106 protein-coding genes, 1 tRNA gene and 1 riboswitch (1 of these 108 running past the window's edge) are annotated in these 113,381 nt (G+C 61.6%); of the genes, 70 read left to right on the forward strand and 37 right to left on the reverse strand.

All coding sequences use genetic code 11. The features are described 5' to 3' along the window. Window positions 1-300: 300 nt before the first annotated feature. Together BMZ91_RS07310 and BMZ91_RS07315 are read right to left on the reverse strand one after the other, a co-directional pair. Window positions 301-1,572 (reverse strand): site-specific integrase, encoded by a 1,272-nt coding sequence (locus BMZ91_RS07310; RefSeq protein WP_092836364.1) that lies wholly within the window; start codon window positions 1,570-1,572, stop codon window positions 301-303. Between the two features lie 152 nt (window positions 1,573-1,724). Then, window positions 1,725-1,814 (reverse strand) — tRNA-Ser (locus BMZ91_RS07315). A 207-nt stretch (window positions 1,815-2,021) separates the two neighbouring features. Here BMZ91_RS07315 and BMZ91_RS07320 point away from each other — a divergent pair. The 7 genes from BMZ91_RS07320 to BMZ91_RS07350 are packed head-to-tail and all read left to right on the forward strand — an operon-like array spanning window position 2,022 to window position 8,419. Beyond that, window positions 2,022-2,951, forward strand: coding sequence for an SPOR domain-containing protein (locus tag BMZ91_RS07320; RefSeq protein WP_092836838.1), 930 nt, complete (start codon window positions 2,022-2,024; stop codon window positions 2,949-2,951). Between the two features lie 15 nt (window positions 2,952-2,966). Further along, a complete protein-coding gene (locus BMZ91_RS07325; RefSeq protein ID WP_177193812.1) occupies window positions 2,967-4,136 on the forward strand; it encodes a D-alanyl-D-alanine carboxypeptidase family protein in 1,170 nt (389 codons plus the stop codon). Then, window positions 4,133-4,759: a dTMP kinase gene (tmk, locus tag BMZ91_RS07330; RefSeq protein ID WP_092836369.1), complete on the forward strand. Its 627-nt coding sequence runs from the start codon at window positions 4,133-4,135 to the stop codon at window positions 4,757-4,759. The genes BMZ91_RS07325 and tmk overlap by 4 nt, the downstream gene beginning before the upstream one ends. Next, a complete protein-coding gene (locus BMZ91_RS07335; protein ID WP_092836371.1) occupies window positions 4,756-5,877 on the forward strand; it encodes a DNA polymerase III subunit delta' in 1,122 nt (373 codons plus the stop codon). Before tmk ends, BMZ91_RS07335 begins: the two co-directional genes overlap by 4 nt. Window positions 5,878-5,896: 19 nt before the next feature. Further along, window positions 5,897-6,688 carry a TatD family hydrolase gene (locus BMZ91_RS07340; protein ID WP_092836374.1) on the forward strand — a complete coding sequence of 264 codons (792 nt, stop codon included), beginning with the start codon at window positions 5,897-5,899 and terminating at the stop codon, window positions 6,686-6,688. Beyond that, window positions 6,688-7,485: an MBL fold metallo-hydrolase gene (locus BMZ91_RS07345; protein WP_092836381.1), complete on the forward strand. Its 798-nt coding sequence runs from the start codon at window positions 6,688-6,690 to the stop codon at window positions 7,483-7,485. Before BMZ91_RS07340 ends, BMZ91_RS07345 begins: the two co-directional genes overlap by 1 nt. Window positions 7,486-7,489: 4 nt before the next feature. After that, window positions 7,490-8,419, forward strand: coding sequence for an AEC family transporter (locus BMZ91_RS07350; protein ID WP_092836395.1), 930 nt, complete (start codon window positions 7,490-7,492; stop codon window positions 8,417-8,419). Window positions 8,420-8,428: 9 nt separating this feature from the next. Here the strand turns inward: BMZ91_RS07350 and BMZ91_RS07355 are convergent, their stop codons facing one another. The 6 genes from BMZ91_RS07355 to BMZ91_RS07380 form a co-directional block, all read right to left on the reverse strand. Continuing rightward, window positions 8,429-9,661, reverse strand: a complete 1,233-nt coding sequence (locus BMZ91_RS07355; protein ID WP_092836397.1) for a mandelate racemase/muconate lactonizing enzyme family protein — start codon at window positions 9,659-9,661, stop codon at window positions 8,429-8,431. 112 nt (window positions 9,662-9,773) lie between these two features. Then, window positions 9,774-10,859, reverse strand: a complete 1,086-nt coding sequence (locus BMZ91_RS07360) for a zinc-binding dehydrogenase (RefSeq protein WP_092836399.1) — start codon at window positions 10,857-10,859, stop codon at window positions 9,774-9,776. 92 nt (window positions 10,860-10,951) lie between these two features. Beyond that, window positions 10,952-11,740: a 3-oxoadipate enol-lactonase gene (gene pcaD, locus BMZ91_RS07365; RefSeq protein ID WP_092836401.1), complete on the reverse strand. Its 789-nt coding sequence runs from the start codon at window positions 11,738-11,740 to the stop codon at window positions 10,952-10,954. 9 nt (window positions 11,741-11,749) lie between these two features. Beyond that, on the reverse strand, window positions 11,750-12,724 hold the full coding sequence (locus BMZ91_RS07370; protein WP_092836427.1) for a threonine ammonia-lyase: 975 nt from the start codon (window positions 12,722-12,724) through the stop codon (window positions 11,750-11,752). Then, complete coding sequence (locus BMZ91_RS07375; protein ID WP_092836430.1) at window positions 12,721-13,554, reverse strand: alpha/beta fold hydrolase; 834 nt, start codon at window positions 13,552-13,554, stop codon at window positions 12,721-12,723. Before BMZ91_RS07375 ends, BMZ91_RS07370 begins: the two co-directional genes overlap by 4 nt. Beyond that, window positions 13,554-14,240: a haloacid dehalogenase type II gene (locus BMZ91_RS07380; RefSeq protein WP_092836433.1), complete on the reverse strand. Its 687-nt coding sequence runs from the start codon at window positions 14,238-14,240 to the stop codon at window positions 13,554-13,556. The genes BMZ91_RS07375 and BMZ91_RS07380 overlap by 1 nt, the downstream gene beginning before the upstream one ends. Before the next feature lie 250 nt (window positions 14,241-14,490). Here BMZ91_RS07380 and BMZ91_RS07385 point away from each other — a divergent pair, with 250 nt between their 5' ends. After that, on the forward strand, window positions 14,491-14,919 hold the full coding sequence (locus tag BMZ91_RS07385) for an FKBP-type peptidyl-prolyl cis-trans isomerase (protein WP_092836844.1): 429 nt from the start codon (window positions 14,491-14,493) through the stop codon (window positions 14,917-14,919). Between the two features lie 109 nt (window positions 14,920-15,028). On the opposite strand, the gene BMZ91_RS07390 is transcribed toward BMZ91_RS07385, so the two are convergent. Together BMZ91_RS07390 and irrA are read right to left on the reverse strand one after the other, a co-directional pair. Then, window positions 15,029-16,018 (reverse strand): NADPH:quinone reductase, encoded by a 990-nt coding sequence (locus BMZ91_RS07390; protein ID WP_092836436.1) that lies wholly within the window; start codon window positions 16,016-16,018, stop codon window positions 15,029-15,031. 65 nt (window positions 16,019-16,083) lie between these two features. Continuing rightward, entirely contained in the window at window positions 16,084-16,500 is a 417-nt protein-coding gene (gene irrA, locus BMZ91_RS07395) for an iron response transcriptional regulator IrrA (protein WP_092836439.1), read from the reverse strand. A 173-nt stretch (window positions 16,501-16,673) separates the two neighbouring features. Between irrA and fabA the strand changes: the two genes are divergently transcribed. The 4 genes from fabA to BMZ91_RS07415 are packed head-to-tail and all read left to right on the forward strand — an operon-like array spanning window position 16,674 to window position 19,578. After that, a complete protein-coding gene (gene fabA, locus BMZ91_RS07400) occupies window positions 16,674-17,183 on the forward strand; it encodes a bifunctional 3-hydroxydecanoyl-ACP dehydratase/trans-2-decenoyl-ACP isomerase (RefSeq protein WP_092836447.1) in 510 nt (169 codons plus the stop codon). A gap of 25 nt (window positions 17,184-17,208) precedes the next feature. After that, window positions 17,209-18,438 (forward strand): beta-ketoacyl-ACP synthase I, encoded by a 1,230-nt coding sequence (gene fabB, locus BMZ91_RS07405; RefSeq protein ID WP_092836450.1) that lies wholly within the window; start codon window positions 17,209-17,211, stop codon window positions 18,436-18,438. A 7-nt stretch (window positions 18,439-18,445) separates the two neighbouring features. Continuing rightward, window positions 18,446-19,237 (forward strand): enoyl-ACP reductase FabI, encoded by a 792-nt coding sequence (locus BMZ91_RS07410; protein ID WP_092836453.1) that lies wholly within the window; start codon window positions 18,446-18,448, stop codon window positions 19,235-19,237. A gap of 59 nt (window positions 19,238-19,296) precedes the next feature. Continuing rightward, window positions 19,297-19,578, forward strand: coding sequence for a hypothetical protein (locus BMZ91_RS07415; RefSeq protein WP_092836456.1), 282 nt, complete (start codon window positions 19,297-19,299; stop codon window positions 19,576-19,578). Between the two features lie 26 nt (window positions 19,579-19,604). Here the strand turns inward: BMZ91_RS07415 and BMZ91_RS07420 are convergent, their stop codons facing one another. After that, window positions 19,605-20,480 (reverse strand): glycosyltransferase family 2 protein, encoded by an 876-nt coding sequence (locus tag BMZ91_RS07420; RefSeq protein ID WP_092836847.1) that lies wholly within the window; start codon window positions 20,478-20,480, stop codon window positions 19,605-19,607. A gap of 109 nt (window positions 20,481-20,589) precedes the next feature. On the opposite strand from BMZ91_RS07420, the gene miaB reads away from it, so the two are divergent. The 9 genes from miaB to trmB all read left to right on the forward strand — a co-directional run bounded on the left by miaB (window position 20,590) and on the right by trmB (window position 29,122). Further along, the gene (gene miaB / locus BMZ91_RS07425) at window positions 20,590-21,918 is read left to right on the forward strand and encodes a tRNA (N6-isopentenyl adenosine(37)-C2)-methylthiotransferase MiaB (RefSeq protein ID WP_092836459.1); all 1,329 of its coding nucleotides are present in this window, start codon (window positions 20,590-20,592) and stop codon (window positions 21,916-21,918) included. Window positions 21,919-22,140: 222 nt separating this feature from the next. After that, window positions 22,141-22,689 carry an OmpA family protein gene (locus BMZ91_RS07430; RefSeq protein WP_092836850.1) on the forward strand — a complete coding sequence of 183 codons (549 nt, stop codon included), beginning with the start codon at window positions 22,141-22,143 and terminating at the stop codon, window positions 22,687-22,689. Window positions 22,690-22,701: 12 nt separating this feature from the next. Beyond that, window positions 22,702-22,998, forward strand: coding sequence for a hypothetical protein (locus BMZ91_RS07435; protein ID WP_092836853.1), 297 nt, complete (start codon window positions 22,702-22,704; stop codon window positions 22,996-22,998). 223 nt (window positions 22,999-23,221) lie between these two features. Further along, window positions 23,222-24,154: a PhoH family protein gene (locus BMZ91_RS07440; protein ID WP_092836856.1), complete on the forward strand. Its 933-nt coding sequence runs from the start codon at window positions 23,222-23,224 to the stop codon at window positions 24,152-24,154. 20 nt (window positions 24,155-24,174) lie between these two features. Next, a complete protein-coding gene (gene ybeY / locus BMZ91_RS07445) occupies window positions 24,175-24,663 on the forward strand; it encodes an rRNA maturation RNase YbeY (protein ID WP_092836462.1) in 489 nt (162 codons plus the stop codon). A gap of 39 nt (window positions 24,664-24,702) precedes the next feature. Then, entirely contained in the window at window positions 24,703-25,590 is an 888-nt protein-coding gene (locus BMZ91_RS07450) for a CBS domain-containing protein (RefSeq protein WP_092836465.1), read from the forward strand. Then, the gene (lnt, locus tag BMZ91_RS07455) at window positions 25,583-27,106 is read left to right on the forward strand and encodes an apolipoprotein N-acyltransferase (protein ID WP_092836468.1); all 1,524 of its coding nucleotides are present in this window, start codon (window positions 25,583-25,585) and stop codon (window positions 27,104-27,106) included. The genes BMZ91_RS07450 and lnt overlap by 8 nt, the downstream gene beginning before the upstream one ends. Before the next feature lie 38 nt (window positions 27,107-27,144). Then, a riboswitch (SAM-SAH riboswitch) is annotated at window positions 27,145-27,192 on the forward strand. A gap of 5 nt (window positions 27,193-27,197) precedes the next feature. Next, complete coding sequence (gene metK, locus BMZ91_RS07460; RefSeq protein ID WP_092836470.1) at window positions 27,198-28,364, forward strand: methionine adenosyltransferase; 1,167 nt, start codon at window positions 27,198-27,200, stop codon at window positions 28,362-28,364. A 44-nt stretch (window positions 28,365-28,408) separates the two neighbouring features. Further along, on the forward strand, window positions 28,409-29,122 hold the full coding sequence (trmB, locus tag BMZ91_RS07465) for a tRNA (guanine(46)-N(7))-methyltransferase TrmB (RefSeq protein WP_092836473.1): 714 nt from the start codon (window positions 28,409-28,411) through the stop codon (window positions 29,120-29,122). A gap of 56 nt (window positions 29,123-29,178) precedes the next feature. On the opposite strand, the gene BMZ91_RS07470 is transcribed toward trmB, so the two are convergent. After that, a complete protein-coding gene (locus BMZ91_RS07470; RefSeq protein WP_092836476.1) occupies window positions 29,179-29,811 on the reverse strand; it encodes a sulfotransferase family protein in 633 nt (210 codons plus the stop codon). Between the two features lie 163 nt (window positions 29,812-29,974). After that, window positions 29,975-31,129, reverse strand: a complete 1,155-nt coding sequence (gene argE / locus BMZ91_RS07475; protein ID WP_092836858.1) for an acetylornithine deacetylase — start codon at window positions 31,127-31,129, stop codon at window positions 29,975-29,977. 325 nt (window positions 31,130-31,454) lie between these two features. On the opposite strand from argE, the gene BMZ91_RS07480 reads away from it, so the two are divergent. From BMZ91_RS07480 to BMZ91_RS07500, 5 genes are all read left to right on the forward strand, one after another. Next, a complete protein-coding gene (locus tag BMZ91_RS07480; protein ID WP_092836479.1) occupies window positions 31,455-34,652 on the forward strand; it encodes a hypothetical protein in 3,198 nt (1,065 codons plus the stop codon). A gap of 140 nt (window positions 34,653-34,792) precedes the next feature. Next, a complete protein-coding gene (locus BMZ91_RS07485; protein ID WP_245736248.1) occupies window positions 34,793-36,034 on the forward strand; it encodes a TolC family protein in 1,242 nt (413 codons plus the stop codon). After that, a complete protein-coding gene (locus tag BMZ91_RS07490; RefSeq protein ID WP_177193813.1) occupies window positions 36,031-38,268 on the forward strand; it encodes an ATP-binding cassette domain-containing protein in 2,238 nt (745 codons plus the stop codon). The genes BMZ91_RS07485 and BMZ91_RS07490 overlap by 4 nt, the downstream gene beginning before the upstream one ends. A gap of 1 nt (window position 38,269) precedes the next feature. After that, window positions 38,270-39,469, forward strand: a complete 1,200-nt coding sequence (locus BMZ91_RS07495; protein ID WP_092836864.1) for an HlyD family type I secretion periplasmic adaptor subunit — start codon at window positions 38,270-38,272, stop codon at window positions 39,467-39,469. A 9-nt stretch (window positions 39,470-39,478) separates the two neighbouring features. Continuing rightward, entirely contained in the window at window positions 39,479-39,904 is a 426-nt protein-coding gene (locus tag BMZ91_RS07500; RefSeq protein WP_092836485.1) for a VOC family protein, read from the forward strand. Window positions 39,905-39,999: 95 nt separating this feature from the next. Here BMZ91_RS07500 and dtd read toward each other — a convergent pair whose 3' ends face one another. The 9 genes from dtd to BMZ91_RS07545 form a co-directional block, all read right to left on the reverse strand. Next, the gene (gene dtd / locus BMZ91_RS07505; protein ID WP_092836488.1) at window positions 40,000-40,437 is read right to left on the reverse strand and encodes a D-aminoacyl-tRNA deacylase; all 438 of its coding nucleotides are present in this window, start codon (window positions 40,435-40,437) and stop codon (window positions 40,000-40,002) included. A gap of 9 nt (window positions 40,438-40,446) precedes the next feature. Next, window positions 40,447-41,118 carry a nitroreductase gene (locus tag BMZ91_RS07510; protein ID WP_092836491.1) on the reverse strand — a complete coding sequence of 224 codons (672 nt, stop codon included), beginning with the start codon at window positions 41,116-41,118 and terminating at the stop codon, window positions 40,447-40,449. Next, window positions 41,115-42,158, reverse strand: coding sequence for a trans-3-hydroxy-L-proline dehydratase (locus tag BMZ91_RS07515; RefSeq protein ID WP_092836494.1), 1,044 nt, complete (start codon window positions 42,156-42,158; stop codon window positions 41,115-41,117). The genes BMZ91_RS07510 and BMZ91_RS07515 overlap by 4 nt, the downstream gene beginning before the upstream one ends. A 3-nt stretch (window positions 42,159-42,161) precedes the next feature. Next, window positions 42,162-43,304: a TFIIB-type zinc ribbon-containing protein gene (locus BMZ91_RS07520; RefSeq protein WP_092836497.1), complete on the reverse strand. Its 1,143-nt coding sequence runs from the start codon at window positions 43,302-43,304 to the stop codon at window positions 42,162-42,164. A gap of 52 nt (window positions 43,305-43,356) precedes the next feature. Next, window positions 43,357-44,478 carry an SPFH domain-containing protein gene (locus BMZ91_RS07525; RefSeq protein WP_092836500.1) on the reverse strand — a complete coding sequence of 374 codons (1,122 nt, stop codon included), beginning with the start codon at window positions 44,476-44,478 and terminating at the stop codon, window positions 43,357-43,359. 22 nt (window positions 44,479-44,500) lie between these two features. Continuing rightward, the gene (locus BMZ91_RS07530) at window positions 44,501-45,463 is read right to left on the reverse strand and encodes a DUF2927 domain-containing protein (protein ID WP_092836503.1); all 963 of its coding nucleotides are present in this window, start codon (window positions 45,461-45,463) and stop codon (window positions 44,501-44,503) included. 3 nt (window positions 45,464-45,466) lie between these two features. Next, entirely contained in the window at window positions 45,467-46,666 is a 1,200-nt protein-coding gene (locus tag BMZ91_RS07535) for a toxic anion resistance protein (protein ID WP_092836506.1), read from the reverse strand. Between the two features lie 13 nt (window positions 46,667-46,679). Continuing rightward, window positions 46,680-47,591, reverse strand: a complete 912-nt coding sequence (locus tag BMZ91_RS07540; protein ID WP_092836509.1) for a 5-bromo-4-chloroindolyl phosphate hydrolysis family protein — start codon at window positions 47,589-47,591, stop codon at window positions 46,680-46,682. 278 nt (window positions 47,592-47,869) lie between these two features. After that, the gene (locus BMZ91_RS07545; RefSeq protein ID WP_092836512.1) at window positions 47,870-48,625 is read right to left on the reverse strand and encodes a FadR/GntR family transcriptional regulator; all 756 of its coding nucleotides are present in this window, start codon (window positions 48,623-48,625) and stop codon (window positions 47,870-47,872) included. 137 nt (window positions 48,626-48,762) lie between these two features. Here BMZ91_RS07545 and BMZ91_RS07550 point away from each other — a divergent pair, with 137 nt between their 5' ends. The 13 genes from BMZ91_RS07550 (at window position 48,763) to murD (ending at window position 65,130) form a co-directional block, all read left to right on the forward strand. Continuing rightward, entirely contained in the window at window positions 48,763-49,866 is a 1,104-nt protein-coding gene (locus BMZ91_RS07550; RefSeq protein WP_092836515.1) for a dimethylsulfoniopropionate demethylase, read from the forward strand. Window positions 49,867-49,975: 109 nt separating this feature from the next. Further along, window positions 49,976-50,968: an acryloyl-CoA reductase gene (gene acuI / locus BMZ91_RS07555; protein ID WP_092836517.1), complete on the forward strand. Its 993-nt coding sequence runs from the start codon at window positions 49,976-49,978 to the stop codon at window positions 50,966-50,968. Window positions 50,969-51,021: 53 nt separating this feature from the next. Continuing rightward, window positions 51,022-51,537 (forward strand): GNAT family N-acetyltransferase, encoded by a 516-nt coding sequence (locus BMZ91_RS07560; RefSeq protein ID WP_092836520.1) that lies wholly within the window; start codon window positions 51,022-51,024, stop codon window positions 51,535-51,537. A 762-nt stretch (window positions 51,538-52,299) separates the two neighbouring features. Then, window positions 52,300-54,075 carry a hypothetical protein gene (locus BMZ91_RS07565; RefSeq protein ID WP_092836523.1) on the forward strand — a complete coding sequence of 592 codons (1,776 nt, stop codon included), beginning with the start codon at window positions 52,300-52,302 and terminating at the stop codon, window positions 54,073-54,075. A 53-nt stretch (window positions 54,076-54,128) separates the two neighbouring features. Then, window positions 54,129-54,968, forward strand: a complete 840-nt coding sequence (locus tag BMZ91_RS07570) for a hypothetical protein (RefSeq protein ID WP_245736250.1) — start codon at window positions 54,129-54,131, stop codon at window positions 54,966-54,968. Between the two features lie 798 nt (window positions 54,969-55,766). Beyond that, window positions 55,767-56,270 (forward strand): division/cell wall cluster transcriptional repressor MraZ, encoded by a 504-nt coding sequence (gene mraZ, locus BMZ91_RS07580; protein WP_092836867.1) that lies wholly within the window; start codon window positions 55,767-55,769, stop codon window positions 56,268-56,270. 3 nt (window positions 56,271-56,273) lie between these two features. Continuing rightward, the gene (gene rsmH, locus BMZ91_RS07585; RefSeq protein WP_092836528.1) at window positions 56,274-57,266 is read left to right on the forward strand and encodes a 16S rRNA (cytosine(1402)-N(4))-methyltransferase RsmH; all 993 of its coding nucleotides are present in this window, start codon (window positions 56,274-56,276) and stop codon (window positions 57,264-57,266) included. Beyond that, entirely contained in the window at window positions 57,266-57,610 is a 345-nt protein-coding gene (gene ftsL / locus BMZ91_RS07590; protein ID WP_177193814.1) for a cell division protein FtsL, read from the forward strand. The genes rsmH and ftsL overlap by 1 nt, the downstream gene beginning before the upstream one ends. Continuing rightward, the gene (locus BMZ91_RS07595) at window positions 57,607-59,391 is read left to right on the forward strand and encodes a peptidoglycan D,D-transpeptidase FtsI family protein (protein ID WP_092836534.1); all 1,785 of its coding nucleotides are present in this window, start codon (window positions 57,607-57,609) and stop codon (window positions 59,389-59,391) included. Before ftsL ends, BMZ91_RS07595 begins: the two co-directional genes overlap by 4 nt. Window positions 59,392-59,514: 123 nt before the next feature. Beyond that, window positions 59,515-60,996, forward strand: coding sequence for a UDP-N-acetylmuramoyl-L-alanyl-D-glutamate--2,6-diaminopimelate ligase (locus BMZ91_RS07600; RefSeq protein WP_092836537.1), 1,482 nt, complete (start codon window positions 59,515-59,517; stop codon window positions 60,994-60,996). Further along, a complete protein-coding gene (locus tag BMZ91_RS07605; RefSeq protein ID WP_092836540.1) occupies window positions 60,993-62,426 on the forward strand; it encodes a UDP-N-acetylmuramoyl-tripeptide--D-alanyl-D-alanine ligase in 1,434 nt (477 codons plus the stop codon). Before BMZ91_RS07600 ends, BMZ91_RS07605 begins: the two co-directional genes overlap by 4 nt. Further along, complete coding sequence (gene mraY, locus BMZ91_RS07610; RefSeq protein ID WP_092836543.1) at window positions 62,427-63,509, forward strand: phospho-N-acetylmuramoyl-pentapeptide-transferase; 1,083 nt, start codon at window positions 62,427-62,429, stop codon at window positions 63,507-63,509. 223 nt (window positions 63,510-63,732) lie between these two features. Next, window positions 63,733-65,130 carry a UDP-N-acetylmuramoyl-L-alanine--D-glutamate ligase gene (gene murD, locus BMZ91_RS07615; protein WP_092836546.1) on the forward strand — a complete coding sequence of 466 codons (1,398 nt, stop codon included), beginning with the start codon at window positions 63,733-63,735 and terminating at the stop codon, window positions 65,128-65,130. Between the two features lie 72 nt (window positions 65,131-65,202). Here murD and BMZ91_RS07620 read toward each other — a convergent pair whose 3' ends face one another. After that, complete coding sequence (locus BMZ91_RS07620; RefSeq protein WP_092836870.1) at window positions 65,203-66,393, reverse strand: BaiN/RdsA family NAD(P)/FAD-dependent oxidoreductase; 1,191 nt, start codon at window positions 66,391-66,393, stop codon at window positions 65,203-65,205. 125 nt (window positions 66,394-66,518) lie between these two features. On the opposite strand from BMZ91_RS07620, the gene ftsW reads away from it, so the two are divergent. From ftsW to BMZ91_RS07695, 16 genes are all read left to right on the forward strand, one after another. Beyond that, on the forward strand, window positions 66,519-67,682 hold the full coding sequence (gene ftsW, locus BMZ91_RS07625) for a putative lipid II flippase FtsW (RefSeq protein ID WP_092836549.1): 1,164 nt from the start codon (window positions 66,519-66,521) through the stop codon (window positions 67,680-67,682). Continuing rightward, window positions 67,679-68,785 (forward strand): UDP-N-acetylglucosamine--N-acetylmuramyl-(pentapeptide) pyrophosphoryl-undecaprenol N-acetylglucosamine transferase, encoded by a 1,107-nt coding sequence (locus BMZ91_RS07630; RefSeq protein ID WP_092836552.1) that lies wholly within the window; start codon window positions 67,679-67,681, stop codon window positions 68,783-68,785. The genes ftsW and BMZ91_RS07630 overlap by 4 nt, the downstream gene beginning before the upstream one ends. After that, window positions 68,782-70,179, forward strand: a complete 1,398-nt coding sequence (murC, locus tag BMZ91_RS07635) for a UDP-N-acetylmuramate--L-alanine ligase (protein ID WP_092836555.1) — start codon at window positions 68,782-68,784, stop codon at window positions 70,177-70,179. The genes BMZ91_RS07630 and murC overlap by 4 nt, the downstream gene beginning before the upstream one ends. 5 nt (window positions 70,180-70,184) lie before the next feature. Further along, window positions 70,185-70,310, forward strand: a complete 126-nt coding sequence (locus BMZ91_RS21945; protein ID WP_281243337.1) for a hypothetical protein — start codon at window positions 70,185-70,187, stop codon at window positions 70,308-70,310. After that, window positions 70,307-70,561 (forward strand): DUF2484 family protein, encoded by a 255-nt coding sequence (locus tag BMZ91_RS07640; protein ID WP_092836558.1) that lies wholly within the window; start codon window positions 70,307-70,309, stop codon window positions 70,559-70,561. Before BMZ91_RS21945 ends, BMZ91_RS07640 begins: the two co-directional genes overlap by 4 nt. Continuing rightward, window positions 70,558-70,821 carry a DUF2484 family protein gene (locus BMZ91_RS07645; RefSeq protein WP_092836561.1) on the forward strand — a complete coding sequence of 88 codons (264 nt, stop codon included), beginning with the start codon at window positions 70,558-70,560 and terminating at the stop codon, window positions 70,819-70,821. Before BMZ91_RS07640 ends, BMZ91_RS07645 begins: the two co-directional genes overlap by 4 nt. Before the next feature lie 54 nt (window positions 70,822-70,875). Further along, the gene (locus tag BMZ91_RS07650) at window positions 70,876-72,255 is read left to right on the forward strand and encodes a hypothetical protein (RefSeq protein WP_092836564.1); all 1,380 of its coding nucleotides are present in this window, start codon (window positions 70,876-70,878) and stop codon (window positions 72,253-72,255) included. Between the two features lie 261 nt (window positions 72,256-72,516). Then, complete coding sequence (murB, locus tag BMZ91_RS07655) at window positions 72,517-73,443, forward strand: UDP-N-acetylmuramate dehydrogenase (protein WP_092836567.1); 927 nt, start codon at window positions 72,517-72,519, stop codon at window positions 73,441-73,443. Window positions 73,444-73,505: 62 nt separating this feature from the next. Next, a complete protein-coding gene (locus BMZ91_RS07660) occupies window positions 73,506-74,426 on the forward strand; it encodes a D-alanine--D-alanine ligase (RefSeq protein WP_177193815.1) in 921 nt (306 codons plus the stop codon). After that, window positions 74,414-75,283, forward strand: coding sequence for a cell division protein FtsQ/DivIB (locus BMZ91_RS07665; protein ID WP_092836573.1), 870 nt, complete (start codon window positions 74,414-74,416; stop codon window positions 75,281-75,283). The genes BMZ91_RS07660 and BMZ91_RS07665 overlap by 13 nt, the downstream gene beginning before the upstream one ends. A gap of 4 nt (window positions 75,284-75,287) precedes the next feature. Then, window positions 75,288-76,622: a cell division protein FtsA gene (gene ftsA, locus BMZ91_RS07670; RefSeq protein WP_092836576.1), complete on the forward strand. Its 1,335-nt coding sequence runs from the start codon at window positions 75,288-75,290 to the stop codon at window positions 76,620-76,622. A gap of 174 nt (window positions 76,623-76,796) precedes the next feature. Then, window positions 76,797-78,428, forward strand: coding sequence for a cell division protein FtsZ (ftsZ, locus tag BMZ91_RS07675; protein ID WP_092836579.1), 1,632 nt, complete (start codon window positions 76,797-76,799; stop codon window positions 78,426-78,428). Between the two features lie 227 nt (window positions 78,429-78,655). Beyond that, window positions 78,656-79,576 (forward strand): UDP-3-O-acyl-N-acetylglucosamine deacetylase, encoded by a 921-nt coding sequence (gene lpxC / locus BMZ91_RS07680; RefSeq protein ID WP_092836582.1) that lies wholly within the window; start codon window positions 78,656-78,658, stop codon window positions 79,574-79,576. Window positions 79,577-79,688: 112 nt separating this feature from the next. Further along, window positions 79,689-80,537, forward strand: coding sequence for an outer membrane protein assembly factor BamD (locus BMZ91_RS07685; RefSeq protein ID WP_092836585.1), 849 nt, complete (start codon window positions 79,689-79,691; stop codon window positions 80,535-80,537). A gap of 25 nt (window positions 80,538-80,562) precedes the next feature. Then, on the forward strand, window positions 80,563-82,212 hold the full coding sequence (gene recN, locus BMZ91_RS07690) for a DNA repair protein RecN (RefSeq protein ID WP_092836588.1): 1,650 nt from the start codon (window positions 80,563-80,565) through the stop codon (window positions 82,210-82,212). Between the two features lie 312 nt (window positions 82,213-82,524). Then, window positions 82,525-82,944, forward strand: a complete 420-nt coding sequence (locus tag BMZ91_RS07695; protein ID WP_092836591.1) for a PACE efflux transporter — start codon at window positions 82,525-82,527, stop codon at window positions 82,942-82,944. 110 nt (window positions 82,945-83,054) lie between these two features. Here BMZ91_RS07695 and BMZ91_RS07700 read toward each other — a convergent pair whose 3' ends face one another. Further along, on the reverse strand, window positions 83,055-84,431 hold the full coding sequence (locus tag BMZ91_RS07700) for an FAD-binding oxidoreductase (protein WP_092836594.1): 1,377 nt from the start codon (window positions 84,429-84,431) through the stop codon (window positions 83,055-83,057). Window positions 84,432-84,518: 87 nt separating this feature from the next. Between BMZ91_RS07700 and BMZ91_RS07705 the strand changes: the two genes are divergently transcribed. Continuing rightward, on the forward strand, window positions 84,519-86,207 hold the full coding sequence (locus BMZ91_RS07705; RefSeq protein ID WP_092836597.1) for a chloride channel protein: 1,689 nt from the start codon (window positions 84,519-84,521) through the stop codon (window positions 86,205-86,207). A 257-nt stretch (window positions 86,208-86,464) separates the two neighbouring features. Next, the gene (locus tag BMZ91_RS07710) at window positions 86,465-88,204 is read left to right on the forward strand and encodes an ATP-dependent nuclease (RefSeq protein WP_092836600.1); all 1,740 of its coding nucleotides are present in this window, start codon (window positions 86,465-86,467) and stop codon (window positions 88,202-88,204) included. Between the two features lie 196 nt (window positions 88,205-88,400). Here the strand turns inward: BMZ91_RS07710 and BMZ91_RS07715 are convergent, their stop codons facing one another. From BMZ91_RS07715 to BMZ91_RS07755, 9 genes are all read right to left on the reverse strand, one after another. Further along, window positions 88,401-88,742 carry a DUF427 domain-containing protein gene (locus BMZ91_RS07715; protein WP_092836603.1) on the reverse strand — a complete coding sequence of 114 codons (342 nt, stop codon included), beginning with the start codon at window positions 88,740-88,742 and terminating at the stop codon, window positions 88,401-88,403. Between the two features lie 58 nt (window positions 88,743-88,800). Then, on the reverse strand, window positions 88,801-90,621 hold the full coding sequence (locus tag BMZ91_RS07720) for an aminopeptidase P family protein (RefSeq protein WP_092836606.1): 1,821 nt from the start codon (window positions 90,619-90,621) through the stop codon (window positions 88,801-88,803). Next, window positions 90,621-92,498 carry a cobaltochelatase subunit CobT gene (gene cobT, locus BMZ91_RS07725; RefSeq protein WP_092836609.1) on the reverse strand — a complete coding sequence of 626 codons (1,878 nt, stop codon included), beginning with the start codon at window positions 92,496-92,498 and terminating at the stop codon, window positions 90,621-90,623. Before cobT ends, BMZ91_RS07720 begins: the two co-directional genes overlap by 1 nt. Before the next feature lie 111 nt (window positions 92,499-92,609). Beyond that, the gene (gene cobS / locus BMZ91_RS07730; protein WP_092836612.1) at window positions 92,610-93,596 is read right to left on the reverse strand and encodes a cobaltochelatase subunit CobS; all 987 of its coding nucleotides are present in this window, start codon (window positions 93,594-93,596) and stop codon (window positions 92,610-92,612) included. Window positions 93,597-93,736: 140 nt separating this feature from the next. Next, window positions 93,737-94,609, reverse strand: coding sequence for a 3-hydroxyisobutyrate dehydrogenase (gene mmsB / locus BMZ91_RS07735; protein ID WP_092836614.1), 873 nt, complete (start codon window positions 94,607-94,609; stop codon window positions 93,737-93,739). After that, window positions 94,606-95,664 carry an enoyl-CoA hydratase/isomerase family protein gene (locus BMZ91_RS07740; protein ID WP_092836617.1) on the reverse strand — a complete coding sequence of 353 codons (1,059 nt, stop codon included), beginning with the start codon at window positions 95,662-95,664 and terminating at the stop codon, window positions 94,606-94,608. Before BMZ91_RS07740 ends, mmsB begins: the two co-directional genes overlap by 4 nt. 3 nt (window positions 95,665-95,667) lie before the next feature. Continuing rightward, complete coding sequence (locus tag BMZ91_RS07745) at window positions 95,668-96,810, reverse strand: acyl-CoA dehydrogenase family protein (RefSeq protein ID WP_092836620.1); 1,143 nt, start codon at window positions 96,808-96,810, stop codon at window positions 95,668-95,670. A gap of 84 nt (window positions 96,811-96,894) precedes the next feature. Further along, window positions 96,895-98,028, reverse strand: a complete 1,134-nt coding sequence (locus BMZ91_RS07750) for a carboxylate-amine ligase (protein WP_092836873.1) — start codon at window positions 98,026-98,028, stop codon at window positions 96,895-96,897. 105 nt (window positions 98,029-98,133) lie between these two features. After that, a complete protein-coding gene (locus BMZ91_RS07755; RefSeq protein ID WP_092836623.1) occupies window positions 98,134-99,633 on the reverse strand; it encodes a CoA-acylating methylmalonate-semialdehyde dehydrogenase in 1,500 nt (499 codons plus the stop codon). Window positions 99,634-99,735: 102 nt separating this feature from the next. Between BMZ91_RS07755 and BMZ91_RS07760 the strand changes: the two genes are divergently transcribed. From BMZ91_RS07760 to coaD, 3 genes are all read left to right on the forward strand, one after another. Continuing rightward, a complete protein-coding gene (locus BMZ91_RS07760) occupies window positions 99,736-100,632 on the forward strand; it encodes a LysR family transcriptional regulator (protein WP_092836626.1) in 897 nt (298 codons plus the stop codon). Between the two features lie 60 nt (window positions 100,633-100,692). Further along, complete coding sequence (locus BMZ91_RS07765) at window positions 100,693-101,127, forward strand: CBS domain-containing protein (RefSeq protein ID WP_092836629.1); 435 nt, start codon at window positions 100,693-100,695, stop codon at window positions 101,125-101,127. A 132-nt stretch (window positions 101,128-101,259) separates the two neighbouring features. Continuing rightward, window positions 101,260-101,751, forward strand: coding sequence for a pantetheine-phosphate adenylyltransferase (coaD, locus tag BMZ91_RS07770; RefSeq protein WP_092836632.1), 492 nt, complete (start codon window positions 101,260-101,262; stop codon window positions 101,749-101,751). A 17-nt stretch (window positions 101,752-101,768) separates the two neighbouring features. On the opposite strand, the gene BMZ91_RS21415 is transcribed toward coaD, so the two are convergent. Both BMZ91_RS21415 and gap read right to left on the reverse strand, forming a co-directional pair. Then, window positions 101,769-101,912 (reverse strand): hypothetical protein, encoded by a 144-nt coding sequence (locus BMZ91_RS21415; protein WP_092836635.1) that lies wholly within the window; start codon window positions 101,910-101,912, stop codon window positions 101,769-101,771. Window positions 101,913-102,126: 214 nt separating this feature from the next. After that, window positions 102,127-103,128 (reverse strand): type I glyceraldehyde-3-phosphate dehydrogenase, encoded by a 1,002-nt coding sequence (gene gap / locus BMZ91_RS07780; RefSeq protein ID WP_092836637.1) that lies wholly within the window; start codon window positions 103,126-103,128, stop codon window positions 102,127-102,129. A 294-nt stretch (window positions 103,129-103,422) separates the two neighbouring features. Between gap and BMZ91_RS07785 the strand changes: the two genes are divergently transcribed. Both BMZ91_RS07785 and BMZ91_RS07790 read left to right on the forward strand, forming a co-directional pair. After that, complete coding sequence (locus tag BMZ91_RS07785; RefSeq protein ID WP_245736253.1) at window positions 103,423-105,252, forward strand: Na/Pi cotransporter family protein; 1,830 nt, start codon at window positions 103,423-103,425, stop codon at window positions 105,250-105,252. 15 nt (window positions 105,253-105,267) lie between these two features. After that, window positions 105,268-105,516, forward strand: coding sequence for a hypothetical protein (locus tag BMZ91_RS07790; RefSeq protein WP_092836640.1), 249 nt, complete (start codon window positions 105,268-105,270; stop codon window positions 105,514-105,516). Between the two features lie 72 nt (window positions 105,517-105,588). On the opposite strand, the gene tkt is transcribed toward BMZ91_RS07790, so the two are convergent. Beyond that, window positions 105,589-107,604 carry a transketolase gene (gene tkt / locus BMZ91_RS07795; RefSeq protein WP_092836643.1) on the reverse strand — a complete coding sequence of 672 codons (2,016 nt, stop codon included), beginning with the start codon at window positions 107,602-107,604 and terminating at the stop codon, window positions 105,589-105,591. 223 nt (window positions 107,605-107,827) lie between these two features. Between tkt and BMZ91_RS07800 the strand changes: the two genes are divergently transcribed. The 3 genes from BMZ91_RS07800 (at window position 107,828) to BMZ91_RS07810 (ending at window position 109,235) form a co-directional block, all read left to right on the forward strand. Beyond that, window positions 107,828-108,340, forward strand: coding sequence for a hypothetical protein (locus BMZ91_RS07800; RefSeq protein ID WP_092836646.1), 513 nt, complete (start codon window positions 107,828-107,830; stop codon window positions 108,338-108,340). After that, entirely contained in the window at window positions 108,340-108,735 is a 396-nt protein-coding gene (locus BMZ91_RS07805; protein WP_092836649.1) for a cell division protein ZapA, read from the forward strand. Before BMZ91_RS07800 ends, BMZ91_RS07805 begins: the two co-directional genes overlap by 1 nt. Before the next feature lie 89 nt (window positions 108,736-108,824). Then, window positions 108,825-109,235: a DUF1499 domain-containing protein gene (locus BMZ91_RS07810; protein WP_092836652.1), complete on the forward strand. Its 411-nt coding sequence runs from the start codon at window positions 108,825-108,827 to the stop codon at window positions 109,233-109,235. Here BMZ91_RS07810 and BMZ91_RS07815 read toward each other — a convergent pair. Then, window positions 109,170-109,454 (reverse strand): hypothetical protein, encoded by a 285-nt coding sequence (locus BMZ91_RS07815; protein WP_245736255.1) that lies wholly within the window; start codon window positions 109,452-109,454, stop codon window positions 109,170-109,172. The genes BMZ91_RS07810 and BMZ91_RS07815 overlap by 66 nt on opposite strands. A 65-nt stretch (window positions 109,455-109,519) precedes the next feature. Here BMZ91_RS07815 and prfA point away from each other — a divergent pair, with 65 nt between their 5' ends. The 5 genes from prfA to ctaA all read left to right on the forward strand — a co-directional run. Next, window positions 109,520-110,569, forward strand: a complete 1,050-nt coding sequence (prfA, locus tag BMZ91_RS07820) for a peptide chain release factor 1 (RefSeq protein ID WP_092836655.1) — start codon at window positions 109,520-109,522, stop codon at window positions 110,567-110,569. Then, window positions 110,566-111,426 carry a peptide chain release factor N(5)-glutamine methyltransferase gene (gene prmC, locus BMZ91_RS07825; protein ID WP_425441555.1) on the forward strand — a complete coding sequence of 287 codons (861 nt, stop codon included), beginning with the start codon at window positions 110,566-110,568 and terminating at the stop codon, window positions 111,424-111,426. Before prfA ends, prmC begins: the two co-directional genes overlap by 4 nt. Window positions 111,427-111,654: 228 nt before the next feature. Next, on the forward strand, window positions 111,655-112,326 hold the full coding sequence (locus tag BMZ91_RS07830; RefSeq protein ID WP_092836658.1) for a DUF4167 domain-containing protein: 672 nt from the start codon (window positions 111,655-111,657) through the stop codon (window positions 112,324-112,326). A gap of 187 nt (window positions 112,327-112,513) precedes the next feature. Further along, entirely contained in the window at window positions 112,514-113,260 is a 747-nt protein-coding gene (locus tag BMZ91_RS07835) for an RNA methyltransferase (RefSeq protein ID WP_092836661.1), read from the forward strand. Window positions 113,261-113,321: 61 nt separating this feature from the next. Next, a protein-coding gene (gene ctaA / locus BMZ91_RS07840; protein ID WP_092836665.1) for a heme A synthase crosses the window boundary here: on the forward strand, window positions 113,322-113,381 show its beginning. 1,086 nt of this gene lie beyond the right edge of the window; the window shows 60 of its 1,146 coding nt (coding positions 1-60); it begins with the start codon at window positions 113,322-113,324; its stop codon lies off the right edge, out of view.

The raw sequence follows: 113,381 nt of genomic DNA on the forward strand, positions 1-113,381 counted from the left end.
ACGCACCGCCTCGGCAATCGTCGCGCCTTGTCCCTGCAGAACTTCAACCTGCCGAAGCTTCGATACAATATCTTCGGGTTTCTCTCGTTCTCCAGCCATCGCTGATCCTCCAAGTTACGGGACAAATCTATCCCAGGTGGTGGACCACTTTCAGGGGGCTATTCCAGCACGGCGCAAAGCCGCTGCATTGGTGTTGGCTGACCCAGTGTATATTCCGATCTTTGAAAGAGTTGAGCGTGAAATTGCCACGCTCGAAAACCAAAACGACACAATCAGCCGCGCCCGTGCCGTTGCCGCCGGTCACAAGGCCGTTGCTTGAACCAGCCGCTGCATTTGATCCAATGACGCGCCATTGCCATAGCGCTCACGCTCCAACGCATGACCCATAAGGTCGCGCCTGATACGTTCATCAATACTAGCCGCTAATTGCCTATCCTCGAAACTGTGCCGGAGCCCATACAGCGTGTGTTTGGGCGTCTCTAAGAGGCCATTGGCGCGCAGATACTTGTTCACGGTCGCGGACAGGCTTGCGGGATTGCTGCGATATCTTGGGAACCCCTCCGGGAATTCGCGCATCGCCTCTAGACTTATGCCGCACAAGGGAATGACACGCCGCGCGTTTGCGCTTTTCAACTGTCTGTCAACCGCCTCAATCGAGATATGCGGCACGTTGCCAGCCAACCTGATCTGGTCGGCAGTAAGTGCCGCCAACTCACTTGGCCGCGCTCCTGTGTTGATCATCGCCAGTAGGATGCCCTTAGCTTCACTGTTCAGACCGTCCAGCGCACCGGGCGCAAGTATCTTGTCGCGTATCCAGCTATCAGAGAAAGGTGGCCGCTGTTTGGCCTCACCGGCACCAAAGGCAAGATCGCTTAGAGGCAGGACCAGCCCAAGGCGTTTCATTTTGTTGACGGTTTTCAGGACGGTGCCGATATGGCCTAAATCCTTTTTGGCGCTGTTGGCGGTTAGGCCATTTGATTCCATCCGTTCAAACCACCACTGCCGGAAATCCAACATATCATCACCGGATATCTCATTTATAGGTTTATCACCAATCACGGCTATAAGATTCCCAATGGCTTTGATCCTTGGGTTTTTCCAGCGGCGCACCTGATCGACGCTCTTTCCGAGCGTCTCATCAGCGGCCAATCTCCAATATATCTCCAGGGCGCGCGATATAGTGATTGTCGGTTCTTTAGCGCCGCCCAGCATTGCAGCCGCGTCTATCAGGTCAGGGTCATTATCTGGCCCCGTTACAGCCTCTATACGCTGTAAAAATTCATCACGCGACACCTGCGCCACCCGGTCGGCACGCATGTAGCGGAAGCCGCGTGCGGCGGCCAAATCCCGCGCTGCCTCAAACCGTTGTTCCGCATCCGATGAATTCCCGGCTAACTTGGCTTCCCATGCCTCAATCATCTGCGCCCAAGTGGCCGGTTCTTTTTGTTCCGCTTGTGACTGGCTGTCAGTATGGAGGGATAACCAAACAAATTTGCGTGGCTCGATCGACTCATATCGTTTTGGCACGCGCTTATAGAGCTGCCATACTTTGCCGCGTTTCTTAATCGCCATGCAGCCAACCCTCCAAATTCGCGTCTCTATAGGTCGCACATTGTAATGTGAAATGTATAGTAAAAAAGATTGAATATGGCGCCAGTAGATGGCTGTGTATTGAATTTCATAAGGTAAATCAGTGGATTGGCGGCTTTTTCGCTGGCTTTCCGTGGCGGAGGAGGTGGGATTCGAACCCACGGAGGACTTTCACCCTCGTCGGTTTTCAAGACCGGTGCATTCGACCACTCTGCCACTCCTCCGACGCATGATCCTCTACAATGGCTTTTGCGATTCTGAAAGGTGTTGTTTTGCGGGGAAATTCGCGCATCCTGCACCTGCGTGCTTTTCTTGGGCAAGGCAAGGCGCTAGACTGCGCGCGGGCGGGGTGCCGCAGAGTGGTTATCAACAGGACCGGACAAACCGGCGAGGCGCGCTTTTGGGGCGTGTTCACAGGCAAGGGGCAATGCATGTTTAGTCAATCAGCTGTCAAGGATTCACGAGGTCATGCGCGCTGGCACAGGCTGGTCGTGGCAAGCATCGGGTTTGCGGTTCTGGCGGGCTGTGAAGACGGTGCGAATTTCAATCCGTTTCAGGCCAAGCCGGGCCAGACAGCCGAGGGCACGACAAAGACGTCGACCGTGAAACTGGTAGAACGTGATGTCGAGGCGCCGGGTGTGTTTCAAGTCACCGATATGGGCCTTTGGGATGGCCGCCCCTCGCTTGGCGGGGTCTGGGTCGCGCATCCCGATGTCAAGGATCCCGAGCGCGTCATCATACGCAACACGGGGAATTCGAAATTCGTGATCGGCGCGCTGTTCCGCCGCGAGCGGGATAATCCCGGCCCGCCATTGCAGGTCTCTTCGGATGCGGCCAATGCGCTTGGCATGCTGGCCGGGGCGCCGGTGCAACTGAACGTGACCGCGCTTCGGCGCGAGGAAACGCCTGTCGCCCCAGAGGCCGCAGACACCCCGGAAGAGGCACAAACCGCAGACCTTGCCGCGCCAAGCGATATCGAGGCAACTTCGCTTGACCCGATCGCGGGCGCCGCCGCCGCGATTGACGCAGCCGAGGCCGAGACTGCCGCCACCCCGAGCCCTGCGCCCGCTGCCAAGCCCAAACCAGTGCCCGCGCCCGCAGCAGCCCCCGCAAAACGCGCCTCATCGCTCGAAAAACCGTTTATTCAGATCGGAATTTTCAGCGTCGAGCAAAACGCGAGCAACACCGCCACCGCGATGCGGCAGGCCGGCATGGTGCCCACGGTGATCGAACAGAATTCGCAAGGCAAAACCTTTTGGCGAGTCATTGTCGGCCCGGCCACAAGTGCCTCTGAGCGGGGTGTCTTGCTAAAGAAAATCAAGGGTATCGGCTTTGACGATGCCTATCCTGTCACCAATTGATCCGGGGGGGGCGTCATGACGCTTTTCATCCGCCGTATACTTGCTTCCATCGTGTTGGGTCTGGTCCTTGCGCTTCCGGCGCAGGCGTTTGACACAAGCGCCAAGGCGGCTTTCGTGTTTGACATGACAACCGGCACGGTGCTCCTGGACAAGAACGCCGACATGCCGCTGCCGCCGGCCTCGATGTCCAAGCTGATGACGCTTTACGTCGCCTTCGAGGCGATCCGCGATGGTCGCCTGTCGCTGGAAGAGCGTTTGCCGGTGTCGCGCCACGCCATGAGCTATGGCGGCTCGACGATGTTTCTTGACACCACCGACCGGGTCCGGGTCGAGGATCTGTTGCGCGGTATCATCGTGCTGTCGGGCAATGATGCCTGCGCGGTGATCGCCGAAGCCCTGAGCCCGGATGGGTCCGAGGCCGGCTTTGCCACCTTCATGACACAGCGCGCCCAGCAAATGGGCATGACCAATTCGACCTTCAAGAACTCGAACGGCTGGCCGGCCGCGGGCCATGAGATGAGCATGCGCGATCTGGCACTTCTGGCACGCCACATCATCACCGATTTCCCCGAGTTCTATCCGATGTTCGCCGAAACCGAGTTTTTGTTCGACGGCCGCGCGCCGCGCAATTCGAGCAATCGCAATCCGCTTCTTAGCCTCGGGGTGGGGGCGGATGGCCTCAAGACCGGGCATACGCAACAGGCGGGCTATGGTCTGACCGGATCGGCGCAACAGGGTGATCGCCGGGTGGTGTTCGTGCTGTCGGGGCTGGAAACTGTTCAGGCACGGGCCCGTGAATCCGAGGCGATCGTGAACTGGGCGTTTCGCCAGTTTGCTCAGAAATCCGTGGTCAAGGCCGGTGAGGAAGTGGCCCGCGCCCCGGTCTGGATGGGCGAGACCGATAGCGTCGGTCTGACCCCGGCCGAGGATATCAGCACCCTCATGCCGGTGCTCGGAAGCGATGTGCTCAAGGCCGAGGTGGTCTTTACCGGGCCGGTGCGTGCGCCGGTAAAGCAGGGCGACAGGATCGCAGAGCTGGTCTTTGCCCCCGAGGGCCTGCCCGCAACCCGCGTGCCGCTTGTGGCCGCCGAGGATGTGGCAAAGGGCGGCTTTGTCGCGCGACTGCGTACGGTCTCGGGGCTGTTGCTGACGCGGTTGCAACAAGGGCCCGAGGGGGCGCTTTGAGCGGGCCGGGCCTTTTCATCAGTTTCGAGGGCATCGACGGCTCTGGCAAATCGACACAGGCGCGGCTTTTGGCCGAGGCGCTTGGCGCGCAGGGCCGCGACGTGGTGTTGACACGCGAACCGGGCGGAAGCCCGGGCGCCGAGGAAATTCGCAACCTAGTGCTGACGGGCGACGGCGACCGCTGGTCGGCGGAAACCGAAGTGCTGTTGTTCACCGCCGCCCGGCGTGACCATCTGGAGCGCACGATTGCCCCGGCGATTGCGGCGGGCTCGGTGGTGATCTGCGACCGCTTTGCCGATAGCACGCGGATGTATCAGGGGCTGAGCCGCGGCGATCTGCGCGCTGCGGTGGATCAGTTGCACGACCTGATGATCGGGCGCGAACCGGACCTGACGCTGTTGATTGATATCGACCCGGCCACCGGGCTTGGCCGGGCCCTGTCGCGCGGCGGCGCCGAAGAGCGGTTTGAATCCTTCGGCGAAGGCTTGCAGCAAAAGATGCGCGCCGGGTTTCTGGCGTTGGCAGAAGAATTTGGCGACCGGATTGTCATCATCGACGGCAATCGCGGGCCGGACGAGGTGGCGCGCGATGTCGCCGCCGTGGTCGGGGGGCATTTGTCATGAGCACCAGCGATTTGCCGGACCCTGACCGCGTCGAGGGCGCGCCGCATCCGCGTGAAACCGGGCAGGTGATCGGGCAGGGGGCGGCCGAGGCTGAATTCCTCGATGCCTTCAATACTGGGCGTCTGCATCACGGCTGGCTGATCACCGGGCCGCGCGGCGTTGGCAAGGCGACGCTGGCCTGGTCGATTGCGCGGTTCCTGCTGGCCACGCCGTTGGCGCAGGACGACGGGTTGTTCGGCGCGCCGCCGCCGCCCACCACGCTTGATATCGCGCCCGATCATCCGGTGGCGCGCCGGGTGCTGGCGCTGTCCCATCCGGGGCTGTTCTTGCTGCGGCGCGGGGCGACGGAAAAGGGCGACCGGCTGGCCAGCGAGATCCTGGTCAAAGAGGTGCGCCGCCTTGGCAATTTCTTTTCGCTTTCGGCGGCGGATGGCGGGCGGCGGGTGGTGATTGTCGATGCCGCCGATGACCTCAACACCCAGGCCGCCAATGCCATTCTGAAAATGCTTGAAGAGCCGCCCGCGCGCACCACGATCCTGTTGATCAGCCATCAGCCCTCGGGGCTTTTGCCGACGATCCGTTCGCGCTGTCGCTCGCTACGGCTACACCCACTGGGCGCGCCGGAGATGGCGCAGGCGCTGGATCAGGCCGGCATCATCCCCGAGGGCGACGCGGGTGCCTTGGCCGAACTGTCGGGCGGATCGGTCGGCGAGGCGGTGCGCCTGATCAATCTTGGCGGGCTCAAGATCTATAGCGAGCTGGTCGGCCTGCTCGACAGCCTGCCGCGGCTAGATCGGTCGCGCGCGCTCAAACTCGCCGAGGCGGCGGCGACCCGTGGCGCCGAAGAGCGGCTTGATCTTCTGATGGGGCTGACCGACCTGATGCTGGCGCGTCTGGCGCGCAGCGGAGCGGTGGGCCACCCCCCCGCAATCGAGGCCGCCACAGGTGAGGCAGCACTTATGGCGCGCCTCTCGCCGGACCAACAAAGGGCGCGGGCTTGGGCCGATTGCGCGCAAGAGATCGGCGCGCGCGCCCGACACGGGCGGGCGGTCAACCTTGACCCTGCCGCGCTGGTGCTTGATACGGTGTTCAAAATCCAGAAAACCGCCGCAGGCTAAGGCCCGCGCAAGGATAGACATGACCCAGGATATCAAGATCACCGACAGCCATTGCCACCTCGATTTTCCCGATTTCAACGACGAGCGCGATCAGGTGATCGAGCGCGCGCTTGACGTGGGCGTGCATCGCATGGTCACAATCTGCACCAAACTGCGCAGCGAACCCCAGGTGCGCGCCATTGCCGAAAAATACGCGCCGGTGTTCTATGCCGCCGGCACCCACCCGATGAGTGCCGCCTCAGAGCCATTGGTCAGTGTCGAAGACCTGACCCGGCTTGCCGCGCACCCCAAGTTTGTCGGCATCGGCGAAACCGGGCTTGACTACCACTACACATCGGAGAGCGCCGATATCCAAAAGCAAAGCCTGCGTATCCATATTGAGGCGGCGCGCCAGACCGGCCTGCCGCTGATCATCCACGCGCGCGGCGCCGATGAGGATATGGCCCAGATCCTGAGCGAAGAGTATCGCAATGGCGCTTATAGCTGTGTCATGCATTGCTTTTCCTCGGGGCCAGAACTGGCCAGGGCCGTGCTTGAGCTTGGGTTCTATTTGTCGATGTCGGGCATCGCCACCTTTCCCAAAAGCCAGGACGTGCGCGATATCTTTGCCAGCGCCCCGGTCGACCGGATTCTGGTGGAAACCGACGCGCCGTACCTTGCGCCGCCGCCCTATCGCGGCAAGCGCAACGAGCCCGCCTATACCTTTCACACCGCCCAGAAAGGCGCCGAGGTGTTCGGCATGGATTGGCCCGAATTTGCCGCCCAGACCGAGGCGAATTTCGAGCGCCTGTTCCCCAAGGCGGTGCTGTGATGGGTGAGCTGCGCTTTACCATTCTTGGCTGTGGGTCATCGGGCGGCGTGCCGCGCCTTGGCGGGCATTGGGGCGAGTGCGACCCGGATAATCCCAGGAACACCCGGCGGCGCTGTTCGCTTTTGATCGAGCGCGAAGGCGAGGGCGGGATCACCCGCATTCTGGTCGACAGCTCGCCTGATTTGCGCGCCCAGCTTCTGGATGCGGGCGTCGGTGCGCTTGATGCGGTGGTCTATACCCATAGCCACGCCGATCACGTACATGGCATCGACGATCTGCGGATGATCGTGTTCAACATGCGTCAACGCCTGCCGGTCTGGGCCGATGGCGACACGCAAAACGCGCTTTATGCGCGCTTTGGCTATGCCTTTACCCAGCCCGAGGATAGCCCCTATCCGCCAATCCTTGACATGCACACCATCGACGGGCCGTTCGAGATCACCGGCGCCGGGGGCACGGTGGCCTTGCAGCCGTTCGAGGTTAATCACGGCTCGATCGAGGCGCTTGGCTTTCGTGTGAACGACTTTGCCTATCTGCCCGATGTGGCGGCGATCCCCGAGGATGTCTGGCCGGTGCTTGAGGGGCTTGATTGCTGGGTGCTCGATGCGCTGCGCCGCACGCCGCACCCGACGCACGCCCACCTTGCGCGCTCGCTTGAATGGATCGCGCGCGCCGCGCCGCGCCGGGGTATCCTGACCAATATGCATATCGACATGGATTATCAGACCCTTGTCGGCGAGTTGCCCGAACATATCACCCCGGCGTATGATGGCTTGACCATCCGCTATTCGGTCTGAGCCGATGCAGGAGCTGATCGAAGTTATCCTGCCGGTCTTTCTTGTGATCGGCTTTGGCTATCTCGCGGTCTGGCGCGGCTGGTTCAGCCAGGCCGGCGTTGACGGCCTCATGACCTTCACCCAGAAATTCGCCATTCCCTGCCTCTTGTTCAGCGCAATCTCGCGGCTTGATTTGGGTCAGAGCTTCGACTGGCGCTTGCTCACCAGCTTTTACACCGGCGCTTTGGCGGGGTTTTCTCTGGGGCTGTTCGGCGCGCGATATCTGTTCTCGCGCTGCTGGGAGGACGCGGTCGCGATCGGCTTTTGCTGTTTGTTCTCGAACTCGGTCCTGCTTGGCCTGCCAATCATGGAGCGGGCCTATGGACCGGCCTCAATGACCGCGAATTTCGCCATTATTTCAATGCATTCGCCATTCTGCTACGGCATCGGCATCACCGTCATGGAGATCGTCAAGGCGCGCGGGGCGGCGGGGCCTGCGGTGGTGGTCAAGGTGCTCAAGGCGATGTTTTCCAACACGCTTATCATGGGCGTGGCGCTTGGCTTTGCGGTCAATCTCTCGGGGATTGCCCTGCCGGGGCCGCTCAACGATGGGCTTGATCTGATGGTGCGCGCGGCGTTGCCGACGGCTTTGTTCGGGCTTGGCGGGGTGTTGGTGCAATACCGCCCCGAGGGCGATTGGCGGGTGATTTTTTACGTCTGTGCGGTCGCGCTTGTGGCGCATCCGCTGATCACCTTCGGCTTTGGTCGCGCCTTTGACCTCTCGACAGAGTCGATGCGCTCGGCGGTGGTCACGGCGGCGATGGCGCCCGGCGTGAACGCCTATATCTTCGCCAATATCTATGGCCATGCCAAACGCGTGACCGCGTCAAGCGTGCTCTTGTCCACCGCGCTGACGATTGTCACCGCCTGGGTCTGGCTTCATGTTTTGCCCTGAGGAACGGGCCTATTCGGTCTTGATCGGGGCACCTCCGGCAAAGCTGTTGCCATTGGCATAATCGCAGGGCGCCTCCTGCATTTCCAGATGCAGCCCCTTGCCGTCATAGGGGTGCGCGTGTGCCAGAGCCTCATCGACCTCGATGCCAAGTCCGGATGCCTCGGGCGGCAGGATAAAGCCATCCTCAACCCGGATCGCGCCTTTGATCAGGTCATTGTGAAATTTGGTCTCGATGGTTTCGGCCATCAGGATATTCGGGATCGAAGCCGCCAGATGAATATTGGCCGCCCATTCCACCGGGCCGGCATAAAGGTGCGGCGCCATCTGGGCGTTATAGGTCTCGGCGATGGCGGCGACCTTTTTCATCTCCCAGATGCCGCCCGCGCGGCCCAGGGCCGGTTGCAGGATGGCCGCCGCCCCGGCGTGCAGGACAGGGGCGAATTCGGCCTTGGTGGTCAGCCGCTCGCCGGTGGCGATGGGGATGTTGACGGCCGCTGCGACGCGCGCCATTTCCGCGATATTGTCGGGCGGAACGGGTTCTTCATACCAGAGCGGTGAATAGGGCTCGATCGCCTTGCCAAGCCGGATCGCGCCTGCGGTGGTAAACTGCCCATGGGTGCCGAACAACAGATCGACGCGATCGCCGACCGCCTCGCGGATGGCGCGACAGAAGGCCACCGAAAGCGAGATATCCGACATTGCGGGCATGTGACCGCCGCGCATCGTGTAGGGGCCGGCGGGGTCGAACTTGATCGCGGTAAAGCCGCGCGCCACGCAATCAAGCGCCGACTCCGCGGCCATCTCGGGCGAGGTCCAGAATGCGGTGAGGTCGTGATGGGGCAGGGGGTAGAGATAGGTATAGGCGCGGATGCGGTCGTTCATCTTGCCGCCGAGCAATGCATAGACCGGACGGTCGCGCGCCTTGCCGAGGATATCCCAACAGGCGATTTCCAGCCCCGAAAAGGCGCCCATGACGGTCAGGTCGGGGCGCTGTGTGAAGCCCGAGGAATAGACGCGGCGGAACATCAGCTCAATATTCTCGGGGTTCTCGCCCTGCATATGACGGCTGAAAACATCGGTGATCACGGCGCGCATCGCTTCTGGGCCGACGGAGCTTGCATAGCATTCGCCCCAGCCGGTGATCCCGTCGTCGGTGGTGAGTTTGACCAAAATCCAGTAGCGCCCGCCCCAGCCCGGGGCCGGTGGGGAGGTGACGATGATGTCGAGATCCCTGAGTTTCATGTCATGCTCCGATCTGTGTGGCGGGTTTCGGATCGCGTGCCGCGATCCGACCGGGTGGGGGGCGCTGCCCCCCACACCCCCCGGGATATTTATGGCCAGAAGAAATATGGGGTCATTTGAAGAGGATCACGTTGCGCCGGGCGGCGCCGGTTTTGGTGTCGGCGATGGCCTCGTTGATCTGATCGAGGCGCCAGCGCCCCGAGATGAGTTCGTCGAGTTTCAACCGGCCCTGTTGGTAGAGGTCGACCATCCAGGGGATGTCGCGGCGGATGACCACCTCGCCTGCGTAAGAGCCGATCATGGATTGACCGGCGGCGGCGAAGCTTACGGCTTCGTAGGTTGAGGGCGAGCCGCTATGGGGCATGCCGACCATGATCATCTTGCCGCCGCCCGCAAGGTAGCGCGGGGCCTGGTCATAGGCGGCGGCGGCACCGACGGTGACGAGCACCACATCGGCGCCGCGCCCCATTGCCGCCTTGGCGGCGCGCCAGGGTTTGTCGCCGGTGGCGAGCACGCCGTCGGTGGCGCCGAATTCGCGGGCGACGCCAAGTTTCTCCTCGCTCATGTCGACCGCCACGATACGCCGGGCGCCGGCGATGCGCGCGCCCTGAATGGCGTTGAGGCCGACCCCCCCGGCGCCGATCACCACCACGTCCTGACCGGCGCGCAGTCCGGCGGCATTGACCACCGCCCCGACGCCGGTGATTACGCCACAGGCCAGAAGGCAGGCCGAGGCCATGTCGATGCCCTCGGGGAGTTTCACGATCTGGCTTTGATCGACCACGACCTTTTGCGCAAAGGCGCCGCAGGCCATCGCCTGATGCAGGGTGGTGCCCGAGGTGGTGCTGAGCGGTCCGAGACCGCCGTCATAGCGGGTTTCGCACCCTGTCGGGCGACCCGAGCCACAGCTTGGGCAGGAGCCGCAAGAACGGATTAGGGTGACGACCACCGGATCGCCCGGCGCAAAGCCGGTGACGCCCTCGCCGATGGCGCTTATGTGGCCGGCGGCTTCGTGGCCATAAACCGCCGGAAGCGATCCGCCCCAACCGCCCTCGGCATAGGAAATGTCGGAGTGACAGATGGCGACAGCATCCAGATCAACCTCGATCTCGCCTCTTTCGGGGGCGCGCAACTCGACATCCTCGATCAAAAGCGGCGCGCCGAAGCTGTGACAGACGGCGGCTTTGATGGTTGGCATGGCGGCGCTCCCTTTATGCGTTTGGGGCAGGTGACCCGGATTCGCGCGCCATCGCAAGTGGGGATTGTCGGATTATCGCCCGCTTTGCGGTTTCAGATGTGGCCGGTGGCGCGCAGGAAGTCACCGAGGTGGCGGGCATAATCCCCAGGCTGATCGACCGGGGGCACGTGACCCGCGCGGCGTATCAGCTGAAACCGCGAGCCGGGAATAAGGTCGACGGTTTCGCGCACAAGATCGGGCGGGGTCGAGCCATCCTCAGAGCCCGCAATCCCGAGCACCGGCAGGCGCAGCCCCGAGGTGGGGGTGTAAAAATCCGTCCCGGAAATCGCCGAGGCACAGCCGATATAGCCCTCTGGATCGTGCCGCGTCAGAAGATCAAGCCAGGGCAGATGCTTGTTTTCCTTGATGAAGGCGCGGGTGAACCAGCGCTCGCAAGAGGCGCGGGCAAGCTCTGCCATGTCGCCCGCGCGGGCGGTGGCGATCCGGGCAGCCCAGAGTTCGGGCGTGCCGATCCTGGCGGCGGTATTCGACAGAACCATGGCGCGGATGAGATCGGGGCGCTTGACCGCCAGCCCCTGCGCCGCCATGCCGCCAATCGACAGGCCCACGAACATCGCCTCGCGTACCGAAAGGTGATCGAGCAGTCGTTCGGCGTCGCGCACCAATGTGCCCATGGAATAGGGGGCGGGCGGACAGGACGAGAGGCCATGCCCGCGCGCGTCATAGCGGATGATGCGCAGGCCCGTCGGCAAAAGCGGCAGGATCGCATCCCAGAGCAGCGTGCCGGTGCCAAGCGCATGGGCAAAGACAATCGGCGGGCCATTGCGTGGGCCCTCGTCAAGATAGTGAAGCCTTATGTCGTCAAATTCCGCGAACGCCATGGCACCCCCTCAGGCAAATCGGGTCAGGGCGGTCTGGAACACCCCGGCATCGACATTGCCGCCTGAAATGGTGGCAAATACCGCGTCGCCCTCGATCTGATCGACGTGAAACAGGGCCGCGGCAAGGGCTGCGGCGCCGCCGGGTTCGGCGACGACCTTGAGGCGCGACCAGGCGAGCGCCATGGCGTGCAGGCATTCATCGTCACTTACGACAAGGCCGGGGCCACAGAGACGCGTCATGATCGGAAAGGTGATATCGCCGGGCTGTGGCGTGACGATGGCGTCGCAGAGGCTTCCTGACAAACGCGCATTGCGCTCGATCTTGCCAGAGACAAGCGAGCGGGTGACGTCGTCAAAGCCCTGCGGCTCGCAGGGGCGGGCGCGCAGGCCGGGCGCATCCGCCTCAAGCGCAAGCGCAATGCCAGAGGTCAGCCCGCCACCGCCACAGCAGGCCAGAACATCGGCCTGCGTTACGCCAAGCGCGTTCGCATCTTCGGCGATCTCAAGCCCGGTGGTGCCCTGCCCGGCAATCACCTGCGGCTCGTCATAGGGTTTGATCAGGGTCAGGCCGCGCTCGCCCGCAAGGCGCGCGCCGATGGCGTCGCGATCCTCGGTGTCGCGGTCATAGAGAACCACCTCGGCCCCAAGGGCGCGGGTGTTGTCGATCTTCATGCGCGGTGAATCGCTTGGCATGATGATCACCGAAGGCACGCCATGTTCGCGCGCCGCCAGGGCCACACCCTGCGCATGGTTGCCGCTTGAAAATGCGATCACACCACGGGCGCGGGCGTCGGGATCAAGCGCCGACACCGCCGAGCGCGCGCCGCGATACTTGAAGCTGCCGGTATGTTGCAGGCATTCGGGTTTCACGAAGACCCGGCGCCCGGCGATCTCATCGAGAAACGGCGAGGATAAAAGCGGGGTGCGCCGGGCATGCCCCCTGAGGCGCGCGGCGGCAGAGCGGATCATGGTGATATCGGTCATGCGGTTTGGTCCAGAAGGTTGTGAATGGCGGCAAGCGCCGGGGCTTCGTCAAGAAAGGGCACATGGCCGCGATCGGGCACCACGGCGGCAATCAGGCCGGTGTGATGCTCTTGCATCCTGGCCAGGGTCGCAGCGGTCAGAAGGTCGGAGTTCTCGCCTTTGATCACCGCCAGCGGGATGTCCTTGAGCGCATCGAACAGCAGCCAGAGATCGGCGGTCTCGCCGGTGCCCGCCTGACCGGTGAGGGCGTCGCGCAGCTTGGCATCATAGCGCAGCCCAAGCCCGCCGCCGGGTTTTTCACAGAACATGAACGCGGCCTGCTTGCGCCAGCGATCAAGGCTGACCCCGGCAAAATCGGGGCCATGCACATGCGCCAGCGCCTGTGCGGCACTGTCCAGATCGGGCAGGCCCGGTTCCTTACCGACATAATCCATGATCCGCTCAAGGCCCTTTGCATCTACATCCGGCCCGATATCGTTGAGAACCACCGCCCGCAGGCGCGCCGGGTGCCCATAAGCGAGCGCCATGGCGATCAGCCCGCCGCGCGACGTGCCGATCAGCGTAACCTGATCAAGGCCAAGGTGATCGAGCAATTCAAGCGCATCCTGACCTTCGCGCAGGATGTTGTAATTGGTGAAATCCGGGTCATGGGCGGATTGCCCGCGCCCGCGATAATCCATAGCGATCAGCCGGTGACCGGCAAGATGCGGGGCCAGAAAGCTGAAGTCATCGCTGTTGCGCGTCAGCCCCGCAAGGCAGAGGATCGGGCGGCCCGCGCCAATGTCTGTGTAGTAAAGCTCAAGCCCGTCCGATGTGGTGAAACGTGCCATCAGGCGCCCGCCAGACCGGGAATGCCGGTCAGATCGCTCAGTATGGTTTTGGGAGTTGCCGGGAGCCTGTCCACCGGATCGCCCGCGCGGTTGACCCAGGCCGTGGCAAAGCCATAGCCCGCCGCCGCACTGACATCCCAGCCATTCGAGGACACGAACAACACCTCATCGGGCGCACAGCCAAATCGCTTGCCGACAAGGTCGTAAACCACGCGCGCCGGTTTGAAGATGCCGACGCTTTCGACCGAGAGAACATCGTCGAGCACATCGCCGATGCCCGCCGATTTGACCGCCCCGTCAAGCATGTCGGGCGCGCCGTTGGACAGGATCGCGGTGTTCATCCCGGCGTCTTTCAGCGCGTGCAGCATGGCGGGCACCTCTGGATAGGCCTCAAGTTCCCAGTAAAGCTGGAGCAGACGTTCGCGCAGATCGCTGTCGTCGCCAAGACCTTCTGATTCCATCGCCCAGTCAAGCCCGTCCTGGGTGACCTGCCAGAACCCTGTGTGTTCGCCCATAACCGCACGCAGCCAGGTATATTGCAGCTGTTTGAGGCGCCATTTCTCGGCAATCGCGGGCCAGTGGCGGGCAAAGACCTCGCGGCCCGGCTCGGCGGCGGCGTTGCGGGCGGCGGCGGCGACGTCAAACAGCGTGCCATAGGCGTCGAAAATACAGGTGGTTATGGGCATGAGGCCTCCGGGGGCAGGGGCGCGCGAAAGGGGACATCCCGCCGCGCCGGTCAATGAATTGCGCGCAGAGTGGCACGGATTTTCAGGGGGGGAAAGACCCCCTCGCATAACGCTCGCGTGAATGGTTGGCGCGTGAAACAGGATCGGTTTGCAAATCGGAGCAGGGATGGTTAGATTCGCGCATCACTCAAAGCACCTGCGCATGGCGCGCAGCCTTTCAAACCCATCCCCCACCACGATTGGATATTTCATGACGCAAGTTAAATCGGGCGATACCGTTCGCATTCACTACACAGGGACGCTGACCGATGGCAGCACCTTCGACAGCAGCGCAGGCCGCGATCCGCTGGAATTCGCGGTCGGCTCGGGCCAGATCATTCCGGGCCTTGATGCGGCGATGCCGGGCATGACCGTGGGCGACAAGAAAACCGTCGAAGTGCCCGCCGATCAGGCCTATGGCCACCCTGACCCCAATGCCCAGCAGGCCGTGCCGCGCGCCGAAATCCCGGCGGATATCCCGCTTGAGGTGGGCACGCAGCTTCAGGTGCAGACGCCGCAGGGTCAGGTGATGCCGGTCACCGTGGTCGAGGTGACCGAAGAACAGGTGGTTCTGGATGCCAACCATCCGCTGGCGGGCAAGGATCTGACCTTTGCCATCGAGCTTGTCGAGATCGCCTGACCGCGAGACAGCCATTGACCGACAAGATGTAGCGCGCGCCGTGGTTTCCCCACGGCGCGCGCAGCGGTTTCGGGGGACAGATTTTTCGACAAAAATCTGGGGGCGCGCGTCAGGCGATGTCGAGCAGAACCGCACCCGCGCGCCCCGGTGTCATCACAGCATCTTGCGCGGCGGCACAGTCGGTGAGCGGGTAATGCGCGTGAATGGCGGGGCTGAGGCTACCCTCGCTCAAGGCGTTGTGTAGCCGCGCAATGGCGGCCCGTCGCGGCGCGTCGGCCAGAATATAGATCAGCGTGATATCAAGCGTGATCGCCTTGAACAAAAATGGCCCGAACGGCAGAACCGGCGTCATATTTTGCCCCGAACCATAGGCGGCGATGGTGGCATTCGGTGCCATCACCTCGGCCAAAAGCGGGGCGTTTTCGCCAAACTCAACCTCGACGGCGCGGTCGACACCCTTGCCGTCGGTGGTCTCGATGATCTTTGCGGCAAGGTCGGGGTCGGCATAGTCAAACACCTGGTCCGCGCCCGCCGCCTTGACGCGCTCGGCCGCGCCCGCAGAGCAGGTTGCGATCACCCGCGCCCCGGCGGCATGGGCCAATTGCACCGCGTTATGGCCCACCGCACCGGCCCCGCCGGAAATCAAAAGACTTTGCCCGGCCACATCGCCGCCGCCAAACACCGTATGCGCCGCCGTCAGGCCGGGGATGCCAAGCGTTGCGCCGGTTTCGAAGCTGACGCCCTCGGGCAGGGGCACGGCCTGTGCGCCGGGCAAGGCGATATACTCGGCTGCGGTGCCATGGGCGCGCTGCCACTGGCCGTTCCAGACCCACACCCGCTCGCCGATGCGCGCGGGCGAAACGCCCTCGCCGACCGCTTCGATCACGCCGGCGCCATCGGAATGGGGGATGATGAAATCAAAGGCGGGTTTGGTCACGCCGGGGCGTGCGCCTGCACGGGCCTTGGCATCCGACGGGTTGACGCCCGAGACATGCAGCCGCACCAGAACCTCGCCCGGTGCGGGGTTTGGTGTGTCAAGCTCGATCAGGCCAAGCACGTCGCTGGCGGGGCCGAATTGCGAGTAAGAGATCGCGCGCATATTAGAGGCCGCCTTTTCAGTGAAGATCCGGGTTTAGCGAAGATCCGTGCCAGCCGTATGCACTGTCATTTCCGGCGCAGGCGGATGACCACATCAACCGAGGCAATTTCGGCGCCCTCTGGCGCGTCGGGCACTTGCGTGATCTTGAGTTGATCGGCGGGCGCATCCGACAGGGTGCCGCTGTCTTCCCAATAAAAATGCGGGTGATCATGGGTGTTGGTGTCAAAATAGCTTTTGGAGCCGTCAACCGTGACCTCTTGCACAAGGCCGACCTCGCAAAACGCGCGCAACGTATTATAGACCGTGGCCAAGGATACGCTCTCGCCCATGTCCTGCACGCTGGCAAACAGGCTTTCTGCGGTGACATGGCGGTGTTGGCCATCGCCGACCAAAAGCGTGGCAAGCGCGACGCGCTGTCGCGTCGGGCGAAGCCCGGCCCCGGAAAGCCACTCGGTTGCTATGGTGTTCACTTGCGCTGTCATTCCTCGGTCTTTCCCGTGTTTCCCTGTAATATAGAGGCGGGTTGGGTCTGAATTCAAATAAAAATCACCGACCTTCCCTTGGGCTGCTATGAGTCCGCAGGCTTGCAAGCGCCTTTTGCCCGGTGATAGAGGGTTTGGTAACACAGGGTTTTGAAACAAAGGGGGCCGCCTGAATGGCCGATTATCCTAGCAGCTTTGATCGTGACGACTTGCTGAAATGTGCGCGCGGCGAATTGTTTGGCGAGGGCAATGCGCAATTGCCCGAGCCGCCGATGCTCATGATGGACCGGATCACCGAGATTTCGGGCGATGGCGGCGCGCATGGCAAGGGCCATGTGGTGGCGGAATTCGACATCCACCCCGATCTGTGGTTCTTCAAATGCCATTTTCCGGGCAATCCGATCATGCCCGGTTGTCTTGGTCTTGATGGCCTGTGGCAGCTGACCGGCTTCAACCTTGGCTGGCGCGGCTGGCAGGGGCGCGGTTATGCGCTTGGGGTGGGCGAGGTCAAACTGACCGGCATGGTGCGCCCCGAGCGCAAGATGCTGACCTATTACGTGGATTTTACAAAGGCAGTGCAAAGCCGCCGCCTGACAATGGGTGTTGCCGACGGCCGGGTTGAGGCCGATGGTGAGGTCATCTATCAGGTGAGTGACATGAAGGTTGCTTTGTCGGAAAACTAAGCTGCGCGGAATAAGGAGTACGCAAATGCGTCGAGTTGTGGTGACTGGTCTGGGTGTTGTTTCCAGTATCGGGAACAACACCCAAGAGGTGCTGGCCTCGCTCAAAGCGGGCAAGTCGGGCATTACCGCAAATGAGGCGATGGCCGAGCACGGCTTTCGCAGCCGGGTCGCAGGGGCGGTGAATATCGACGTGAAAGAACATGTCGACAAACGCGCGCTGCGCTTCATGGGGCCGGGGGCGGCCTATGCCCATATCGCGATGCAACAGGCGATTGCCGATGCCGGGCTTGAGGACAGCGATATCGTCAATCCGCGCACCGGGCTTGTGGCCGGGTCGGGCGGGCCCTCGACCAGTGCCATGCTTGCCGCGCATCAGACCGCGCTTGAAACCCACGCAACCAAACGCATCGGCCCCTTTGCGGTGCCCAAGTGCATGTCGTCGACTATTTCGGCCAATCTGGCGACCGCATTCAAGATCAAGGGGATCAACTATTCGATCACCTCGGCCTGTTCGACCAGCCTGCATTGCATCGGCAATGCCGCCGAACAGATCATGATGGGCAAGCAGGATGTGATGTTTGCGGGCGGCGGCGAAGAGCTTGACTGGACGCTGTCCTGTCTGTTTGACGCCATGGGCGCGATGTCCAGCAAGTATAACGACACGCCCGAAAAGGCGAGCCGTGCCTTTGACGAGGGGCGTGACGGGTTTGTCATTTCGGGCGGCGGTGGCATTCTGGTTCTCGAAGAGCTGGAGCACGCCCTTGCCCGTGGCGCCAAGATCTACGCCGAGGTGACCGGCTATGCCGCCACCAGCGACGGCCACGATATGGTGGCACCCTCGGGTGAGGGCGGCGAACGCGCGATGCGTCTGGCGCTTGGCCAGCTGCCCGAAGGTCGCAAGGTGGGTTACATCAACGCCCATGGCACCAGCACCCCGGTCGGCGATGTTGGCGAGGTCGAAGCGGTGCGCCGCATCTTCGGCGCCGGAAACGTGCCGCCGATCAGCTCAACGAAGTCCATGACCGGCCATAGCCAGGGCGCCACCGGCGCACAGGAGGCGGTCTATTGCCTGCTCGCGCTGGAGCATGATTTCATCATTCCCTCGATCAATGTCGAAACGCTTGATCCCGCGCTTGACCCGGCCGAAATCGCCACCACGCGGGTGGATAATGCCGGGCTCGATACGGTCATGACCAACAGTTTCGGTTTTGGCGGCACCAATGGCTCGATGCTTCTGAGCAAATATCACGGATGACAAGCATATGAATATGGCAATGAAGGGCAAACGCGGGCTGGTCATGGGGGTGGCGAATGACCGCTCGATCGCCTGGGGCATTGCCCGCGCGCTGCATGAGGCCGGGGCCGAAGTGGCCTTTAGCTACCAGGGTGAGGCGTTCGGCAAGCGGTTGGAGCCACTGGCGGCAAGTGTCGGGTCGGATTTCATGGTCGATGTGGATGTGACCGATGACGCGTCGCTTGATGCCGCATTCGAGGCTCTGGCCGCGCGTTGGCCGACGATTGATTTTGTCGTGCATGCGATTGCCTTTTCCGACAAATCCGAGCTTACCGGCCGGTTCCTGAACACCAGTCGGGCGAACTTCAAGAACTCGATGGATATCTCGTGTTACTCATTGATCGAAGTGGCGCGACGGGCGCATCCGTTGATGAAGGAAAACGGTGGCACATTGCTGACCCTGACCTATCAGGGGTCCAACCGGGTTGTGCCGAGCTATAACGTGATGGGCGTGGCCAAGGCGGCGCTTGAGGCGGCGACGCGCTATCTGGCCAATGATCTTGGCCCCGACGGCATCCGCGTCAACGCGATCAGCCCCGGCCCGATGAAAACCCTCGCGGGTGCGGCGATTGGCGGCGCGCGCAAGACCTTTAAGCATACCGAGCTTAACGCGCCGCTGCGGGCCAATGCGACGCTTGAGGCAATCGGCGGCACCGCGGTCTATCTGGCCTCGGATGCCGGTGCCTGCACCTCGGGCGAGATCATCCATGTCGATGGCGGTTATCACGTGCTTGGCATGCCGCAGGCCGAAAACCTCTAGGTCACATACCGGCCGGTTTTGGCCCAAATAATGCCATCATGCGGTGATACCTCTATCGCATGATGACCCAAAGATATAGCAACCCCCAACGAGAAGAACGCCACGCGGCCCGCGCCAAACGGGCCCGTTTCTGGGCCTGGCCGGTAAGGATCGCGCTGATCGGCTGTATCGGTGCCGCGATCTGGCAGGACCCGGCCCTGTCGCCCAAGGGGCACGCCATTCTCAAGGATGTTGCAGGGCGCGCCAATGAACAGCTTGAACGCTCAGGCCTGGCAAAATCCTATCGTACCGCGCTCGACGGGGCCTCAGAGGGCGTGCCCGCTAGCCAGCCGGACAACTAGCCCGACAACCAAAGGCCGCGACACTGCTAGAACCATTGCCCCGGTTCCATCAATCCCAAATCCAGCAATTGGCGTGAATGCCACTCAAACGGAATGGAATTGTGCCATTTGAAGGTGTGGATATCAAAGGTCGAGCCGGGGTTGCGCTTGAGCGCCTTGGCGGTGCGAAACGACACGATCGCGCTTGTCAGGTTGTGATGCCAGGGGCAGGCATAGGTGTTGTATTCCTCGTCCGAGAACGTGTGATCCTCGCGCAGGTGCAACTCTGGCTTGGCCTTGAACAGCGCGATGCGGTCGATCTTGCGGCGCTTGGCCGGGATATGTTCTTCATAGCGCCACCGCAGGCCACCGAAGAAATCGAGCTGGCGTTCCTTGGGGTGGTTGTGATTGCCCGGATCGGGCCGTGCCAGAGCGTAATAGCCGGATTTGTCCATATGCGCCTGTTCCAGCGACACCGCATTGGTGTGGGCGTCAAGATCGCTTGCATAGAGGTCGATCACATAGCACAGCATGCCGTCGCGCCGCTCTTCGCTATGAAAGGCCAGCATTTCGCCCACGCTGCGCGTCTCGCAGAACGGATAGAACAGGTATTCACCGTTGTAACAGTAATACATCCAAAGCCCCGGCGCGGCGGCAATCACCGCATTGACCGCTTCAGTCAGGCTGTCACCGCCTGCCAAATCATGCTGAATGCGATAGACATTTTCCGACATCGACACGTCAGGCGCCAGATCAAAGCCGTCGGGCAGAAACACCAGTATGGATTTGAACCCCGAATCAAGATGGTGGCGCAGGGTTGAATCCAACTCGATCTGATCTTCGGCGAACACCATGGCCACAGGCCCTTTTGCAAGGGCCTTGCCGGGATTGGCGAGAAAGTCTTTGAGGCGCGGTGAGGGCATGCTCTGCTCGGTCCTTTTGGTGCCAGAATCGGCCAAACGCACACGCATTGCAAGTGCCCCTGAAAGTGATGTAGTCAGACCCCCTGAAACCGTGGCAGGAGCCGGGCATATGGGCGATGTGAAAAAACTCTTTATCAAGACCTATGGCTGTCAGATGAACGTCTATGACAGCGAGCGTATGGCCGAGGCCATGGGCGGCGCGGGCTATGTCGAAACCCAGACCCCCGATGACGCCGACATGATCCTGCTCAACACCTGTCATATCCGCGAAAAGGCCGCCGAAAAGGTCTATTCCGAACTGGGCCGCTTTCGCGATCTCAAGACGGCAAATCCCGATCTCAAGATCGGGGTGGCGGGTTGCGTGGCGCAGGCCGAGGGCGAAGAGATCATGCGCCGCCAGCCGCTTGTCGATCTGGTGGTCGGGCCGCAAAGCTATCACCGCCTGCCGCAGATGGAGGCCAAGGTGCGCGCCGGGGGCACGGCGCTTGATACCGATTTTCCGACCGATGACAAATTCGACACCCTGCGCCACCGGCCCAAGGCCGCGCGTGGGCCGACCGCGTTTTTGACGGTGCAGGAGGGCTGTGACAAATTCTGCGCGTTCTGCGTGGTGCCCTATACCCGTGGCGCCGAGGTTAGCCGCCCCGCCAGCCGCATCCTTGAAGAGGCCCGTAACCTTGTCGAGCGCGGCGTGCGCGAAATCACCCTTCTGGGCCAGAACGTGAATGCCTATCACGGCGCGGGTGAGGGTGGCGGTGACTGGACATTGGCGCGGCTGATCTGGGCGCTGAATGACATCGACGGGCTGGAGCGTATCCGCTTTACCACCAGCCATCCCAACGACATGGGCGACGATCTTATCGCGGCGCATGGTGAATGTGCCAAGCTGATGCCCTATCTGCATCTTCCGGTACAATCGGGCAGTGATAAAATCCTCAAACGGATGAACCGGAGCCATACCGCCGAGAGCTATCTGCGCCTGATCGAGCGTATTCGCGCGGCGCGCCCCGATATCCTGTTGTCGGGCGATTTCATCGTCGGTTTCCCGGAAGAGACCGAAGCGGATTTTCAGGCTACGATGGATCTCGTTGAAGAGGTCAATTACGGCTATGCTTATTCGTTCAAATATTCGACCCGCCCCGGCACCCCCGCCGCCGAGCGCGCGCAGGTCGAGGAGGACGTGAAGTCAGAGCGTTTGCAGCGTCTGCAAGCGCTGATCACCCGCCAGCAGCGCGCCATTCAGGACGCGATGGTGGGGCGCACCGTGGGGGTGCTGTTCGAAAAACCCGGTCGCCTTGAGGGGCAGATGATGGGTAAATCGGACTATCTGCATGCGGTTCACGTGGCCAATGCCGATGTCGCGGTGGGTGATCTGGTCCCTGTCGAGATCATTGAGAGCGGCACGAATTCTTTGGCCGGGCGGCTTATAAGGCCCTGAAAACCCCACAATTTGGCCCAATTGTGGCAGAATTGCGGCACTGTCTATGCATTGTTTCCATGTGTTCTACAATATATGGTAGAATTTGCTTCACTTTATCCTGATTGTTGTTACAATTTTTCATGATTTGAAGGTTGGGCCGCGAGTTCCACTGCGGCCTTGCTTGGGGGCAATAGAAGGACGGTAGTGGTGACGAAAATTAATTCGAATACGCTGCGCGGCATGGCTAGGGGCGTTTGCGCCGCTGCCCTCTGTGTCGCTGTTACAGCGGGGGCAAGTTTTGCCCAGAGTGGCGGGCCGCGCACGGTTGTTGGCGAACGCTATATCCCGACAATCTGGGTCGATCCCGATGGCTGTGAACATTGGGTGATGGATGACGGGGCCGAGGGCTATATGTCCCCGCATGTCAGCCGCCAGGGCATTCCGGTCTGCCGCGAAGCGAACCTTTGCGGTGTCATCAATACCGATCAGATGTTCGCCACCGACAGTGCGCGCATCAATGCCAGCGGTCGTCAGCGCCTTACGGAATTCTTCCAGCAAGCGGGGGCCGTATCCTATACCATCGTCGGTCACACCGACAGCCGCGCCTCGGATGAATACAACATGGGCCTTTCGCTGCGTCGTGCCAATTCGGTTGCCTCGGTCGCCAAAAGCACCGGTGCAAGCATCGCCGATGTACGGGGCTACGGCGAACGGATGCCAAAGGCGTCAAACAACACCGCAGCAGGCATGGCCCAGAATCGCCGTGTCGAAATTATGTGCTGGCGCTAAGGGGATCGGATGATGAAAATAGTTAAACTTGCAGTTTTGATTCCCGCGATTGGCCTTCTTGCAGCCTGCGAAGTCGGACCAGACAAGACCAAGGACCGCGGCACCGACAAAAAGCATCTGAGCCAACTTCAGGCCGGTATCTGGATTGATCCCAACGGCTGTGATCACTGGATCATCGACGATGGTGTCGAGGGTTACCTGTCGCAACGTCTGGACAAATTCGGCAAGCCGGTCTGTTCGGGGGTTGGTCCGGCGACGGTCGCCACCGGCAACTTCAAAGGCGGCAGCCCGATCCCGGATTCGCTCTGAGCGTGGCGAGCACCTGTCGAAAATTGAACTGCGGGCCGAAAGGCCCGCAGTTTTCCTGTGTGGCGGGCAAAGTTTCGCTGCCCGGCGCTTGCACCTTGCCGCACAACTTGGCAGGCTGACGTCACACATCTGGTTTTGGGAGAACTGATTGGTCCATAGCGCGCCGCCCCCCGTCTCCGACGTGGCTTCGATTCAGGAAGCCGTGATTGAATTTCCCGACAACATGCTGCTGATTGATCTCTGCGGCGAGTATGACAAGAACCTGGCCGAGATCGAGCGCAACCTTGGCGTTCAGATCGTCCGGCGCGGCAATCACCTGTCGATCATCGGCGACGAGGCCGCCGCCGCCGAGGCGGTGAATGTGCTGAATGCGCTTTATGCCCGCCTCGAAACCGGCAAGGGGGTCGAACACGGCGATGTGGACCGCGAATTGCGCATGGGCGGATCGGACGCGGGCACCGGCGCGCGCGACGGCGATCAGCTTGAGATGTTCAAGGGCGGCGCGGTCGAGATCAAGACCCGCAAGAAGCTGGTCGAGCCGCGCACCGACGCGCAAAAGGCCTATGTGCATTCGCTTTTTGCCAATGAACTTGCCTTTGGCATCGGCCCTGCGGGCACCGGCAAGACCTATCTGGCGGTGGCGGTGGCGGTGAATATGTTCATCGAAGGCCATGTTGATCGCATCATCCTGTCGCGCCCGGCGGTCGAGGCGGGCGAAAAGCTTGGCTATCTGCCCGGCGACATGAAGGATAAGGTCGATCCCTACATGCAGCCGCTTTACGACGCGCTGAACGATTTCCTACCCGGCAAACAGCTTGCCAAGCTGATCGAGGAAAAGCGGATCGAGATCGCCCCGCTGGCCTTTATGCGCGGCCGCACCCTGAGCAATGCCTTTGTCGTGCTCGACGAGGCGCAAAATGCCACCTCCATGCAGATGAAGATGTTCCTGACCCGTCTGGGCGAGGGCAGCCGCATGGTGATCACCGGGGATCGCACCCAAATCGACCTTCCGCGCGGGGTGCCGTCGGGGCTTGCCGATGCCGAACGGCTTTTGAAATCCATTCCCAAGATCAGCTTCAACTATTTCACATCCAGGGATGTGGTGCGCCATCCCCTTGTGGCCGCAATCATCGAGGCCTATGAGGCCGAGGGATAACGCAAGGGCGCGGGATAGGCATGCTGACCGAGGTGATGATTGAGGACGACCGCTGGCAGGCGGCGCAGCTTGAGGCATTGGCGGAACGCGCGGCCAAAGCCACGCTGGCGCATCTCGGGCTTGATCCCGGTGCCTTTGAAATCGGCGTTCTTGGCTGTGACGATGCGCGGATCGCGGTGCTGAATGGCGATTTTCGTGAAAAGCCACAGCCGACTAATGTGCTGTCCTGGCCAAGCGACGAGCGCGCGCCCGAGACCCCCGGCGCGGTGCCTGACCTGCCGCAACCCGGCCCCGAGAGTGAGCTTGGCGATATCGCCATTGCCTATGACACCTGCGCCGCTGAGGCGCACGCCGGCAACAAGCCGCTGGCGGATCATGTGACGCACCTGATTGTGCACGCAACTTTACATTTGCTGGGGTATGATCATATCCGTGACCAAGATGCCACTTTGATGGAAACAACCGAAGTGGCGATACTTGGCAAACTGGGGTTACCTGACCCATATTAGGCTATTGGGCAGCATTGCCCGCAAACTGGAAAGAGACGGATGGGCGAGAGTATCGACGGGTCTTCTAACGCGGCGCAAAGCGCGCAGCCGGAAGACCAGACGGCAAGTGAAGAGACAGGCGGCTTTTTTCGCCGGATCATCGGGGTATTCAACCCCAGCGATGACACAGAGATGGACGAGCACGAGGATGCGACGCCGGCCAATGGCGGCTTTGGCATGCGCAACCTGCGTGACATGGCGGTCGAAGACGTGGCTATTCCCAAGGCTGAAATCGTCTCGGTGCCCGCCAGCATCACCAAAGACGATCTGGTGCATATTTTCCGTAACAGCGGGATGACCCGCCTGCCGGTCTATGAGGGTACGCTGGATACGCCGATCGGCATGGTCCATCTCAAGGATTTTGCGCTGAAACACGGGTTCAACGGCAATGGCGGGCGGTTCTCGCTCAAGCGGATGCTGCGCCCGCTGTTGTTTGTGCCGCCGTCGATGCCGATTGGTGTGCTCTTGCAAAAGATGCAGGCCGAGCGACGCCATATGGCGCTTGTGATTGACGAATATGGCGGTGTTGACGGGCTTGTCACCATCGAGGATCTGATCGAACAGGTGGTCGGCGAGATCGAGGATGAGCATGACATCGACGAGGGCCACTTCTGGAGCGAGGAAAGCCCCGGCTGTTACGTCGCGGCCGCCAAAACCCCGCTTGAGGATTTCGAGGCCGAGATCGGTCAATCGCTCACCGATGTGGATTCGGTCGATGAAGAGGAAATCGACACGCTTGGTGGGCTGGTGTTCATGCTGCTGGGCCGGGTGCCGGTGCGCGGTGAGGTGATCGAACATCCCGCCGGTCCGGTGATCGAGGTGATGGAGGCCGATCCGCGCCGGGTGAAACGCCTGCGGGTCCGCCTTGCCGAGCCGGTGAATGGCTAGGCTTTCAGGCCTGCCAGAGCGGGCCTTGTGCCGCCTTTCGGCCATGGCGCCTCTGCGCCGATGGCTGATCGTTCTTGTCACCGGCGCGCTTGCCGCCCTGGGGCAAGCGCCGGTTGGTTTCTGGCCTGCGACCTATGCGATGTTCGCACTGCTTTTCGGGCTGTTTCTCACCACCACGACATGGCGCCAGGCGGCGTGGCTTGGCTGGGTCTTTGGCACTGGCTATTTCCTGCTTGCGCTCAGCTGGATCGTCGAGCCGTTTCTGGTCGATGTGGCGCGCCACGGCTGGATGGCGCCTTTTGCGTTGATCGGTCTGGCGGCCGGGCTGGCGCTGTTCTTCGCGGCGGGGCTTGCGCTTGGCCGTGCGGCGGGGGGCGGGACGCCGGGATTTATCGGCGGGCTTGGCTTGGCCGAGGCCGCGCGCGGATATGTTTTCACCGGCTTTCCCTGGGCACAACCGGGGCATGTGCTGATTGATACGGGCCTGCTGCACTGGGCCTCTTATGCGGGGTCTCTGGGGCTGACGGCGCTTGTGCTTGGCGGCGCTGCGGCGCTTTGGTATGCGGTGTCGGGCCTGCGTGGAGCCGCTCTGGTGGTGGTTGTGCTCGGCTTGCTCTGGCCTCTGGGCATGGTTCTGCGCCCCGAGGCGGCGGCGCCCGAGGGGGCGCCAACTGTGCGCCTTGTTCAGCCCAATGCGCCGCAGCATGAAAAATGGCAGGCCGATAAGATCCAGGGGTTTTTCGACCGCCAGATCCTGTTTTCACAGGCGGGCGAGCAACGCCCCGATCTGATCGTCTGGCCGGAAACGGCGGTGCCGGTCATGCTCAACACCGCCGCGCCGACGCTTGAGGTGATTTCAGCCGCCGCCGGCGGCGTGCCGGTGGTCGTCGGTCTGCAACGCTATGACGGTCGGCGGCTTTACAACTCGCTGGCGCTGGTCGAGGCGGGCGGCACCGTGGCGGCAGTCTATGACAAGCACCATCTGGTGCCCTTTGGCGAATATGTGCCCTATGGCGACTGGCTTGGGAAAATCGGCATTCACGGACTCGCCGCAAATGAGGGGCAGGGGTATTCCCCGGGGCCGGGCGCGCAGGTGATCGACATGGGCGATCTGGGGCGGGCCTTGCCGCTGATCTGCTACGAGGGGGTGTTCCCGCAAGATGTGCGCGCCGCCCCCGAACGGCCCGATTTCATGCTGCTTATCACCAATGACGCCTGGTTCGGGCAGGTGTCTGGCCCCTATCAGCATTTGGCACAGGCCCGGCTGCGCAGCGCCGAACAGGGCCTGCCAATGATCCGCGTCGCCAATACCGGCGTTTCGGCGATGATCGACGCGACAGGCCAGATCACCGCCCGCATCCCGATGGGGCGGTCGGGGTGGCGCGACGCGCCGCTGCCGCCGCCCTTGCCGCCGACGATCTATGCCAGGACCGGCGATCTGGCGATGCTGGTGCTGCTGATCCTGCTGATCGGGCTGTCGCGCCTCGGCAACAGGCGGCGCAGCCCCGGCATATAGAGATTGACGCTGGCAGGGCAGAGGCGTAACCAAGCGCGACTTCGTCACAACGGCTTCCTGGCGTGACGGAATAATCTATTGGAGCGTTTTCATGGCAAGACAGAACTATCTCTTCACTTCCGAGTCGGTCTCGGAAGGGCATCCCGACAAGGTGTGTGACCGCATCTCTGACGCGATCCTTGACGCGTTTCTGGCCGAAGAGGCAAACGCGCGTGTGGCCTGCGAAGCCTTTGCGACGACCAACTGTGTCGTGGTCGGTGGCGAGGTCGGCCTGTCGAACCCGGATCGCCTCAAGACCTTCATGGGCGGGATCGAGGACATCGTGCGCGACTGTGTGCGCGATATCGGATACGAACAGGAAATGTTCCACTGGCAGAACCTGTCGTTCCAGAACCTGTTGCACTCGCAATCGGCGCATATCGCGCAGGGCGTTGATCGTGACGGGGCCGGGGATCAGGGTATCATGTTCGGCTATGCCATTGATGAAACCACCGAATTGATGCCGGCCCCGATCCTTTATTCGCACGCGATCCTCAAACGGCTGGCAGAGGTGCGCAAATCCGGCGCCGAGCCGACGCTTGGGCCGGATGCGAAATCGCAGCTCACCCTGCGCTATGTCGATGGCAAGCCGGTCGAGGTGAACCAGCTTGTGCTGTCGACGCAGCACGCGGATGAAAGCCAGACCAGCGATGACATCCGTGCCATTGTCGAACCCTACATCAAGGAGGTTCTGCCAGACGGTTGGCTGAGCGAGAACACCGAATGGCATGTGAACCCCACCGGCACCTTCGTGATCGGCGGGCCGGATGGTGACGCGGGCCTGACCGGGCGCAAGATCATCGTGGATACCTACGGCGGTGCGGCCCCGCATGGCGGCGGCGCGTTCTCGGGCAAGGACCCGACCAAGGTCGACCGGTCGGCGGCTTACGCGGCGCGCTATCTGGCGAAAAATATCGTGGCCTCGGGGCTTGCGAAACGATGTACCCTGCAACTGAGCTATGCGATCGGTGTGGCCAAGCCTCTGTCGATCTATGTCGATACGCATGGCACCGGCGCGGTGCATGACATGCAGATCGAAAAAGCGGTTGATGCCTGCATGGATCTGACCCCGCGCGGCATCCGCGAGCATCTTGACCTGTGTCGTCCGATCTATTCGCGCACGGCCGCCTATGGCCATTTCGGGCGCGCCCCCGAGGCCGACGGCGGCTTTAGCTGGGAACGCACGGATCTGATCGAGGCTTTGACAAAGGCCGTTTAATCAAGGGGCTGGCACGCGAACTTCGCGTGCCGGTTTAACCGTATATGAAGCGCGACACACATCCCTCAGGTGCGCCCTGGCGCAACTTTTATGGCCGGTTCAAGGGCAAGACCCTGCGGCCAAGCCAAGAGGCCTATCTTGACGAAGATCTGGCGAAACTATCGCCGGGGGCGGTCGATTGGGACGTGAACCCCGACCGAGAAGCCATTGACCTGAAACCACTTTTTGGTGAAAAAGACGTCTGGCTTGAGATCGGCTTTGGCGGGGGTGAGCATATGGTGCACCAAGCGGTGCAGACCCCTGATGTGGGGATCATCGGGTGCGAGCCTTTCATCAACGGCGTGGCCATGCTTCTGGGGAAAATCCGCGCCGCCGAGGCGGAAAATATTGCGGTTTATCCCGGCGATGTGCGCAACATGTTTGACGTTCTGCCGGAGGCTTCAATTTCGCGGGCATTTCTTCTTTATCCTGATCCCTGGCCGAAAAAGCGCCATCACCGGCGCCGGTTTGTCACGCAAGAGTATTTAACACCGCTCTGCAAGGTTCTGAAAAAAGGCGCTATTTTGAGGGTGGCAACGGATATTCCCGATTATGTCCGCCAAACCCTTGAAGAGGTGCCACGCCACGGATTTGAGTGGCTGGCAGAGCGCCCGGCCGATTGGCGCGAACCCTGGGATGACTGGATATCGACGCGCTACGAGCAAAAAGCCCTGCGCGAGGGGCGCGTGCCGCATTACCTGACCTTCCGCAAGCGCTGAGGTTGGTGGGCCGCGTACGCGACCGATTGCGTGCCGATCCCGTTTCGCCTGCTGCGCTAGTCTGGCTCGCCGCCGAAATGCGCCCAGAATTCGTCGCGCGGGTTGCTGCGGGGAAAGGGGATATCGGGAACGGGCACATCAAGGAAATCGCAGAGCGGTTGCCAGCCATCCGTGACTTGAAACACCAGTAGACGATATGCCGGGACCAGAGCGCGCACCGCCTGATTGTTCGCGCGAAATGCGGCGATCGCACAGTCGCGGTCGGTGTGGTCCTCGAATGTATTCTTCAGGAACCAGCCCGACATCGTACGAAAGATGTCGTGAACATGTGGCGGCAAGTCCATGTCGGGGGCGTTGGTGAAAAACTTGCTGATCGTGATGTTGAAGCTGTTCCACCATGCCTCTTCGGGGCGTTCGGTGTGGATCACCTTGGCCTCGGGAAAGGCGACCATCGTTTGCTGCCACACGGCTGCGCCGGGCCAGTCGACCTGGGCGTTATAGCCTTTGAAGACCGCGTCCCAATCTACTGGCCTGCCTGCGGCGATGCTGGTCCAATGGGCGGGTTGGGCCGGGTTTTCCATGACCTCGACCATATGGTGACAGGGGCCAAAGCCAAGATGTTCGAGGGCCAGCTTCGTTGACATGGTTCCGGTGCGTCCGAAGCCCGATCCGATGATTTTAAGTGACATATCTACACCGCGGCCCAACCATGCCCTAGACGAAGGGCAGTAGCGGATGCCGTCCCATGTTGGATTTCCAGAAAAAATATACGATCACCACCGCTGTTCCGCAGGATACGGCGAAGACGCGTTTTTCCCTAGTGAAATCTCGCGGTAAACGGCGAATGAGCGGTCAGGCGGCCAGTCTGCTGCCGAGACGCGCGAGCATGTCGATGCATTGCTGAAGCTGATCAAGCGCAATATATTCATCGGGTTTATGAGCCTGATCAATGGAGCCCGGCCCACAGACCACCGCCGACATGCCGTATTGCTGAAAGACCCCGGCCTCGGTGCCGAAGGGCACAAGCTCGGCGGTATCTCTGCCGGTCAATTCCATCAGGATCGCCTTGGCCTCGTTCTTTTCCGCAGGTTCCAGCCCGTCGACCTCGCCGATGACTTCGGTGACAATGTCGGCATCCGGGCAGATGCTGCGCATGGCGGGCAAGAGCACCTCCTGGCAATAGTGCCGCAGGTCGTCCTTGACGAACGCCGCGTCCGAGGCCTGAACCGGGCGCATTTCCCACTCGATGCTGGCATTCGAGGCAATCACGTTATGGGCCACGCCGCCCTTGACGCTGCCGGTGTTGATCGTGCTCCAGGGCGGCTCATAGCGGCTGTCGGCTGGTGCGCGATCGCGCAAAGCATCCTTGAGCGCCAGCAGGCGATTGATGTAGCGCGCGGCATATTCCACCGCATTCACCCCCCGGTTCGGGGCCGAACCATGGCCCGCAAGGCCACTAAAGTGGGTGGTGTATTCATAGCATCCCTTGTGGCCCTCGATGATGCGCATGCTGGTCGGCTCGCCGATGATGGCCACGCCGGGGCGAATGCCCTTGGCCTTGAGGCTGTCGACCAGGGCCTGCGCGCCAAAGCATCCGACCTCTTCATCATAGGTAAAGGCGAAATGCAGCGGGCGATCCCTGACCTGTTCTGCAAAGACCGGGGCCATGGCGGTGGCGGCGGCGATAAAGCCTTTCATGTCACAGGTGCCGCGCCCGTAAAGGTGGCCGTCATGTTCAATCAATTCGAACGGATCGCTGGCCCAATCCTGTTCGGCCACGGGCACCACGTCGGAATGCCCCGACAGAACGATGCCGCCGTCCACCTCCGGGCCGATTGTGGCGAAAAGATTGGCCTTGTGCCCGATCTCGTCGTGAAAAATATCCACCCGTGCACCGTGGGTTTCAAGAACATGCGCGAGATAGGCGATCATATCGAGATTGCTCATTTCCGAAACGGTCGGAAAGGCAATGAGATCGCGCAACAGCGCAACGGTATCGGAAAGCATGGTGCGCACGGGGATATCCTTGGCGGTTCGGGTTTTATGAAACTGTTTGACCTTGTTGGTCAAAATCGACCTCGTCAAGCCCTGCGACCGGTTTTGACCGCCCGACATTCGCCAAAAGCGAGGTGAGAATGCGCGCGTTCGACTCTGGGTTGTGGCTGAGTGTGTGAATTCAGTCTCACTCCGCCAAATATCTGTCAAATAGGGCTATTTTGTGCGAATCAGACAAAAAACACCTAGCGATTGTGGCCCAAAAACGGTATTTATGAGGCAGAAAAATAAAGTGATGCGCAAAAGTATTACGTTCTGAGGCTAGAGTGGTGGTGTTATGAGAGCGATTGATTATGTCGCCCGCACAAGTGCGGGTGTGTCTGAGCGTGGGTCGGTTTTGGCTCAGGATGGTGTGACGGTTATTCCGGCAAGCCAAGGACAGGAAATTTCCCTGAATCTTAGACAGACCGACATTCACGGGTACTCCCGGGATGGCGGCGATCTGGTGATCACCCTGGCGGATGGCCGGGTGGTTGTGCTGGATGATTATTACGGCGGCACAGGTGTTGCGCAAACCCGTCTGTTTATCAGTGCGGATGGCTATTTGAATGAGGTCAGCCTGATTGAGGGTGCTGAAGGCACGGTTTACGCGCAATACGGCCCGACCGAGCAGTGGGGCAAGTGGAGCCCAACCGAGGATCTGATTTTTCTGAGTGGCGATGACGTCACCGTGCCCGTAGGGGGCGATGACGAGGTCTCGATGCTCGGGGCCGGTCTTCTGGCAGGCGGGAGTCTGCTGGGCCTTGGCGGGGCCGGGGCGGCCGGTCTGGCTGCGGCGGCCGTGATTGGCGCCGGGAGCGGTGGCGGCGATGGCGGTGGCGGTGGTCCGACCCGCATACCCCCGTCGGTCAATGAGGATGGCACCATCACCATTGGTGGCGATGACGCGGATAACCCCACGATCGCGATTACCGGTGGCGGCGAGCCCGGCTCGGATGTCGGGGTCACCATTGGCGACAAGACCGTTGAAACCGTTATTGATGAAAGCGGCGAATGGGATGTTGTCTTCGAGGGCGATACCTTCCCCGAGGATGGCGAGCATGACGTGGTTGTCGTCGTGACCGAGCCCGATGACACCGAAACCACGCTGGATGGCCCGTCGATCGTGATCGACACCACGCCACCCGAGGTAACGGTAGAGGAGGGTACGGTCGCCACAGATCACGTGGTCAACGCCGAGGATTACGAGGATGGCGTCGATATTGCCGGTCAGGGTGAGCCTGGCGCCGCAATCAAGGTCGTGGTCGACGGTCAGGAACAGACCACTGTCATCGGTGACGATGGCCACTGGGCGGTGACATTTGACCCTGCCGATCTTGCGGGCGGCGAGCGTGAGGCCGAGGTGCTGATCACCGCGACCGACAGCTTTGGCAACTCGACCACGGTGACGGATGCTCTGGCGATCGACACGGTGCCGCACCCGATCACGATCAACGGCGCCGCCATCGGTGGCGACGGGGTGGTCAACTTTGCCGAGGCCGCCGCCGGATTCCAGGTCACCGGCACATCCGCGCCCGGTGCCACGGTGCGCGTCACCCTTGGCGATGTCGAGCGGGATGTGCTTGTCGATGGTGCTGGCAACTGGTCGGCTCAATTCGACGCAAGCCACATTCAGGCCGGAGAGTCCGAGGCCACGGTCACCGCGAGCACGATTGATGCGGCGGGCAACCCGAGCCAGACAACCGGCACCTTTCATATCGACACCGAGGTGCGCGATTTCGCGATGTCGGGCACGCCCGGCGGCGCCGATGCGGTAATCAACGCCGCCGAACAAGGCGACGGCTTTACCATGACCGGCCAGGTCGAGCCCGGCTCGAGCGTGGTGGCGACGTTCCGCGGCGCGCAGGTGAGCGCCGATGTTGCCGCAGACGGAAGCTGGAGCGCGACCTTTACCGGCGGGCAAATTCCCGCAGGCACCTATGTTGCCGATGTGGTGGCGGTGGCGACCGACGCCGCCAACAACACCTCTGAACTGCGTCAGTCGGTGTCGGTCGATACTGAGGCGGGGCAGCTGACGCTGAACGCGGCCAGCATTGGCGGCGATGGTGTGATCAATGGCGCCGAGGCGGATGCGGGCGTTCTTGTCACCGGCACCGCCGATCCGGGCGCCACCGTGATCGTCACGCTGGATGGCGTGGAACATGCGGCGCAGGCCAATACCAACGGCCAGTGGCAAAGTCTTTACAGCAGTCAGGAAATCACCCGCGGTACACATGATCCGCAGGTTACGGCGCGCACCCAGGATGCTGCGGGCAACCCGACCTTTGTCGAGGCCAGCGTGCATGTGGACACGCAGGTTGAAAACCTCAACCTGAGTGATCTCAATATCGCGATCACCGAAGACGGCCGCAATGTGATCAACAACGATGTCGCCACACAAGGCTTTAGTGTCACCGGCACGATCGAGCCCGGCTCGCAGGTGTTTGTGACCATCGACGGTGTTCGCCACGCGGCGGCGGTTGACGGGAATGGCAACTGGCTGGCCAATTTCGCGGCGAATGAAATCGGCTCGGGACAGCGGTTTGCGGATCTGCGCGTCGATGTGACCGATCCCGCCGGGAACGAGGCGGTCCTGACCGATACCGTTCAGATCGACACCTTTGTCGATGAGCTGTCGCTTCAGGGGCCGATCACCGCTGACAATGTGGTCAATATCGCCGAGGCGCAGGGGGGGCTTCAGCTTTCCGGCCGCGTCGAGCCCGGATCGAGCGCCACGATCGACGTCTTTGGCCGTAGCTATGACGCCGCCGTGGACAGCGCGGGCAATTGGACGCTGCTTGTTCCGCAAGCGGATATCCCGCAGGAAGACGGCAGCACCGACATGGTGATCAACGCCACCGACTGGGCGGGCAATACCGACACGATCACCGAAACGCTGACCTATGACATGGTGGCGCCCGATACGCCGGGTATCGTCGGCTATTTCCGTGAGGGCGGCGGCTATCGCAATGCGACGGTTGAAACCAACGAAGACGAGATCAGCATTCATCAGGTCGATGCGGGCGGCAATGTTCAAGAGCTGGCCCTTGGCGAACAGGCCAACGCCTTTACCGGCGAGACGGATTATTTCTTTCTCGATGATGCCGGTGGTATTCAGCCGGTCTCTGACGGTTCGCAACTTGTGGTGAGCGCAACCGATCCCGGCGGCAATACCGCAAGCACCTATGTGGTGCTGGATGAAACCAGCACCTCGGTGGTCAATATCGCCAACCCGAACCTGGCAGCGTTTGACATCGAAACCATCGACCTGCGGTTTGGCGATCAGGCCCAGCTTACGTTGAGCGAAGAACAGATTCTGGCGCTGTCGGGCAATAGCGACAGGGTGCTGATTCAGGGTGGGGCGGATGATCATCTGACCATTTCGGGCGCGCAATCGGCGGGCACGACCCAGATCGACGGCCAGACCTATGATGTCTACACCCTTAGCACCGACGCCACGCTGGTGGTCGACGATGACATTCAGGTCGTGACCTGAACCAAGACCGGGGCGCGCCGGGCCAATGCCTGCGCGCCCCCCAAAAAAACAACCCGATCAGAGGGCGAACCATGGGGCAGGGGCAAAGATCAGCGCGCTGGCTGGCGGCAGGTGCCGCCTGTGTCTTGCTGGCAGGGTGCATGTCAGGATCCGACGAGGGTGTGTCGCGATTCAATTCGGACGCGGGCCTGCGCCCCGATCAGGTGGCGCGTCAGAAAGAGGCCGCCGGATCTCCGATCATTGCCGATCTTCAGAGCCGCCGCAGCGTGCTTGTCCCCGGCGGAAGTTTCGATCAGGTCGCCAGCGGCGTGCTTGGCGCCTATAGCCGCAGCGCGGAATCCGACCTTCTGAGCGCGCGTTTGCGGGCCGAAGCGGCGTCGAAAAACTGGCTGCCGCGGATCGGCCCGAACATCAGCCTCACCAGTCTGAGCGATGTCGTCTCGCAGTTGATCGTCGAACAGGTGCTGTTTGACAATGGTCGCAAGAAGGCCGAGCGCGCCTTTGCCAAGGCCGATGTCGAGGTCGCCGCCGTGACGCTGAGCGATGACGTGAACGACCGGGTGTTTAGCGGTCTGTCGCTCTATCTTGATGCGGCCCAAGCGCGCGAACGCGTCGTGCTTGAGACCCGCACCCTCGCCGACATGAGCCGGTTTGAATATATCATGTCCGAGCGCGTCAAAGGCGGCGTGTCGGATATGTCCGACCTCAATATCCTGGGGCAAAAGCTGGCCGAAATCCGTGCCACGCTGGCCGGGCAGGCCGAGGCCGAAACCACTGCCTTGGCAGAGCTTAACGCGATGTCGGCGCGCCCGCTTGACGGCGTCAAGGGACTGAGCGAAGTGCCGATCCACATCGACGACGCCGAACCGCTTGATGTGCTGAGGGCCGAGGCCGAGAAAGAGCGCGATGTCGCAGGGGCGGTCATGGCGCGCGCCGGTCTTCTGCCGGGCCTGACGGCGGGTGGCACGATTGGCGAGAATGGCAGCGGCCTCGGCCTTAACCTGCGCTCGGAACAGCTTTTGGGGTTGGGGACCGGCGCCGAGATGCGCGCCATCGAGGCCGAGAAAGAGGCCGCAGGCCGCCGCGTGAGCCAAGCCGAAGAAGACAGCAACCGCATTCTGCAACGTCTTGAGGCGCGCCTTGCCGCGCTTTCGCGGCAGGTTGGTGAGGCAAGCGCCCTGAGCAGTGCCGCCAAGGCCAATCTCGATCTCTTTCAGGACCAGTACGATTCCGGTCAGCGTCAGGTCATGGATGTGGTCGGCGTCTATGAAACCTTTGCCGAGCGTCAGACCCGCGCCGTCAGCCTGAAATATGAGCTGGCCCTGGCTCGGCTGGAAATTGCCCGTCACCTCGGCCTCTTGGCGGACGGGAGCCGGATTTGAGCAAAGCGCCGATCGCCCTGACCATCACCAGCGGCACCAAGGGCGCAACCTTGCAAAGGGCCGCCACCGAGGGCGCAGGCGAGGCGATGCCGGTGTCGCGCTTCGGGGCGCGGGCCGAGGCACGTGCCAAGCTTGGGGCAAGCTATGGAGCGCTTCTCGGGGTCGATGTCATGGCACGCGATATCCTTGAGGCGATGATCGCCAGCGATGCCAACGGCCCGGCCAACGACCAGCCCCAGCCGCAGGCGCTTGCCGACGGGCTTGCGGCCGTCGGTCTGATCTCGCGGGTGGAAACCGTGGCTCATCCGCATCCTGATCGCTGGCCTGCATTGGCGCAGATGACCAGCGGGCAATTCGTGCTGGTGCTCGGACAGGAGCGCGACAGGCTGGTGATCCATGACACCACCTGCACCGATGATCGCACCGAGGTGTCGCTGGCCGAATTCGAGCCGTTTTTTACCGGCATGATCGTGCGCGCCGAGGCGCCGGTGCAACAGCTGAGCCGGGTGCATGACTTGCCCGAGGCCCGGGCGCATTGGTTCTGGTCGCAATTTTCCGGGTTTCAGCGGCACATCGGCGAGGTCGCGCTTGGGTCGTTCGTGGCCAATATTTTGGCCGTCGCGGTCGCGCTTTTCGCGCTTCAGGTCTATGATCGGGTGATTCCGCATCAATCCGAGGCCACGCTTTGGGTGCTGGCCGTCGGCGCCGGTCTGGCGCTGGTGATGGAGGCGGGTCTCAAGATCGCGCGGGCGCGGCTGATGGATGGGGCCGGGCGCCAGATCGAGTTGAACGTACAGAAAATCCTGATGGATCGCCTGCTTGGCATGCGATCCGAACTGGCCAGCAAGAGCCCTTCGAACCTGTTCAGCGCGATGCGCGAATTCGGCTCGGTGCGCGAGTTCTTCACCGCCTCGACCATTGGCACGTTGACCGATCTGCCGTTTATCGTGGTGTTTCTGGCGCTTGTCGCGTCGATTGCGGGCAATGTGGTCTGGGTGCTGATCGCGGGCGGGATCATCATGGTGGTGCCGGGGTTTTTGCTGCAAAAGCGGATGATGCGGCTGACGCAGGATATGCAGGGGGCGGGTGCGCGCAGTGCGCGGCTGTTGCACGAGGCGATCTTTGAGCTTGATACCCTCAAGACACAGCGCGCCGAGGACCGGTTTCGTCGTCTCTGGGGCGATCTGACGGCGCTTCAGGCGCTTAAATCCAGCGAACAGCGTCGCCTTGCCTCGGCGCTGACCTTCTGGGCGCAGGGCGTGCAGCAGGCAACCTATATCGGCGCCGTGATCCTTGGGACCTATCTTGTCTTTGCCGGTGAATTCACCGTCGGTTCGATCATCGCGGTCGGTATCCTGACCAGCCGCACCCTTGGCCCGCTGACCCAGTTGAGCGGCACTCTCGCCCGCTGGGGCAATGTCAAATCTGCCCTCAACGGGCTTGATACGATTGCCCTGGCCACGCAGGATGAGGAAGACGGGCGCAGCTATTTGCGCCGCGACCGGATCGAGGGCGCCTTCGAGCTTCGCGAGGTGCAGTTCACTTACGACGAAGGCGCGGCGCCGGTGCTGGACATCGCAGGTCTTGCCATTCAGCCGGGGCAGGCGGTGGCGGTGCTGGGCACCAATGGCTCGGGCAAATCGACGTTCCTCAAACTGCTCTCGGGGCTTTATGCGCCCAGCAAGGGCCGGGTTCTTCTGGATGGCACCGATATGGGCCAGATCGCGCCGCGCGATTTGCGCCGTCTGATCGGATATCTGGGACAGGATGTGCGGCTTTTCACCGGAAGCCTGCGCGAGAATCTGAACCTGACGCTGCTGGAACGCGACGACGGGCGTTTGATGCAGGCGCTTGATTTTGCCGGTCTGGGGCCGTTCGTGAAGAACCACCCCAAAGGGTTGGATCTTGAAATTCTGGATGGCGGTCATGGGTTGAGCCAGGGCCAGCGGCAAAGCATCGGCTGGGCGCGGCTCTGGCTTCAGGATCCGAAGATCTGCCTGCTGGACGAACCCACAGCGGCGCTTGACCAGACGCTTGAGCGGACTTTGGTGAGTCGGCTTGAAACCTGGCTCAGGGGGCGCACGGCGATCATCGCCACGCATCGCATGCCGATCCTGTCGCTGACCAGCCGCACCCTGATCCTTCAGGCCGGGCGCATGGCGGTGGATGGGCCGCGCGATCAGGTGCTTGCGCATCTGGCGCAGGCCGGACCAAACGGGCAGGGAGGTGCCTGAGATGAGCAATGCCGACATCCGTACCACCGCCGGCATTCTGACCGAGCTGAATGACCGTCTGCGCGGACCGAGCCTTACGATCTGGCTCTGTGCGCTGACGGTCTGGGCGTTCATCCTCTGGGCGGCCTTTGCCTGGATCGACGAGATCGTGCGCGCGCAGGGCGAGTTTATTTCCACGTCGCGCCCGCAGATCATCCAGAACCTTGAAGGCGGCATTCTGGCCGAGCTTCTGGTGCAGGAGGGCGATGTGGTGGCGCGCGGCGATATCCTTGCGCGGCTGCACGACACCCAGTTTGAAAGCGCCGTTGTCGACCTGAGCGATCAGATCGCCGCGCTTGACGTGCGCCGCCTGCGGCTTGAGGCCGAGCTTGCCGGGCAATATGATTTCACGGTGCCCGCTGATCTGGGCGCGCGCGCGGCGGATATGATCGCCTCGGAACGCGCCCTGCTGAAGGCCCGCCAGGAGGATTTCGTCAAGCGCAGCGAGGGCGCCAAGAGCGTTTTGAAACAGGCGGCCGAGGAAAAGCGCCTGTTGGAGAACCTGCTTGCACGCAAGATCGTCGCCCTGATCGAAGTGACCCGCGCGCGCAAGGCCCATGCCGATGCGCAAAAGCGCTATGACGAGATTGTCACCCAGGCCGAGCTTGAGCGTGCCGAGGCCTATTCCGAGACGCTCAAGGAATTGGCGACGCTCAGGCAGAACCTCAAATCCAGTCAGGATCAGCTCAACCGCACGGTGCTTCACAGCCCGCTGCGCGGGATCGTCAATAACCTTAACGTCACCACAATCGGTGGCGTCGTGCGTCCGGGCGAAGAGATCCTTGAGATCATCCCGCTGGATGAAGAGATGTTTGTCGAGGCCCGGGTCGAGCCGCGCAACATTGCCAATATCCGGCGCGGTCAAGAGGCGACGATCAAGCTGACGGCCTATGATTACACGATTTACGGCACCCTCAAGGGGCAGGTGAATTTCATCTCGGCCGATACCTTCAAGGATGAGCGTGCCCGCGATCCCGATGGCGATCCGCATTACAAGGTGACGCTGCGCGTGGATATGAGCGCGCTCACGCCCCGCCAGACGGGCATCGAAATCCGCCCCGGCATGCAGGCCGAGGTCGAGTTGCACACCGGTGAAAAGACGGTGTTGCAATATCTTCTGAAACCGCTCTACAAATCGCAACAGGCGCTCCGCGAACCCTAGGAGAGTGGCATGACCGAGCGAGGCTTTGAGGTGCGCGGATTGGGCGAAATCGCCATTCGCTGCCGTAACTTTGATGCGATGTGCAGGTTTTACAGCGATGTGATCGGTCTGGTGCCGCTGGAGGGCGCGCACCGTGATGGAATTCGCTTTTTCCGGCTTGGCAATGGGGTTGAGGGACATACCGCCGTGTTGGCATTGTTTGAGGTCACGGGGCCAGTCGCGACGGGCCTGCAGTCCTCGCTGCATCACCTTGCGCTCAGCCTGCCGCGACGGCAGCAAGCCGCCGTGGAACGCTGGTATGAGGCCCGGGGCCTTGAATGGCATGTCGAGGAGTTTGGCTGGATCGGCTGGCGTGGTGTGTTTACCAAAGACCCCGAGGGCAATACGGTCGAACTTGTCTCCTATGACCCGACGCTTGGTGGGCAAGGGGTCTGATCCAGCGGAGCGCCTTCGGCGCGCTTTTTCCGGATTCAAGATGAGGGGCGCTGCCCCTCAAACTCCCCGGGATATTGTTGGCCAGAAGAAGGGATTTAGGTGTCGATCCAGATGGTGACGGGGCCGTCGTTGGTGAGGCTTACTTTCATGTCGGCGCCGAACTGACCGGTTTGGGTGGCGATGCCCTGCGCGGCGATCCGGGCCGCGAAATGTTCATAGAGGTGGCGACCATCATCAGGGGCGGCGGCGCTTGAAAAACCGGGGCGGTTGCCGCGGCTGGTGTCGGCGGCCAGGGTGAACTGGCTTATCACCAGCGCCGAGCCGTCGACATCAAGGATAGAGCGGTTCATTTTGCCTGCTGCATCGGTGAAGATGCGCAGTTTGGCGATCTTGGCGGCAAGTTGATCGGCGGCGGCCTCAGTATCGCCTTGCATGGCGCAGATCAGGATAAGAAGGCCGGGGCCGCATTGGCCGATAAGTTTGCCGTTAACGCGAACGCTGGCCTCGCTGACACGTTGTAAAAGGGCACGCATGGGGCACCTTTACCGTGGGTCGTAGATGTCGCCGAGATCGGCGCGGGTGGTGCGAAAATTGTTGGCCGGGTGCTGTGGATCGGGCCAGCCAAAGGAGATCGCGCAGAGGATCAGGCGGTTTTCGGGAAGATCGAAATGCGCGCGGATCATCGGGGCATAGGCCGCAACCGAGGCCTGGGCGATACTGCCGAGGCCAAGTGCCGTGGCCGCCAGCGTGAAGGCGGTGATAAAGCCGCCGGTGTCCATCGCGCCATAGGGGCCGAGGGCGGCCTCGGACTGAATGATGGCGACATGCGGTGCGCCAAAGAAGTGATAGTTTTGCAAGGATTGTTCGGCCCGCGCGGCGCGGTCATTTCGCGCGATGCCCACGGCCTCATAGAGTTGCAGACCGCATTCAAGGCGGCGCGCGCCATGGGCGCCGGGATAACTTTCGGGCCAGGGCAGGTCGGGGGCGGGTGTGTCGCGCTCGACAGCGCCGAGCAGGGCGTCGCGAAAGCGCGCGGTCTCGGGGCCATGGGTGACGGTGACTTTCCATGGCTGCGCGTTGCACCATGATGGCGCGCGCCCTGCGGCCATGACGAGTTGCCGGATAGTGGCGTCGGGCACCGGATCGGGGCGAAAGCCACGGCAGGAATGGCGCGCATCAAGCGTGTTGCGAAGGCTGGAGAAATCATCGGTCATTGCGGGGCCTCCTGCGCGCCGGGCCATGTGTCAGACAGGCGATAGCCAAGCGGCCAGGGATCATCGGGGTCAAGCATCAGGCTGTGCGTTCCGGTGATCCAGGCCTGTCCCGAGATTTCGGGCAGAATCGCGGCGGTGTCGCTCATCTCTAACGTGTCAACGATAGTGCCGTCAAAGCGAGATCCGATCAGCGAGGTCGCGCTATAGTGATCGCCGACGCCCATCTGACCGCGCGCGTGCAGCAAGGCCATGCGCGCCGACAAGGCCGTGCCGGTGGGCGAACGGTCGATCTTGCCGGGGCGGATCGCCACCGCGTGGCGCGCCATAAGGCCGGTATCAGTGGTCACTGGCGCGGTGGCAAAGAGGCAGAACGAGATATGGCGCCAGTCGGGATTGCCCGGGTGGTGAAAGCCAAGCTGCGCGGTGGCGGCGGCGCTGATGCGGGTGCCAAGCTCTGCCAGGTTGCGCGCCGCGTCGGGCACAAGATCAAGCCCAAGCGCCGGGGCATCGACTACCACGAAGCTATCGCCGCCAAAGGCGGTATCGACGGTGATCTCGCCGAGGCCCGGCACATCAAGCGTGGCGTCAAGATGCGCGGCAAAGGAGGGCAGATTTTGCAGGCGAATGCGCGTGACTTTGCCGCCCGCACATTCGGCGCGCACCGCCACAAGGCCGCCTGGCGCCTCAAGCACAAGGTGGGTTTCTGGCTCTGACATCGCCAGAATGCCGGTTTCCAGCAGAACGGTCGCGACGCAGATCGTGTTTGAGCCGGACATTGGCGGGGTGTCGGCGGGTTCCATGATGATAAACCCCATATCGGCGCGCGGATTGACCGGCGGCACAAGCAGGTTCACATGGCGAAACACCCCGCCGCGCGGCTCGTTCAGAACGAATTGGCGCAATTGATCGTCACGCGCGATAAAGCGGGACTTTTCCCACATCGTGGCGCCGGGGGGCGGGGCCACGCCGCCGGTGATGACATCGCCAACCTCGCCGCCCGCATGGGCCGATACAATCTGGATGTTGCGGCTCGATCGCATGGCTCAGAGCCCCCCTTGATTCAAAGCCACGACATAACCCACACCCGCCGCAATAACAGCACCGATCAGCACTGCAAAGGCGATTTTCCAGGCCGAGTAGGGGCGTTCGCCCTGTACCTGCCCGGTGCGGCCATTGACCACGAAGCGATAGGTCTTGCCGCGATATTTATAGGCCGCAAGCCAGACCGGCAGCAGGATATGTTTGAAGGTCACATCGCTCACCTGGGTCTGGATGTCGTGGATGCGTTGGCGATCGCCGCCGATGTCAAAGCGCACATCGCGCGCGATCACCCGGTCCATATGGCTGCGCGCCTCGGCAAAGCCGGTCTCAAGTTCGACGGTATAACCCTCGGCCCGAAACCCGGCGAGATATTCCGGGCGGTAGGGCTCAAGCGCGGCCAGGTCCCAGGGCTCAAGCGCGTCGGTAAAGCGTTTCGGCAAAGAGGTCGAGGCCAGCACAAGCACGTCATCAAAGAACCGCGCGACACGGCCCGACACCGCGCGCCAGCGAACCTTGGCGACCTTGACCTGACGGGTCTTGCCATCGCGCACCACGCTTTGAGTGACGTAATAGATCGTGCCATGTTCGCCGCGATAGGCGGATTTGGTATCGGCATCGAAGGTCCAGTAGGGCACGTAAATCCCCTCCATCGCGCGGCCCTTGCGGGCATATTCGCGCAGGCCGTTCGGGGCAAACCAAAGGCGGCCAAGCCAGTCGGTCATCGCCTTGCGTGCGGTGCCCTCGTCAAGGCCAAAGGGTAAAAGCGCGCGCGGTTTGATATGGCGATGGGTGCCGGTATCGGTGACCACGGGCGAGGCGCAAAACGGGCATTCGCTGGCATGGGTGGCCTCGTCAAGCGCAACCTGCGCGCCGCAACTTGTGCAAGTGGTAACGCGGGTTTCCTCGATCTCCTGTGCGGGCAGTTGGGCGTTGATCGCGGCGTTGAAGTCAAGCTCGCGGATGCCGCCCGTCCATGGGCCGCCGGTGTCGATGGCGCAGGTATCGCCGCAGTGGTCACAGACCAATTGCCCGCGATCGGGATCGAACCGGTAATCGGCGCCACAGCTTTGGCAAGGAAAGCGGTGCTCGCCGAGGTCTGTCTTCGCGGTCGCTCCGGGCGCGGGGGGCGGTGTGATATCTGTCATGGCGCTGCGGGGCCTTATGGAATGTAATTGAATGCGCGGCGACGCATCGGCTTCAGGCTCCGGGCGGCGGCGGCGGCAGAACGGTAAAGAGTTGCGCCAGTTCGGCCACATCCTCGGCCAGCATCCAGCCGTCCTGTCCGGGGGTCCAGACATGGGTCTGACGGGTCAGCTTGCCCTCGCGCGCCATCCGCCCCATCGCGGCCTTGGAAAATGGGCCGCTGGTCTCGCCGCCCTCGGCGATATGCCAGACATGCTCCACCGGCGGCGGCGGTGGCGGGGTTTGCGAGGCCGGCTGAGAGGCCGGACGAGCGCCCCAGGGGCCTTGCTCTGCCATCTGCTGGGCCATCGCCATGCCCATCCCCATGCCAAGACCCGCGCCCATACCACCGCCCCCGGCGGGGTTTTGCGCGGCGGCGGTCATTGCCTCGGCGGTCGAATATTGCGTGAAACGGTTCAGGTCACCGGCCAGCCCCATTGAGGTGCGCTTGTCCAGCGCCGCTTCTACGGCGGGGGGAAGCGAGATGTTTTCGATATAGAACTCGGGGATGCTCAGGCCATAGTCGGCCACCACGGCGGAAATCTCCGTCGCCACCAGCTTGCCCAGATCGGCGGTATTGGCGGCCATGTCGAGCACCGGAATGCCCGCCCCTGCGATGATGCGCGAAAAGGCCTGCACGATGATGTTGCGGATCTGATAGCTGATCTCGTCCATGGTGAATTCGCCATCGGTGCCGACAATCTCGGTCAGGAACTTGGCCGCATCGGTGACCCGCACCGTATAGGTGCCAAAGGCGCGGATGCGGGTCGGGCCAAATTCCGGATCGCGCAGCATGATCGGGTTCTTGGTGCCCCATTTCAGGTTATTGAACCGGGTCGTGTTGACGTAATAGATCTCGGATTTGAACGGCGAGCGAAAGCCGTGATCCCAATGGTTGAGCGTGGTCAGGATCGGCATGTTGTTGGTTTCCAACATGTAAAGACCGGGCGTGAACACATCGGCCAGTTGCCCCTCATGCACAAACACCGCCGCCTGACCTTCGCGCACCGTCAGCTTGGCGCCGTATTTGATCTCATGCCCCTCGCGCTCGAACCGCCAGACCATGGTGTCGCGGGTGTCGTCGGTCCAGTGGATGACGTCGATGAACTGACCTGAGAGGAAATCGAAAATGGACATCGGGAAACTCCTGTATCGCGGTTTAGACCGGGCCGCCTCTGCGTTCGTCAAGCAGACGGCGGATGATCGGGCGCGCCTGATCGGCGGTCATGCCCGGCAAAAGATCGGGGGAATAGAGCAGGCGCAACAACTCTTCGTCATGGGTTGTCAAAAGTGCAAACTCATCGTCGTCGTTAAAGATCGAGGGGCGCGCCTGCGGGCTGTCGTCGGCAAGACCAAGGCCCTGCGCCAACTCTTCATGCACACAGGATTGCCGCATCAGATCGGGATGCTCGGCGCGGATAAAGGCGATGGCGCGGCGATAGGTGAAATCCTCGCCCTCGCCGGAAAATGCCACCACCAGACAGTGGATGGTACGCGGCATATCGCGGAAAATCGCAATCGTCGACGGGCCCGCATTGGGCACGATCTGGCGAATGCGCGCAAGCGCCTCGCCGCGATCATCCTCGCCCATGATCAGCACATGAAAATTGGGCTTGCTGCTGTTCGCACTGATCGGGTGGCGGGTGATGCGGGCCAGTCGCGTGGCATAATCCGTGACCATCGCCTTGTCGCGGGCGCGCTGCTCATCGGGCACCGAGCGGCCAAACTCTACCGCCATGCGCACCGGTCGATCCCATTTGCGCAGACCGCCGGCCCGCCCGGTCGAGGGGCGAAATCCGGCCCCCTGCGCATATTCGTCGTAAAACGCGATCCGCTCGAAATTGCGCGCCAGATCGGTATCGGTATAGGGCGTGTCCGGCCCGCCGCCATCGCGGCGCAACAGCCCGCGATTAAGCAGGTCCGCCTCAAGCCGTCGGTAATACTGCGCCAATGCCAGGCTATTGGCTGAGGGCGCCGCAGAAGCAGGCGGCGCCACAAGGCCCGCCGGGCGCCCGACCGGGCGCGCGGATGGGGTCGGCGCCACCGCGTCACAGCCCGCCATCGCCAACAACCCAAGCACGACAAGCCCTGATCTTGTGACCTCGCGCCACCCCAACGTCATGCCTCAGCCTTTGGGCACGGAGGTGCCGGCGTTGTCGCCCACACCATCCTTGCGCGCCTTGGCAGAGGCCAGCGTGTCGCGCAACTCGGCCTCCATCTTCTTGAGATCGTCCTCGGCAGCGGCGCGTTTGGCCTTGCCTTCGTCGGCGATCTGGAGGCTTTCCTGAATGGTGCCGATCAGATCGGCATTGGCCTGTTTGACCGCCTCGATGTCGAACACCCCACGCTCCATTTCCTCGCGGATCATCTTGTTGCTCGACCGCAGGTTCTTGGCGTTCGCGGTCAGCAGTTCGTTGGTGAGATCATTGGCGGCGCGCACCGAAGCGGCGGCCTCGGCCGAGCGCTGGATCGTCACCGCTTGCGCAAGCTGGGTTTCCCAGAGCGGCACGGTGTTCACAAGCGTCGAGTTGATCTTGGTGACCAGGCTCTTGTCGTTTTCCTGCACCAGACGGATCGAAGGCAGCGATTGCATCGTCACCTGACGGGTCAGCTTGAGATCATGCACCCGGCGCTCAAGATCGTCGCGCGCGGCGCGCAGATCGCGCAATTCCTGCGCTTTCATCACCTGATCATTCTCCGGCGCGGCCTCGACGGCGGCCTCGGCAGCGGGGATGTCCTTGGTGTCGAGCTCTTTCAACTTGGCCTCGCCGGCGGCGATATAAAGCGCAAGCTCGTCATAAAACGCCAGGGTCTTTTCATAGAGCATATCAAGCGATTTGATGTCCTTGAGCAGGGTATGCTCGTGGCTCAGAAGGTCATCGGTGATCCTGTCGATCTGGCCCTGGACCTGTTCAAACCGTGCGGTGAACTTGGCAAAGGGCGCGGCGCGGCCCAAAAGCTTTTCCCACCAGCTGCGCTCGCGGCGCACGTCAAGCTCGCTTACCGCAAAGCCGCGGATCGTGGTGACGATCCCGCGCAGGCTGTCGCCTGCCGGGCCCACATCCTTGTTGCGCACGCCCTGAAGCATGGCCTGGCTGATTTCCTGCAATTCGGCCTGCGCGGCAGAACCGAACGAGACGATCGACTGAGTATCGCCCATGTCGATCTCGGCCATCCGGCTGGTGATCTCGGCACTGGCCCTGGCATCGGCCTTGTCCAGCGCCACAATCGCGCCGGCCTCTGCCGGGGCGGGCAGGACGGCGCGGCTTACGGCCTCGACATCGGCCAGGGCGGCCTCGGCTTTTTGGCGAATGCTATCTGACATGGTAAGTCCCTTTTTACACTAAATCTTTGGTTTCAAGTTGGACGCCCTCGCGCGCAAGGCGATCGCGCAGCACGCTGATCTCGATATCAAGATCGGTCGTGTTGTCGATCATCAGCGCGCGGGTCTTGGCGGTAAAGTTTTCCTCAAGGTCGCTGAGCAGGCTGAGATAGCTGTCGCGCGCCGCCCGGTTCGGGGCGCGGGCGTGCAGATCGGCGAATTTGACAGAGGCATCGCGCGCCCCCATGAGGTAAACACTCAGATATTTGCGCGCCGCCGTCAGGTCGCGCGGATCGTCCTCGACGGTGCGCAGCATATCGCGCACGCTGACCTGAAATCGCTCAAGCCGGGCCTCGGCCTGACGATCCCCGGCGCGGGCAATCGCTTCGCTCATGGCGCTCAGATAGGTCTCGGCCTGATCGACGATGCGCGCCACGCGGTCGCTCTGAAAGGTGTCGATTCCCGCGACGCCCTTGTCTTTGAGCGGATCAAGCCCGAAGGCCATGCTATGAAGTATCGCGCCCAGAACCGCGTAAATCAACGGCTCAACCAACCCGCCTGTGCTGGCAAACCCGGCAAGCGCAAGGCCAAGCCCGGTGAAGAGCGAGGCCGCGATCTTGCGCGGAAAGGCCGGGCGACGGGCAATCTTGCGCGCCTCGTAAGCCTCTTGCGCCAGAATCCCGTGGCGCGTGAGCCAGGCGGCGAGCAAAAGCGCACCAAGGGCGGTCAGATTGACGGCAAGGTCGATCGGCCCCGAGCCGAAGGCCCGCACCGCCAGTGGCAAGGGCGCGAAAAACAACAGGTTGACCCGGCCACCGGCACGCGTGCGTCGCGCGCCGCGGAAACTTCCCTGCGGGCCGGGGCCTTGCGATGCCTGGGCGGCCTCTTCGCCCGAGGGGCTGTATTTGCCGCCAAACCGCTGCGCCATCAGACGCCCCCCGTGGCGGAGACGAACATGATCAGTGCAATCAGCAGGAAAAACGCCAGCTTCTGCAGTCCCGTATCGCTCATGCTACCCCCAAGGCCCATCCATATAGCAATGAACTTAAGCCATGGCGGACGGGCTTGCTAGGGGGAAGATCGCACGCCCGAACCCATTGTGCGATCTGCCCTGCTCATCGCAAACGAAGAATTTGAGTATTTTTGGAAAGATGAAAGCCAGAGTGAAGGATTTCATCTTTCTTCAAATACTCATGCAAATCCCTTTCAGGCGCTGGCACTGTCCTTGTTGCGTTCGGCCTTGTCGCGGGTCGCCATCACGTCACGCCCAAGATGAAGCGTATAGGCCTCAAGCTCGTGAAGCGCTTCTTGTGCGGCGTCGGGCGCGCGCACTTCAAGCGCGTCGGCGATGCGGATGTGAAAACCGACGATCGCCTCGCGGGAGCGGGCGGTGAAGGTGATCATGTTCATCAAAGGCTGCATCGCTTCAACCGCGCCGGCAAGCTGATAGGACAGCACCGGATTGCCCGCGCCATCGACCAGCGCCCGGTGAAAGGCCACGTCAGAGGCGCAAAAGGATTCGTCCGAAAGCCCCGGCTGTGCCTGACGGTGGATTTCGGCGCGCATGCTGGCCAGAATATCGGCGGTGCGGCGCTCTGCTGAAAGCGGTGTGCAGGCGCGTTCAAGCGCATAGCGCGCCTCGCAGGCGACATCAAAGCTGATGCCGTTCATTGACAGCAAAAGCGTGGCGGTGGTGATCTGATCGCCATACGCCTCTTCATAGCTGAGGCGATTGACAAAGGCGCCGCCAAAGGCCCCCCGCTGGGTGCGGATCAGCGATTGCGCCGCCAGCCGCTTGAGCGCTTCGCGCACGGTCGAGCGCGAGACCGCGAACTGATCGGCAAGCTCGGCCTCCGAGGGCAGGCGCTGATCGACGATCATGTCGCCGCTGACAATCGCATCGCGGATCGCCTTGGCGATCTGCGCCGAGAGGTCGGACTTGTTATCGGGATCAATTTTCATTTGTCATACATTTAAATGTCTGACATTTTAAATGCAAGTTATGATTCTCGAGGAGTGGCGATGTGTTCAACCCAAGTTTTGGAGCTTGATGGCCGCTGCGCCGAAATCTGTCACATTGATTGGAAAGGTCCCCGCTGATGGTGCTTCTTTCGCCCTCGCGCCGGTTGCGCCGGACGCCGTTTTCCGACGGTGTCGAGGCGGCCGGCGTCAAGGCCTATACGGTTTACAATCACATGCTGCTGCCGACTGTGTTTCGCAGTATCCAGGAGGATTATCACCACCTCAAGGACGCGGTGCAGATCTGGGATGTCGCCTGTGAACGTCAGGTCGAGCTGCGCGGCCCCGATGCCGGGCGCCTGATGCAGATGCTGACCCCGCGCGATCTGCGCGGAATGACAGTGGGGCAATGCTATTATGTGCCCATCGTCGATGAGACCGGTGGCATGCTGAACGATCCGGTTGCGGTCAAGTTGGCCGAGGACCGCTGGTGGATTTCGATTGCCGATTCCGATCTCTTGTATTGGGTCAAGGCGACGGCGCATGGCTGGCGGCTTGATGTTCTGGTGGATGAGCCGGACGTAAGCCCGCTTGCCATTCAGGGGCCGAAAGCCGACGACCTCATGGCGCGGGTGTTTGGCGACAGGGTGCGCGATCTGCGGTTTTTCCGCTTTGGCATCTTTGATTTTCAGGGCCGCGACATGGTGATTGCGCGCTCTGGTTATTCCAAGCAGGGCGGGTTCGAGATTTATGTCGAGGGCGGTGATATCGGCATGCCGCTCTGGAATGCGCTGATGGAGGCGGGCCGCGAGTTTGATGTCCATGCCGGCTGTCCCAACCTGATAGAGCGGATCGAAGGCGGCTTGCTGAGCTATGGCAATGACATGACCGACGATCACACGCCGCATGAATGTGGGTTGGGCAGGTTCTGCAATACCCATACGGCGATCGGCTGTGTCGGGCGCGACGCGCTGTTGCGGGTCGCCAAGGAAGGCCCGGTGCAACAGATCCGCGCGATCGAGATCGACGGCCCGGCCGTGCCCGGCTGTGACCGGTGGTGGCCGGTGACGGCAAAGGGCAAGCGGGTGGGGCGGATCAGCTCGGCGGCCTGGTCGCCGGATTTCAACACCAATGTGGCCATCGGCATGATCCGCATGACCCATTGGGACGCCGGGACCGAAGTCACGGTCGAGGCGCCGGACGGGCCGCGCGTGGCGCGGGTGCGCGAAGCCTTCTGGGCCTGAGCGCCCGGACGAGAGTACGGGACTGTGGGGCGCTGCCCCTCAGACACCCCGGGATATTTTTAGCCAGAAGAAGCAGGGCAGAGGCTCTGCTCGGGAATAGGAGAGCAGTATGTTCAATGCATTGGTTGTTGAGAAGGACGAAGACAGCGGCAAGACGAGCGCCGCCGTCAAGCAAATCGGGCTGGACGATCTGCCCGAGGCCGAGGTGACCGTTGCGGTCGAGTATTCCACGGTGAATTACAAGGATGGCCTTTGCATCGGGCCGGGGGGTGGATTGGTGCGCAAATATCCGCATGTGCCGGGCATCGATTTTGCCGGCACCGTCGAGGAAAGCAGTGATGCGCGCTACACGCCCGGTGACAAGGTTGTTCTGACCGGCTGGCGGGTGGGCGAGGCCCATTGGGGCGGCTATTCGCAAAAGGCGCGGGTCAAGGCGGATTGGCTTGTGCCGCTGCCCGAAGGCCTAAGTACGCGACAGGCGATGGCGGTGGGCACGGCGGGATTCACCGCGATGCTGGCGGTGATGGCGCTTGAGGATCACGGGCTTGTGCCCGGTCACGGGCCGGTTCTTGTGACCGGGGCCGCGGGCGGCGTCGGCTCTGTGGCGACGGCGATCCTGGCGCATCTCGGGCATGAGGTGGCGGCCGTCACCGGGCGCCCGGAGACCGAAGAGTACCTGCGCGGCCTTGGCGCCACCAAGATCGTGGCGCGCGAAGAGATCAACGAGACGGTCAAGCGCCCGCTTGAGGCCGAAACATGGACCGGCTGTGTCGATGCGGTCGGTGGTGCCATGCTGGCGCGGGTTCTGGGCCAGATGAAATACGGCGCTTCGGTGTCTGCCGTCGGCCTTGCCGGTGGCGCGGCTCTTCCGGCGACGGTGGTGCCGTTTTTGCTGCGCGGTGTGAACCTTTTGGGGATCGACAGCGTGATGCAGCCCTATGCCAACCGTCTGCGCGCCTGGGAGCGGGTTGCGAAGGACCTGCCGATGGACAAGCTTGAGGCGATGGTTCACTCCGCCACCCTGGGCGATCTGCCGGGCCTTGGTCGCGATATCCTCAAGGGGCAGGTCAAGGGCCGCGTCGTGGTCGATGTGAACGCTTGAGGCTTGTCAAACCCTTTGCCCGCCGCTAGCCATTGCGGGCAGGGGGCCTTTTGATGCCGGATCAGACCGAGATGACTATCAGGCATGCGCGTGACGCGGACTTTGACGCGCTCTGGCCGATCTTGCGTGGCGTCATACGGGCGGGCGATACCTATGCGATTGATCCCGGGCTGACGCGCGAAGCGGTGTTCGATCTGTGGATGCGCGCGCCCCGTGCCACCTATGTGGCCGAGAGCGGCGACGAAATCCTGGGCACCTATTACATCAAGACAAACCAGCAGGGCGGCGGCGCGCATGTGTGCAACTGTGGATATATGGTCGCCTCAGCCGCGCGCGGGCGCGGTGTGGCGCATGCGATGTGCCTGGCCTCGCAGGATCAGGCCCGCGCCATGGGGTACCTCGCGATGCAGTTCAATTTCGTGGTGGCCACCAATCTGGGCGCGATCAAGCTCTGGCGGAGCCTCGGGTTTGAAACCGTCGGCCTGTTGCCGCGCGCCTTTGCGCATCCGACCCAAGGGCTGGTCGATGCGCTGGTGATGTATAAATGGCTGGCCGAGCGGGCCGACTAAGCGCACGTCCGGCGCGCACGTTGCGTCGATTTTTCCAAACCACCCCAAATCCTGCAACTGTTAGGTGACACTCTTTATTACAGTGATACCGGACTACCCAAGATGAGGCCGGACTTATCCGAATGGTCCAATGAAATAAGGGGTGTCGCGGCTGTGAGACGCCTGTGAGGCGCGCTCGGGTGAAGTTTGCAGTGAATGGTGAAATCTGGGCGAAAATGGCGATATGCACGATTTCAGACGCGCGCAGTGGCGCGGGGCGCTAAATGCGCGAAACCCTATTAAAATAGGGTTTAATGGGCAGTGATAGGGGGGGTGCGAGGGCTATTGAAGGACGCTCAGGGCGTCCGGAACTGGGACGGAGGCCGCCCAGTTCTTGTTTGCCGTCCCACTTCCAAGATAAGTCATATAATATCAATGTGTTGGCGTTTTTCTGTGGGGCTATTCATGAAAAAGAAGTGGGACCCTTTTTCAGCCCTTTGCTCCAACGGCGGGGTTGCGCAGAGAGCGGTCGCCGCAGCGTTGCGAGCTGTTGTCGGCCTCTGGGACGTGACCGGCCCTGAGCGGACCTTTGAAGCCGCTCGACGTCCCGCACCACGCTGCGCGGCAGCCCATTATTCCGGACATTCGCTACATATGTGGCAAAGACCACATTGGGCTGAAGCTTAGGTATTGAAATGGCAAATCTTTCTGGTTCATGTTGTGGCAGAACTGACTAAACCTACTACTAGCTGTTAAAGCCTGCGCACCTTTGAGAGGTTTCCCATGGACGAGCTAAGTAAAGAATGGTTCGAACTGCGAGACCATCGGCGCAGGTTGTATTCTCGCGCCGTTTGGGTCCCAGTTTACGGCACGATTCTTCCCTTGGAACGTGGACGTTATCCCGAAGTTGGACATGTTGAGGAGGTGCTCGCTGTTGGGTCAGCAGTTGTCTTCAAAGACAAGCGCGAGAAGGCAGAGGAGCTAGATTGGCACTATTGGTCCCTCGACAACACGGTTCCTTACTTGGATGGGGGCGGGCAATACTTCGAGGCCGAGTCTTTCTACGATGATCCAGACGGGCCCCTTGGGCTAAGGCTTGTCTTGACGCACTACCTCAACTCCGACCATCCACGGCAGGTTTATATTAACCAGGACTTTGTTTTGGCTTACGGCCTTCTTGAAGAAGGCAACTACTGGGTGCGTCCCAACGAAGGATATGAGCAAGTAGTCAGGTTGACGCGCAAAGAAGACGGAACAGTTGCATTCGTCGAAATCCGAGCGGAATACCTAAAGGACTACCTAGCAGCGCGAAATGCTGCGCTCCGAATCTATTACTATCGACAGCGTCGAGCGATCCTTGAGAACGATCCAAAGTTTGATTGGCCAGAGGATTTTTCACTTGTCTCGGACCTAAACGACCGGCTTGAGGTCAGGTGCAACGAAATAGACGCCTCAGGCGATTTCCCCGGCACCACTTGGGCGATGTTCAAAGCGTGGAGAACGGACGTCGACCCAGAGGAGGAGGTTCCAGATTTCGCTGGTAATGACGATGAAGCCACGGAGACGGAAACCACAAAGGGAGTCCGCGGCGATGAGGGCGGACGTTTTCTGGTGGCAGGGGAAATGTGGCGCGGCGAATGGATCGAACCTGCTGAAAAGTCCTGCCGGGTAGGCTACGGAGAGCCCGATGAGGCTCTTATGGTCCAACTCGACGGTGGTGGAGGCAGGGTTGATCTAAAGACGCTTAATCGTGAGGAGGTGGGGAAATACCTTTGGTTCAAACCAGAGGTGATAAATGACCTTTTGTCGAGCCGAGGTGCCACGATGCAATGGTATACTCATGACACGGGCGGCGTTTCCCCTTCACCGGACTGGCTGCTGCACTTCGGCGTCAACAAACTCGGGCTCATTAACGCCTATGCCTATGATGTCGCTCGCCGCCCACTTTGGGAACGACGCATATGGGTAGCGCATAACTGTCGTCCAGATGGGGGCGTGTCTGCAGAGCTTATGGAGGCGCAAATGGCATGCAAACCTGCTTCGACCAAGTCTCCCGAGTTCATGATCCACCATGCCCTCGGATGGATCGACCAAGTTTTTCAGGAGAAGTTCAAGATAGCGCTTTTCAGAGAGCACCACGAAGTAGAAGAACTCTCCTCAAAAATTCACAGATTTCGCGCCATTGATGAAAGCGGTCTTCGATCCTTGGCAAAGGATCTAGTGAAGATTTCAATAGAAAGGATTAATAAGAAGAGCCTGATTGACGCTTTGGGCGAACGAAAGTCAGATCAAGGCACACTGAAGCTACTTCAAAGACTATTGGCGAAGCATACAGACGAGGACTATGCATATGCTCGGATGTCTCCGCTTTTCGGCGCCTATGACCTCCGTGGTGCCGATGCGCATTTGTCTAGTTCTGACGTTAATGAGTGCTACGCAAGTGCCGGGGTTGATCGCTCCGTTCCGTTGACCAAGCAGGCCGAACAATTGATACAAAATGTTGCCGATGCTTTCGGCACCACTGGAACAGAGCTTCGAAGGCATGTTCCTAAGGATTAATCTCAAACGGCTGGTGACGGGCTGGGCTTCTGAAAGCTCCCCCTCAGCTTGGAATGTCTGCTTCGGTTGCCGACGACAAAAAATTGGCCGTCGCAGCGAATGTCCGAAACCCGCCCTTAGTGTCGGGTGGCGCGAACGGGCAGTTCCGCGCCGAGCTGGCGCGCATTCTGGCGGAGCGGCCGGGCTTTGCCGTTCTCGACGAGTTCACCTCGACGATCGACCGGCGCGTGGCCCAGATCGGGGCCGCCGCCTTTGCCAAGGCGTGGCGGCGGGGGGGCGGTCAATTTGTTGCCGTCACCTGTCACGAGGACGTGGTGTCCTGGCTGCAACCGGACTGGGTGATCGACACCCGGCGGGCGGAGTTCCGCTGGAGGCGTCTTCGACGGGCACCGCGCATTGCCATGGACATTCACCAGACAGACGGCTCCTTCTGGCCCGCCTTTGAGCCGCATCACTACCTGAAGCTGCCCCGCATGATCGCGGCGAGCTATTACGTGGGCTTCGTTGATGGCGCGCCGGTGGCGCATCTCGCGGTCTCAACCCGGCCGGGTCTGGTCGAGGGCCGTGCCTGCCGCCTTGTCGTCATGCCCGAGTGGCAGGGCGCGGGGTTGGGCTTGCGGTTTCTCAACGAAGTCTGTGCGCTCTGGCGGCGCGGCGTGAACCGCTACGACAAGCCGATGCCGATGCTGTTTCACACCTCGCACCCGGGTCTTGCCTCGGCCCTGCGCCGCGACCCCCTCTGGGCTCAGGTCTCGGCCGTCCTCTACGCCGAGGCCAAGGAGCGGAGCATGCGCAGCCTCGCGGCCGCCCGGGCGCGCAAGGGGCTCAAACCCGCCGGGAGTGGATACGGCGGGCATTTCCGCGCCGTGCAGGGGTTTCGCTATGTTGAGTGAGGAGGGGTGGTGAAGGGGGCATTGAACGCCCGTTTAAAACCGGCCCCGCCCGCAGGCTCTAAAATCCCGTTGCTGCAATCTTCACTGTAAATCACTGCAAACTTCAGTGTCACGCTACAACAGCTACATTGGCCCTTTGCCTGCGGTATCCGGGGGGGGGGGCGGCGATTGCGATGTGGGAAATGATGGTCCTGGCATGGGTTTTGGTCGCGGGACTGCGAATCACCTTGCCGTGAATGGCCTTGATTCTTGATCTTTTAGCCTCGATTTCAGGGGGTAGAGGGTATTTTTGCATGATGAATTGCGCATGTTGCGCGAAGATATGTGATATTACTGGGAATTCTCGGGACATTTTTTTGAAGCTGCCGATTTGCATACATATTGTTATTTCCTCTCGTTCATTGACTACATAGGGTGTTGAGTTGGGGGTTTTATCCACATTATTTTGTTTTTGAGGGGGCAAAAATCAATATCTTGTGCCGTGCTGGTCAAAAATTTATTGCGTCCCACGAATTCCCAGACTATCAATGATTACACGATGAGGACGGGAACAAACAGGGGCGCTCAAGACCCCGAAACACACTCCCAAGTCAGGTTTCATACAGGCACCCCGCTTTCATCGAACACAGAGATCCGGCGCGCGAGCGAGCAGACATCCCCCCAGGTGGCGCGCGCAGCTGGACACCCCGCACAGCGGGACGAGGGAGGCGGGTTGATCAGTGGCAGCAGATCAACCCGCCCTTTCGCGTTATGGGGACCAGGTTTTCAACGGGGCAGGCACAGGGGGCCGACGGTAAAGTGGGTCGCAGATTCAGAGGTGAAGGTCACCACAAGGTCGATGCAAAGGGCAGGGTGTCTATCCCGGCCCCGTTTCGCCGTGTGATCGAGGCCTCTGATGCGAACTGGACCGAAGGATTGAATCCCGAGCTTGTCATCGTTTATGGCGATCATCGCCGCAGCTATCTTGAGTGCTATACCATGGAGGCCATCGAAGAGGTCGACGACAAGATCGACGCCCTGCCGCGTGGTTCGATCGAGCGCAAGATGCTGCAACGGCTGTTTCATGGCCAGAGCTTTCCCACCAGCGTGGATGAGACCGGGCGGCTTGTGCTGCCGGCCAAGCTTCGCAAGAAGATCGGGCTTGAGAATGAGGCGTTCTTTATCGCCGCGGGTGACACCTTTCAGATCTGGAAGCCCGAAACCTATGAGCAGGAAGAACTGTTGAAAACCGAAAGCTGGCTGGATGAGTTGCCAGAGGATTTTGACCCGCTTATCCTGTTGGATCACGCGAAGGGGGAGTAAGCCATGGCACCTGCGGCCCCCCCGATTGATCCTGCCCCGCATGTTCCGGTTCTGTTGCGTCCCTTGTTGGCGGCGGTTGCGCCGGTCACCGATGTCTGGCTTGACGGCACGCTTGGCGCGGGGGGCTATGCCCGTGGCCTGCTTGAGGCGGGCGCGGATCAGGTGATTGGCGTTGATCGTGACCCGCTTGCGCTTGAGATGGCGGAGGTTTGGGGTGCGCCTTACGGCGAGCGCTTGCGCCTTGTGCAGGGCAATTTTTCCAAGCTTGATGAGTACGGCGAGGCGTTGAGCGGTGTTGTGCTTGATCTTGGCGTGTCCTCGATGCAGCTTGATCAATCCGAGCGCGGCTTTTCCTTCATGCGCGACGGCCCGCTTGACATGCGGATGAGTCAGGATGGCCCAACTGCCGCCGATCTGGTCAATACCGCCGAAGAAAGCGATCTGGCCGATATCCTCTATCTTTACGGCGAAGAGCGCGCCAGCCGCCGCATCGCCCGCAATATCGTGCGCGCGCGCGATGAGGCGCCGATTGAAACGACCCTGCAACTTGCCGGGATCATTGAAAAATCCCTGCCGCGCTCGAAACCAAATCAAGCCCATCCCGCGACCCGAAGCTTTCAGGCGATCCGCATTGCGGTGAATGATGAATACGGTGAATTGCTGGCGGGGTTAGAGGCGGCGGAACGCGCGCTTGCGCCGGGCGGGCAACTGGCGGTGGTGACCTTTCATTCGATCGAGGACCGCATGGTCAAACGCTTTCTTCAGGATCGTTCGGGCGGCGGCGGCGGCGGAAGCCGCCATGCCCCCGAGCTTGCGCGCACAGAGCCGCAATTCACACTCAAGACCCGCAAGGCCCTGGGGCCGGACCCGCAGGAACTGGCGGAAAATCCGCGCGCGCGCAGTGCCAAGCTGCGCGTGGCCACCCGCACCGAGGCCCCGACGGGCGAGACCGACCGCAAGGCCATTGGCATGCCTGTTCTGAAAGGGGGACACTGATGCGCAGCTTTTTATGCGTCCTGACCGCACTTGCCGTGATCGGTCTGGCGTTTTGGGCCTATCGTGAGAATTATCGCACGCAAGAGGCACAAAGCCACGCCCAGATGCTGCAATCCGAGATCGGCGAGGCGCGCCAGCGTCTGCGCGTGCTCAATGCCGAATGGGCCTATCTGAACCGGCCCGTGCGGCTGATGGATCTGGTCGAGATCAACTATGACAAGCTCGGGCTTTTGCCGCTGCAACCCTATCAGTTCGGCAAGATTGATCAGGTCGCCTATCCGGCGCCGCCGCTTTTGCCGATCACCAATCCCGTGGATGTTTCAAACATGGAGCAACAGCCATGATCCGCACCCCCCTGCGCCCGCTGGCCCGTATTCTGGAGGCCCGAAATCGCGGCGAGAACCCTGACGCCATCGAGCGCGAGAATATCCGCCTGCGCCATGAGGACATGCGCGACCGCGCCCGGCGCCGCGCCGAGGGGCGGCTTTTGGTGCTGGCGGTGATGTTTTTCGCAGCCTTCGGCGTGGTTGGCGGGCGTATGGCCGTGCTGGCCAGTACCGAACCCGCCGAGCCGCGCACAAGCGTGGCGGGCGCACAAATTCAGGCACAGCGCGCCGATATCGTCGACCGCGAGGGCCGCATTCTGGCGACCAACTTTGACACTCATAGCCTTTATGCCCAGCCCCAGCAGATGGTTGACCCCGAAAATGCCGCTGAAAAGCTGGCCGCCATTTTCCCCGATCTTGAGCGCGAAGAACTGCTCAAGGATTTCACCGGCAAGCGCAAGTTCCTGTGGATCAAACGCAAGCTGAGCCCCGAGCAAAAGCAGGCCGTGCATGATATTGGCGAGCCGGGCCTGTTGTTCGGGCCGCGCGAAATGCGGCTTTACCCGAATGGCAAACTGGCCGCCCATGTGCTTGGCGGGGCCGGGTTTGGCCGCGAAGGTGTGCATGCCGCCGAGGTGATCGGCGTGGCCGGCATCGAGCGATTTTATGACGAGCGCCTGCGCGATCCGGCGCGCGCGCACGAGCCGCTGACGCTTTCGCTTGATCTCTCGGTTCAGGCCGCGATGGAACGGGTGCTTTATGGCGGCATGAAGATCATGAACGCCAAGGGCGCGGCCGGCATTCTGATGGATGTCCATACCGGCGAAGTGGTTGCCGTGGCCTCGCTTCCCGATTTCGACCCCAATGACCGCCCCGCGCCGCCGGTGTCGGGACGTCCCGGCGACAGCCCGCTGTTCAACCGCGCGGTGCAGGGCGTTTACGAGCTTGGCAGTACCTTCAAGGTCTTTGCCGTGGCACAGGCCTTGGAACTTGGGCTGGTCTCGCCCTCGACCATGATCGACACCACAAGCCCGATGACCTGGGGCCGGTTCAGGATCCGCGATTTCCACAATTACGGCCCGGAGCTGAGCGTGACCAAGGTGATTGTCAAATCCTCGAATGTGGGCACGGCGCGCATGGCGATGGAAATCGGCGGCACCCGTCAGCGGGCGTTTCTGGAAAAGCTCGGCTTTATGGAGCCGTCACCGCTTGAGATTTCCGAGGCCTCGCGCTCTAAACCCTTGCTGCCGAAGAATTGGTCGGAACTGTCGACCATGACGATTTCCTATGGTCATGGGTTGTCGACCACGCCGATGCACCTTGCCGCCGGCTATGCCACGATTGCCAATGGCGGGCGCCGGGTAACGCCGACCTTGCTGCGCAGCCCCGATGCCGAACCGGGCGAGCGGGTGATCTCGGCCCAGACCTCTGCCGCGATGCGCAAGATGCTGCGCGAGGTGGTAAGCGAGGGCACCGCCAGCCTTGGCGAGGTTGAGGGCTATGCAGTAGGCGGCAAGACCGGCACCGCCGACAAGCCCAAGGAAAACGGTGGCGGTTATTACAAGGACAAGGTGATCGCGACCTTCGCCAGCATGTTCCCCGCGCATGATCCGAAATATGTGCTGGTGGTGACGCTGGACGAGCCGGTAGAAACCTCGGGCGATCAACCGCGCCGCACCGCCGGCTGGACCGCCGTTCCGATCGCCGCCGAAATCATCCGTCGCGTCGCCCCGCTCATGGGGCTGCGACCCGAGATTGAACCCGGTGAATTGGCTGATATAAGGCAGACATCGAATTAGAGCATGTTGCTCGAAAGTGGGAACCGGTTTTGAGCTCCTTGAACATGCGACATCATTAGGTTGGAGAAAGGCGCGTGACTGCGAATGAACGCGGCACGCTCCTAGCCAGAACAGGGCAGCGCGGTGGGGCAGATACGATCATTGGCAGAGCTTGGCCTGACCGCGCAGGGCGGGCGGCAGGCACAGATTACCGGGCTAAGCGTCGATAGCCGCACGGTCAGGCCGGGCACGTTGTTCGCGGCCTTGCCGGGTACGCGGGTGCATGGTGGCGAGTTCATCCAATATGCCCTGCGCATGGGGGCGGGGGCGATCCTGACCGATGCGACGGGCGCACGGATTGCCGCCGATGTTCTTGGCGCAAGCGATGCGGCGCTGATCATTGCCCAAGACCCGCGCCAGACGCTGGCCTATGCCGCCGCGCTCTGGTTTGGCGCCCAGCCCGAAACCATGATCGCGGTGACCGGCACCAACGGCAAGACCTCGGTCGCCACCTTTACCCGCCAGATCTGGGAGGCGCTTGGCTTTGACGCGGTCAACCTTGGCACCACCGGCGTCGAGGGCGCCCATAGTGCGCCGATGACCCATACCACGCCGGAACCGATCACCCTGCACCGGCTTTTGGCCGAGTGCGAGAGCGAAGGTATCACCCACGCCGCGATGGAGGCCTCAAGTCACGGCCTTGCGCAATGCCGCCTTGACGGGGTGCGCCTCGCGGCGGCGGGGTTTACCAACTTTACCCAGGATCATCTCGACTATCACGCCAGCTTTGAGGACTATTTCAATGCCAAGGCCGGGCTTTTTGCCCGCGTCCTGCCCGAAGACGGGGTGGCGGTGATCAATATCGACGACCCGCGCGGCGTTGACATGGCCGAGATTGCCGCCGACCGCGGTCAGGATATCATCACCGTGGGTCGCCGCGACGGTGCCGATCTCCGGCTTGTGGCGCAACGCTTTGATGCCACCGGGCAGGTGCTGCGGTTCGACTGGGAAGGTCAAGTGCATCAGATCAGGCTTGATCTGATCGGCGGGTTTCAGGCGGAAAACGTGCTGTTGGCGGCGGGGCTTGCCATTGGGGCAGGTGCCGATGCCGAGCGGGTGTTCGAGACATTGCCGGGCATGAAAACCGTGCGCGGCCGGATGCAGCTTGCCGCGACCCGCGAAAATGGCGCGGCGGTGTTCGTGGATTACGCCCATACCCCCGATGCGGTGGCGACCGCGATCAAGGCGCTGCGCCCGCATGTGATGGGCCGTCTGATTGCAATTGTCGGTGCCGGCGGGGATCGCGACAGCGCCAAGCGGCCCCTCATGGGCCGCGCCGCCGCCGAGAACGCCGATGAGGTGATCGTGAGTGATGACAATCCGCGCTCTGAAGACCCGGCCACGATCCGCGCGGCGGTGATGCAGGGCTGCCCCGGCGCACAAGACGTGGGCGACCGCGCGCTTGCGATCCTGCGCGGGGTCGATGCTCTCGGGCCGGGCGATGCGCTTTTGATCTGTGGCAAGGGCCATGAAACCGGCCAGACCGTGGGCGATGACGTACTGCCGTTCGACGACGCCGAACAGGCCAGCGTGGCGGTCGCGGCGCTTGACGGGGGCCTCGCATGACGCTCTGGAGTGCAGCCGAGGCCGCAGCGGCCACCGGCGGGCGTGCCATCGGCGACTGGCAGGCGAGCGGCGTCTCGATTGACACGCGCAGCCTGCAAAAAGGTGATTTGTTCGTGGCGCTCAAGGCCGTGCGCGATGGCCATGAGTTTGTCGCCCAGGCGCTAGCCAGTGGCGCCGCCGCCGCCTTGGTCAGCCATGTGCCCGAGGGGCTTGACGCCGATGCGCCGCTGTTGATTGTCGAGGATGTCCTGACCGGGCTGGAGGATCTGGGCCGCGCCGGGCGGGCGCGCACCGGCGCGCGGGTGGTGGCGGTGACCGGCTCGGTCGGCAAGACCTCGACCAAGGAAATGCTGCGCGATGTCCTGGCGGCGCAGGGCCGCACCCATGCCGCCGAGGCCAGTTACAACAACCATTGGGGCGTGCCGCTGACGCTGGCGCGGATGCCGGTCGAGACCGAGTTCGCGGTGATCGAGATCGGCATGAGCCACCCCGGCGAGATTGCCCCGCTGGCGCGCATGGCGCGCCCGCATGTGGCGATGATCACCACCGTCGCCGCCGCCCATCTTGAGGCCTTCGAGAATATCGCGGGCATCGCCCGTGAAAAGGCCACGATTTTTGACGGGCTGGAACCCGGCGGCGTGGCGGTGATCAATGCCGATCTCGACACCACGCCGATCCTGCTTGACGCCGCCCGCACCAGGGGCGCGCAGATCCTGACCTTCGGCAAGGCAGGCGAGGCCGCCAGATTGGTACAGGCGACCCTGTCGGACGACATCACCGTGGTACAGGCCGAGGTGAACGGGGTTGCGACCCTGTTCAAGATCAACAGCGCCGGGCGGCATTTTGCCATGAACGGGCTTGGCGTTCTGCTGGTCGTTGCGGCGCTTGGCGGCGACGGCGATATGGCCCCGCATGACCTTGGCCGCTGGAGCCCGCCCGCCGGGCGCGGCACCCGCGAGACGCTGGCGCTTGATCCGGCGGACGAGGATCTGACGCTTGATATGATTGACGACGCGTTCAACGCCAACCCCACCTCGATGGCGGCAGCACTTGAGGTGCTGGCCGCCGCCACGCCGCGCGACGGGGTTGGGCGGGTGTCAAAGGGGCGCCGGATCGCGATTCTGGGTGATATGCTTGAGCTTGGCGCCGATGAAATGGCCCTGCATGCCGCCCTGGCCGCGCTGCCGGAGATGAGCAGGATTGACGAAATCCACTGTGTCGGCCCGCGCATGCGCGCCCTCTGGGAGGCCTTGCCCGAGATCCGTCGTGGCAAATGGCGTGAAACCGCACAAGAACTGGCAGATCAGGCGCATCGCGTGATAGATGCAGGCGATGTCGTGCTGATCAAGGGCTCCAAGGGGAGCCGGGTCAGCCTTGTGGTCGAGGCGCTGCGCCGCGCGGGGCGTGCCCCTTTGAAAGGAAACAGGTAAATGCTTTATTGGTTGACCATCTGGTCGGATGGCGGGGATTTCTTCAACCTGTTCCGCTATATTACGTTTCGCGCGGGCGGGGCTTTTATGACCGCGCTGATCTTTGGGTTTCTCTTCGGTCTGCCGCTGATCAACGTGCTGCGCCGCCGCCAGGGCAAGGGCCAACCCATCCGCAGCGACGGCCCCGAAAGCCATTTCGCCAAGTCGGGCACACCGACCATGGGGGGCTTGCTGATCGTAGGCGCGCTGGTGACCTCCACCCTGTTCTGGGCGCGGCTTGACAATCCTTATGTCTGGCTTGTGCTGTTCGTGACGCTGGCCTTTGGATTGATTGGTTTTGCCGATGATTATGCCAAGGTCAGCAAGCAGAATGTGTCGGGCGTGTCGGGCAAGCTGCGCCTTGGGCTTGGCTTTCTGATCGCCTGCATCGCCGCCCTTTGGGCGAGCTATCATCATCCCGGCGATCTGCAATATCAGCTGGCGCTGCCGGTGTTCAAGGATGTGCTGTTGAATATGGGGGTCTTCTTTATCCCCTTCGCGATGTTCGTGATCGTGGGCGCGGCCAATGCGGTCAATCTCACCGATGGGCTTGACGGGCTGGCGATCATGCCGGTGATGATCGCCTCTAGCGCGCTTGGCATCATCGCCTATGCGGTTGGCCGGGTCGATTTTACCGATTATCTGGGGCTGCATTACGTGCCGGGCACCGGCGAAATCCTGGTCTTTGTCGCCGGGCTTGTCGGCGGCGGACTTGGGTTCTTGTGGTATAATGCGCCACCTGCGGCGGTGTTCATGGGCGATACCGGATCGCTTGCGCTTGGCGGCGCCCTGGGCGCGATTGCGGTGGCCACCAAGCACGAGCTGGTGCTTGGCATCGTCGGCGGGCTTTTCGTGGCCGAGGCGCTGAGCGTGATCATTCAGGTGCTTTATTTCAAACGCACCGGCAAGCGGGTGTTCCTGATGGCGCCGATCCATCACCACTATGAAAAGAAGGGTTGGGCCGAGCCGCAGATCGTGATCCGCTTCTGGATCATCGCGCTTGTTCTGGCGATGATCGGTCTGGCGACGCTGAAGCTGCGCTAGAGCGTGTCGCTCAAAAGTGGGAACCGGTTTTGAGCTTCCCGCACATGCGAAATCAATAAGTTAGAGCGTGTCGCGTGAAATCGAATGAACGCGACACGCTCTGAGGCGCGGCTCGCCCGTCCTGACAGACGGTCTCGCGAGGGGCGCGCGTGGTGCGAGGGCTCTGGTCAAGAGCGGACAACTGCGCTAGCGATTGGGCCGGTCTGAATGAGGGGCGGGCAGCATGATACCAGTCAGAGGATTTGACGGCGCGCGGGTCGGTGTGCTTGGGCTTGGGCGGTCGGGCCTGTCGGCGGCGCGCGCCCTGCGCGCGGGGGGCGCGGTGCCGGTCTGCTGGGACGACAACCCCGAGGCCCGCGCGAGGGCCGAGACCGAAGGATTTGCGGTTGCCGACCTGGCACATCCGCGCGCCTTCGAGACGATTGCCACCCTGATCGTCAGCCCCGGCATTCCGCATCTTTATCCTAGCCCCAACAAGGTGGTCGCCGCCGCGCAAGAGGCCGGTGTGCCTGTCGATAACGATATCGGTCTGTTCTTTCGGTCTCTGGCCCTGCCGGAATGGGACAATTTCGATATCGCCCCGCGGGTGATCGCGGTAACCGGCAGCAACGGCAAATCGACCACATCGGCGCTGATCCATCATCTGTTGCTGGAGGCGGGAAAATCGGCGCAGCTTGCCGGCAATATCGGGCGCGGGGTGCTTGATCTTGATCCACCGGGTGACGGCGGAATCGTGGTGCTTGAGCTGTCGAGCTATCAGACCGATCTTGCCCGTGCGCTGACGCCGGATGTGGCGGTGTTTACCAATTTCTCTGCCGATCACCTTGATCGCCACGCCGGGCTTGGCGGCTATTTCGCGGCCAAGCGACGGTTGTTTGCCGAAGGCGGGCCGGACCGCGCCATCATCGGCGTGGACGAACCGGAGGGGCGTTACCTTGCCGGGCAGTTGAGCGAGGGATCGACGGATGACCGGGTGATCCGGGTCTCGGTCGCGCGCAAGCTGTCCGGACCCGGCTGGAGCGTGGGCGCGCGCAAGGGCTTTCTGAGCGAATACCGCAAGGGCAAGCAGGTGGGCTCGATTGACCTGCGCGCAGTGCCCGGTTTGCCGGGGGTACACAATCATCAAAACGCCTGTGCCGCCTATGCGGCCTGCCGCACGCTTGGGCTTGCGCCGAGGATCGTCGAGCAGGGATTTGCCAGCTTTGCCGGCCTGCCGCATCGCAGTCAGAGGATTGCCGAGAAAGATGGGGTGATCTTCGTCAATGACAGCAAGGCCACCAATGTCGACAGCGCGCTAAAGGCCTTGCAGGCGTTTGAGAATATCCGCTGGATCTGTGGCGGGCTTGAGAAAGAGGGCGGGCTGGCCGCGCTTGCCCCCGGTTTGCACCACGTGCGCAGGGCCTATGTGATCGGGCGCGAGGCGGCGCAATTCGCGCTGGAGCTTGAGGGGGTGGAGACCGAGATCTGCACCGAAATGGCGCGCGCGGTTGAAAGCGCCATGGCCGAGGCCGAACCCGGCGATGTGGTGCTTTTGGCGCCGGCCGCGGCGAGTTTCGATCAATATGATAATTTCGAGAAGCGAGGCGAGGATTTTATTGAGCAAGTCCAGCGGCGGCTTTGAGTGGCACGCTCGTCGCGCTCTGACATGCGCGCCTCGCTTGGGTCGGAGTGAGTATTTTTGCCAAGAAGAAGATCAGCCGCGCGATTGGGTAATCGCGGTGCCCGCCGCCCAGCCCGAGGACCAGGCCCATTGGAAGTTGTAGCCGCCAAGCCAGCCGGTGACGTCGACCGCTTCGCCAATGAAATAAAGCCCCGGCAGGTGGTTTGACATCATGGTTTTCGACGATACCCCATCGGTATCGACCCCGCCAAGCGTCACTTCGGCAGTGCGGTAGCCCTCGGAGCCGGTGGGTTTGAGCGACCAGTGACGCAGGGCAGTCACGATTTCGCTCAGGCGGGCATCGGATTGATCGGCGAGGTTGCCCGAGAGGCCAAGTTGCGGCGTCAGGTGATCGACCAGCCTGGCGGGAAGGTGGCGCGCGAGTTCGGTGGTGAGGTTGCGCCGTCCCTGGGTCTGGCGTTGAGCGCGCAGGGCGTCAAAGAGGGTGTCGGTCGGATCAAGGTCAAGGGTGATTGCCTCGCCCTCGTGCCAGTAGGATGAGATTTGCAGGATCGCGGGGCCCGAGAGGCCGCGGTGGGTGAACAGCACCGCCTCGTCAAACCGGGTTGTGCCGTGGCCGACGCGGGCGGGCAGGGCGAGGCCGGAAAGTGGGGCAAAGGGGGCATCGGAAAAGGTGAGTGGCACAAGCGCGGGGCGGGTTTCGGTCAGGGCATGGCCGAACTGGCGGGCGATGTCATAGGCAAGGCCGGTGGCGCCCATCCCGGGGATGGATTTGCCGCCCGTGGCCACCACCAGATTGCGCGCGGTCACGCTCTCGCGGGTGCCCTCGCGGTCTAGCGTGGCGTGAAACCGGGCGCCATCATGGGTCAGGTCCACCAGCGAGGTGCCAAGCGCCAGCGTTGCCCCCGCGCGCGTCATCTCGTCAACCAGCATCGTCACGATCTGGGTTGCCTTGTCATCGCAAAACAGCTGCCCCAGCGTTTTCTCGTGCCAGGCGATGCCGTGCCGACCGATAAGGTCGATGAAATCCCATTGCGTATAACGGTGCAGGGCGGATTTGCAGAAATGCGGGTTTCGCGACAGAAAATTCTCGGGCGCGGCGTAAAGATTGGTGAAGTTGCAGCGCCCGCCGCCGGAAATCCGGATCTTTTCGCCCGGTGCGCGGGCGTGGTCGATCACCAGAGTGTCGCCCCCCGCATGGGCCGCGCACATCATGCCGGCCGCACCGGCGCCAAGGATCAGGGTTTCAACCGCCTTTGTCATGCCCGAGCCAAGACGCGAAATGCCGCCGATTGGCAAGGGGTTTACGCTGGCAATAATGCGAAAATCGCGTTAGAGTCAGGGCCAGACCCCGCAAAGGGGCGCAAGATATCAGAGGCGGCAGGCTTATGACAGAGATGGTCTATGGGGCAGTGCCCCTGCGGGACGCAGAGCCCGTGATTCCGAAATGGTGGCGCACGATCGACAAGTGGTCGTTTTCCTGCGTGCTGATCCTGTTTGGCATCGGTGTTCTTCTGGGCCTCGCGGCCTCGCCGCCGCTGGCGGAGAAAAACGGCTTTGACGCCTTTCACTATGTTCAGAGGCAGGCGGTGTTTGGCGGTCTTGCGCTTGTGGTGATGGTGCTGACCTCGATGATGCGGCCCGAGCTTGTGCGCCGCCTTGCGGTGCTTGGGTTTCTCGCCGCCTTTGCCGCGCTTGTCCTGTTGCCGGTCTTTGGCACCGATTTTGGCAAGGGCGCCATACGCTGGTACAGCCTTGGTTTTGCAAGCGTCCAACCCTCGGAGTTTCTAAAACCCGCCTTTGTGGTGGTGGCCGCCTGGATGATGGCGGCCAGCCAACAGATCAACGGGCCGCCGGGGCTAAGCTGGTCGTTCCTTCTGGCGATGGTGATCCTCGGGTTTCTGGCGATGCAGCCCGATTTCGGACAGGCGGCGCTGGTGCTGTTTGGCTGGGGGGTGATGTATTTCGTCGCCGGGGCGCCGATCGCCCTTTTGCTGATCATGGCCGGTGGCGTGGTTTTGTTCGGCTCGATCGCCTATTCCAATTCAGAGCATTTCGCGCGCCGGATTGACGGGTTTCTGTCGCCCGAAGTCGATCCGACGACCCAGCTTGGCTTTGCCACCAACGCGATCCGCGAGGGCGGGTTTTTCGGCGTTGGTGTGGGCGAGGGCCAGGTGAAATGGTCGCTGCCCGATGCGCATACCGATTTCATCATTGCCGTCGCGGCCGAGGAATACGGGCTTGTGCTCGTGCTTTGCATCATTGCGCTATACGCGGGCATCGCGGTGCGCTCGTTCCTGCGGCTGATGCGCGAGCGTGATCCGTTCATCCGTCTTGCGGGCACCGGCCTTGTGGCGATGTTCGGCGCCCAGGCGATGATCAACATGGGCGTCGCGGTGCGACTTTTGCCGGCCAAGGGCATGACCCTTCCGTTCGTGAGCTATGGCGGTTCGTCGGTGGTGGCGGGGGGCATTGCCGTGGGCATGCTTCTTGCCTTTACCCGGACCCGGCCACAGGGCCAGATCGGTGACATTCTCAGGGGGCGCAGATGAGCGAGCGCAAGCCGCTATTGATCATCGCGGCGGGCGGCACGGGCGGGCATATGTTTCCCGCTCAGGCGCTTGCCGAGGTGATGCTGCGCCGGGGCTGGCGGGTCAAGCTCTCGACCGATCCGCGCGGCGCGCGCTATACCGGTGGCTTTCCGCATTCGGTCGAGATCGAGCAGGTGGCAAGCGCCACCTTTGCCCGTGGCGGTCTTGTCAACAAACTCTTGGCGCCGCTGCATATTCTGGGTGGGGTGATCGGGGCCAGCACGCGCATGATGCGCGACAGGCCTGACGTCGTGGTCGGCTTTGGTGGCTATCCCAGCATTCCGGCGCTGGCGGCGGCGTGGATATTGCGGCGCCCGCGTATGGTGCATGAACAAAATGGCGTGTTGGGCCGGGTCAACCGGATATTTGCCAAGCGTGTCGATGTGATGGCCTGTGGCACATGGCCCACCGATCTGCCCGAGGGGGTTGAGGGGGTGCATGTGGGCAATCCGGTGCGCGCAGCGGTGCTTGAACGCGCGGGGGCGGGCTATATCACGCCGGGCGATTATCCGATGTCCATTCTGGTGATCGGCGGAAGCCAGGGCGCGCGCATCCTGTCGGATGTGGTGCCCCCTGCGATTGCCGAGTTGCCCCGGGAAATCCTGCGCAATGTCCGCGTCAGCCATCAGGCCCGCGACGAAGACGGTGACCGCGTGGCGCAATATTACGCCGATCAGGGCATTGATGCCGATGTGCAGCCGTTCTTTCGCGACGTTCCGCGCCGTATGTCCGAGGCCCAGCTTGTGATCAGTCGCGCAGGCGCCAGTAGCGTCGCCGACATAAGTGTGATTGGCCGCCCTGCGATCCTGATCCCCTATGCGGCGGCAACCGGCGATCATCAACAGGCCAATGCCCGTGGGCTTACCGCAGCGGGGGCCGCGATCCTGATCCCCGAAAAACGGCTTGAGGTTGCCACGCTTTCAGAGCAGATAGCCGCCGTACTGAGCAATCCGCAAGGCGCCTTGATGATGGCGCAGGCGGCGCTTGGCTGTGCGCAGCCTGATGCGCCGCAGCAACTTGCGGATCTGGTCGAGGAACTTGCGCGTAAAGGGGCCACCGAATGAATGCTGCAACCAAGCTTCCGGGCGATGTCGGCCCGATCCATTTCGTCGGCATCGGCGGCATTGGCATGTCGGGCATCGCCGAGGTCTTGCTGAACCATGGGTACAGGGTGCAGGGCAGCGACCTGAAACGCTCGAAAATCACTGACCGGCTTGCGGCCAATGGCGCGACCATCTTTGAGGGGCAGCGCGCCGAAAACCTCTCGGCCGCTGCGGTGGTGGTGATTTCATCCGCAATCAAACCGGGCAATCCCGAACTTGACGAAGCGCGCCGCAGGGGCTTGCCGGTGGTGCGCCGGGCCGAAATGCTGGCCGAGCTTATGCGCCTTAAATCCAACGTCGCGGTTGCCGGCACCCATGGCAAGACCACGACCACCACGATGGTGGCGGCCTTGCTGGACCATGGTCATTTTGACCCCACCGTGATCAACGGCGGTATCATCCACGCCTATGGAAGCAATGCCCGTGTGGGCGAGGGCGAATGGATGGTGGTCGAGGCCGATGAAAGCGACGGGACCTTCAATCGCCTGCCGGCCACAATCGCCATCGTCACCAATATCGACCCCGAACATATGGAGCATTGGGGGACCGAAGAGGCGCTTCACAAAGGCTTTTACGATTTTGTCAGCAATATTCCGTTTTACGGGGTGGCGGTCTGTTGCACCGACGATGCAGATGTTCAGACGCTGGTGGGCAAGCTCACCGACCGGCGCGTCGTGACCTATGGCTTTAACGCCCAGGCCGATGTGCGCGCGGTCAATCTTAGCTATAAGGCGGGTGTGGCGCATTTCGATATCCTGCTTCAGGCCGAGGGCAAGCGGATCGACGGCTGCACCCTGCCGATGCCGGGCGATCACAATGTCAGCAACGCGCTCAGCGCGGTTGGCGTGGCGCGTCACCTTGGCATGAAGGGCGATGAAATCCGCACCGCCCTTGCCGCCTTTGGCGGGGTCAACCGCCGCTTTACCCGTGTCGGCGAAGTGGGCGGCGTGACCATCATCGATGATTACGGCCACCACCCGACCGAGATCACCGCCGTGCTCAGGGCCGCGCGCCAGGCCACCGAGGGCCGTATCATCGCCGTGCATCAGCCGCATCGTTATACCCGCCTGCATACGCTGTTTGACGACTTTTGCGCCTGTTTCAACGAGGCCGACGTCGTCGGCATCGCCGAGGTCTATGCTGCCGGCGAAGAGCCGATCGAAGGCGCAAGTCGCGATGATCTTGTGGCCGGCCTTATCCGTCATGGCCACCGTCATGCCCATGCCGTGAACGATGAAGATGATCTTTTGCGCCTTGTGCGCGCCGAGGCCCGACCCGGCGATATGGTGGTCTGTCTCGGGGCCGGCACGATCAGCACATGGGCCAACAACCTGCCGGAGCGCCTGAAGGGATAAACGGCATGGCGGACACCCTCAAACGCCGCCAGCCGGCCTCGCCCTTCGCGGTTGCGCCTTGGGTGCCATGGGCCGGGATCATCCTGAGCCTTGGCTGCTTTGTGGCCTCGCTGGTGGGCAAGCTGACATGAGCCAGTCGCTTTTGATCGCCAGCCTCTGGGTGCTTGCCGGAACCATCGTGGCGCTTTTGCCGATGCGGCTGCAATACGGCCCCGGCCTGACCCTGTTGATCCTCGCGCCGCCGGTGATCGGCTTTATCGGATATCAACACGGCTGGCTTGTCGCATTTGGCGGAGTGCTTGCGCTTGTGTCGATGTTTCGCCGTCCGCTTCGCCATGGCATTGCCAAGCTGCGCGGCCAGAAACCGGAGGCCCCGAAATGACCCTGTCGCTGTTGCTTGCCTGTCTCTGGGCCTTTGCGGCCAATGTTCTGGCGATGCTGCCGAGCCGCGACAACCTCTGGCGGCGGGCCTATGGGTTGATTGCGGTGGGGGTGCCGATCCTTGGGTTCGTCACCTGGCAGAACGGTCCATGGGTGGGCTTGCTGGTGCTGGCGGCGGGCATGTCGGTGCTGCGTTGGCCGGTGATCTACCTTGGCCGCTGGCTGCGCCGACTGGGCCGCAAACCCGACGCCGACACCTGACTTTAACCTCGCCGCATCTGGACAGACCCGCAGCGCCGGGGCAGGGTGCGCGGGATGGTTGAAATTGCAGATATAGACAGCCTTGGTCGTCTTGAGGCGTGGTTGAACGGCCAGTCGCATGAGGTGGCGGTCTGCATTGCGCCCCGCGCTGCTGCTTGGGTGTTGCCGATCTGGTGGCACGCGGTGCTGAGCGAGGACTGGGCGCGGGGACGTGAGTGGACCGCGCTTACAGTTTTACGCTGTACTCTTATATCCTATGTTGCCGCCAAAATGCCAAACGAGGATATAAAGCGCGTCGCCTCCAACGCCGCCGCAACCGCTCGCACCTCCGCTTCCCTTGCCTCCGGTGCCGCCACTCACGCAGCCGCAGCTCATGCCGCTTTTTCTGCGGCTTTCGCCGCCTCTACGGCCTTCTCCGACGAACCCGTAAACACCGCCTTCAACGCTTTCGCTGCCTCCATTAACTCCGCTTCCACTGCTGCGGCTGGCTCTAACAATCACAGTTACTCCGTTTCCGACCCCTCCACGCCCGCGTTCGCCATCTGGCAATCGTTCCGAGCGGATGCTTCACAGATGAAAGATGAGGAAATTTTGGTGTTCACGCCGCTTTGGCAGCAAGGGGTCGGGCCGTTTGATGGGCTGTGGGAAAAAATAAATGGCTTTGTTGAAGGCGGAGATAGTCCACATGACTGGCAGTTCTGGATCGAGTGGTATCAAGCCCTGCTCGACGGCCGCCCGATGCTCGGCAACGCGGCGCGCACATGGGAAATGCTCGAAAAGATCGCGCTGATTGACCCGAAGGACTGGGATCAGGGGCCAGAAGTGGTGAACCCGGTGATCAACGGGATTTGGGGAAAGTATAAATCTATTCCCGACCCAGATAAATCCTTGAACGAAATGCTGGCGGATCAGCCAGACGCGACTAAGGTCCGTATCCACGAGGTGCGGCAAGTGATGGATCGCGCGAAACGCGATTTACCCCCGACGTTCGACGCTATTCTGGGGCTGATCCTGCTGGAGCTGGAAAGACTACAGCACAAGAATTACGAGAGTGAACTTGAGCAGCTAGAGGGCAAGCGCCAGATATCCGTGTTTTTGACGCTTTATGAAGCCGTCGAGCGCATGCAGGCGCTTTTGCCGAACGAAAATCCTGCAACGACAGCCGATGCAGAGGAAATGGAAGGGCTGTTGAGGCTCTATTTTGACCGTTTTCGGGGATTGTGCCGGGAGAAGGTGGATGATGTGGCCAATGGGGTTTGGTCAACAGGGGCTGGGGTTGTGCAAGGTGGGCTGATACTTGGCAGCGCGTCTTTGGCGACAACCTTTGGCTTGCCAGCGATGGCCGGAGTTGCCGTGGGGTCTCTGGTTTTCGCACCAGACCGGGCGGGCCAGATTATTAAGGTGGCTAAAGAGACGATCACAAAACAGGTTTGAAGACGGTTCTTTAGCTTGTCCTGTAAGGTGCGCGATGAATGCGCACCCTACGGGTTTGGATTGGAGGGGCGCGTGGGTTTCACCCACCCTACGGGGGTTGGGGCGTATCCCTGCCTTTTGCGGCTGTTGAGGATAAGCCCCCCGCGCGGACCCAAGGCCGCAGGCCGCCGCGCATCACCAGACCGCCCTCCGGCCTGGTGATGCGCGCCATGCGTCTTGGGGGGCTTTACCTCTCGGCAAAGCCGGGGCAAAAGCGCGGGTATGAGTGATTTGCCCACACCAAGGGGGGTGTTGACCCCCAATCGACCGCTATCCGATCTGACATGGCTGCGCGTGGGCGGGCCTGCGGATTGGCTGTTTCAGCCCGCCGATGTCGATGATCTGGCGGCGTTCCTCGGGAAGCTTGACGCAAGCGTGGCGGTTTTCCCGATGGGCGTGGGCAGCAACCTTATCGTGCGCGATGGCGGCCTGCGCGCGGTGGTGGTCCGGCTTGGGCGCGGCTTTAACGGGATCGAGATCGAGGGCACGCGCGTCACCGCCGGGGCGGCGGCGCTTGATGCGCATGTGGCGCGTAAGGCTGCCGATGCCGGGCTTGACCTGACGTTCCTGCGCACCATCCCCGGTGCGATTGGCGGCGCGGTGCGGATGAACGCGGGCTGTTATGGCCACTATACGGCGGATCATTTCGTTAGCGCCGAGGCGGTGACGCGCGACGGCAAGGTTGTGACGCTCACGGCGCAAGACCTCAACTTTCAATACCGTCAGAGCGATCTGCCCGTAGGGTGGGTGATAACCCACGTCACCTTTGAGGCCCCCAAGGGCGACCCCGAAGAGCTTCATGCGCGGATGGCCGCGCAGTTGAAAAAACGCGACGAGACCCAGCCCACAAAGGACCGCAGCGCCGGCAGCACATTCCGCAATCCGGCGGGCTTTAGCTCGACCGGGCGCGCCGATGACGTGCATGACCTCAAGGCCTGGAAGGTGATCGACGAGGCCGGAATGCGCGGCGCGCGCCGTGGCGGCGCACAGATGAGCGAGAAGCACCCCAACTTTCTGATCAACGCGGGCGGGGCCACCGCCGCCGATCTTGAAGGATTGGGCGAAGAAGTGCGAAAAAGGGTTTTCCAAAACAGTGGAATAGAGTTACACTGGGAAATCATGAGGGTCGGCGAAACGGCCCCGGCGTAAGCCATTCAGGCAGATAACAAATAACACGGGTCGAAATCAGATCCGGGACATTGAGGCACAAGGTGGTTCGTTCGAGCAGAACAACCCCGAAAGTGGCGGTGATATTGGGTGGCCCCTCGGCAGAGCGCGAGGTGTCCCTGTCGTCAGGACGCGAATGCGCCGCCGCATTGAGGGAAGCAGGCTATGACGTGGCAGAGGTTGACGCCGGCCACGATCTTGTCACGCGTTTAGATGATATCGCACCCGACGTGGTGTTCAACGCCCTGCATGGCCGCTGGGGCGAAGATGGCTGTGTGCAGGGGCTGCTGGAATGGGTGCGCATGCCCTATACGCATTCCGGCGTTCTGGCCTCGGCGCTTGCCATGGACAAGGAAAAGACCAAGGCGGCCTATCGCGCTGCTGGTCTGCCGGTGGTCGATAGCGTTCTGGCGCAAAAGACCGGTGTAAGTGCGGCGCATGTGATGGCGCCGCCCTATGTGGTCAAGCCTTATAATGAGGGCTCGTCTGTCGGGGTCTACCTTGTGCATGATGCGGCCAATGCCCCGCCACAGCTTGCCGATGACATGCCCGATCTGGTGATGGTCGAGGCCTTCGCGCCTGGGCGCGAATTGACCACCACGGTGATGGGGGCGCGCGCGCTGACGGTGACCGATATCCTGACCGATGGTTGGTATGATTATGACGCCAAATACAAACCGGGCGGCTCGCGCCACGTGGTGCCCGCGGATATCCCGCAAGAGATTTTCGATGCCTGCATGGAGTATGCCCTGCGCGCGCATCAGGTTCTTGGCTGTCGCGGTCTGAGCCGCACCGATTTTCGCTGGGACGAGGCACGCGGGCTTGACGGGCTGATCCTGCTGGAAACCAACACGCAACCCGGCATGACGCCGACATCGCTTAGCCCCGAACAGGCGCAGGCTGTCGGCGTTTCCTTTCCTGAGCTGTGCCGCTGGATGGTTGAGGACGCGTCATGCAACAGGTGATCCCGCGCATTGATCCGGCGCCGTCGCGTTGGTCCTATCGCTTTCAGCGGCTGATGCTGACGCCGCTTTATCGGCGGCTGTTGCGTGTCGGGCTTCCGGTGCTGGTGATAGCGGGGCTGACGGCGGGCTATTTCGCTGATCAGGACCGGCGCGAGGATATCATGCTGGCGGTCACGGATCTGCGTCGCCAGATCGAAACCCGGCCCGAATTCATGGTCAACCTGCTGGCCGTCGAGGGCGCAAGCCTTGGTGTTCAGGAAGACATCCGCGAGATTTTCCCGTTCGACCTTCCGGCAAGCTCGTTCGACCTGAGCCTTGATGAAATCCGGGTGATGATCGAAGACCTGCCCGCCGTGGCCGAGGCCGCCGTGCGCATTCGTCAGGGCGGAGTGCTTGTGGCCGAGATCACCGAGCGCCAGCCGGTCGCCCTGTGGCGAACCCGCGACGGCATCAACGTGATTGACATTGAGGGCGAGGTGATCGGCACGGTCGAAGCGCGTCAGGATCGCGCCAGCCTGCCGGTGGTGGCCGGGGAGGGCGCGGATGACTATGTGGCCGAAGCCATGCAGATTTTGCAGGCGGCCCAGCCCTTACCACAGAACATTCGCGGCCTTGTGCGCATGGGCGAGCGGCGGTGGGATCTGGTGCTGAGCAGCGGCCAGCGGATCATGCTGCCCGAAACCGGGGCGGTGCGCGCGCTGGAGCGGGTGATGGTGCTGAACGCGGCACAGGACATGCTGGAACGGGATCTGGTGGCGGTCGATATGCGGATCGCTGCGCGCCCGACCATCCGGCTGAATGAAACCGCCATGGAAGAATGGTGGCGGATCACAAATATGACTTTAGGGGCGGACTGAACCGATGATCGAGCTCTATGAATCCCAGCGGGCGATGCGCCACATGCGCAAGGCGGCGATGCAACGCGGTGTGGTGGCGGTGCTGGATGTGGGCACTTCCAAGATTGCCTGTCTGGTGTTGCGGTTTGATGGCACCGAGCGGCTGAACGAGAGCGAGGGCGTTGGCGCTATGGCCGGGCAGGCCGGGTTTCGGGTGATCGGCGCGGCGACCACACGCTCGCGCGGGGTGCGCTTTGGCGAGATCGACGCGATGCAGGAAACCGAGCGCGCCATTCGCACCGCCGTGCAGGCGGCACAGAAAATGGCCAATATCCGGGTCGATCACGTGATCGCCTGTTTCTCGGGCGCCGCGCCGCGCTCTTACGGGCTGGCCGGTCAGGTCGAGCTTGAGGGCCATACCGTCAGCGAACAGGATATCAGCCGCGTGCTCAGCGCCTGTGATGTGCCCGAATATGGCGAGGGCCGTGAGGTTTTGCATGCTCAGCCGGTCAATTTTGCGCTTGATCACCGCTCGGGTCTGATTGATCCGCGCGGACAGATGGGGCAGGTGCTCTCGACCGACATGCATATGCTTACCGTCGATGCCGCCGCGATCCAGAACCTGGCGCATTGCGTCAAGCGCTGTGACCTGGAACTGGCCGGTGTGGCCAGCTCTGCCTATGTGTCCGGTATCGCCTCGCTTGTCGAGGATGAACAGGAGTTGGGCGCGGCCTGTATAGACCTTGGTGGCGGATCTGCGGGCGTGTCGATCTTCATCAAGAAACACATGATCTATTCCGATAGCGTGCGGATGGGCGGCGATCACGTCACCAGCGACATTTCGATGGGCCTGTCGGTGCCTGCTGCCACTGCCGAACGGATCAAGACGTTTTACGGCGGGGTTGTGGCCACCGGCATGGATGACCGCGAGATGATCGAAATCGGCGGCGATACCGGCGATTGGGATCACGACCGGCGCACTGTAAGCCGCGCCGAGCTGATCGGGATCATGCGCCCACGGGTCGAGGAAATCCTTGAAGAGGTGCGCGCGCGCCTTGATGCGGCGGGGTTCGATCACCTGCCCAGCCAGCAGATCGTGCTGACCGGCGGCGGCAGTCAGATACCGGGGCTTGACGGGCTTGCCAGCAAAATTTTGGGCCAGCAGGTCCGCCTTGGTCGCCCGCTCCGGGTGCATGGGTTGCCGCAGGCCGCCACCGGCGCAGGATTTGCCAGCGCCGTAGGCATGTGCCTGTTCGCGGCGAATCCACAGGACGAGTGGTGGGACTTTGAAATTCCGGTTGACCGCTATCCGGCGCGCTCGCTCAGGCGGGCGGTCAAGTGGTTCAAGGACAACTGGTAACCGCAATATGTGGCGTTATCGGCGAAATATCGCGAACGAAGTGAGAAAATGACCATATTTGGTGTCTATTTTGTGTTTTTTAGGTGACCTTTGGGTTAACGCCCGGTAAGAATAATACTGAATAGGCGGAAAAACGGCTCGCGAATGCGGGCGCAACAGCAGGCGGACAGAGCAATGACATTGAACCTCACTATGCCCGGACATGACGACCTGAAGCCCCGGATCACCGTTTTCGGTGTTGGTGGGGCCGGTGGCAACGCGGTCAACAACATGATCGAAAAGCAACTCGACGGGGTTGATTTCGTGGTGGCAAATACCGATGCACAGGCCCTGAGCCAGAGCAATTCGGAAAGCCGCATCCAACTTGGTGTGAAAGTCACCGAAGGGTTGGGCGCCGGCGCGCGGGCCACTGTCGGTGCCGCAGCGGCGGAAGAGAGCATCGAACAGATCGTTGATCATTTGGCGGGCGCACATATGTGCTTTATCACCGCTGGCATGGGCGGTGGCACCGGCACCGGCGCGGCCCCGATCATCGCACAGGCGGCACGCGAACTTGGCGTACTGACGGTCGGCGTTGTCACCAAGCCGTTCCAGTTCGAGGGCGCCAAGCGCATGCGTCAGGCTGAAGAAGGCGTTGAGGCCCTGCAAAAGATGGTCGACACGCTGATCATCATTCCCAACCAGAACCTGTTCCGTCTTGCCAATGAGAAAACCACCTTTACCGAGGCCTTCAGCATGGCCGACGACGTGCTTTATCAGGGCGTCAAGGGGGTGACCGATCTGATGGTGCGTCCGGGCCTCATCAACCTTGATTTCGCCGATGTGCGCGCCGTCATGGACGAGATGGGCAAGGCGATGATGGGCACCGGCGAGGACAGCGGCGAAGATCGCGCCATTCAGGCCGCCGAAAAGGCCATTGCCAACCCGCTTCTGGATGAAATCAGCCTGCGTGGCGCCAAGGGTGTTCTGATCAACATCACCGGCGGTCATGACCTGACGCTGTTTGAACTTGACGAAGCCGCCAACCGCATTCGTGAAGAAGTTGATGCCGATGCCAATATCATCGTCGGCTCCACCCTTGATCCGTCGATGGAAGGCGCGATGCGCGTCAGTGTTGTCGCCACCGGGATCGACGCCACCGAAAAGGCCGAGGATATGCCGGTGCCACGCCGCTCGCTGGCCCAGCCCCTGCGCCAGCCCGCAGCACCCGAAGTGACCGCACCGGTTGCCGAAGAGGCTGAAGAGGCTCCGGCACAGGTTGCCGCCACCTCGACTGAATCCGAACCGCCGCTGTTCCGCGAACTGGATGCGCAGCGCGCCGCCGCCGAGGACCAGATGGAGGATATCTTTGAAGAGGAGAGCGCCGCAGACGACCTGCCGCCGCCCGCCTATACCCCGCGTGTCGAAGAGTTCGCCCCTACGGCCTATGCCGAGGAAGACGATCTCGACAGCTTTGTCGCCCCGCGCGCCCCCGCTGCCGGTACGCCGTCGCAAGAGGCCATGCAGCGTCTGCAAGCCGCCGTCAGTAAAGCGCCGACCCAGCCGCAGCAACGTCGCCCGCAACCCACCGCACCGCAGCAACAGCCCGCCGCAGAAGAGCGCCCGCGATTTGGCATCAACTCGCTGATCAACCGGATGACGGGTCACAACGCCCCCGAAGCCGAGCGTCAGCCGCAACAAGCCGCGCGCCCTGTCCGTCAGCAGCCGCCGATGCAATCGGCGCAACCGCAACAGGCCCCGGCCCGCGCGCAGGACGAAGACGAACAGATCGAAATCCCGGCGTTCCTGCGGCGTCAAGCCAACTGATCCTTGATGAAAATCTGACCGGAAAGGGCCGCCCGCTGAGGGTGGTCTTTTTCTGTTTGAGGTGGTGCGTTGACGCCAAGGAACATGTCTGGGCAAAAAATCGCTCATGGTCCCGGTCGGCATGTTTCAATCAGTTACAAAGAGTGTGTTGAGCAAAAACGCCTATCCTCTTAATTGGGGTAAGATAGGGGTGACCGTATCTATGCCATCAGGGGGCAGAGACTGTTTTGCAGAGCACGATCACATATCCGGTAAGCTTTCAGGGTGTCGGCTTGCACTCGGGACGGCCCGCGCAATTGACGATTCGTCCGGCATCTGCGGGGGCGGGCATCACGTTTCGCCGTGTCGATATCCTTGATGCCCCAAACGAAATTCCTGCGCTCTGGCATCTGGTTGAACACTCGCCGCTTTGCACCCGTCTGGTCAGCGCCACCGGCCTGTCGATCATGACGGTCGAGCATGTGATGGCGGCGCTTGTCGGCTGTGGCATCCACAACGCCCTGGTTGATGTGGATGGTCCCGAAGTTCCGATTCTCGACGGCAGTGCGGCGCCGTTCGTCTGTAGGATTTTGGCCAATGGCCTGCACCGGATGGCCGAGCCGGTCACCGCCCTGCGCATCTTGCGCACCGTCGAGGTGAATCGCGGCGCCGCCTGGGCTTGTCTGACGCCGCATGACAGCCTTCAGATCGAATTTGGCATCGAATTTGAAGATGCCGCGATTGGCGTTCAGAAAAAGACCCTGACCATGTCAAACGGCAGTTTCGTGCGTGAATTGTCCAACTGCCGGACGTTTTGCCGCAAGCGTGATGTGGATCAGATGCGCGCCAACGGGCTTGCGCTTGGCGGAACGCTTGAAAACGCCGTGGTGGTGGATGGCGACAAGGTGCTCAGCCCCGGCGGGCTGCGTCATGCCGATGAGGCCGTGCGCCATAAAATGCTGGATGCGCTTGGGGATCTTGGCCTGGCCGGGCGCCCGATCCTTGGCCATTATCAGGGGCTTCGCGCCGGTCACGCCCTGACCAATGAGTTGTTGCGGGCTGTTTTCGCGGAGCGGGAGAATTACGATCTGATTGAATGCAACGCGCAGACCACCGCGCTTTTGCCGGGGGCAGGGGTGCATTGGGGGGAAATTCCGCAGGTTGCCTGAGATCATGGCGCAGAAATGTGCCAAAGGCGTTTTGCACCGGAAATTTCTGTGCTAGGACCAAGGCAACACGTGGGGGCTGCCCCGATTATCGTAATTTAAGGTGAGATCGCGCATGAATGTCGGCAAGTCTCGGGCCAAGCTGGTCGGTGCCCTTCTTGTGGTAGTCGCAGCCGCCGGTTGCTCAAACAAAGAGAGCGTTAAGCGTGGCACAGTCAATTACGAAAATTACACCGCGCAACAGATTTTTGAGCGTGGTGAGTATGATCTGGCGCAGCGCGATCCCGATCTCGCGGCCCAGAGCTTTGCCGAGGTCGAGCGGCTTTACCCCTATTCCGAGCTGGCCAAACGGTCGGTGATCATGCAGGCCTATTCCCATCATCAGGATAAGGACTATGAAAGCAGCCGCGCCGCCGCGCAGCGGTTTATTGATTTCTATCCGACCGATGAAGACGCCGCCTATGCGCAATATCTTCTGGCGCTAAGCTATTACGACCAGATTGACGAGGTCGGGCGCGATCAGGGGCTCACTTTTCAGGCGTTGCAAGCGCTGCGCGCCGTGATCGAACGCTATCCCGATAGCGAATATGCGTCTTCGGCGATTCTGAAATTCGATCTCGCCTTTGATCATCTGGCCGCGAAAGAGATGGAAATCGGCCGCTATTACCTGCGCCGCGATCATTTCTCGGCGGCGGTCAACCGGTTCCGGGTTGTGGTCGAGGATTTCCAGACCACCACCCATACCGCCGAGGCGCTGCATCGTCTGGTCGAGGCCTATCTTTCGCTTGGCCTGATTGATGAGGCACGCACCGCCGGCGCCATTCTGGGCCATAACTTCCGCGCGACCGAATGGTACGAGGAGAGCTATAAACTGCTGACCGGTCGCGGTCTGACGCTGGAAGCGGCGGGCGACAACTGGTTGCGGCAGGTCTACAGACAGATGATCCAGGGCCGGTGGCTGTAACCCGGAACTAGGGGGGCAGGGCAAGGTGCTCAGGGGTCTCGATATTCGCGACATGCTGATCATTGACCGGCTGGACCTTGTGTTTCAGCCGGGTCTTAACGTGCTGACCGGCGAGACCGGGGCGGGCAAATCCATCTTGCTGGATTCACTGGGCTTCGTGCTTGGCTGGCGTGGCCGCGCCGAACTGGTGCGCGCCGGGGCAGACCAGGGCGAGGTGGTCGCGACCTTCGACATCGCGCCAGACCACCCTGCACGCGGCGTTCTGCGCGAGGCGGGCCTGCCCGAGGAAGACGAGCTTATCCTGCGGCGCGTCAATGCCGCCGACGGGCGCAAGACGGCCTGGGTCAATGACCGGCGCTGTTCGGGCGAGGTGTTGCGGCGTCTGTCGGAAACTCTGGTTGAATTGCACGGCCAGCACGATGATCGCGGGCTTTTGAACCCCAAGGGCCATCGCGATCTGCTTGATACCTATGGCGATCTTGGCGGGCTGCGCGACGCGGTGCGCGCGGCCTGGCGCGATGTGGCGGCGCGGCGCAAGTCGCTTGCTGCGGCCGAAGAGGCCCTGCAAAAGGTGCGCGCCGAAGAGGATTTTCTGCGTCATGCGGTGGCTGAATTGGACAGGCTTGATCCGCAACCCGGCGAAGAGGCCGAGCTTGATACCCGCCGCCGCCTGATGCAATCGGGCGAGCGTATTCGCGAAGATATCTCGCGCGCCGCTGAGGCGCTTGGCGTTGAGGGCGCCGAGGGCTCCGCCGCCAATGCGCTGCGTTGGCTCGAAGGGGTTGCCGAAAAGGCCGAGGGCCGCCTTGACGAGCCGATCACCGCGATTGTCCGCGCGCTTGTGGAGCTTGACGAGGCGGCCAGCGGCGTCAGCCGGTGTCTTGAGGCGCTTAGTTTCAATCCGCTGGACCTGGAAGAGGCCGAAGAGCGGCTGTTCGCGATCCGGGCGCTTGCGCGCAAGCATGACGTTCTGCCCGACGATCTGGGCGCGTTTGCCGAAGGGGTGCGCCGCCAGATTGCCGCGCTTGAGCAGGGCGATGCCGACCTCAAGGCGCTTGGCGCGGCGGTGATCGACGCCGAGGCCACCTATGCCACTGCCGCAGAGGCGCTGAGCGCGGCGCGCCAGACCGCCGCCGGCGCGCTTGATCGAGCCGTTACCGCAGAGCTGGCCCCGCTCAAGATGGAGCGGGCGGTGTTCGAGACCCGGCTGACCGCTGCCGATGCGGGGCCAAGCGGGCAGGATGAGGTGACGTTCAGCGTCGCCACCAACCCCGGCGCGCCCGCAGGGCCATTGGCCAAGATCGCCTCGGGCGGAGAGCTGAGCCGGTTTTTGCTGGCGCTCAAGGTCTGTCTGACCGGCACCGAAAGTGGCCTGACGCTTATTTTCGACGAGATTGATCGCGGTGTCGGCGGGGCCACGGCCGATGCGGTGGGCCGCAGGCTTGCGCAACTGGCGACGGGCGGTCAGGTGCTTGTGGTCACCCATTCGCCGCAGGTCGCGGCCAAAGCCGCACATCACTGGCGGGTGGAAAAGCGGGTCGAGAACGAGCAGACCCTGTCAACCGTGCGCCCGATGCAGGGCGACGACCGGGTCGATGAAATCGCACGCATGCTCTCGGGCGAGCACATCACCCCCGAGGCCCGCGCCGCCGCCGAGGCGTTGATGGGCGGCTGACAGGTAGTCTTAGATCGGCTTGTCGCCGATACCCTGAAGTGTCATTGCGCCCCCCCGCGAAGAATTCGCCAAATGTGGGCGCCTTTATCGGGTATGTTGCGCCGGTCCGTTGAAACCACCGAACATATCTGTTTTTTCGATCCGGCACGCATTGCAAAGCAGAGATCACAATTGGGCTACGGCTTTTTTCAATCAGTGATTGGCCGGGGTTGATAATCTTGGCACAATTCCCATATCGTTGTCTCGCGAGGACGACCTCCCCCCCATCGGGCACTATTCCGGGACGACCCGGCCATCAGATGGGAAAACACCATGCGAACACCCCGAGACCGTATTCGTCACGCAATCAGCTTTGAAATTATCGGCATCTTGCTTGTCGTGCCGCTCGGCTCCATGGGATTCGGGATGGAGTCGCAGGATATCGGCGTTGTCGCCGTCTTTGCGGCGACGATCGCAACGCTTTGGAACTACGTCTACAACCTGCTTTTTGACCGGGCTATGAGGCGTTGGAAAGGCAGCGTTCACAAGACGTTTACTGTGCGCATTTTACATGCATTGCTATTTGAGGGCGGCCTGTTACTGGTAACGCTTCCCATGATTGCTTTCTACCTGGGGATCGGGATCTGGCAGGCGTTTGTCATGGATGTGGCCTTCGTCCTGTTTTACCTGATTTATGCCTTCGGGTTTAACTGGGGGTATGATCGTGTCTTCCCCCTGCCTGAGGGAGCATAGCTTTGAGTGTTATGCTGGGATCAGCACAGACGTGCACCGACGGCCAACCCCAGCCAACTGGCCTGATCATCAACAGCTCCCGAAAAGGGCCTGGATCACCGGCCCGGCCCTTAGTTTCGCGGCGGCACCAGTTTGCCGGGGTTCATGATGTTGTCGGGGTCAAGGGCGGCCTTGATCGCCCCCATCATCGCCCAACCCTGCCCATGTTCGCGCGCCATATAACCAAGTTTGCCGATGCCGATGCCGTGTTCGCCGGTCGCCGTGCCGCCAAGCGCAAGCGCGCGCTCGACCATCCGGTCCGAGACCTGCTTGGCGCGCATGATCTCGTCGGGGGCAGTGCCATCGACCAGAAGGACGGCATGAAAATTGCCATCCCCCACATGGCCAAGGATCGGCCCCTGAACGCCCGAGCGGTCAAGGTCGGCGCGGGTCTCTTCGATCGCGCGGGCCAGTTTCGAGATCGGCACGCAGATATCGGTGACAATCGCACGCGCGCCGGGGCGGGCGGCGAGAATGGCGTAATAGGCATTGTGGCGCATGGTCCAGAGCGCGCTTCGATCCTCGGGGCGGGTGGCCCAGTCAAAGCCCGAGCCGCCATGATCACCGGCAATCTCGCCGAAACTCTCTGCCTGTTCCTTGACCGAGGCCTCCGTCCCGTGAAACTCCAGCAACAGGTGCGGCTTTTGCGCAAGGCTCATCCCGGCGTAGGCGTTGACGGCGGCAACGCTCTCGATATCCATCAACTCAATCCGTGCCATCGGCACGCCGCATTGGATGGTGTCGATCACCGCCGCCACTGCATCGCTGAGGCTGTCAAACGCACAGACCGCCGCCGAAATCGCCTCGGGCGTGCCCTGAAGTCGCAGCGTCAGTTCGGTGATCAGCCCAAGCGTGCCCTCGGAGCCGACAAACAGCCCGGTCAGATCATAGCCGGACGAGGATTTGCGTGCGCGCGTGCCGGTGCGGATCACCTCGCCATTGGCGCTGACCACCTCAAGCGCCAGAACATTGTCGCGCATCGTGCCATAGCGCACTGCGGTGGTGCCGCTGGCGCGGGTCGCGGCCATGCCCCCGAGCGAGGCATTGGCGCCCGGATCGACCGGAAAGAAAAGCCCGGTGGCACGCAATTCCTCATTAAGGGCCTCGCGCGTCACCCCCGGTTGCACCGTCACGGTCATATCCTCGGCGGCGATGCCGAGGATGCGGTTCATCCGGCTGAAATCGACCACGATACCGCCAAGAAATGCCTGGGATTGCCCCTCAAGCGAGGTGCCGGTGCCCCAGCCCACCACCGGACAGCGGTGGCGTGCACAAATTTCCAGGATCTCGGCGACCTGTGCGGTATTTTCCGGGTAAACCACCGCATCCGGGGGCGAAAGCGAAAAATGTGACTCGCTTCGGCCGTGGATTTCCAGATCGGACTTGGACCGCGTTACCTGTTGGCCTAGAGAAGAGATAAGATTGTCGATTGCGTTCTGAATGCCCATGTTTGGTCTTTCATCGTGAGTGACGTCCTACCCTAAGCGAAGCCGCGCCATAGCGAAAGCGCGCCGGTCGGCACGGACGGAAGGTTGATGCAGAAGACTGAACGCTCATTCTGGCGACAGGCCTGCGATCCGATGGTGCAAGGCATCCGGCGGGGATGGCAGGTTTTGCGCGCGCGCGGACCAAGCCAGTTTCAATTTTGGCTTATTGCCCTGTTGATCGGGATCGCCGCAGGCTTTGCCGCCCTTTTGTTTCGCAAGGGCATCAACGCGCTTCAGGGGGTTCTTTACGGCTCATTCGATCCCACAAATCTGCATAGTTTTGCGCAAAACCTGCCGTGGTACTGGGTTTTGTTCCTGCCGATTGCGGGCGGGCTGGCGGTTGGGCTGATCCTGCACCGCTTTACGCCCGACGGGCGGGTGCGCACGGTCTCGGATGTGATCGAGGGCGCGGCGATCTATGATGGCCGGGTCGAGCAGCGCGAAGGCGTGGCCTCGGTGTTTGCTTCGTTGATCACGCTTGGTTCTGGCGGCTCGTCGGGGCGCGAGGGGCCGGTGGTGCATATGGCGGGGCTGATTTCAAGCTGGGTCAGCGACAAGATCCACGCCGATGGCATCACCGGGCGCGATCTGCTGGGCTGTGCGGTGGCGGCGGCGGTCTCGGCCTCGTTCAACGCGCCGATTGCGGGCGCCCTGTTCGCGCTTGAGGTGGTCCTGCGGCATTTCGCGGTGCATGCCTTTGCGCCCATCGTGATCGCCAGCGTGGCCGGCACGGTGATCAACCGGCTGGAATTTGGCGATGTCACCGAATTTGCCCTGCCGGTCGCAAGCGCGCTTGAGTTCTACGTGGAATTGCCGGCCTTTCTGATCCTCGGGCTGGTCTGTGGCTTTGTCGCCGCCGCGCTGATGCGGGCGATCTTTCTGGCCGAAGATATTGCTGACCATATTCAACAACGCACCGGCCTGCCCAGATGGCTGCGCCCGGCGGGGGCGGGGGCATTACTCGGGCTGATGGCGATCTGGTTCCCGCATATCATCGGCGTCGGATATGAGACCACATCGGCGGCCCTGACCGGCCAGCTTGTGCTGCACGAGGCGATGGTCTTTGCGGTGCTCAAGGTGGTTGCGGTCGCAATCACCATCGGCGGGCGGATGGGCGGCGGGGTGTTCTCGCCCTCGCTCATGGTCGGGGCGCTGACCGGGCTGGCGTTCGGGCTTGTGGCGACCTCGATCTTTCCGGATGTCTCGGGCTCGCACACGCTTTATGCTCTGGCGGGCATGGGGGCGGTGGCGGCGGCGGTGCTTGGCGCGCCGATCTCGACCACGCTGATCGTGTTCGAACTGACCGGGGACTGGCAGACCGGGCTTGCGGTAATGGTGGCGGTGTCGATGTCAACGGCGCTCGGATCACAGCTTGTGCGGCGCTCGTTCTTCCTCAATCAACTGACCCGGCGCGGGATACAGCTTGCAGCGGGGCCGCAGGCCTATCTTCTGGGGATGTTCACGGTCTCCAAGCTGATGCGGACGCAATCCGATCCGCGCCCGGCCTCGGAAGACGAATGCTGGACCCTGATCGAAAAAGGCGTCTATATCGACGCCAATGCCACGCTGGAGGCGGCCATGCCGGTGTTCGACCGCGCCCCGACGCCCTTCATCCCGGTGGTGGCACTTGCAGGCGAGGACAAGCCGCCAGAGTTGATGGGCGCGCTGTTTCATGTCGATGCCCTCAAGGCCTATAACCGCGCTTTGGCGGCGGTGTCGGAGGAGGAGCATAGTTAGGCCGGAACAAACCCGCTCCCGCCGCCGGGCGGTTATTATGCACAGGTGGCATCAGGGATGAGGCGTGGACGGCCGGAAGCGGTCCTTCATCGCGTTGTCAAATGCTGCAGCGCAGCTTCCCCGAAGGGACCTAGAAAATACATCGAACAACCTCCCCCGTCCGTTGGGTGAGTTGCGGCTAGAATTGCCCTCTGATATCCATGTTCGTGAAATGTGAGCATGCGACCCAGAGCTCAGAGCAGATATGAGTTTTCTATATGACGTTTAAGCCGAGCGCATCAATTTCGGGAGTTACGTTCTCTGGAGGCCAAGAGTTTGTTTTCAGGGCGAGTGAAAAGATTATCCTAGTAGGCCCAAACAACAGCGGCAAGTCCCAGACCTTACGCGAGATTTTGCAGATTGCAAACAGTGGAGACCAAGCGCGGCCGGTGGTCGTAAGGCGGGCGGATTTTGAAAAGTCCGGCTCTGCAGCAGAATTAAAGAGTTTTCTCGAAGAGAATGCCGAATATTTCAATGGCTCCTTTAGATACAAGAGCTGGGCCATAAGCGAGAAACACACACAGTTTTGGGGTCAGCCATATCTCCAGCACGGCCTTGCCCCTGGTTATATAAAAAACATTGACGCCAATGACCGCCTGAAGATCTGTGAACAACAAAACAGCATTAGCCCGAATGAACAAAAATCCCGGCCACAACACGTCTTATATGACGACTCAGCCTTGATGGAGAAAGTCAGCAGCCTCTTCAGACAAGCTTTTGGATTGGACCTTATGTTCGATTACAGGGGGGGCAAGGTCATGCCCATCCATGTTGGTGAGAAACCTGATCCAAACCAAGTCGATCGTGTTGGCGACGTTTACGTTGGAGCCATACGCACCAATCCACTTCTGGACCAACAGGGCGACGGAATGAAGAGCTATGCAGGTATTCTGTTTGAAACCATCGTTGCCGATCTGGACATCAACCTACTCGACGAGCCGGAAGCATTTTTGCACCCACCTCAAATGCGCCGACTCGGAGAAACTTTAGCCTCAGAGGTTAACGGACAACTAATCGTTGCAACGCATAGCAGTGATATCATGCGTGGCTTCCTAGAAGGAACGAAAGGTGATGTTCGCGTTCTGCGAATTCGGAGAGAAGGGCAGCAAAACTTTGTCTCAGAGGCTGCGCCAGACGTAATACAGGAGTTGTGGGCACGACCTGAGCTCAGGTATTCGAACGCCCTTGAAGGCGTCTTTCATGAACAAACCATTATTTGTGAGGATGATAGCGATTGCCGCCTTTTCAATGCAGTGGCCGACTACCTTGCGGCAAATGACGGAAAATTATGGAAAGACACAGCCTACGTGCCTACGGGTGGAAAGCATGGGGTCCGGAAAGTCGCAGAAGTTTTGAGGAAGATCGGTGTTCCAGTTAAGGCCGTGTTTGACATCGACTTCCTTTCCGAGAAGAGCTTGGTCAAAGAAACAGTTCAAGCGTTCGGCGGAAAGTGGGAGGATTTTGAGCCTCGGTGGGCGCGTGTCGATGTTGCGGTCAGGAGTGGCGTGAAACCCAAGACCGTTGATGAAATTAAGATTGAGCTAATTGCACTCATCAACGACACCACAGGAGAAAAACTACCGCGTGGCGACATCATCGAAGCGATGAAGCAAAACTCTGCTTGGAACATCGTGAAGAAGTTCGGACAGGCAGGGATCCCAAGCGGTGAGGCACAGACTCAATTCAACGACTTGAAGGGTAGCCTTGAAGAAATTGGCATCTACCTAGTTCATGTTGGTGAAATCGAGAACTTCTGCAGGGACCTCGGATCCCACGGCCCGAAATTCGTCAACAAATTGCTCACTGAAGTTCAATTTGGTGATGACAGGCTTGATGAGCTCAGAAAGTTCACTGCCCTCGTCCACAAAGGGGGCCATGCACCTTTGTCTGACGGTGCGACAATTATTGCAGATGACCAAACTGGTGGGGGACAGAAAACTACAGGTCCAAATGTTTGAGCCGTCTGCCTGAACTTGCCCAAAGTGATTGTACACGCCGCCTTGAATGTCTGCTCCCTCTGGAGCTCTTCGAAACGTCACATTTGCAGCGAACCTCCGCTCTCCGCCCATTCCTGCAAAATTAGGGTAAGACCTTACTGCCACCGTTCCACCCACAAAAACGGCCCCGCTTGGCCCACGCCGTGGGCCAAACCGATCAGACCCGTTCGACCGCGACGGTTGAGCTTGGGTAGAACGCGATGTGGTCCTTGATGGCGGCGACCTCGGGTTTGGGGGATTCATAGCTCCAGGCGGCGTTCTCAAGCGTCTGGCTTTTGGTCACAATCGAAAAGAACCGCGCGTCGCCCTTGTGGGGGCAGTGGCTTGTCTGCGGGCTTTCGTCAAGAAAGGCCATCGCGATATCGCTCCGCGGAAAGTAGTAGACCGCCGGATAGTCGCCCTCGATAAGCTCAAGCGCGTGTTTGGTTTCGGCCAGTACGGCGCCGCCTGCGCGAACTGTCCAGGTGCCTTCTGCATTGCGGATCTTGATATCGGCCATGTTCCATCCCTATTTTCTTCATCTTATTATACTGACGCTGCCTGATGGCAGGCGAGTGTCACACCGGCTGCGTCGCCTGATCCAACCATAGCCGGGCCTGGCCCGAGAGCCGAGGCCCGATTTTGTCGCGGCACTGGTCGTGATAGGCGTTAAGCCAGTCGCGCTCGGGGTCTGTCAACATATCCCTGTCGATCAGACGCCGGTCGATGGGCACGAAATTCAGCGTCTCAAAGCACAGCTTGCCCGAGACATCGCCGCCGGGCAAGAGGGTGGCCTTGGTTACCACCAACAGGTTTTCGATGCGAATACCAAAGGCGCCCTCGCGGTAATAGCCCGGCTCGTTGGAGAGGATCATTCCGGGTTTGAGCGCCACATCGCCAGTGCGTGACAATCGCTGCGGCCCTTCGTGCACGCAAAGATGCACCCCGACGCCATGGCCGGTGCCATGGCCGTAATCCTGATCCGCAAGCCAGAGCGGATAGCGCGCGATCGCATCAAGATCGCGCCCGGCAAGACCGGCGGGAAAGCGCAGCCGCGAGATCGCGATCATGCCTTGCAGCACGCGGGTAAAGGCGGCGCGTTCATCCGCGCCGATATCGCCCACCGGCAGGGTGCGGGTGATATCGGTGGTGCCATCAAGATATTGCCCGCCGCCATCCAGCACCAGCAAATCGCCGTTTTGCAGCGTGCGGTTGCTCGAATGGGTCACCCGGTAATGGGCCAGCGCGCCGTTGGGGCCGCTCCCGGCGATGGTGTCAAAACTGATATCCAGAAGCTTGCCGGTCGCGGCACGGCAGGCTTCAAGCCGGGTGACGACGTCGATCTCGGTGATCGTGCCGGGGGCTTGCGCGTCAAACCAGCTCAGGAACTCGCAGACCGCCGCCCCGTCGCGCAGATGCGCCGCGCGGGTGGCGGCAATCTCGGCCTTGGTCTTGCAGGCCTTGGGCAGGATGCAGGGATCGTCGCCGCGCGTGATTTTGACGCCGCTGCCGGGGGTCGCGACGAGGCCTTGCAGATGGCTGAGCACAATCGCGGGGGTCGAGGCCGGGTCGATCTGAAAGGTGACATCCTGTTGCGCGCCTAGCCCGTCCAACAGCCCCGCATAAGGGCGCAGGTGCACGTCATCGCCCAAGTGCGCCGCAACCTCTGCGCCGATCTCGGCGTCGGTGAACAGAGTGACCTCGCCGGTCCAATCCAGAAGGGCAAAGCCCTGAACAATCGGATTGCGCGGGATGTCAGAGCCGCGAATATTCAACAGCCAGCAGATCGAATCCGGCAAAGCGAGGATCGCGCGCCGCTTTCCCGCCGCTTCAAGCGCCGCGCCAAGATCCCGGCGCTTCTCGGCATGGGGCTTGCCGGTCAGATCATCCGGCTGGATGGTCATCGGATTGCGCGGTCGCGCCGGTCGGTCGGGCCAAATCCGGTCAATCAGGTTGTCACTGGCGCGCAGGGTGATGGCGCTGCCGCTCAGGGATTTTTCAAGCGCCTCAAGCTGCTCCACCGTGTAAAGCCAGGGATCATAGCCCACCTCGCCGCCGTTCGGCAGGCTCTGCTTCAGCCAATCGCCAAGCCGCACCTCGGGCCAGTCAACCGGGGTGAAATGCCCGGTGTCGACCTGGGTCTTGACCTGCACACGGTAACGCCCATCGACAAACACCCCGGCCACATCCGACAGCACCGCACAAAACCCCGCCGAGCCGGTAAAGCCGGTGAGCCAGGCCAGACGGTTATCGCAAGCGGCGACATATTCGCCCTGATGCGCATCGGCGCGCGGCACAAGAAACCCGGCCAATCCGGCCTCGGCCATCACACCGCGCAGCGCGGCAAGGCGCGACGGGCCCTGATCGGGGCGGGCGCTGTCGTCAAAGGATTGAAACATCACATCGCCCGCTTGATGCCCATGACGCGGGCCCGCGCGCGCGGATCGCTGTCAAACAGCGCGGCGAGCTGTTCGGTCATAGCACCGGCAAGCTGATCGGCGTCGGTGATGGTCACGGCGCGCTCGTAATAGCGGGTGACGTCATGGCCAATACCGATCGCCAAAAGTTCGACTTGTCTGCGCCGCTCGACCATGTCGATCACGTCGCGCAGATGTTTTTCGAGGTAATTCGCGGGGTTGACGGACAAAGTTGAATCGTCCACCGGGGCGCCATCGCTGATCACCATCAGGATCTTGCGCGCCTCTTTGCGCGCTATCATCCGGCGATGCGCCCATTCCAGCGCCTCGCCGTCGATGTTTTCCTTGAGCAGGCCCTCTTTCATCATCAGGCCAAGATTGTCGCGGGTGCGGCGCATCGGCGAATCCGCCGATTTATAGATGATATGGCGCAGGTCATTGAGACGGCCGGGCAATTGCGGGCGCCCTTCGGCAAGCCATGCCTCACGGCTTTGCCCGCCTTTCCAGGCGCGGGTGGTAAAGCCGAGGATTTCCACCTTGACGTTGCACCGCTCTAGCGTGCGAGCCAGAACATCGGCACAGATCGCGGCAATCGAGATCGGCCGCCCCCGCATCGAGCCGGAATTGTCCAGCAAAAGCGTCACCACCGTGTCGCGAAACTCGGTATCCTTTTCGACCTTGAACGACAGCGGCATTGTCGGGTTGGCAACCACACGTGCCAGACGGCCGGCATCAAGAATTCCCTCTTCGCGATCAAACTCCCAAGACCGGCTTTGCTGAGCCTGAAGGCGGCGTTGGAGCTTGTTGGCCAAACGGCTCACCGCGCCCTTGAGCGGCTCAAGCTGTTGATCAAGGTAAGCGCGCAGGCGCTCAAGCTCGATCGGCTCGGCCAGATCCTCGGCGCGGATTTCTTCATCAAAAGCAGGGTTATAGACGGCATAGTTCGGGTCCGCATCCGAGATCGGCTGAGGCGCGGGCGGCTCCAGCGGGGCCTCGCCGTCGGGCAGGTCGGTCTGGTCGTCCATCTCATCATCGGACATATCATCCATGCTGACCTGGGCCTGGGACGCGTCCTGCTGTTCGTCCTGGCTGCGCTCGGCGTCGGCCTCGGCTTCGTTTTCGTCGCTGTCCTCGTCGCCGCTGCTGTCCTGTTCGTCCTGCTCTTCGCCACTTTCCTCGGCGTCGTCCTGATCTTCGTCGTCGATATTGTCCGGGTCATCGCCAAGCTGATCGCCATAGCCGAGATCTTCGATGATCCGGCGGGCAAACTTGGCAAAGGCGCTTTGATCGGCAAGGATATCCTGAAGGTTTTCAAGCGTGCCGCCGGCCTGTTCCTCGATAAAGCCGCGCCAGAGTTCCATCACGTTCTGCGCGCCCGGCGGCATGTCGCGCCCGGTGGCAAGGTGGCGGATCAGATAACCGGCCGCAGCGGGCAGGGGGGCATCGGCGCTTGAAGTGATCTGTTCATAGCCCAAACGCTGCGCGTCGGCGGCTATCTTGGAATCGATATTGCTGGCGGTGCCGGGCATGTCACGCGCGCCAACCGCCTCGCAGCGGGCGGTTTCCATCGCCTCGTAAAGCTCGCGGGCCATGTCGCCCGGCGGGGCATAACGCGCATGCAGGGCGTCATCGTGAAACTTGTGACGCAGCGCGAGCGCATCGGCGGTGCCGCGCGCCAAGAGAACCTCTTCGCGCGTCATCCGGCGGCTGACCTGCGGCAGGCGCATCGCCTCGCCCGAGATCCCGGCGGGATCGACCGAATAGCTGACCGTAAGATCGGCGTCGTCCGCCATTACCTTGGTGGCCTGCGCCAGTGCCTTCTTGAACGGATCGGCGGGATTGTCGGTGGGTTTGTTCATGACGCGGGCTCCAGATCCTTCGGGCTGATCCTATCGGTCGCAAGGCGCTCATCGCCCCTGACTGGCCGCCTCGCGAGACCGGCACGCAAGGGACGGATGAGCAGACGCGCCTTACCTGACGCTTACGTTGGCCGCGCTTTCCGGCAGCTCCTCGTCAAAGCAGCGCTGGTAGAATTCGGCGACGGTCTGGCGCTCAAGTTCGTCGCATTTGTTGAGGAAGGTCAGGCGGAAGGCATAACCCACATTGCGGAAGATGGTGGCGTTCTGCGCCCAGGCGATCACGGTGCGCGGGCTCATCACCGTGCTCAGCTCGCCGTTCATGAAGGCGGTGCGCGACAGATCGGCGACGGTGACCATGCGGCTTACGGTCTTGCGGCCCTCGGCGGTGTTGTAAAGCGGGTTCTTGGCGATCACGATGGCGGTTTCCGCGTCGTGGCTCAGATAATTCAGCGTTGCCACAAGCGACCAGCGGTCCATCTGGCCCTGGTTGATCTGTTGGGTGCCGTGATAGAGGCCGGTGGTGTCGCCCAGACCGACCGTGTTGGCGGTGGCGAAAATCCGGAAATGGGGGTTTGGTGTGATCACCTCGTTCTGATCCAGAAGCGTCAGTTTGCCATCGGCCTCAAGCACGCGCTGGATCACGAACATCACATCGGCGCGACCGGCATCATATTCGTCAAACACGATCGCTGTCGGATTACGCAATGACCAGGGCAGGATACCTTCGTGAAACTCGGTGACCTGCACCCCGTCGCGCAGCTTGATCGCATCCTTGCCGATCAGGTCGATCCGGCTGATGTGGCTGTCAAGATTGACCCGCACCGTGGGCCAGTTCAGACGCGCCGCCACCTGTTCAATATGGGTGGATTTACCGGTGCCGTGATAGCCTTGAATCATCACCCGGCGATTGTGCGAAAACCCTGCCAGAATGGCCAGCGTGGTATCGGGATCGAATTTATAGGTGCTGTCCAGATCCGGCACACGATCCGTGCGCTCGGCAAAGCCCTTGACGATCATATCCGTGTCGATGCCGAACACTTCGCGGACGGAAATCTCTTCGGTGGGTTTCGCGTTGATGTCGATCGTTCCGTCAGCCATTATCCGGGTCCTTCCGTCGGGTCGTTGCGCGCTATGTGGTGCAACATATCGCGCCAAAGGGCAAGGGGAAGGGCCAACATATGGCTGGCCTTATCCGCAATCTTGTCTGGCCTCATGGGGCCGGTGCCGTCAAGGCCCGCCTAACCGCGTCCGCGTTTCTCAAGGCGGGGCAGCATGGCGCTGAAATCGCGGCCCTTGCCATCCTCATCCTCAACGAATTGCGCATAGAGCTTGCACGCGGCCTCACCGAGGGGCGTATCGGCATCGGCTGCCTCTGCGGCCTGTTGCGACAGGCGCAAATCCTTGAGCATCAATTCGGCGGCGAAGCCGGGCGTATAATCGTTATCGGCGGGCGACTTCGGCCCGACACCCGGCGCCGGGCAATAGGCATTCATGCTCCAGCTATAGCCCGATGAGGTGCTGACCACATCGAACATCGCCTGACGATCAAGGCCAAGCTTGTCGGCAAGTGCAAAGGCCTCGCAGGTGACGACCATCGTGGCGCCAAGGATCATGTTGTTGCAGATCTTGGCCGCCTGGCCATTGCCGGAAGCACCGCAGTGAACCGCCTTTTGTCCCATGATATCAAATAATTCCGATGCGATCTCAAAGCCCTTCTCGTCGCCGCCGACCATGAATGTCAAGGTGCCGCCCGACGCCCCGCCGGTGCCACCCGAGACCGGCGCATCAAGCGCCAGAAGCCCGGCATCGGTGGCTTGCCTGGCCACGGCGCGCGCGCTTTCGACGTCAACCGTCGAGCAATCAAGCAGCACCGCCCCCTTTTGCATGACCGGGATCACCTGATCCGCGACTTTGCGCAGGATCTGGCCGTTGGGCAGCATGGTGATCACTACATCCTTGCCGGTCGCGGCCTCGGCGGCGGTGCCCGCCATGGTAACGCCGTCGATGGCAACATCGGCCATGTCAAAGCCGGTCACGGCGTGTCCGGCGCCTGCCAGATTGGCGGCCATTGGCGCGCCCATGTTGCCGAGCCCGATAAATCCGATTTTCATGATGAAACGTCCTCCTCAAAGGTCAGGGCATCCTTGCCCAATGGCAGAAGCATCTGGCTGACCGCGATGGCGGGCAGGGTGGCCAGATCATGCTTCCAGTTTGGATTGCGATCCTTGTCGACGATGGCCGCGCGAATGCCTTCGAGGAAATCGCCGTGCTGCATCGCGCGTGCGGTAAAGCGGTATTCAAGCCCGAGCGCGCGCCGGATATCGGTGGACGGGCCGCGCAAACGGTGAATCATCTCGATGGTGCAGGCCATCGACAGCGGCGCGTTGCGGGTCATCGTCTTGAGCGTATCGACCGCAAAATCGCCCTCGTCACCGCGCAGGGAGGTGACGATATCGCCAAGGGTTTCACCGCCGAAATGCGCGTCGATCTTTGTCAAACGGTCCCTCATCGCCCCGTGCGGGGGCGCCTCGGACTGGGCGGAAATCGCGGCGATATCGCCGGTCTCGACCAGCGCTGCGATCAGCGCGGGCCAATCCTCTTGCGGGACGTAACTATCTGCAAAACCCGTATAAATCGCATCACCCGGCCCCATCCGCGCCCCGGTACAGCCCAAGTATTCGCCCAACCGCCCCGGCGCACGCGCCAGCAAAAGCGAGCCGCCGACATCCGGTACAAGGCCAATCCCGCATTCGGGCATGGCGATCTGTGTGCTTTCGCAGACGATGCGATGCGAGCCATGACAGGAAATGCCCACACCGCCGCCCATCACGAACCCCTGCATCAGCGCCACATAGGGCTTGGGGTATTCGGCGATCTTGGCGTTCAGGCGGTATTCATCGGCCCAGAATGCCCGACCATAGGTGAAATCACCCGCGTGGCCGGTGTCATAAAGTTTCTGAATGTCGCCGCCCGCACAAAACGCCTTGTCGCCCAGCGCGTCGACGATCACCAGATCAACCGCACCGTCGTCGCGCCATTGATCAAGCGCGGCCTCGATGGCAAGAGCCATGTCATAGGTCAGTGCGTTGAGCGCCTTGGGCCGATCAAGCGTGATGCGCCCGGCGCGGCCCTCTTTGCGGATGTGAATCTCGGCCTGATCTGCCATGGCTTAATGATCCGCCAGCATTTGACGCGCCACGATCAGGCGCATGATTTCATTGGTGCCCTCAAGGATTTCGTGCACGCGCAAATCACGCACCAGCTTTTCGATGCCGTAATCGGCAAGATAGCCATAGCCGCCATGCAGTTGCAGGCATTGGTTGACGATACGCGATCCGGCCTCGGTCACGAACTTTTTCGCCATGGCGCAATATTTGCTCGCGTCGGGCGCGTCGGTGTCGAGTTTCCACGCTGCCTGACGCAAAAACACCCGCGCGGCCTGAAGCTCGATTTCCATATCGGCAAGGCGGAATTGCAGCGCCTGAAACTGGTCGATCGACTTGCCGAAGGCCTTGCGCTCGGACATATATTGCAGCGTCAGGTTCAGCGCCTGTTGCGCGGCGCCAAGCGAACAGGCGGAAATATTGAGACGCCCGCCATCCAGCCCGTTCATCGCATATGTGAAACCTTTACCTTCTTCTCCGACCAGATCGGCACCGGAAATGTTGCAATTGTCAAACTGTACCTGGCGCGTCGGTTGGCTGCGCCAGCCCATCTTATCCTCTAGCCCACCGTAGGAGAGGCCCGGTTTGCCGTCTTCGACATAGACGGTCGATACGCCCTTGGGGCCGGTGTCACCGGTGCGCACCATGACGACATAGGCGTCGGAATATCCGCCCCCCGAGATGAATGCCTTGGTGCCGTTCAGGGTATAGCCCTCATTGGTGCGCTCGGCGCGTGTCTTGAGCGCCGCCGCGTCCGAGCCAGAGCCGGGTTCGGTCAGGCAATAAGACAGCACCGTTTCCATGCTCATCGCCTTTGGCAAGACACGCGCTTTCATTTCTTCGCTGGCGAATTTGTCGATCATCTTGGCGCACATGTTGTGGATCGACAGAAACGCCGCCACCGAAGGGCAGGCCATCGACAAGGCCTCGAACACCAGCGTCGCATCAAGCCGGGTAAGCCCTGAACCGCCGGCCTCTTCGCTCACATAAAGGCCGCCAAAGCCAAGCGCCGCGATTTCCGGCCAAAGCTCTTTCGGGATATCGCCGTCACGTTCCCAATCACGGGCATGCGGCGCGATCCGATCCTGCCCAAAGGCATGGGCCATATCAAAAATGGCGCTTTGTTCTTCGCTCAGGGCAAAATCCATGGGGCTCTCCGTTTCAAGTAAATTGAACGCCTGTTTAATTAGCAATTCTTGCAAGAGTTTTGCAAGAGGCGGGCGCGGGGCACATCAAAGGTCAGCGTGATATTCCTCAATCAGGTGGCGCACGACCGATTGCAGGGCAGCATCGTTGTCGTGCCCGGCGTCGCGGGCCTTGGCATAGGTCTGTCGCTGGCGCTCTGCACTTGTACCATGACGCAGGATATCACGCGCGGTTTCGATCTCGGCGGTGGATTCAAAGAAGGCGGCATCCTCTTGGATAAGCTCGATAACTTCCTCCAGAAGATCGCCAAAGGGTGTGATCTGGCCAAGGCCGAAATCAATCAGCCCCTCACGGGTGCCATAGCGTTGTGCGCGCCAGCGATTTTCCGCGACGAGGAAGCTGTCGTAAATCCGCCAGCGCTGATTTTTCACCGACAACCGCCAGAGCATCCGGGTCAGCGCCTGGGTCAGGGCGGCGAGGGTCAGGGTATGCTCAAGGCGCGGCTGCACATCGCAGATCCGCGATTCAATTGTGGGAAAGCGCGACGAGGGGCGCAGATCCCACCAGATCTTGCTGGCATCCTCGATCACGCCCAGATCAACCAGCGCCTGAACCGAACGCTCGAACCCACCGAAACTGTCCATGCGCGGCGGCAGGCCGGTGCGCGGCAGGTTGTCAAACACCGTCAGCCGATAACAGCTTAGCCCGGTATCCTGCCCCTGCCAGAACGGCGAAGAACAGCTAAGCGCAAGAATATGCGGCAGGAAATAGCTTAGTTGATTCATCAGGTCGATGCGCCGGTCGGGGACATCAACGCCGACATGCACGTGCATCCCGCAAATCAGCATGCGCCGCACCACCCCGGCAAGATCATCCTGAAGGTGGTTATAGCGCTTTTTATCGGTGTGGGTCTGATTCCGCCAATCCGAAAACGGGTGGCATGAGGCGGCAATCGGGGCAAGGTTATGGGTGGCGGCGTGCTTGGCGACCGTACTGCGCAGGCGCTTGAGATCGTCGCGGGCCTCGGCCACATTGCGACAGACGCGGGTGCCAATCTCGATCTGACAGGTCAGAAATTCCGGGCTGACCTGATCTTGCAGGTCGTTTTGACAGGCCTGCATCAGCGCCTCGGGCGCATCGGCCAAGGCCAGGCTGTCGCGGTCGACAAGCAGGTATTCTTCTTCGATGCCGATGGTGAATGGCGGGCTGTTGTCTGCCATGATACCCCCTTTGCGGCCCTGATGTGCCTTCCAGTTCAGCACGGTTTTGCACCCTTGGGCAAGGGATGACAGGCCCGGCACAATGGCCGGGCCCGCCGGGATGGTTTAATCCATCGCTTTGAAGTTGAACTCGCCACCCTCTTTGATGCCCGAGGGCCAGCGCGAGGTGACGGTCTTGGTGCGGGTGTAGAACTTGAACGAATCCGGCCCGTGCTGGTTCAGATCGCCAAAGCCCGATTTTTTCCAGCCGCCAAAGGTGTGATAGGCCAGCGGCACCGGGATCGGCACGTTGATGCCGACCATGCCGATGTTGATGCGCGCGGCGAAATCGCGCGCGGCGTCGCCATCGCGGGTATAGATCGCGGTGCCGTTGCCATATTCATGATCCATCGCGAGCTTGAGCGCCTCCTCGTAGTTGCCCGCGCGCACGGTGGTCAGAACCGGGCCAAAGATTTCCTGTTTGTAGATGTCCATCTCTGGTGTGACATGGTCAAACAGGTGCGGCCCGACAAAGAACCCGTCCTCATAGCCTTGCAGGTTGAAATCACGACCATCGACCACAAGCTTTGCACCCTGATCAATGCCCGACTGGACAAGGCCAAGAATGCGTTGCTTGGCCTCGGCGGTCACGACGGGGCCGTAATCGACATCGTCGCCAGCGGTCCAGGGACCAACCTTGAGCTTTTCAATCCGCGGCACAAGCTTTTCGATAAGGCGGTCAGCGGTCTCATCGCCAACCGGAACGGCCACGGAAATCGCCATGCAGCGTTCGCCGGCCGCGCCGTAACCGGCGCCGATCAAGGCATCCGCCGCCTGATCCATATCGGCATCGGGCATGATGATCATATGGTTCTTGGCGCCGCCAAAGCACTGCACGCGCTTGCCCTGGCTACAGCCGGTGCCATAGATATATTGCGCGATCGGGGTCGAGCCGACAAAGCCGACCGATTGGATCACGTCGTGATAAAGGATCGCGTCAACCGCTTCCTTGTCGCCATTGACGACCTGCAACAGACCCTTGGGAAGACCGGCTTCTTCAAACAGTTCGGCCAGCATCAGCGGCACGGACGGATCGCGCTCTGACGGCTTGAGGATAAAGGCGTTGCCACAGGCAAGGGCAGGGCCGAACATCCACATCGGGATCATCGCGGGAAAGTTGAACGGCGTGATGCCGGCGGTGACGCCAAGCGGCTGTTTCATCGAATACATGTCGATGCCGGGGCCGGCGCTATCGGTAAACTCGCCCTTCAAGAGCTGAGGCGCGCCGATGCAATATTCGATCACTTCAAGGCCGCGCTGAATGTCGCCCTTGGCATCGGGGAAGGTCTTGCCATGCTCGGCCGAAAGCGCCTCGGCAAGCTTGTCCATGTCGCGGTTCAGAAGGTCGACGAACTTCATCATCACTCGTGCGCGGCGCTGTGGGTTGGTTGCGGCCCAGGCCGGTTGTGCGGCCATTGCGGCCTTGACGGCGATATCCATTTCCGCGGCGGTGGCAAGCGGGCATTTGGCCTGCACTTCGCCGGTGGCGGGGTTGAAGACATCGGAAAAGCGGCCCGATGTCCCTTTGACGTGCTCGCCGTTGATGTAATGCGTAAGCTCTTTCATGAGAATCCTCCTTTTGATTGAGGCCAAGGTAGCCTTGCAATTTTAATTGGAAAAGAGGCAATATCCCAAAATCTGCCTGCAATTTTGCAAAGGAGGGGCGCCGTGCAACCGCATTGGGACGATATCAAGATTTTTCTCGCCGTCGCGCGCGCTGAAAGCCTGTCGGGCGCGGGGCGCATGCTCAAGGTCGATCCGGCCACGGTGGGGCGGCGGATTGCCCGGCTTGAAGATGCGCTTGGCGCACCGCTTTTTGCCAAATCGCCCAACGGCTATGCGCTGAGCGATGCAGGGCAACGTCTTATGGCCCATGCGATGCGCGCCGAAACCGCGATGGAGGATGCGGCCGAAGAACTGGCGGGGCAGGCGGGCGGCATGACCGGCCAGATCCGGGTCGGTGCGCCCGATGGCTGTGCGAATTTCCTGTTGCCACAGGTCTGCGCCGCGATTGCGTCACAAAACCTCGACCTTGAAATTCAGATCGTGGCCCTGCCGCGTGTCTTCAACCTGACGCGGCGCGAGGCCGATATGGTGATCGCCGTCAGCCCGCCCACCGCCGGGCGCCTCAGCGTGCAGAAAATCACCGATTACCGGCTGCATCTTGCGGCTTCGGTCAAATATCTGAACCGGCACCCACCGATCGAAACCCTTCAGGATCTGGAGGGGCATCGTATGATCGGTTATATTCAGGACATGATTTTCGACAAGGAGCTGGATTACCTGAGCCAAGCCGGGGTTGAGCGGGTGAACCTTGCCTCGAATTCCGTCGCGGTTCAGCTCAACTGGGTGCGCCAGGGCGGTGGAATTGGGGTTTTGCACGATTTTTCCCTGCCTTCGACGCGGGGCGTGCAAAAAATTCTGGCCGATAAACTTAGCCTGACGCGGAGCTTTTATCTGGTGCGCCATGCCGATGATCGCCGCCTCGAACGCCAAAACCGATTTGCCAGCGCATTGGTCGCGGGCATCCGCCAAGAGGTGGCGCAACTTGAAGCGCGGACTTGACAGAAAATTATTGATCGCTAACCATTTGAATAAGGTAATTTTCTTTCGGAGGGTCGAGACATGCTGGTTCAGCAAATCCTGAAATCCAAGGGCGATGAGGGCGTGATCACCATCACCCCGGAGACCCTTGTATCGGAGGCCGCACAGATCCTGGCCGAACGTCGGATCGGCGGGCTTGTGGTGTCGCGCGATGGTGAAAAGGTCGAAGGCATCCTGTCGGAGCGCGATATCGTGCGCTCTCTGGCGGTGCGCGGCGTGGTGTGCATGACCGAAAGCGTCAGCGACATGATGACCCGCAACCCGGTGTGCTGTGCCCGTCAGGATACCTCCGATGTGGTGCTGACCCGGATGACCGATGGCCGCTTTCGCCACATGCCGGTGGTCGAGGATGGCAAGCTTGTCGGGATCGTCACCATCGGCGATGTGGTCAAGGCGCGGCTGGAAGAGCTGTCGATGGAAAAAACCGCGCTCGAAGGCATGATCATGGGGCATTAGGGCGCGATGCGGCCGGTGACCCGCCACGGCGGTTTCGTTAAAATGGATAACTGACGTCGAAACGCGCGCCAGGCCCTTGCATTCAGCGCCGCAATATTGTTGCGTGACGCGACAGAAACAACGGAGTGGCCCATGCGCATTGCGCTCTATCCCGGCACGTTTGACCCGATCACCCTGGGCCATGCCGATATCATCCGACGCGCGTCGGTTCTTGTGGATCGCCTTGTCATCGGCGTTGCGATCAATCGCGACAAGGGCCCGCTTTTCAAGCTCGAAGAGCGGGTTGCGATGATCGAGGCCGAATGTTCCAAGCTCTCCGAGCAGACTGACACAGAGATCATCGTGCACCCCTTCGAGAACCTGCTGATTGATTGCGCCCATGATGTCGGGGCACAGCTTATCGTGCGTGGCTTGCGGGCGGTTGCCGATTTTGAGTATGAATTTCAAATGGTTGGAATGAACCGTGCGCTTGATGATTCGGTTGAGACGGTGTTCTTGATGGCCGATGCCGGGCATCAGGCGATTGCCTCGAAGCTGGTCAAGGAGATCGCGCGGCTTGGTGGCGATGTGTCAAAGTTTGTCACGCCTGCCGTGCACAGCGCCCTGCGTGCCAAATACGTTTAGAGCCTCCCGAACATGCGCTAACGCCAGAACGCCACGTATTCGATCAAAAGCACAAGCTTGCGCCCCAGAAACACGGCGCCCTGGCCATCATGGATCACTTGATCCGCGATAAGTGCGGCAACGATTATCGCGCCAAGGATCAGGGCAATCTTGTTGGTCATGATCTGGCGATCTCCGTTGCTTCGGGCCGTGGTGCGCCTTGATGCCAGAGCCGGGCGCGCCTGTCACGCGCGTTCTTGCAGCGGGATCAGCGTGGCGGTGCTGTCGGGAAGCCGGAGCAACAGGCTCAGAAGCGCGCCGCCGATAGGGCATGAAAAAACCCCGATGCCGCTCAGGGCACCGGGGTTTTGAAGGCAATCTATGGATGTGGGCGGATTACCGCAGACGGCCCATGGCCACCGCAACATCGGCCATGCGGCAAGAGAATCCCCATTCGTTGTCATACCAGGCCAGAACCCGCACAAGGCGGCTGCCGATAACCTTGGTCTGATCCGGCGCAAAGATCGAGCTTTCTTCGGTATGGTTGAAATCAATGCTGACCTTTTGTTCGGGGTCATAGCCCAGCACACCCTGCATCGCACCGGCGGCGGCCTCGGCCATGGTGGCGTTGACATCGGCCACCGTGACATCGCGCTTGGCCACAAATGTCAGGTCAACAGCCGACACATTCGGCGTCGGCACGCGGATCGCAGAGCCGTCAAGCTTGCCCGCCAGTTCCGGCAGAACCTCACCCAGGGCCTTGGCGGCCCCGGTCGAGGTCGGGATCATCGACATCGCGGCGGCGCGCGCGCGGTAGAGGTCCTTGTGGCGCCGATCCAGCGTCGGCTGATCGCCGGTATAGGCGTGGATCGTGGTCATGATGCCGCTCTCGATCCCGATGGCATCGTTCAGAACCTTGGCCAGCGGGGCCAGACAGTTGGTTGTGCAGGAGCCGTTTGAGATCATCCGCTCGGAGGCCTGAATCTGGTCGTGGTTCACGCCGTAAACCACCGTGCGGTCAACGTTTTTGCCCGGTGCCGAGAGCAAGACCTTGCCTGCGCCACGCTCAAGGTGCTTGTTGGCCTTGAGGCCGTCGTTGAAGTTGCCGGTGCATTCCAGCACCACATCGACGCCATCCCAATCCAGTTCGTTCATGTCATAGGTCGAAAACATCTCGATCGGGCCGCGGCCCAGATCCATGGTGCTGCCGTCGATGGTGATCGGATGCGCAAAGCGGCCATGCACCGAGTCATAGCGCATCAGGTGGGCTGCGGTTTCAAGCGGGCCGGTGGCATTGACCTTGACGACCTTGATATCGTCACGCAGGCTTTCGGAGATATGGGCAAGGGTGGCGCGGCCAATGCGGCCAAAGCCGTTGATGCCTACGGTAACGGTCATGAGCGACTCCTATGGATGCGGTTGGGGGCGATATAGACCCAAGGGCCATTGGCGGAAAGGTCGAAAAAGGGGATTTCATTTGAAATTCAGGTTGTTAGCGATAACCGTTACCGCAAAACCAGGCTGTGACCCCATGATTGCGCTAACCGTTGCGCCGCGCATGCGCCCGGTGTGGCCAGGGTTGGCGGTGCCAAAGGCAATCCTGGCACCGCGTTGGCGCACGCGGTTGATCCACCTCAAGGCCAAAGCCACCCGTGCATGGTCCTATGATCGCCTGAACAGGGCGCGCATAACATGATGAAGAAACTGCTTTTGCCGGTCATTCTGGGGTTGCTTGTCTTTGGCTTCTGGATCAGCCCGGATTTTCAGGAAATTGCCGCCGGCGTAGCCATTTTCCTGTTTGGCATGCTGATGCTTGAGGATGGGTTCAAGCTGTTCAGCGGCGGCTATCTTGAGCGCGCTCTTGAGGCGGCAACCCGATCCGTCAGCCGCGCGCTTGGGTTTGGGGCGATCGCCACCACGATCATGCAATCAAGTTCGCTTGTGTCGGTGATCACCATTTCGTTTCTGTCGGCGGGGCTTATTCCGCTTCTGGCCGGGGTGGGGATCATCTTTGGCGCCAATATCGGCACCACCACCGGGGCGTGGCTGGTGGCGGGGTTTGGCCTCAAGGTCAATATTTCGGCCTACGCCTTGCCCATGCTGGCCATCAGTATCGTGCTGGTGTTTCAGCACTCGAAATACCTGCGCGGCGTGGGCTATGTGCTTGCCGGGCTTGGGTTTTTGTTTCTCGGCATTCACCACATGAAAGAGGGTTTCGAGGCCTTCAAGGATCAGTTTGACCTGACCCGCCTGGCGATGACCGGGGTTTTGGGGCTTGTGGTTTACACGCTCACCGGGGCGGCGGCGACGGTGGTGATGCAATCGAGCCATGCCACGATGGTGCTGATCATCACGGCGCTTGCGGCCGGGCAAATCAGCTATGAAAACGCACTGGCGCTGGCGATCGGGGCCAATATCGGCACCACGGTCACCGCGATCATCGGCGCGCTTACCTCGAATTTTCAGGGCAAACGCCTTGCCCTGGCGCATCTGATATTCAACGTCTTGACGGCGGCGGTGGCGCTTGTCTTTATCGCTCAGATCCGCCTGGCGGTGGATGTCATCAGCAATTCCGTCGGCATTCCGGCCACTGATTTCGCCCTGAAGCTGGCGGTGTTTCATACTATTTTCAACGCCTTGGGTGTCGTTCTTATGCTGCCCTTCATTCACCGGCTGGTGGCATTTCTGGAGCGTGTGATCGTTCAGCCCGCCGAAGACCTGAGCCGCCCCAAGTACCTCTCGGAGGCGGTGGACGAGTTTCCCCAGACCATTCAGATCGCCATGCGCCGCGAGGTGCATCACCTTTATGAAAACGCGGTCGAGCTTATCGTGCACGGCCTGAACCTGCACCGCAGCGATCTGTTTGAAACAAGCGATATCGCCGCCACCGTCAGGGCAAGCCGCGCGCCGGTCGATTTCGATATCGACGCGCTGTATGAACAACGCGTCAAAACGCTCTATTCCGCGATCATCGAATTCGCGACCCGCGTTGGCAGCAAGGATATTCCGGCAAAACCGATGGATGATGTGTATCTCATGCGTGATGTCGCCGGGCAAATCGTGCATGCGGTCAAATCAATCAAACACATGCGCCGCAACGCCACGCATTTCACCCAAAAACCGCAGGGCAGGATCACCGATCTCTACAACGGGTTGCGCACCGAGATTGCCCGCATCCTTGTCGAAATCCGCAAGCTTGAAGAGGCCGCCCCCGAGGACCGCTCCAGCCTCTGGCTTGATCAGGAACGCATTCAGGTCGAAACCGATGCCCGCAACACCAATCAGACCGTTGACCGGCTGATCCGCGAGCGCCATCTGAGCGCCAGCATGGCGACCTCATTTCTCAACGATTCAAGCTATGCCTATAGTGCGATGCGCGATCTTCTTGATGCCGCCCGCGCCTATTACATCGACACCGAAGACGCGATGGCCGAGGTCGAGCGTATTCTGACACTGGACGAGGACGAGGTGCAGGACATGGCAGTGGAAGGCCCCATGCCCCCGCCAGGCCCGCGCGCATGAGGCAAGGATCACGCAATGAAACTTAAGAACAGCATCGAGAAACTGGATGCGTATTTTGAGCGCCTTGAAAGTGGCAAGGCGCAAAAGATCGACCCTGATCATGTGACGCGGGTGATCCAGAAACTCACCAAAAAGCGCGAAGAGGTGATGGCCGACCTCGCAGAGGCAAGCAAGCCCTCGAAGAAAGAGCGTTTTGTGCAAAAATGCGCCACCCTCGACGCCCAGATCGAGCGCGCCAGATGGCTGTTGGATCAGATCGGATAGCGGCGCGATCATGAAAAAAGCCCCCGGACGCAATGACATCCGGGGGCTTTGGTCTTTCAATCGGGCAAACGCTCAGAGCAGGGATTTGACCTTTGCGGCCACGTCCTCGGCGGTAATGCCGAATTCCTTGAACAGCGTCGGGGCAGGGGCCGAGGCGCCGAAATCATGCATGCCGATAAAGCCGCCCTTGTCGCGACGGCCACGCTCGCCGTAAAGCCAGCGATCCCAGCCAAAGCGAACGGCCGCCTCGACCGCGACCCGCACCGGGCCACCGGGCAGAACGCGCTTGCGATAGGCCTCGTCCTGATCCTCGAACAGCTCCCAGCAGGGCATCGACACAACCCGCGTGCCAATCCCGTCGGCCTGAAGCAGATCGCGGGCCGCCATGGCGATTTCCACCTCAGAGCCGGTTGCCAGCAGGATCGCCTGGCGCTTGCCGATCGCATCGGCCAGAACATAGGCGCCCTGCGCGGTCAGGTTCTTGGTCTTGTGCTCGCGGCGCAGCGTCGGCAGGCCCTGACGGGTCAGCGACATCACCGAGGGCGTCTGTTTCGAGGTCAACGCAAGTTCCCAGGCTTCGGCGGTCTCGACCGTGTCACAGGGGCGGAACACCCAGGTGTTGGGCGTCGCGCGGCTGATCGCCAGATGCTCGACCGGCTGGTGTGTAGGCCCGTCTTCGCCAAGGCCAATGCTGTCATGGGTCATGACAAACACCGTCGGAATCTTCATCAGCGCGGCAAGGCGCATCGCCGGGCGGGCGTAATCGGTAAAACACATGAAGGTGCCGCCATAGGGGCGGATGCCGCCATGCAGGACCATACCGTTCATCGCCGCCGCCATGCCATGCTCGCGGATGCCCCAGTGGACATAGCGCCCCTTGCGGTTGTCCACGTCAAACACCGTCATATCGCCCGAGCGGGTGTTGTTCGACCCCGACAGATCGGCCGAGCCGCCAACCGTTTCCTGCATCACCGGGTTGACCACCTCAAGCACCATTTCCGAGGATTGGCGCGTGGCTACCTTGGGGCCTTCTTCGCTGATCTGTTTCTTGATCGCCTTGATCCGCGCCGAGAGTTTGGCAGGCGCTTCACGCTCAAAGATACGGGTGAATTCGGCCTGACGCGGGGCTGACACCGCTGCCAGACGTTCGGCCCAGGCGGCCTGTTCCGATGCGCCGCGTTTGCCGATTGCTTCCCATGCCGATTTCACATCTGCGGGCACCTCGAACGGGCCATAGGGCCAGCCATAGGCCTCTTTTGCCGCGATAAGCTGTTCGTGATTGGTCAGAGCACCATGGCCCTTTGATGTGTCCTGTGCCGCGTGACCAAGGGCGATATGGGTCTTGCAGGCGATCATCGTCGGGCGTTTGCTCTTCTTCGCCTCGGTGAGGGCGCCGTCAATCGCCACCGGGTCGTGGCCGTCGATTTCAAGCACCTGCCAGCCGCTGGCGCGGAAGCGTTTCACCTGATCGGTGCGATCGGCAAGGTCAACCTTGCCGTCGATGGTGATGTTGTTGTTGTCCCAAAGCACGATCAACCGGCCAAGCGCGTGGCGCCCGGCAAGGCCGATGGCCTCCTGGCTGATGCCTTCCATAAGACAGCCGTCGCCAGCGATCACATAGGTATAGTGATCGACAAGCTTGCGCCCGAAGCGCGCGCGCAGCATTTCCTCGGCCATGGCAAAGCCGACCGAGTTGGCAATCCCCTGACCGAGCGGGCCGGTGGTGGTCTCGATCCCCTTGGCGTGGCCGTATTCCGGGTGACCTGCGGTAATCGCGCCCCATTGGCGAAAGTTCTTGATCTGCTCAAGGGTCATGTCCGCATAGCCGGTGAGATGCAGCAGCGAATAGAGCAACATCGAGCCATGCCCCGCCGACAGGATAAAGCGGTCGCGATCGGGCCAGTCGGGATTGGCGGCATCAAACTTGAGGTGGTTCTCAAAAAGCACCGTCGCCACATCGGCCATGCCCATGGGCATGCCGGAATGGCCGGAATTGGCGGCAGCCACGGCATCCAGCGTCAGGGCGCGAATGGCAGTGGCTTTTTTCCAGTGGTCGGGATTGGCAGAGCGCAGGGTGGCGATATCCACGGGATGGCATCCTTTGAAGTGGCAACAGATGTGGGCTGCATAACAGCCCGGCCCCAAAGATCAAGCATCGCCCGGCACAATGCCCAGTGATTACCCGGTGATTGGCGGTAAAGGGGGCGCATTTCGTGTTGCGGTTCGTTAGACTTGCATAAAACCCGCCTGATGTGCGATTCGATGGGGCATGGGCAAGGATATGGGCAAAGACAAGTGAGGGGTTAAGGCGATGAGCCAGATAAATGAGCTTGAGGCGCGGATCACCGCAGCGCTCGACCGCATAGCGCAGGGGCTTGAGGCCCGGCAGGACAACGGAGCAGAGACCGCAGGCGACGAGCTTGCGACCCTCAAGCAACAGCTTGAGGACGAAAAGCTGGCCAATGCGCAGCTCGAAGAGCGGGTCAGAACGCTGCACGACAAGCTAGCGGCGCAAGAGGCCGCAAATGAGCAGGGCCGTGGCGAACAGGCACAGGCGATGCGCAAGCTCGACAGTGACCTGCAATCGCTGCGCAAGGCCAATCAGCAGCTGCGCGACAACAATCAGGCGCTGCGCGAGGCCAATCAATCCGGCGTCGCCGAGCCGCATCTGATCAACAAATCCATGCTCGCCGAGCTTGAGGGCCTGCGCGCCACCCGCGCGGCGGATCGCGATGAGGTCGAGGCGGTGCTTGCAGAGCTTGGCCAGGTGATTGGCGCCGCTGCGGACCCCGAAACCCCGAACAGCAAGACGGAGGAAGCCTGATGCCCGAAGTGCAGATCGAAATCGGAGGCCGCACATTCGAAGTGGCCTGTCAGGCGGGCGAAGAGCATTACCTGCAATCCGCCGCCAAGATGCTGGATGAAGAAGCCTCGGTTCTGGCGGCGCAGATCGGGCGTATCCCCGAGCCGCGGATGCTGTTGATGGCGGGCCTGATGCTGGCCGACAAGACCGCCGGGCTTCAGGACAAGCTACGCGAGACGCAGGACAAGCTTGCCGAGAAAGACGCCGAGCTTGGCCAATTGCGCGACGCGCCGACACCAGAGGCACAGCGCATCGAGGTGCCGGTGGTGCCGCAAGAGGTGACCGATACCCTGGCCGAGATTGCCGCGCGCGCCGAGGCTCTGGCGGAAACCGTGGACGGAAGCCGCGCAGGTTAGGGGGCGGGCTCGTCGCGCTCTTGCGTGCGCGCCTCGCGAGACTGGCCGTCAGGCCGGACGAGCGCCCTGTCAGGAGTGGGAACACGGGTATGAAGCTGGTTTTGGGCGGGGTCATTTTGTTGATTGTCGCAGGCATGGGCTATATTCGGCTTGCGCCAGGTGACGTCGAGCGTTGGCACGTCATGCCTGACGAGGTCACGGAACAGACCCTGCCGGGCGGGGCCATACGCGTGATCCCGTCAGCCGATGGCGCTTTTGAGCGGCTTGACGCCATCATCCGCACCACGCCGCGCACGCATGTTCTTGCGGGCACGCCTGATAGCGGCATGATCACCTATGTGACACGTTCGGCGGTTTTCGGTTTTCCCGATTACACCACCCTGCGCCGGGCCGGGGATCAGCTTGAGATTTACGGACGCCTGCGCTTCGGAAAATCAGATCTGGGCGTCAACGCCACCCGTATCGACGGCTGGCTGATGCGATTGCGGCAGGGCGGATGACAAGCAACCATCGCTGATCTTGCGCCACATCGGCACGTTTAATGACATCTGGCATTGCGCCATGAACATCTTGCCATCAACATTCAGACAGGTCATTTCGCCCATTTCCAGCCGCGCACCGTTGCGATCCGTGCAATAGCATTCCACGGTTTTGCCGCCGATCGTGGCATCGGCAAAGACCGGCGAAGCCGCCAGAAGAAGGGGCAGTATAAGTCGCATGATTCCAATCATAGCACAGGCTTGCCCCTTGACCAAAGCCAAAGGATAGGACAGAGCCTCGCATCATGGTGCCCTTGGACAGATTAGAACAGATCACGCAGCGTTTCGAGTATATCGAGGCGCAGATGGCGCAGGGCGGCGGCGATATCGCGCGCCTTGGCCGCGAATATGCAGAACTGCGCCCCGTGGTTGAGGAAATCCGCGCCTATCGCCAGGTGCTCGAGGATATCGACAGCGCCAGGGCGATGCTCGACGATCCAGAGATGCGCGATCTGGCCCGCGAAGAACTTGAGGCGCTGGAGGCGCGCCAGCCCGAATTCGAGGCGGCGCTGCAACTGGCGCTTTTGCCGAAAGACGCCGCAGACGCGCGCCCGGCGATCCTTGAAATCCGCCCCGGCACCGGGGGCGATGAGGCGGCGCTTTTTGCCGCTGACCTGATGCGGATGTATCAGCGCTATGCCGAGGCGCGGGGCTGGAAATTCGACATTCTGGAAGAACAGCAAAACGAGATTGGCGGCATCCGCGAGTTGGTGGTGCATATCAAGGGCGAGAATGTCTTTGCCCGGCTCAAGTTCGAATCCGGCGTGCATCGCGTGCAGCGCGTGCCCGAAACCGAAAGCGGCGGGCGCATTCATACCTCTGCGGCCACGGTGGCGGTTCTGCCCGAGGCCGAGGATGTCGATGTCAGGATCGATGCGGGCGACCTTCGGATCGACACGATGCGAAGCTCTGGCGCCGGCGGTCAGCACGTCAACACCACCGATTCCGCCGTGCGGATCACCCACCTGCCGACCGGCCTTGTGGTGACCAGCTCCGAGAAATCCCAGCACCGCAACCGCGAGATTGCGATGCAGGTTCTGAAATCGCGGCTGTTTGACATGGAGCGTCAGCGCGTCGATAGCGAACGCTCGGCCAGCCGTGCGTCGCAGGTCGGCTCGGGCGATCGCTCCGAACGTATCCGCACCTATAATTTTCCACAGGGGCGGATGACCGATCATCGCATCAACCTCACGCTCTACAAGCTTGATCAGGTCATGAACGGCGATCTCGACGAGGTAATTGATGCCCTGACCGCCGATGCGCAGGCCAGCATGCTGGCCGAGATGGGCGCGTGACAGCCCCGCAGGACGCGGCATCGCCGGGGCAGGCCCTGGCATGGGCGCTTGCGCTTGGGCGTGACCGGCTTGGCGATGTGGATGATCCGATGCGCGATGCGCGCCTTTTATTGGCCCATGCCGCCGGGCTTGAGCGGGGCCAGTTGACCCGCCTTGATGTCGCGGATTTCACGCCGGAGATGATCACCGCCTATCTGGCGCTGATTGATCAGCGCGCGGCGGGACGGCCGGTATCGAAAATCCTCGGCTATCGCGACTTCTGGAAGTACCGCTTTGCCGTGAGCGAGGAGGTGCTTGACCCGCGCCCCGATACCGAAACTCTGGTCGAGGTCGCTTTGGCGCAGCCGTTCGGGCGGGTTCTTGATCTCGGCACAGGCTCGGGCTGTATCCTGCTCAGCCTTCTGGCCGAGCAGGCGCAGGCGAGCGGTCTGGGCACCGACCTGTCCGAGGCCGCACTGAACGTGGCGCGACAGAATGCCGGGGCCCTTGGCGTGCAGGCGCGGGCGGAGTTCGTGATTTCGGATTGGTTTGCGGCCATCACGGGCCCGTTTGACCTTATCGTGTCTAACCCGCCCTATATCGCGCTGCACGAGATGCCCGGCCTCGCGCGGGAGGTACGCGCGCATGACCCGCGCATGGCGTTGACCGATGAGGGCGACGGGCTTGCGGCCTACCGCGCGATCGTCGTGAAAGCCGGGCAATACCTGCGCCCCGGCGGGCGAATCCTGTTGGAAATCGGCCCGACCCAGGGCGCAGAGGTGGCGCGATTTCTGTCCGATGCGGGATTCGATGAGGTGGAAATATTGCCTGATCTGGACGGTCGTGATCGGGTGGTAGGCGCGATCTGGCCGCTCTGAACCGGCGCAAAGCAGCGATAATTCGCATAAATGGCGAGAAATTTCAGTTTTTGGCTTGTATGAACCGCCGCTGCATGGTTAGTCATGGGGCAGTCGAGACGGAGGATGCCTTTTGGGCGGTCCCGCTTGACGCCAAGCCAAAACATGTCCGATCCGATTTAATTTTCGGCGCAAGGGGCGCCAGTCGGGTCGAGTGAACATTTGAGCATAAGGCTGGACAGCATCAACATGAGATCATCTAAGTCACGTTCGCGCAATAAGCCGAACCGCAATCGCCCCAGCACGGGCAATGTCGTCAACCGGACCTTCGACAGCTCCGGCCCCGAAGGCAAGGTGCGCGGCACACCACAGCAAATCATTGATAAGTACAACCAGCTCGCGCGCGATGCCCAATTGTCGGGTGACCGGGTTGCGACCGAGAACTTTCAGCAGCATGCCGAGCATTACCTGCGGCTTTTGGGTGAGGCCCAGAAAGAGCAGGAGGCACGCCGCGAAGAACAGGAACGCCAGAATCGTGAGCGTCAGGCCGAGCGGGACCGTGAGCGCCCGCAAGGCGAGCGTGGCCAGAACGCCGGTCAGAACACGGGCGAGCGTCAAAGCCATGGCACCGGGGATCGCGATCAGCCCCGGGCGCAACATACCGGCAATGACGCAAGCGCCAGTGATCCCGCCTCTGCCGCGCAGCCCGATGTGATCGAGAACACCGGTGTCGGCGAAAGCGGTCTTGTCGAAACCCCCGAAAGCCAGACCGCACCGGTCCCGCCCAAGCGCCCGCGCAAGCCGCGCGTGAAAAAGCCGCCCAAGGCCGATGCCCCGAGTGATCAGCCGAGCGAGCCGCCTGAAAATGGCGAGCAGGACGGTGGACGCGACGGGTCTGGCCCGGCGAAGGCCGCGGAATAGGCCACAGAGCCAGGACAGGAAAAAGAGGGCGCGGGACCGATCAGGCCTCGCGCCTTTTTGCTGGCGTCGCGAGGCCTGCGGCGCGAGTATTTGGGGAAAGATGAAAGCATGAGGTCTTTTCAGCCGGGCCCCGCTAGCCTAAGACGCCGCGACCCGCATGGATCGCAAAGCCAGAGAGAGACCCGCAATGCCCACAGACAAACCGCAGCCCGCCTTTGTGCTTGTGCGCCCGCAGATGGGCGAAAACATTGGCGCGGCGGCGCGCGCGATGTGGAATTTCGGCCTTGACCGGATGCGGATTGTTGCGCCGCGTGATGGGTGGCCCAATCCGAAGTCGGTGGCCATGGCCAGCGGGGCGGGGCGGTTGCTTGACGAGGCACAGCTTGTCGAGAGCACGGGCGAAGCCGTGGCCGATTGCCATTATGTCTTTGCCACTACCGCGCGTGCGCGCGGGTTGACCAAGCCGGTGGTGAGCCCCGAGCGCGCCATGCAGATCGCCGCCGAGCGGATCGCGGCGGGTGAAAAGGTGGCGGTGCTGTTCGGCCCCGAGCGCGCCGGTCTTGAGAATGATGACATTGCGCGCGCCAATGCGATCATCAACGTGCCGGTCAATCCCGAATTTGCCAGCCTGAACCTTGCGCAATGCGTGCTTTTGACCGGCTATGAATGGCAGCGCGCCGCCAGTGAGATCATCCCCGAGCGGGTCGATATGGCCAAGGCAAACTGGGCCGAGCAGATCGAAATCGAAAAGCTGGGCGATCACTATGAGGCGCGTCTTGACGAGGCCGGGTTTTTCTTTCCCGAGCACAAGGCCGAGAGCATGAAGCTCAATCTGCGCAATATGTGGAGCCGGATGGCGCTGACCGGTGCGGATGTGCAGATGCTGCACGGCGTGCTGCGGCAGATGGTCCGCTGGAAGCAGCGCGACGGTTGAGCGCGCTTGAAGGCGGGCATGTCGCGCACTAGGATTTCGGCCATATAGAATGAGGTTCACGATGAGCGGAAAACGCAGCATTTTCGAAGAGGTCGACAGCGCGGAGAAACCCGCGCCCGAG

It is taken from the genome of Roseovarius lutimaris (assembly GCF_900115165.1).
Taxonomy (GTDB): Bacteria; Pseudomonadota; Alphaproteobacteria; order Rhodobacterales; family Rhodobacteraceae; genus Roseovarius; species Roseovarius lutimaris.

What these genes read in the sequence shown, in the direction of transcription:
- BMZ91_RS07310 (WP_092836364.1), bottom strand. Translation starts at nt 1,572, where the DNA reads ATGGCGATTAAGAAACGCGGCAAAGTATGGCAGCTCTATAAGCGCGTG.
- BMZ91_RS07320 (WP_092836838.1), top strand. Translation starts at nt 2,022, where the DNA reads ATGTTTAGTCAATCAGCTGTCAAGGATTCACGAGGTCATGCGCGCTGG.
- BMZ91_RS07325 (WP_177193812.1), top strand. Translation starts at nt 2,967, where the DNA reads ATGACGCTTTTCATCCGCCGTATACTTGCTTCCATCGTGTTGGGTCTG.
- BMZ91_RS07335 (WP_092836371.1), top strand. Translation starts at nt 4,756, where the DNA reads ATGAGCACCAGCGATTTGCCGGACCCTGACCGCGTCGAGGGCGCGCCG.
- BMZ91_RS07340 (WP_092836374.1), top strand. Translation starts at nt 5,897, where the DNA reads ATGACCCAGGATATCAAGATCACCGACAGCCATTGCCACCTCGATTTT.
- BMZ91_RS07345 (WP_092836381.1), top strand. Translation starts at nt 6,688, where the DNA reads ATGGGTGAGCTGCGCTTTACCATTCTTGGCTGTGGGTCATCGGGCGGC.
- BMZ91_RS07350 (WP_092836395.1), top strand. Translation starts at nt 7,490, where the DNA reads ATGCAGGAGCTGATCGAAGTTATCCTGCCGGTCTTTCTTGTGATCGGC.
- BMZ91_RS07355 (WP_092836397.1), bottom strand. Translation starts at nt 9,661, where the DNA reads ATGAAACTCAGGGATCTCGACATCATCGTCACCTCCCCACCGGCCCCG.
- BMZ91_RS07360 (WP_092836399.1), bottom strand. Translation starts at nt 10,859, where the DNA reads ATGCCAACCATCAAAGCCGCCGTCTGTCACAGCTTCGGCGCGCCGCTT.
- pcaD (WP_092836401.1), bottom strand. Translation starts at nt 11,740, where the DNA reads ATGGCGTTCGCGGAATTTGACGACATAAGGCTTCACTATCTTGACGAG.
- BMZ91_RS07370 (WP_092836427.1), bottom strand. Translation starts at nt 12,724, where the DNA reads ATGACCGATATCACCATGATCCGCTCTGCCGCCGCGCGCCTCAGGGGG.
- BMZ91_RS07375 (WP_092836430.1), bottom strand. Translation starts at nt 13,554, where the DNA reads ATGGCACGTTTCACCACATCGGACGGGCTTGAGCTTTACTACACAGAC.
- BMZ91_RS07380 (WP_092836433.1), bottom strand. Translation starts at nt 14,240, where the DNA reads ATGCCCATAACCACCTGTATTTTCGACGCCTATGGCACGCTGTTTGAC.
- BMZ91_RS07385 (WP_092836844.1), top strand. Translation starts at nt 14,491, where the DNA reads ATGACGCAAGTTAAATCGGGCGATACCGTTCGCATTCACTACACAGGG.
- BMZ91_RS07390 (WP_092836436.1), bottom strand. Translation starts at nt 16,018, where the DNA reads ATGCGCGCGATCTCTTACTCGCAATTCGGCCCCGCCAGCGACGTGCTT.
- irrA (WP_092836439.1), bottom strand. Translation starts at nt 16,500, where the DNA reads ATGACAGCGCAAGTGAACACCATAGCAACCGAGTGGCTTTCCGGGGCC.
- fabA (WP_092836447.1), top strand. Translation starts at nt 16,674, where the DNA reads ATGGCCGATTATCCTAGCAGCTTTGATCGTGACGACTTGCTGAAATGT.
- fabB (WP_092836450.1), top strand. Translation starts at nt 17,209, where the DNA reads ATGCGTCGAGTTGTGGTGACTGGTCTGGGTGTTGTTTCCAGTATCGGG.
- BMZ91_RS07410 (WP_092836453.1), top strand. Translation starts at nt 18,446, where the DNA reads ATGAATATGGCAATGAAGGGCAAACGCGGGCTGGTCATGGGGGTGGCG.
- BMZ91_RS07415 (WP_092836456.1), top strand. Translation starts at nt 19,297, where the DNA reads ATGATGACCCAAAGATATAGCAACCCCCAACGAGAAGAACGCCACGCG.
- BMZ91_RS07420 (WP_092836847.1), bottom strand. Translation starts at nt 20,480, where the DNA reads ATGCCCTCACCGCGCCTCAAAGACTTTCTCGCCAATCCCGGCAAGGCC.
- miaB (WP_092836459.1), top strand. Translation starts at nt 20,590, where the DNA reads ATGGGCGATGTGAAAAAACTCTTTATCAAGACCTATGGCTGTCAGATG.
- BMZ91_RS07430 (WP_092836850.1), top strand. Translation starts at nt 22,141, where the DNA reads ATGGCTAGGGGCGTTTGCGCCGCTGCCCTCTGTGTCGCTGTTACAGCG.
- BMZ91_RS07435 (WP_092836853.1), top strand. Translation starts at nt 22,702, where the DNA reads ATGAAAATAGTTAAACTTGCAGTTTTGATTCCCGCGATTGGCCTTCTT.
- BMZ91_RS07440 (WP_092836856.1), top strand. Translation starts at nt 23,222, where the DNA reads ATGCTGCTGATTGATCTCTGCGGCGAGTATGACAAGAACCTGGCCGAG.
- ybeY (WP_092836462.1), top strand. Translation starts at nt 24,175, where the DNA reads ATGCTGACCGAGGTGATGATTGAGGACGACCGCTGGCAGGCGGCGCAG.
- BMZ91_RS07450 (WP_092836465.1), top strand. Translation starts at nt 24,703, where the DNA reads ATGGGCGAGAGTATCGACGGGTCTTCTAACGCGGCGCAAAGCGCGCAG.
- lnt (WP_092836468.1), top strand. Translation starts at nt 25,583, where the DNA reads ATGGCTAGGCTTTCAGGCCTGCCAGAGCGGGCCTTGTGCCGCCTTTCG.
- metK (WP_092836470.1), top strand. Translation starts at nt 27,198, where the DNA reads ATGGCAAGACAGAACTATCTCTTCACTTCCGAGTCGGTCTCGGAAGGG.
- trmB (WP_092836473.1), top strand. Translation starts at nt 28,409, where the DNA reads ATGAAGCGCGACACACATCCCTCAGGTGCGCCCTGGCGCAACTTTTAT.
- BMZ91_RS07470 (WP_092836476.1), bottom strand. Translation starts at nt 29,811, where the DNA reads ATGTCACTTAAAATCATCGGATCGGGCTTCGGACGCACCGGAACCATG.
- argE (WP_092836858.1), bottom strand. Translation starts at nt 31,129, where the DNA reads ATGCTTTCCGATACCGTTGCGCTGTTGCGCGATCTCATTGCCTTTCCG.
- BMZ91_RS07480 (WP_092836479.1), top strand. Translation starts at nt 31,455, where the DNA reads ATGAGAGCGATTGATTATGTCGCCCGCACAAGTGCGGGTGTGTCTGAG.
- BMZ91_RS07485 (WP_245736248.1), top strand. Translation starts at nt 34,793, where the DNA reads ATGTCAGGATCCGACGAGGGTGTGTCGCGATTCAATTCGGACGCGGGC.
- BMZ91_RS07495 (WP_092836864.1), top strand. Translation starts at nt 38,270, where the DNA reads ATGAGCAATGCCGACATCCGTACCACCGCCGGCATTCTGACCGAGCTG.
- BMZ91_RS07500 (WP_092836485.1), top strand. Translation starts at nt 39,479, where the DNA reads ATGACCGAGCGAGGCTTTGAGGTGCGCGGATTGGGCGAAATCGCCATT.
- dtd (WP_092836488.1), bottom strand. Translation starts at nt 40,437, where the DNA reads ATGCGTGCCCTTTTACAACGTGTCAGCGAGGCCAGCGTTCGCGTTAAC.
- BMZ91_RS07510 (WP_092836491.1), bottom strand. Translation starts at nt 41,118, where the DNA reads ATGACCGATGATTTCTCCAGCCTTCGCAACACGCTTGATGCGCGCCAT.
- BMZ91_RS07515 (WP_092836494.1), bottom strand. Translation starts at nt 42,158, where the DNA reads ATGCGATCGAGCCGCAACATCCAGATTGTATCGGCCCATGCGGGCGGC.
- BMZ91_RS07520 (WP_092836497.1), bottom strand. Translation starts at nt 43,304, where the DNA reads ATGACAGATATCACACCGCCCCCCGCGCCCGGAGCGACCGCGAAGACA.
- BMZ91_RS07525 (WP_092836500.1), bottom strand. Translation starts at nt 44,478, where the DNA reads ATGTCCATTTTCGATTTCCTCTCAGGTCAGTTCATCGACGTCATCCAC.
- BMZ91_RS07530 (WP_092836503.1), bottom strand. Translation starts at nt 45,463, where the DNA reads ATGACGTTGGGGTGGCGCGAGGTCACAAGATCAGGGCTTGTCGTGCTT.
- BMZ91_RS07535 (WP_092836506.1), bottom strand. Translation starts at nt 46,666, where the DNA reads ATGTCAGATAGCATTCGCCAAAAAGCCGAGGCCGCCCTGGCCGATGTC.
- BMZ91_RS07540 (WP_092836509.1), bottom strand. Translation starts at nt 47,591, where the DNA reads ATGGCGCAGCGGTTTGGCGGCAAATACAGCCCCTCGGGCGAAGAGGCC.
- BMZ91_RS07545 (WP_092836512.1), bottom strand. Translation starts at nt 48,625, where the DNA reads ATGAAAATTGATCCCGATAACAAGTCCGACCTCTCGGCGCAGATCGCC.
- BMZ91_RS07550 (WP_092836515.1), top strand. Translation starts at nt 48,763, where the DNA reads ATGGTGCTTCTTTCGCCCTCGCGCCGGTTGCGCCGGACGCCGTTTTCC.
- acuI (WP_092836517.1), top strand. Translation starts at nt 49,976, where the DNA reads ATGTTCAATGCATTGGTTGTTGAGAAGGACGAAGACAGCGGCAAGACG.
- BMZ91_RS07560 (WP_092836520.1), top strand. Translation starts at nt 51,022, where the DNA reads ATGCCGGATCAGACCGAGATGACTATCAGGCATGCGCGTGACGCGGAC.
- BMZ91_RS07565 (WP_092836523.1), top strand. Translation starts at nt 52,300, where the DNA reads ATGGACGAGCTAAGTAAAGAATGGTTCGAACTGCGAGACCATCGGCGC.
- BMZ91_RS07570 (WP_245736250.1), top strand. Translation starts at nt 54,129, where the DNA reads ATGTCTGCTTCGGTTGCCGACGACAAAAAATTGGCCGTCGCAGCGAAT.
- rsmH (WP_092836528.1), top strand. Translation starts at nt 56,274, where the DNA reads ATGGCACCTGCGGCCCCCCCGATTGATCCTGCCCCGCATGTTCCGGTT.
- ftsL (WP_177193814.1), top strand. Translation starts at nt 57,266, where the DNA reads ATGCGCAGCTTTTTATGCGTCCTGACCGCACTTGCCGTGATCGGTCTG.
- BMZ91_RS07595 (WP_092836534.1), top strand. Translation starts at nt 57,607, where the DNA reads ATGATCCGCACCCCCCTGCGCCCGCTGGCCCGTATTCTGGAGGCCCGA.
- BMZ91_RS07605 (WP_092836540.1), top strand. Translation starts at nt 60,993, where the DNA reads ATGACGCTCTGGAGTGCAGCCGAGGCCGCAGCGGCCACCGGCGGGCGT.
- mraY (WP_092836543.1), top strand. Translation starts at nt 62,427, where the DNA reads ATGCTTTATTGGTTGACCATCTGGTCGGATGGCGGGGATTTCTTCAAC.
- murD (WP_092836546.1), top strand. Translation starts at nt 63,733, where the DNA reads ATGATACCAGTCAGAGGATTTGACGGCGCGCGGGTCGGTGTGCTTGGG.
- BMZ91_RS07620 (WP_092836870.1), bottom strand. Translation starts at nt 66,393, where the DNA reads ATGACAAAGGCGGTTGAAACCCTGATCCTTGGCGCCGGTGCGGCCGGC.
- ftsW (WP_092836549.1), top strand. Translation starts at nt 66,519, where the DNA reads ATGACAGAGATGGTCTATGGGGCAGTGCCCCTGCGGGACGCAGAGCCC.
- BMZ91_RS07630 (WP_092836552.1), top strand. Translation starts at nt 67,679, where the DNA reads ATGAGCGAGCGCAAGCCGCTATTGATCATCGCGGCGGGCGGCACGGGC.
- murC (WP_092836555.1), top strand. Translation starts at nt 68,782, where the DNA reads ATGAATGCTGCAACCAAGCTTCCGGGCGATGTCGGCCCGATCCATTTC.
- BMZ91_RS21945 (WP_281243337.1), top strand. Translation starts at nt 70,185, where the DNA reads ATGGCGGACACCCTCAAACGCCGCCAGCCGGCCTCGCCCTTCGCGGTT.
- BMZ91_RS07640 (WP_092836558.1), top strand. Translation starts at nt 70,307, where the DNA reads ATGAGCCAGTCGCTTTTGATCGCCAGCCTCTGGGTGCTTGCCGGAACC.
- BMZ91_RS07645 (WP_092836561.1), top strand. Translation starts at nt 70,558, where the DNA reads ATGACCCTGTCGCTGTTGCTTGCCTGTCTCTGGGCCTTTGCGGCCAAT.
- BMZ91_RS07650 (WP_092836564.1), top strand. Translation starts at nt 70,876, where the DNA reads ATGGTTGAAATTGCAGATATAGACAGCCTTGGTCGTCTTGAGGCGTGG.
- murB (WP_092836567.1), top strand. Translation starts at nt 72,517, where the DNA reads ATGAGTGATTTGCCCACACCAAGGGGGGTGTTGACCCCCAATCGACCG.
- BMZ91_RS07665 (WP_092836573.1), top strand. Translation starts at nt 74,414, where the DNA reads ATGCAACAGGTGATCCCGCGCATTGATCCGGCGCCGTCGCGTTGGTCC.
- ftsA (WP_092836576.1), top strand. Translation starts at nt 75,288, where the DNA reads ATGATCGAGCTCTATGAATCCCAGCGGGCGATGCGCCACATGCGCAAG.
- ftsZ (WP_092836579.1), top strand. Translation starts at nt 76,797, where the DNA reads ATGACATTGAACCTCACTATGCCCGGACATGACGACCTGAAGCCCCGG.
- BMZ91_RS07685 (WP_092836585.1), top strand. Translation starts at nt 79,689, where the DNA reads ATGAATGTCGGCAAGTCTCGGGCCAAGCTGGTCGGTGCCCTTCTTGTG.
- BMZ91_RS07695 (WP_092836591.1), top strand. Translation starts at nt 82,525, where the DNA reads ATGCGAACACCCCGAGACCGTATTCGTCACGCAATCAGCTTTGAAATT.
- BMZ91_RS07700 (WP_092836594.1), bottom strand. Translation starts at nt 84,431, where the DNA reads ATGGGCATTCAGAACGCAATCGACAATCTTATCTCTTCTCTAGGCCAA.
- BMZ91_RS07705 (WP_092836597.1), top strand. Translation starts at nt 84,519, where the DNA reads ATGCAGAAGACTGAACGCTCATTCTGGCGACAGGCCTGCGATCCGATG.
- BMZ91_RS07710 (WP_092836600.1), top strand. Translation starts at nt 86,465, where the DNA reads ATGACGTTTAAGCCGAGCGCATCAATTTCGGGAGTTACGTTCTCTGGA.
- BMZ91_RS07715 (WP_092836603.1), bottom strand. Translation starts at nt 88,742, where the DNA reads ATGGCCGATATCAAGATCCGCAATGCAGAAGGCACCTGGACAGTTCGC.
- BMZ91_RS07720 (WP_092836606.1), bottom strand. Translation starts at nt 90,621, where the DNA reads ATGTTTCAATCCTTTGACGACAGCGCCCGCCCCGATCAGGGCCCGTCG.
- cobT (WP_092836609.1), bottom strand. Translation starts at nt 92,498, where the DNA reads ATGAACAAACCCACCGACAATCCCGCCGATCCGTTCAAGAAGGCACTG.
- cobS (WP_092836612.1), bottom strand. Translation starts at nt 93,596, where the DNA reads ATGGCTGACGGAACGATCGACATCAACGCGAAACCCACCGAAGAGATT.
- mmsB (WP_092836614.1), bottom strand. Translation starts at nt 94,609, where the DNA reads ATGAAAATCGGATTTATCGGGCTCGGCAACATGGGCGCGCCAATGGCC.
- BMZ91_RS07740 (WP_092836617.1), bottom strand. Translation starts at nt 95,664, where the DNA reads ATGGCAGATCAGGCCGAGATTCACATCCGCAAAGAGGGCCGCGCCGGG.
- BMZ91_RS07745 (WP_092836620.1), bottom strand. Translation starts at nt 96,810, where the DNA reads ATGGATTTTGCCCTGAGCGAAGAACAAAGCGCCATTTTTGATATGGCC.
- BMZ91_RS07750 (WP_092836873.1), bottom strand. Translation starts at nt 98,028, where the DNA reads ATGGCAGACAACAGCCCGCCATTCACCATCGGCATCGAAGAAGAATAC.
- BMZ91_RS07755 (WP_092836623.1), bottom strand. Translation starts at nt 99,633, where the DNA reads ATGAAAGAGCTTACGCATTACATCAACGGCGAGCACGTCAAAGGGACA.
- BMZ91_RS07765 (WP_092836629.1), top strand. Translation starts at nt 100,693, where the DNA reads ATGCTGGTTCAGCAAATCCTGAAATCCAAGGGCGATGAGGGCGTGATC.
- coaD (WP_092836632.1), top strand. Translation starts at nt 101,260, where the DNA reads ATGCGCATTGCGCTCTATCCCGGCACGTTTGACCCGATCACCCTGGGC.
- BMZ91_RS21415 (WP_092836635.1), bottom strand. Translation starts at nt 101,912, where the DNA reads ATGACCAACAAGATTGCCCTGATCCTTGGCGCGATAATCGTTGCCGCA.
- gap (WP_092836637.1), bottom strand. Translation starts at nt 103,128, where the DNA reads ATGACCGTTACCGTAGGCATCAACGGCTTTGGCCGCATTGGCCGCGCC.
- BMZ91_RS07785 (WP_245736253.1), top strand. Translation starts at nt 103,423, where the DNA reads ATGATGAAGAAACTGCTTTTGCCGGTCATTCTGGGGTTGCTTGTCTTT.
- BMZ91_RS07790 (WP_092836640.1), top strand. Translation starts at nt 105,268, where the DNA reads ATGAAACTTAAGAACAGCATCGAGAAACTGGATGCGTATTTTGAGCGC.
- BMZ91_RS07800 (WP_092836646.1), top strand. Translation starts at nt 107,828, where the DNA reads ATGAGCCAGATAAATGAGCTTGAGGCGCGGATCACCGCAGCGCTCGAC.
- BMZ91_RS07805 (WP_092836649.1), top strand. Translation starts at nt 108,340, where the DNA reads ATGCCCGAAGTGCAGATCGAAATCGGAGGCCGCACATTCGAAGTGGCC.
- BMZ91_RS07810 (WP_092836652.1), top strand. Translation starts at nt 108,825, where the DNA reads ATGAAGCTGGTTTTGGGCGGGGTCATTTTGTTGATTGTCGCAGGCATG.
- BMZ91_RS07815 (WP_245736255.1), bottom strand. Translation starts at nt 109,454, where the DNA reads ATGCGACTTATACTGCCCCTTCTTCTGGCGGCTTCGCCGGTCTTTGCC.
- prfA (WP_092836655.1), top strand. Translation starts at nt 109,520, where the DNA reads ATGGTGCCCTTGGACAGATTAGAACAGATCACGCAGCGTTTCGAGTAT.
- BMZ91_RS07830 (WP_092836658.1), top strand. Translation starts at nt 111,655, where the DNA reads ATGAGATCATCTAAGTCACGTTCGCGCAATAAGCCGAACCGCAATCGC.
- BMZ91_RS07835 (WP_092836661.1), top strand. Translation starts at nt 112,514, where the DNA reads ATGCCCACAGACAAACCGCAGCCCGCCTTTGTGCTTGTGCGCCCGCAG.